The organism is Sphaerotilus uruguayifluvii (assembly GCF_013294065.1).
GTDB lineage: Bacteria > Pseudomonadota > Gammaproteobacteria > Burkholderiales > Burkholderiaceae_C > Sphaerotilus > Sphaerotilus uruguayifluvii.
This window is the reverse complement of sequence record NZ_JABSNM010000006.1, coordinates 18313-100882: the sequence shown is the minus strand read 5'-3', so window position 1 is coordinate 100882 and position 82570 is coordinate 18313. Positions and strand designations below refer to the sequence as shown.

Below are 82570 nucleotides of genomic sequence, written 5' to 3'. Positions count from 1 at the left end.
TACTCCGTCGACGGCGGCAAGACCTACGCCGATGTGCCCGCCTCCGGCGTCGTCTCGGTCCCGGCCGGCTCCACCAGCTTCCTGGTGCGCATTCCCACCCTCGATGACACCGTCTACGAAGGCAACGAGACGCTGACGCTGCAGGCGAAATCCCCTTTCGACACCGCCCCAGCCTCCGGCATCGGAACCATCACCGACGCCGCCGACCTGCCGAAGCTGAGCATCAACGATGTCGTGGTCAACGAAGGTGCCGGCACCGCGACCTTCACCGTCACGCTGACCGGCGCCACCACCCAGACCACCACCGTCGCCTTCGCCACCGCCGACGGCACGGCCAAGGCCGGCAGCGACTACACCGCCGTCTCCGGCACGCTGACCTTCGCGCCCGGCGAGACGACCAAGACCATCACCGTCCCGATCCTCAACGACGCCGTCTACGAGGGCCCGGAGAGCTTCACCGTCAACCTCTCCGCCCCCACCAACGCCGTCATCGCCGACGGCTCCGGCCTGGGCACCATCAAGGACGACGGCACCGGCCCCGGCGGCACCGACAACGACCTGAACTTCAGTCTGGCCGTCTCCGAGGAAGGCCTGAGCGGCGGCATCAAGGACACGAGCGCCGCCGGCGGCGCGACCGACACCACCGACAGCGCCGTCTACAGCGGCACCGTGTCGCTGGCCTCGACGCTCACCGGTGCCGGCGTCACGATGACCTGGCAGGCCGCCGGCACGCAGCCGGACCTGTACTCCTCGGCCACCGGCACCAAGGTCAGCTGGAGCGTCAGCAGCGACGGTCACACGCTGACCGGCACCGCCGACGGCAGCACGATCCTGACCGCGGTGATGAACGACAACGGCAGCTACACCGTCACGCTGGCCGGCGCGGTGCGCCACGCGGGCGCCGGAGAGGACGTGCTGTCGGTCGGCCTGAAGTACGGCGCCACCAGCGGCGGCTACACCGGCTACGGCACCGCCACCGTCAGCATCGAGGACGACGCACCGGCCCCGATCGCCAACCAGCACGACACCGTCACACTGCAGGACACCAACCTGCTGGTCGTGCTCGACACCTCGGGCTCGATGCTGTCGACGCTGACCACCGGCGCGCTGGCCGGCCAGACCCGGCTGGATGCGGCGATCTCGGCGATCAAGAGCCTGCTGGCGAGCTACTCGGAATTCGGCACCGTCATGGTCCAGCTGGTGACCTTCTCGGACACCGCCTCGACGCCGAACAGCACCTGGATGACCGTCGGCCAGGCCCAGACGCTGCTCGACTCGCTGAGCGCCGGCGGCGAGACCAACTATGACGCGGCGCTGGCCGCGGCACAGACCGCCTATGCCAGCAGCGGCAAGCTCGCCAGCGGCCAGAACGTCACCTACTTCTTCTCTGACGGCAACCCGACGGCCCCCTCCGGATCGATCGGCGTCAGCGCCAGCGAGGAGGCCAACTGGAGCAGCTGGCTGGCCACGAACCAGATGAACGCCTACGCGATCGGCATGACCTCGGACGTGGTGGCCACCGCACTGGATCCGATCGCCTGGACGACCACCTCGGGCACCAGCGCCAGCTCGGTCATCGTCACCGACCTGAACCAGCTCAGCAGCGTGCTGCAGAGCACCGTGCCCACCCCGACAGGCGACCTGGCCACCGGCGGCGAGATCCGCAGCGGCGGCCTGGTCGGCGCGGACGGCGCCTACATCCACTCGGTGACGATCGACGGCATCACCTACTCGCTCGACAGCGCCACCGACCGGACGATCTCGGCCACCGGCGGCACCAGCGCGATGCAGTCCTTCGACGCCAGCACCAAGGTGCTGGTGGTCAACACCGCACAGGGCGGCAAGTTCATCGTCGACATGGACGACGGCACCTACGAGTACACCGTCCCGGCCAGCGTCGCCACCAGCAACCACGTCGCCACCGAGACGATGAGCTACGTGCTGTCGGACAAGGACGGCGACACGCAGTCGGCCACCGTGACCGTGCAGGTCAACGACCCGACGCTGGTCGGCACGATCGGGGGCGACCTGCTCAATGGCGACGCGACCCGGAGCGACTACATCGTCGGCGGCGCGGGCAACGACACCCTCCACGGCCTCGGCGGCGACGACCACCTGGTCGGCGGACGGGGGGACGACCTGCTGGCCGGAGGCCTGGGCAACGACGTGTTCGCCTGGTCGCTGAACGACCAGGGTGCCAAGGGCGCACCGGCGGTCGACACGATCAGCGACTTCGACGTCAAGAGCGACATCCTCGACCTGCGCGACCTGCTCGTCGGCGAAGGCTCGGGCGCGGGCAACACCGTCGGCAACCTGGCGAACTACCTGGACTTCTCGGTCATCGGCTCGGGCGGCAGCGCGACGACGACCATCCACGTCAGCACGTCGGGCGCCTTCGCCAGCGGCTACAGCGCCGCGGCCGAGGACCAGACCATCGTGCTGCAGGGCGTCGACCTGCCCGGCTCGCTGGGCCTGACCAGCGGCGCGACCGACGCGCAGATCATCACCGCGCTGCTGACCCAGGGCAAGCTGGTGGTCGATCCGGCCTCGGGCAGCTGAGGCCTGCCGATGCCGGGTCCGGCGAGGGCCCGGCCGGCCCGGCTCAGCGCACCGCCGGGCCGGTCACGCCGTCGACGCCGGCGGCCCACAGCGCCGGCAGCTCGTCCTGCTCGAGCACGCCCTCGACCAGGACCTGCAGGCCCACGCCGTGCAGCATGCCCACCGAGCTGCGCAGCCACTGGCGACGCGTCTCGTCGCCGCCCAGGCCGCCCGTCCAGGTCGAGGCCAGCTTGACATAGTCCAGCCCGGCCTCGAGCAGCCGTCCGATCGAGGCCAGCCGCTCGCCGGCATGCTCCAGGCCGATGCGCACGCCCAGCGGGCGCAGCTGCCGGCACAGCTCGTCGAGCGCCTCCGGGTGGCGCTGCAGCGCGCTCTCGTCGACCTCCAGCCACAGCCGCCGGGCCGTCTCGCCGGCGGCGATCACGCGCGCGCGCAGCCGCGGCAGGAAGTTCGGATCGCCCAGCGAGTTCGGCGACAGGTTGACGCCGCGCGGCTGGTGGTCGGCGGTGATCGCCGTCAGCGCCAGCGCGACGGCCGCCATGTCCACGTCGCTGCCCAGGCCGGTGCGCTGCGCCATCGGCAGCCAGCGCCGCGCCGGCTCCATCGGACCGTCCTCGACCAGCTGCAGCCGCAGCGGGCATTCGAGATGCAGCAGCGCGCCGCGCGCGTCGCGCACCGGATAGGGCTGCAGCTGCAGCCGCGCCGACATCAGGGTATCCAGCAGCGCACGCCGCCAGGCATCCTCGCCACCGGGCACCGGCGCCTCGTCGATGCCGTCGATGTGGCAGTGGAACGGCCCGGCCAGCTCCGCCTCGGCCAGCGCGCGGTCGACGCTCGACATCAGCGCCGCCACCGCGACATCGCGCGGGCAGCCGGTGGCCGACATGACGATCGCCACGCCCGGCTGGCCGTGCAGCACGGTGCGCAGCCGCTGCATCAGCTCCTCGGTCAGCGCCTGGGGCGACAGCGACAGCGGATGCAGCACCGCGAAGTCGCTGCCGTTGAGCCGGCCGGCGGCCAGCGGCGCCGGCTGCGTCGGCGAGGCGGCCGACAGCACCGCGGCGATCGAGCGCAGCATCTCGTCGGTGCGCAGGTGCCCCAGGCGGCGGTTGACCTCGGCGAGCTCCAGCACCCGCACCAGCACGATCTGCGTCGCCTCGACACCGTCGTCGCGACCCAGGAAGGACGCCAGCAGCGCCATGAAGTGGCCCCGGTGCGCCAGCCCGGTCAGCGGATCGCAGCTGGCCTGGCGGCGCAGCTGGTCGACCTGCTGCGCCTGCTCCGAGAAGAACTGGTTGAGCCGGCCGACCATCATGTTCATCGCCTGCGCGACGCGGCGCAGCTCCGGCGTCGACGGCTCGACGACGCTGACGAAGCGGCGCTGCGTCAGCGCCTCGGCCTGGTCGACGACCGCATCGAGCTGGCGCCGCAGCCGCCGCACCGCCAGATGGCCGAGCAGCGCCGCCAGCACGCCGACGCCCAGCGCCCACAGCGTCATGCGCACGCTCGACCACCACAGGTCGGCATAGGCGAAGGAGGCCTGGCTGCGCATCTCCAGCGTGCCGACCTGGTTCCAGCCGCTCGACACCTGGGCCACGCCGGCGCGCGGATGCACCGGCACCAGCCCGACGAACCAGGCCGGCACCCCCTGCGGCAGCGCCTGCGGCGCGCGGCGCGACACCAGCGCCTGCCCGGTGGGCGACAGCAGCCGGATCGACTCGTAGTAGCCGGTGTCGAACTGCGAGGCGATCGCCAGCTCGAGCAGCGCGCGGTCGCCGCGCTGCTGCGACATCGACAGCGCCAGCGTCTGCGCGTTGTCGTTGTTCTTCATCGACAGCTGCGCCTCGATCGAGCCGCGAACGGACCAGATCGACATCGCCACGCTGCCCGCCCCGGCGAGCACGATGGTGCCCATGATGAGGATCCACACCTGCCGGATCAGAGACATGCAGGCTCCTTGCGCGCCGCGCGCGCGTTCGTGTCGTTGGTCATCGTCGTCATGATTGCTGTCAGTACAGGCCCTGCTCGCGCACCTTGGCGAGCACCTCGCGCCAGCGCGACAGGCGCTGCGTCGGATCGCCCGCGTCGGGCCCCTGCGTGCCCTGCCAGAGCCCGTCGGCGTTGAAGCTGAAGACCGGCACGAGGTCGGGCCGGCGCGAGGCCGGCCGGATCTCGCCGATCAGGTTGTCGAGGATCAGCGGCTCGGCCGTCGGCCCCGGATAGTAGGCCAGCACCATGTGCGCCTGCTGCACGCCGCCGACGCCGCCCAGCATCGCCTTGACATAGACCAGCCGGAGCCGCGCCGGCGCGATGCCGGCAGCCGTCAGCGCGAAGTACTTGCCGATCGCGTAGTCCTCGCAGTCGCCGGCGCCCTTGCCGAACATCTCCAGCGGGCTGGCCCAGTAGTCGATCTGGCCCCAGACCTCGGTGTCCTCGCGGAACAGGATGCGCCGGTTGAAGAACTGGTTGATCACCGCCAGCCGCTGCTCCTCGTCGCCGCGCATCGACAGCTGGATCGTCTCGACCAGGGCCTGCGCGATCTCCGTGGCACGCGGACCGAAGCGCTGGGACTGCCGCAGGAAGCGGTCCGCATCCCAGGCCCGGGCCGATCCGGCCCCCAGCAGCAACCCGCAGCCCAGCGCCGCGACCAGCAGCAGGACCAGCACGAACGTCCGCCACCGCCCCCCCCCGGACACGGGGAGGGGCGTCGGCGGACGTGACCGGCGAACAACAACTTCCATCCGGGCAGTTTCGGCAAGCAGGCCGGCGGAACACAGGTATTGCTCACACCATTCACATTCCGGAAGTGAATAATGCGATTTTGTACGCGGATGGCTTGGAGCAGGCGGCACCGCTGTGGAATACTCGCCCAAGGAGGTCCGCCGCGGACAAGCCGATCTGTTCCGGAAACGACCATCCTGCATCCGCGTGCCTGCCGGGAGAGTCACGTCGGACCGGCGATCTCAATGTCCCCTTCGAAGGCCAGTGCAAGGATCCACGAAACAATGAACAAGGCAGCCTCTCATCTCGCCATCGGCCTGATTGCTCTCGCCTGCCAGGCGGCGGTCGCCCAGTCGACGGATCCGCTGAAGGACGCGGTCCAGCGCGCGATCTCGACGAACCCGGAAGTGACCGCGCGGCTCAACGCCTTCCGCGCCGCCACCGACGAGGTCGATGTCGCTCGGGGCGCCTACTACCCCCGGGTCGATCTCGGTGCCGACGCCAGCCGCATCCGCGAGCGCATCGGCTCGGTCAACCAGAGCATGACCAGCACCGGCGTGTCGCTGTCGGCGACGCAGCTGCTGTGGGACGGCTTCCAGACGATGAACCAGGTCGACCGCCTCGGCCATGCGCGTCTGGTGCGCTACTTCGAGTTCATCGACACCAGCGAGCAGGTCGCGCTCGAGAGCGTGCGCGCCTATGTCGACGTGCAGCGCCAGCGCCGCCTGGTCAAGCTGGCCGAGGACAACTACGTCCAGCACCGCTACGTGCTCGAGCAGCTGCAGTCGCGCGTCAAGGCCGGCGTCGGCCGCGGCGTCGACATGGAGCAGGCCTCGGCGCGCTTCGCGCTGGCCGAGTCGAACCTGACGACCGAGACATCCAACCTGCATGACGTGACCGAGCGCTTCCGTCGCCTGACCGGCGGCCTGCCCCCGGTCGAGATGCCGGGCATCAGCGGCCTCGAGCGCGGCCTGCCGGCGACGAGCTCGGGCGCGCTCGAGCAGGCGGTCAAGCGCAATGCCGGGATCGCCGCCGCGGTCGAGAACCTGCGCGCCGCGCAGGCCGTCTCGCGCGAGAAGGAAGGCAACCTCTACCAGCCGCGCGTCGAGGCCCGGGTGCGCACCGCCGCCGGCAACAACCTCGACGGCACCGCCGACCAGAAGCGCGACACCACCGCGGGCCTGTCGCTGAACTGGAACCTGTTCAACGGCGGCTCCGACAAGGCCCGCGTGCGCCAGGCGGCCAACCTGCTGAACCAGGCGGCCGACACGCGCGACAAGGCCTGCCGCGACGCCCGCCAGACCGCCGCGATCGCCTACCAGGACACCGTCAAGCTGGCCGAGCAGCTCAGCTACCTCGACCGCCATGTGCTGTCGAGCGAGAAGGTTCGCGACGCCTACCGCCAGCAGTTCGACATCGGCCAGCGCACGCTGCTGGACCTGCTGAACTCCGAGAACGAGCTCTACAGCGCCCGCCGCGCCTACGCCAACGCCGAATATGACCTGCAGGTCGCCAAGGCCCGCACCCATTCGGCCACCAGCAGCCTGGTGGCGGCGCTGGGCCTGACCCGCGCCGGCAATGCCGAGGACGAGCCCTCCGAGGGCCGCTACTGGCAGGCCGGCGAGGAAGCCGCGACCCGCTGCCCGATCAGCGCGACCGACCTGCAGGTCACGCCGAAGAGCGACCTCGACGCCCGCGCACGCCAGCTCGGCTCCTCGCTGTCGACGCTGCCGGCCGGCGGCGTCGCGGCGGCCGCGCCGGCTTCGCGCGCGATGCCTGCGCCCGCTCCGGCGGCCGATCCGGCACCGTCGACGCCTGTGTCGCAGCGCCTGCTGGACTGGGTCGCGACCTGGGCGGCCAAGGACGCCACCCGCTACCTGAGCTTCTACGATCCCTCGTTCAAGCCGGCCGGCGCCACCCGCCAGGTCTGGTTCGCCAACCGCACCAAGCTGCTGAAGAAGGACGGTCCGGTCGAGATGAAGATCGCCAACGTGCAGCGCCGCACCGTCGGCGCCGACGTCGTCGAGACCCGCTTCGACCAGCACTACATCTCCAAGGACATGGACGACAAGTCGCAGAAGGTGCTGACCTGGAAGCGCCGCGGTGGCGAGTGGTACATCGTCAAGGAAGCGACGAACCGCTGAAATCAGCCGCAAAAAAAGGGTGCCTCTCGGCACCCTTTTTTCTGTCCCTCGCCCGCCCGCCCCGCACGGAGAAATCCGGATATCGGGAACGACTCGAATCCAGGCCAGTTCAAGTTCAGTTCGGGACAGAAACGACAAACCCCGCCGAGGCGGGGTTTGCTGCGTCATTTCTGGCGGAGAGGGCGGGATTCGAACCCGCGGTGGGGATTAACCCACACACGCTTTCCAGGCGTGCGACTTAAACCGCTCATCCACCTCTCCGGAAAGAACGACACTATAGCATGTCTGCGGACCGCATGAAAAGAGTTTCAGCGAGAAGATCAAAAGAAAAGGGCCCGGAAGGGCCCTTCGAGCGTGTGTCGCGGAAGCGAGCCGCGGCACCACGGAGGCGCGAAGACCCGCCTCAGCGCACGACGGCGATCTGCTCGCGGTTGCCACCCTTGTAGGTGTACATCGTCAGCGCGCCATTCTTGATGTCGCCCTTCTCGTCGAAGGTGATCGTGCCCGTCACGCCCTTGTAGCCCGTGGTCTTCGCCAGCACCGGCAGGTACTTCGCCGGGTCGCTCGAGCCCGCCTTCTCCATCGCCGCCACCATCACGTTCACCGAGTCGTACACGTACGGCGCGTAGATCTGCACGTCCGCGTTGAACTTCGTCTTGAAGCGTGCCTTGAAGTCGTCCATCGCCTTCTTCTGTTCGCCCTCGACGCCGCCGGCCTCCGCGCACACCACCTGCCCGTCCTCCATCGCACCGCCCGACAGCTTCGGCAGCTCGCCCGTGCAGATGCCGTCGCCGCCCATCAGCTTGGCCTTGATGCCCAGCTGCTTCATCTGGCGGATCATCGGGCCCGCCACCGCGTCCATCCCGCCGAAGAACACGATGTCCGGCTTCTTCGCCTTCAGGTTGGTCAGGATCGCCGTGAAGTCCGTCGCCTTGTCGTTCGTGAACTCGCGCGCCACCGTCTTGCCGCCCGCCGCCTTCACGCCCTTCTCGAACTCGTCGGCCACGCCCTGGCCGTACGCCGTGCGGTCATCGATCACCGCGATCGACTTGCCCTTCAGCGACGTCACCGCGTACTTGCCCAGCGTCCCGCCCAGGTGCACGTCGTCCGCCACCACACGGAACGTCGTCTTGAAGCCCTGGCGCGTGTACTTCGGGTTCGTCGCCGACGGCGAGATCTGCGGCAGACCCGCGTCGCTGTAGATCTTCGACGCCGGAATCGACGTGCCCGAGTTCAGGTGGCCCACCACGCCGGCGACCTTCGAGTCCACCAGCTTCTGCGCCGCCGCCGTGCCCTGCTTCGGGTCGCCGCCGTCGTCCTCCGCCAGCAGCTCGAACTTCACCTTCTTGCCGCCGATCGTCACGCCCTTGGCATTGAGCTCGTCCACGGCCATGCGCGCGCCGTTCTCGTTGTCCTTGCCCAGGTGCGCGATGCCGCCGCTCGTCGGGCCCACATGGCCGATCTTGACCACTTCCTGGGCCGAGGCGGCGCCACCGGCGACGAGCAGGGCCACACCGGCCAGGACAACATTGAGCTTGTGATTCATGGATCAGGACTCCAGGGTTGCAGGAAACGGGGAAAACTTAACTCAAATCCGCGAGCCTCTCCAGCAGCTGGATCAAGTTCGCGGGTAAGCCCTCAGACAACGGAGCAACGGCACGCACCGAGGACATGCAAGGTCTGCCTTCAGCAAGACGCAATCTGCGACATGCCCTCGGGAATGCAGCGCGGTTCAGCGCGAGCGCCTGCGAGAGAGCTCCTGGGCGACCGCGCGGCGGATGACGTCGCGCAGCGTCGAGAGAACCTCCTCGCGCACCTCGTGCACCAGCTGGTCGGCCAGCCGGCCCAGCACCGGCGCCAGGCTCTCGCGCAGCCGGAACTCGAGCATGCGGTCGACCTGGCGCTGCACGTCGTGCAGCACGTCGGTGGCGATGCGCTCCTCGGTCTCCGCCTGCCAGGCCTGCCGCGGCGACGCACCCGGCTCGCCCCCCGCGGGCAGCGGATCCTCGACGGGGACGGCCGGCAGCGGCAGACCGGCCGGCGGCGCCACCTCGATGGCCGGACGCACCGGGCGGACCACCTCGGTCAGCGTCGGCACCTCGTTGGGCAGGGGCCGCGCGTCATCGTCCTGAGACGGCATCACGAGGCGACCTCGTGGCGCTCGATGCTCGCGCCGGCCGCGCCGTAGGAGCGCCAGCGCGCACGCGCGCGGTCGCGGTCGAACTCGTCGCGACTGACGATCTCGATGACCCGACGGTACTGCTGCCAGCCCGACGGCACCTCGTGCCCCAGATTGACCAGCACGTCGTGGCCCAGTGCGGGGCTGTGGCGCTCGAGCAGCAGCACCGGCGTCTCGCGCAGGCGGCCGGGCAGCGCGTCGGCCTCCGCGCCGCGCCAGTGCGGCACGAACTCCAGCGGCTCGAAGGTCCACAGCAGCCGGTCGACCTCGGCCAGCATCGCCGCCTCGCCGGTCACCACCACCCGCGCGCCGCTGCGCCAGGCCTTGCGCAGCAGCCGGCAGACATAGCCGCGCCGCTCGGGCACGTTGAAGTGGAAGGCGACCGCCGGCATCACGGCGCCTGCGGTCACTTGGCCTGCGACAGCACGAAGTGCGTCAGCAGCGGCACCGGGCGGCCGGTGCCGCCCTTGGCCGCGCCGCTGCGGAAGGCCACGCCCGCCACGTCGAGGTGCGCCCAGCGGTAGGCCTTGGCGAAGCGCTGCAGGAACTTGGCCGCGGTGATCGAGCCGCCGGCCCGCGGGCCGACGTTGGGCACGTCGGCGAAATTGCTCTTGAGCGCCTCGTCGTACTCCTCGTCGAGCGGCATGCGCCAGGCGGTGTCCTGCGCGGCGCGGCCCGCGGCCAGCAGCGTGTCGGCCAGCGCATCGTCCGGGCTGAAGAGGCCGGCGTGGTGGTGGCCCAGCGCGATGATGCACGCGCCCGTGAGCGTCGCGATGTCGACCACCGCCGCCGGCTTGAAGCGCTCGGCGTAGGTCAGCGCGTCGCACAGGATCAGCCGGCCCTCGGCGTCGGTGTTGAGGATCTCGATCGTCTGGCCCGACATCGAGGTAACCACGTCGCCGGGCTTGACCGCGCGGCCGTCGGGCATGTTCTCGCAGGTCGGGATCAGGCCGATCAGGTTGACCTTCGGGCGCAGCGCGGCGACCGCGCGGAAGGTGCCCAGCACGCTGGCGGCGCCGCCCATGTCGAACTTCATCTCGTCCATGTCGCCGGCCGGCTTGATCGAGATGCCGCCGGTGTCGAAGGTGATGCCCTTGCCGACCAGCACCACCGGCGCGTCCTTCTTGCCCGCGCCCTGGTACTTCAGCACGATGAAGCGTGGCGGCTCCTCGGAGCCCTTCGCGACCGCCAGGAAGGAGCCCATGCCCAGCGCCTCGATCTCCTTGCGATCGAGGATCTCGGCCTTGACGCCCTTGGTCTTCGCCAGCGCGCGGGCCTCGTCGGCCAGATGCGAGGGCGTGCAGTGGTTGGCCGGGCGGTTGGCGACCTCGCGCGCCAGCTCGACGCCGGCGGCGATCGCCGCGCCGCGCGCCAGACCTTCGGCCACCGCGGCCTCGGCGGCCGCGGCGCAGACCAGCTCGACCGCGCCCAGGCGCGGGGCCTCCGGCGCGCTCGGCTTGGTCAGGCGGTAGACATAGACCAGGTCGGCGGCGACGCAGGCCGCCGCCTCGGCCATCGCCGCGTCCGGCTCGCCCGCGCCGGCCCAGAGCAGCGCGGCACGCGTCGCACCGCCGCCCTTGATCAGGCCCAGCGCCGCCGCCACCGCCTTCTTCCAGGCGCGTGCGCCGCCGTCGGCGGCCACCGCCACCGCCAGGCGCGCGGCCTTCAGGCCGGCCGGGCGGTGCACGTAGAGCGTGCGACCCGGCTTGAGGGCCAGATCCCCCTGCGCGACGGCATCGTCGAGCAGCGCGCGCAGCGCGCCGTCCAGCCGCCATGCGGCCTGATCGGCCGGCACGACGACGACCAGCGCCTCGCGATCGAGTTCCGAATAATCCTGCGATGCCGCCACGAGAGTTCGAACGTCCATAATTCCGCGCTGTTTGAAGACGAGCCGATGTTATTCGATTCCACCCTACGCAAGGATCTTTCGCGCAGCTTCGGCGGCACGCTGGTCGTCATCCTGACGATCGTGCTGACGATGATGCTGATCCGCACGCTCGGCATGGCCGCCGGCGGCGAAGTCTCGCCGCAGGACGTCGTGCTGCTGCTGGGCTACACCGCGCTGGGCCAGCTGCCGACCATGCTGAGCCTGTCGCTCTACGTGGCGGTGGTCTCGGTGCTCACCCGCATGTACCGCGACAGCGAGATGGCGGTCTGGTTCAGCAGCGGCGTCTCGCTGGCGCGCTTCGTGCGGCCGGTGCTGCGCTTCGCGGTGCCGGTGCTGGTCGCGGTCGTGGCGCTGATGCTGCTGGTCTGGCCCTGGGCCAACCGCAACAGCGCCGAGCTGCGCGCGCGCTACGACCGCCGCTCCGACCTGTCGCGGGTCGCGCCGGGCCAGTTCCAGACCTCCGGCGACGGCCGGCGCGTGTTCTTCCTCGACAAGCAGTCGCCCGACAGCCGCGACGGGCGCGACATCTTCATCCTCGACCAGCATGACGGCAAGGAGTCGGTGACGACCGCGCGCGCCGGCCGCATCGAGCTGCGCGAGGACGGCCGGCGCGAGCTGGTGCTGACGCAGGGCGCGCGCACCGACCTCGACACCGGCGGCGACACCCGCACCATCTCGCGCTTCGAGCGCTATGTGGTGCGCATCGACGAGAAGGCCGCGGCCGCGCTGGCCGAGCTGCCGCCGAAGGCGCAGGACACGCTCGCGCTGCTGGGCACGACCACGCCCAAGGGCCGCGGCGAGCTGGTCTGGCGCTTCGGCATGATCGCCACCGCGGTCAATCTGCTGCTGTGGGGCCTCGGGCTGGCCTCGGGCGGACCACGCGGCGGCAACAACTGGGTGATGCTGGTGGCGCTGCTGGGCTTCGTCGTCTATTTCAACCTGGTCTCGCTGAGCCAGGCCTGGGTGGCCAGCGGGCGCATGCCGGTCGCCGGCGCGCTGCTGGGCGTGCACGGCGCGATGTTCGCCGGCGCGCTGCTGCTGCTGGGCTGGCGCATCGGCGGCGGGCTGCGCCGCCTGCCGCTGCCCTGGCGCGGCCGCGGCTGACCCTCGGCCCCCTCCTCGCCCTCCCGCGCACGCGCGCCGCCTCCCCGTTTCCGTTGCAGGAGAACCCCATCCGATGCGCACCGTCCGGCGCCTGCTCTACCGCGAGATCCTCGGCGCGACGCTGTATGTCGCCGCGGCCTTTCTCGGCCTGTTCCTGTTCATCGACCTCGTCGGCGAGCTCGACGGCATCGGCCGCGACTACAGCGCGCTGCAGGCGCTGCAGGTCTGCCTGCTGCAGGTGCCCGGCCACCTGTACGAGCTGATGCCGATCGCGCTGCTGATCGGCGCGATCTACGCGCTGGCCAAGCTGGCGCAGTCGAGCGAGTTCACCATCCTGCGCACCGGCGGCCTCGGCCCGGGCCGCGCGCTGTGGCTGCTGGCGCGGCTCGGCCTGACGCTGGCGGCGCTGACCTTCGTCATCGGCGACTTCGTCGCGCCGTGGTGCGACACGCAGGCGACGCTGCTGGCGGCGCGCCGCCACGGCGGCCTGGAGGTCGGCCAGGGCGGGCTGTGGCTGCGCGACAGCCAGCAGCAGGCCGACGGCGAGCACCGCTACACCGTCAGCATCGGCGCCGCGCCCGGCGACGGCGAGGTCGCCAGGGTGCGCATCCTCGAGTTCGGGCCTCAGGGCGAGCTGCGCACCCGCACCACCGCCGAACGCGCCCGCATCGGCGACGACGGCACCTGGACGCTCGAGCAGGTGCAGGTGTCGCAGTGGGCGCCCGACAGCACGCCCGAGCTGGCGCCGGACCGCCGCGCCGCGACGCTCGAGTGGCGCTCGACGCTGACCCGCCAGGTCGTCTCCGCCGCGGTGCTGCCGCTGCGCACGATGTCGACCGCGGCGCTGTGGACCTACATGACCCACCTCTCCGACCACGAGCAGACCGCGCAGCGCCACGCGATCCAGTTCTGGAAGAAGGCGATCTACCCGTTCGCCTGCCTGGTGATGCTCGGCCTGGCGCTGCCCTTCGCCTACCTGCACGCACGCGCCGGCGGCGTGTCGCTGAAGGTCTTCGGCGGCATCCTGCTGGGCATCAGCTTCGTGCTGCTGAACAACGTCAGCGGCCACCTCGGCCTGCTGCACGACTGGCGGCCCTGGCTGGCGGCCAGCGCGCCCAGCGTCATCTACCTGCTGATGTCGCTGGGCGCCTTCAGCTGGCTGGTGCGCTACCGCTGACCGGCCCGGCCTCTGCGCCCGCTTTCCCCGCGTCCCATTCCCTTTCCTTCCACCGACCAAGGACCGCGACGATGCACGGCATCCTGCTCTTCGCCCACGGGGCCCGCGACCCCGCCTGGGCCCGCCCCTTCGAGACCATCGCCGCGCGCATGCGCGAGGCCGCCGGCGGCCGCCCGGTCGCGCTGGCCTACCTCGAGCTGATGGAGCCGCGCCTGGACGCGGCCGCGCACGCGCTGGCCGCGCAGGGCTGCACCATGATCACCGTGGTGCCGCTGTTCCTCGGCGCCGGCGGCCATGTGCGCCGCGACCTGCCCGAGCTGCTGGCCGGCCTGCGCGCGCAGCTGCCGGCGGTGACGATCCGCGACACCGCCGCCATCGGCGAGACCGAGGCCATCACGCGCGCGATCGCGCAGGCCGCGCTGACGCTGGTCGACGACCCCCGCGCGGGAGAGCCGGCCGCATGAACCTGCACCAGTTCCGCTTCGTCCAGGAGGCCGCACGGCGCAACCTGAACCTGACCGAGACCGCGCGCGCGCTGCACACCTCGCAGCCCGGCATCTCCAAGGCCATCCTCGAGCTCGAGGAGGAACTGGGCGTGGACATCTTCGCGCGCCACGGCAAGCGGCTGCGCCGCGTGACCGAGCCGGGCCGCCAGGTGCTGCAGTCGATCGAGATCATCATGCGCGAGGTGGCCAACCTCAAGCGCATCGGCGAGGACTACTCGCGCCAGGAGGCCGGCACGCTGTCGATCGCCGCCACCCACACGCAGGCGCGCTACGTGCTGCCCACGCCGGTGGCGGCGCTGCGCTCGCGCTACCCCAAGGTCGCGGTCAGCCTGCACCAGGGCACGCCGGAGGACGTGGCGCAGATGATCCTCGACGACGCGGCCGAGGTCGGCATGGCCACCGAGCGGCTGACGCAGTACGAGGACCTGGTGACGCTGCCCTGCTACGAGTGGCGCCATGTCGCGGTCGTGCCGGTGGGTCATGCTCTGGCGCGGGTGGAGCGCCCGACGCTGGAGCAGCTCGCCGCCGAGCCGCTGATCTCCTACCACCCCTCCTTCACCGGCCGCTCGAAGATCGACGCGGCCTTCGAGCAGCGCGGACTGAAGCCGAACTTCGTGCTCGAGGCGATCGACTCCGACGTCATCAAGACCTATGTGCGCCTGGGCCTGGGCGTGGGGATCGTCGCCGAGATGGCGGTGCTCGACGACGTGCTGTGCGGCCCCGGCGGCGACCTGACCGCGCGGCCGGTCGGCCACCTGTTCGGCCCGAACGTCGCGCGCATCGCCTTCAAGCGCGGCGCCTACCTGCGCAACTTCGTCTACACCTTCGCCGAGCTGCTGTCGGAGCGGCTGAGCCGGCCGCTGATCGAGCGCGCGATGCTCGGCCAGAGCCTCGACCAGCCCGCCGCCAGCGACGGCCTCTGAGGACCGCCGAGGCCGTTTGCCCACGATCTGCCAGGCCTTCCGGCCTGCGGACGACGGTGCTTGCGTAGACTTGCGCTCATCGTCGCCCCGGCCTGTCCAGGGCGGGATCGTGAACACGCTCCGAGGAATGGGCCCCATGCAGGATCCGGCGCTCCAGCACATGATCGTCCTCCTTCACGACGCGGCGCGCGGCGGCGCGGGCTGGGAGGATGTCGGCGAGCAGCTGCAGCAGCTGCTCGGGCTGGACGGCTGGCACCTGATGCGCATGAACCACGGCGTCACCGAGGTGCTGACCGCCGGCGGCGAGCGGGTCAGCGCGTCGGCTGCCGCGCGCTACGACGCGCACTACGGCCGCATCGATCCGCGGCTGGGCCTGCTGCGCCAGGCCCGCGCCGGCACGCTGTGCTGCGACCACGAGCATTTCGATGCCCGCTTCGTCGCCCGCAGCGAGTTCTACCAGGACTTCCTGCTGCCCGAGGGCCTGCGCTACGTGCTGGGCAGCCGCATCACCGCCGACGAGGCGGATCCGCAGGGCGGCTACCTGATGGGGCTGCTGCGCGGGCCGGAGCGCGGCGTCTTCTCGGCCGAGACGCAGGCGCGGGTGCAGCGGCTCATGCCCCATCTGCAGCGCGCCTTCGCGCTGAAGGACCAGCTCGAGCAGCTGCACGAGCATGCACGGATGCTGGAGGCGGCGCTCGAGGCGGCCGGCCCGGCCGCGCTCGCGCTGGACCGGTCCGGGCGGATCCGGCACGCCGACGCGCAGGCCCGCGGCTGGCTGGCGGCCGCCAGCCCGGTGCTGTCGCGCCGGGGCCGGCTGCAGCTCGCGGCGGGCGGAGCAGCCGCTCAGGAGCGGCTGCAGGCCGCGATCGAGCGCTGCGCCCGCAGCGGCGAGATCCAGGCGCTGGCCCTGCCGGGCCACACGCTGACGCTCAGCAGGATGCCGGCCCGCGGCGTCGAGCGCGCCGACGACCGGCCTGCGCTGCTGCTGTGCCTGATCGCGCCGACGCGCCGGCCGCGGCTGCCGCCGGTCGGACAGCTGGTGGCCCTGCTCGGCCTGACCCCGGCCGAGGCACGGCTGGCGCGCGGCCTGGCCGCCGGACTGTCGCTGGAGGAGCATGCCGAGCAGCAGGGCGTGCGCCTGGCCACGGTGCGCACCCAGCTGAAGGCCATCTTCGCCAAGACCGGCACCCACCGGCAGAGCGACCTGGTGCGGCTGCTCGACACCATTCCGGTGCCGGGCGGCGACACGGCGTAGCCGGTCCCGCCCGCTGCGCCGCTCAGTCCAGCGTGCGCAGCCGCGCCCGCTCCGCCTCGCGCAGCACCCGCAGGTGCGGCTCGCCGTCGCGCATCGCCAGGCCGTGCAGCTCGATGGAGCGCTGCGACTGCAGCAGCCGCACCAGGTAGCCCAGGATGGCCGCGTCGATCACCTGCCCCGGCACCAGCACCGGAATGCCCGGCGGATAGGGCACGATCTGGTCGCAGCAGACCCGCCCGACCAGCGCCGGATTGGGCAGGCCCTGCTCGTCGAGCAGCGCCAGACGCTCGCCCGCCTCGTAGAAGGCGTCGCGCGGCAGGCAGGCCAGCCGGGTGAAATGCGGAATGCGCGGCAGCCGCGCCGCCGGGCGGGGCTCGCGGCGCTCCTTCTGCGCCTGGCGCGCCAGCCGCAGCATCGCGTCGAACAGCCGCGAGACCTTGCTGCGGGTCGTGCCGATGGTCAGCAGCAGCGTCAGCGTGCTGTGGGTGTTCTTCTCGATCTGGATGTTGAAGCGCTCGATCAGCTCGTCGCGCAGCTCGTCGGCGCCCCAGCCGGAGGCCGAGATGTCGATCGTGAGCTTGGTCGGATCGAGCCGGATGCCGTCGCTTCGCACCTCGTCGGCCAGCAGCTCGTCCAGGCCCAGCACCCGGAACACGCCGGTGGCGTCGATCTTCTCGCGCAGCTCGGCGGCGAAGCCCAGCGAGCGCTCGAGCAGGCCGTAGCCCTCCATCACCGCCTGCCGGCGCGCCACGTCCAGGCTGGCGATCAGGCCGTACTGCGGGCTGGTCGAGGCGTGCATGTTGAAGTTCTCGCGGAACAGGTGCTCGTCGAAGCCGGGATCGTTCACATGGATCATGCTGGCCTGCGAGAAGGCCGAGAGCACCTTGTGCGTGCTCTGGGTGACGTAGTCGGCGCCGGCCTCCAGCGCGGTCGGGCGCAGCTCGGGGTGGAAGCGCGCATGCCCGTACCAGGCCTCGTCGACGATCACCTTGATGCCGGCGGCGTGCGCCGCCTCGATGATCGGCGCCAGCTCGTAGCGCAGGCCGTCGTAGGTGCAGCTGGTCAGGATCAGCACCCGCGCCTCGGGGTGGTCCTGGATCGCCTGCAGCACCCGCGCGCGCGGCACCGGCCCGAACAGGCCGTGGCGCTCGTTGACCGAGGAGTCCAGGTACACCGGCCGAGCCCCCGACAGGATCACGCCGTGGTGCACCGACTTGTGGCAGTTGCGGTCGAGCAGCAGCGTGTCGCCCGGCGCCAGCAGGGTCTGGAAGATGACCTTGTTCGAGGTCGAGGTGCCGTTGGTGGCGAAGTAGGTGCGCCGCGCGCCGAAGGCCTGCGCGGCCAGGCGCTGCGCCTGCGCGATCACGCCGGTGGGATGCAGCAGCGAGTCGAGCTGCGGCACCGAGACCGAGAGATCCGCGCGCAGCATCTGCTCGCCCACGAAGTCGTGGAAGTCGCCGACCCAGGGGCTGGCGCGGTAGGCATCGCCGCCGGCGTGGCCCGGCGTGTGCCAGGAATCCTTGGCCTGCGCCACATAGGCGCGCAGCGCGTCGTAGAAGGGCGTGGCCGCGGTCTCGGCCACCTCGGCCGCCAGGATGCGCACCCAGCCGGCCGGATCGGCGTCGCCGCGGAAGAAATAGCCGTCGACGCGCTCGCTGGCCAGCGCCTCGACCAGGCCGCGGGTGTCGTCGTCGTCGAGCAGCAGGTAGATCGACAGCTCCGGGCGGCACTGGGCCAGCGCCTGCGCCAGCGCGACCGCCTCGTCGCCCTGGTGCAGGTCGATCAGCACCAGCTGCACCGCCGCATCGGCGCGCACCGCCGCCAGCGCCTGCCCGGGCGCGGCGCCCTGCACCGCCAGCGCCGGACGCAGCGCGGCGCGCCGCGCCTCGGCCGCCAGCGCCGCGACCAGCGCGTCGCGGCCGGCCTCGTCATGGCCGACGACAAGAAGATGGACGACGGGATCGGGGCTCGGAGGGCTCATTGCGGATTCATTGCTTCAGGTTGCCGGGGGTTGCCGGGATGTGAGGGCGTGATGCTGTTCATCATTCCTGAAACCAGCAGGCTCAGACCGCGACACTCCCCCACAAATGAGTGATCTGAAAATTGCGCATTCAGGATAGTCTGCGCACGCGATGTGCCGAGACATGGAAAACATGTTCGCAATCCGGCCTCCACGTAGCCCACCGCCAACAAGACAAGGTCCGAACAACATGCTGGCTCCCGTCCGACACGATACCGCCCCCCGCCCCCTGCTGACCGCCGTTCCGAAAGCCGCCCCGCGCGCGGTCTGCGCGGCCGATGCGGTGAGCATCGGCGTGAGCCGGCCGTCCGACTGGGTCGAGATGCTGGAGCTGGTCGACCGCTGCTTCCCGTACGCCAGCGCCGAGTCGATGGGCTGGTGGCTGTGCTACCAGCGTCCGCTGATGCATGTGGCGCGTCTGGACGGGCGCGTCGCCGGCTTCGTGCATGTGCAGCCGCGCCCGGACAGCGACACGCTGTGGATCAACATCCTCGCGGTGACCGAGGACTTCCGCCACCGCGGCGTCGCGCGCCAGCTGCTGGCGCACTGCGAGCGCCTGGCCGCCGAATGGGGCCTGGGCCGGCTGGGCCTGCAGTGCCACGAGGACAACGCCTCGGCGCTGCGGCTGTACGCGCTGCAGGGCCATGCGCAGATCGGCGAGGACTTCCACGCCGACGCCGGCGGCCGCTACATCGTGCACGACAAGGAGCTGCCGACCAGCGCCATCGCCGCGGCCGTGCGCACGCCGGCGGCCGATCCGCGCTGGCGCTGCGTCGCGCAGCGCCTGGCCTTCCGGCTCTGGGCGATGCGCCGCGCCCGCACGACGCACTGAGCGTCGCCGGCGCCTGCGGCGCACGGCCTGCCGACGCGCCCTGAACTGCAAGTCCGCACCGGCTTGTGTCATCCTCTCGCCCGCGGCGATCGAGGCCGCGCACCGAGGCAAGGAATGGCGACCAGGCGGGGAACGGAGACAGGACGGCGACAGCGGGTCGCCGACGTGGTGGCGGCACATGTCGAGCCGCTGACCCGCTTCAGGATCCAGGACCTGCGCGAGCTCGGTCCGGAGCAGGAATCGTGGGCCGAGATCACCGTGACGACGCGCCAGCGCGTCGAGCTCGACTGGATCGTCACCGCGCATCCCGGCGCGCTGACCGACGAGGGCATCGAGCAGCGCGCCGACCGCGACGCGCTCGAGACCGAGCTGCAGCACCGCCTCGGCGAGGCCGAGCGCACGGTGCCGGCGCTGATCCACCAGTGGGCCCATGACGAGGGCGGCCGCTACCGGCGCCTGCTGCCCGGAGGCCTGTTCACCGCCGGGCTCGACGCGCCGCTGGCCGCCACCGAGACCTGCCCGACCTGCCAGGGCCGCACCCGCCAGGCCTGTCCGGACTGCGAGGGCGGCCACCGGCCCTGCGCGCGCTGCCATGCCGGCGGCCGGATCGCCTGCGAGAGCTGCCGCGGACTGGGGCGCCTCGCCTGCACCGCCTGCCACGGCCAGGGCCGCATCGCGCCGACCGCCCCCCCGGCCGCGACGGCGACGGAGCCCGCGGCGACGAGCGGCGGCACGACGATCGAGTGCGCGGCTTGTGCCGGCCAGGGCTGGCAGTCCTGCGGCAGCTGCGCCGGCCTGGGCCAGTGCGACTGCCCGGACTGCGCCGGCCGCGGACAGCAGGACTGCAGCCGCTGCGGCGCGCTCGGCGAGATCGCCTGCGCCGACTGCCAGGCCAGCGGCCTGCGCCACCTGCTGGGCCGGCTGCGCGAGCAGATCGTCGTCGAGGACCAGATCGAGATCCACCACCCGGACCCGGGCGTGGCCGCCAGCGCGGCGCGCCACTTCACCGACCCGGTCGAGATCGGCGCGCTGGCCGCGCTCGAGGCGGTGCGCTACACCACCGCACCCTATGCGGTGCAGGCGGTGCACCGGCTGCGCCTGCCGGTGCGCCAGGTGCCGCTGCAGATCGGTGCGCAGCCGCTGACCTTCACCGCCTGCGGCCAGGACCTGCGCATCCTCGACTTCCAGCATGTCGTGTCGCTGCTGCTGGCGCTGGACCTGCAGACGCTCGAGCGCAACACGCTCGGCAGCGGCCGCCACCTGCTCGATGCGCTGACGCGCTTTCTGGCCTCGCCGCTGAACACGCGGCTGGCCGTCGGCGACCCGGCCGCCCTGCCCGGCCAGGACGACGACCGGGTCGACCGCGACTATCCGGAGCAGGCCCGAGCCCTGATGCGCCGCGCCACCGAACGGCTGTGGGCGCAGCGCATCTGGCGGCCGAGCCTGGCGCTGCTGGCGCTGGGCACGCTGGTGGCCGGCGCGCTGGTGCTGGCGGCCGCGCCGGCGCTGTCCTGGCCGCTGGCCGCGCTGGGCGGAGCGGGCTGCGCGATCGCCGGCTGGGTGGCGACCGACTGGCGCCAGCGCCAGCGTCTGGCCACCGATCTCGGCCGCGAGGCCGGCGGCGCGCTGGTGCGGCCGCTGCGGCGCGCGCCGGTGTGGCGGCGCACCGCGGCGCTGTCGCTGGCCGCGGCGCTGGTGGCCGGCGGCGTGGCGGCGCTGTCGGCGACCCGGCTGCCGCCGGTGCGCGAGCGCATCGCGCAGCAGCAGCAGCGCCTCGAGGCCGCGCGACAGATCGAGCGCTGGGCCCATGACGGCCGAGACTACCGGCTGCGTCGCTATCCGGACGCGGCGCTGCTGCGCCAGGCCGCCGACGGCGGCAGCGAGACGGCCCGGCTGGTGCGGGCCTGGTCGCTGCTGCTGGGCATCGATGGCCAGAAGGTCGACGCCGGCCAGGCGCGCGAGCTGCTCGACACGCTGACGCGCGGGCCGCAGCCGCCCGAGCCGGCGGTGCTGATCGGCCAGGCGCGCGCGACGCTGCTGCTCGACGGCCGCTCGGTCAGCGCGCTCGAAGGCGCTGCGGCCGGGCTCGAGTCGATCCAGGAAAGCCAGGTGCCCGAGGCCACCTACACCATCGCGCTGCTGCGGCTCGCCCCGGCGGTGGTGGCGCGCCGCGGCGCGGCCGCCGGTCTCGAGGCGCTGCAGCAGGCCGCCGACATGGGTCACCCGTCGGCCTGCCTGGACCTGGGCCGGCGGCTCGCGGCCGGACAGGGGCTGAAGCGCGATCCGGTGGCGGCGCGGCGCTACCTCGCCTTCGCGGCCAGCCGCGGCGTGCCCGGTGCCCCGCAGGCCGCCACGGCTGCACGATGAGCGCTGGCGCCGCGGCGCGAACTCTGTTCCAATCGAGCCCCTGAAGGGGAGTAGTCCCGGCAGCGCCTTCCGTCCCGGAAGGCCTGCGGTGCACGGTTCGTCAGTACGTGGCAGCTTCGGCTGCCTCCGGACCCTGCGTCGCGCGGCCCATCGCGCGATGGACAAGACCTTCAACCCGCTGCAGTCGCGGCGCGCGTTGAAGGTGGATCCTCTCCCGATCCCCGCCGAGACGCCGCCACGGCTGTGCCGATTTCCGCACTCCCTGACGCGACTCTCCATGGAACTGTTCTCCTCCGCCTGGTTCTCCGCCCTGCTGGCGATTGTCCTGATCGACATCGTGCTGGCCGGCGACAACGCCATCGTCATCGCGCTGGCCGCGCGCAACCTGCCCGCCCACCTGCAGAAGAAGGCCATCGTCTGGGGCACCGTCGGCGCCATCATCGTGCGCTCGCTGATGACGCTGGGCGTGGTCTGGCTGCTGAAGATTCCCGGCCTGATGCTGGTCGGCGGCCTGGGCCTGCTGTGGGTCGCCTACGGCCTGATCAAGCCGCAGGACGAGGGCGACGACCACGGCCCGATGGCCAGCACCTTCTGGGGCGCGATGCGCACCATCATCGTCGCCGACGCGCTGATGGGCGTCGACAACGTGCTGGGCGTGGCCGGCGCGGCGCATGGCGCCTTCGACCTGGTGGTCATCGGCCTGCTGATCAGCGTGCCGATCGTCGTCTGGGGGAGCCAGCTGGTGCTGGGCCTGGTCGAGCGCTTTCCCGTCATCAGCGAGATCGGCGCCGCGGTGCTGGCCTTCACCGCCGCGAAGATGATCATCGGCGAGAAGCTGCTCGGCGACGTCTTCACCGCGCAGCCGGCGCTGAGCTGGGTGCTCTACGCGGTGTGCATCATCGGCGTGCTGGGCGCCGGCCGCCTGGCCGCGCGACGTGCGTCGCGTGAGGATGCCGCATCCGCGGCCTGAACCTCGGGGGGCCTTCAACAAGGGGGATGGCGCCGTGCCGGAATTGTCAAGGGCGATTTGACCCAGGGTTTACCCTCAGGTACAAACGCGACCCAGACAGAACTCGACACGAACTCATCATGCTGTACACCCCGATGAACCCGCTGGCCTCCCTCACGCCGCTGCGCGCCGCGCTGCCCTCGCAGCAGCGCGACGCCGACCGCGCGCTGCGCAACTGGCTGGCCCTGCCCTTCGACATGGCCCGAGCGCAGTACGCCAACGCGGTGCGCGGCGGCCTGATCCGGCCGTCGAAGCTGGCCTCGCGCGACTTCGAGCAGCTCGTCGGCTCGATGGAGCGCCTGACGCTGGGCCCGCTAGCCCGCCGCGTCTGAGCCTTGTCAGGTCTCAGCCGAGCCGGCGCCCGCTGAGCTCGGCCAGATAGAACCACTCGGCGCCGGCGCGCGCCCGCGGGTTCGGGAACACCACCCGCCCGTCGGCCGGCGCGAGCACCTCGCGACCATCGGCGCGCCAGCCGATCACCTCGCCGGCGCGCACCGCGTCGAAGCTCGCCCAGTCGCGCGCCAGGCGGTCGCCCTCGGCCTCGCGGTCGATCACGTCGACCAGGCGCACCACCTCGAAGTCCGGCTGCGCGCAGGGCGCGGACGCGCCGGACTCGATCATGCCCAGGTGCTCGAGCGTGCGCAGCGTCGCCTGCCAGGCCACCTCGGGCGCGGCCGGATCGTCATGGCGGCCGCACTCCAGCGTCAGCCCCCAGCCGCCAGCCGAGCGCATGTACTCGGTCGTGCCGATGCCGTACTGCGCATCGCCCCCGCGCCGCGCCACGCCCTTCGCATAGGCCTCCAGCCAGCCCTCGACCACCTGGCGCACGCCCAGCGCCGCCGCCAGCGCGGTCTCGGCCGCCTCGTGGCGGAAGGGCTCCAGATCGCCGTCGTTGTCGCGCGGGCCGACCATCACGAAGGGCTCGCCGTCGGTGTGGAAGGAATGCAGGTCCAGCAGCACCTCGTGGCGCGCCAGCAGCGGGCACAGCACCCGCGCGATGCGGTCCTCGTGGTCCTGCGGGATCGCCATCGGCAGCAGCCGGCGGTTCAGGTTGCGCTCGCCCTCGCGCCGGCCGGCCCGGTGCGCCATCGGGTTGCAGACCGGCACCAGCGTCAGCTCGCCGCGGCGCAGCGCCAGACGGCCGGCATCCAGCGCCTCGATCAGCCGCCCCAGCGCGACCGTGCCGCAGGTCTCGTCGCCGTGCACGCCGCCGAGCACGATCAGCTTCGGTCCGGGCTGCAGCCCGAGGTACTGGTGCACGCGCAGCACGCCGGCCGGCGCACGCGGGAAATCGTTTCGGTTCATGAAGGCAGCATAGCCCGGCCCGCAGGCCGGCGTCAGCGGGATGGCCCGATGGGCACGGGCACGCGCATGCGGCCGCTCAATGGGCCGCCCCGCCGGCGCCCGGATGCAGCCGCCGCCAGGTCTGCGAGGGCAGCTCGCCGTACATGCGCCGGTAGTCCTGGGCGAAATGGCCGAAGTGCCAGAAGCCCCACTGCGCCGCCGCCTCGGTGACCGAGGGCGCCTGGCGCAGCGCGCGGCGCGCGCCGGCCAGCCGGGTCGCGCGCAGATAGGCCGCCGGCGCCAGCCCCAGCACCTGCTGGAAGGCCGCCTGCAGCGTGCGCCGGCTCACGGCCAGCTCGGCGCAGAGCATCGCCACCGTGACCGGCGTCTCCGGATCGCGGTCGACGATCGCGCGGGCCTGCTCGACCAGCGCACGCGGGCGCCGGCCGGCCTCGGGCGGCAGCGCCGCCGCCCCGACCAGCAGTTCCAGCGCATTGGACTGCGCCGCCTGCCGCAGCATGCTGCGCATCGCCGGATTGCCCAGCAGCCGGGGCTGCGCGGCCAGCATCTCGAAGGCGCCGCGCATGAAGTCGCGCAGCGTCGCCAGCGCGCCCTGAGGCGCACGGTGCAGCGTCGCCACCTGGCCGATGCGCTCGAGCAGCGCCTGCTCCTCGGGCGTGGCCAGCCGCGCCAGCTCGGCACGGTCGAATTCCATGCCGGCCATGACCAGCCCGGCCGGCGTGAAGAACTCGAAGCCGCCGCGGCCGGAGAAGGTGCAGAAATGGCCGGCGCCGTCCTCGCCATCCCCCAGGGCGGGGCCGGCCTGCCAGTCGGAGCGGCCGCAGAAGCGTGCCGGCCCGGCCTGCGCCACCTCCGGCAACGCCAGCGGCAGCCCGAGCGCGAGCCGGTCGGCGCGCAGCTCGCCACGCTGGTGCAGGCGCTGGCTGGTGGCCTCGACGAAGAGATGCACACCATCCAGCCAGGCCTCGTCGATGCGGCCCTCGAAGCCGCCAGCCGACAGCTGCGCGTAGTCCTGATGCCAGCCGGTGAGCAGCGCGGCCTGCTCGTCGACGTCGCGGGTGTCGACATGCAGCACCGCGACAGCGGGACAGGCGGTCAGGACGGCATCGGGCGGAGCGGAAAGAGCGGTCATGGCGAGGGCGGCGGCAGGCGGACGAGGCGGCGGGAACCACGCACCAGCACAGGGCAGTCATGCGACGGTCACACAGCATCCAGCAAGCGCCATGCCGGCGCATCGGGATCCGTCCGGGGCCGGGCCCTGCCAAAACTGGATAGCGCACCGGCCGGGCGGGCGCACACCATCGGCGCCATCCGTGAACTTCTTCCGTTCCATCTTCCTTTCTGCCAGGAGCCTGTGCCCATGTCGACACATCTGAAACCCGCGCTGAACGCGTGGCACCTCTGGGGGCTGGCCGTCGGGCTGGTGATCTCGGGCGAGTACTTCGGCTGGAGCTATGGCTGGGCCAGCGCCGGCACGCTGGGCTTCCTCGTCACCGCGCTGATGGTGGCGCTGATGTACACCACCTTCATCTTCAGCTTCACCGAGCTGACCACCGCGATCCCGCATGCCGGCGGCCCCTTCGCCTACGCCTCGCGGGCGCTGGGCCCCACCGGCGGCTTCGTCGCCGGCTTCGCCACGCTGGTGGAGTTCGTGTTCGCGCCGCCCGCCATCGCGCTGGCGATCGGCGCCTACCTGAACGTGCAGTATCCGGCGCTCGACCCGAAGCTGATGGCCGTCGGCGCCTATCTGGTGTTCATGACGCTCAACATCGTCGGCGTGAAGACCGCCGCCACCTTCGAGCTGTTCGTGACGGTGCTGGCCATCGTCGAGCTGCTGGTCTTCATGGGCGTGGTGGCCCCCGGCTTCTCGTGGAGCCACTTCACCGCCAAGGGCTGGTCGGGCGCGGAGAGCTTCTCGGCCGCCTCGATCCCGGGCATCTTCGCGGCGATTCCGTTCGCCATCTGGTTCTTCCTGGCCATCGAGGGCGTGGCGATGGCCGCAGAAGAGGCCAAGGATCCGAAGGTGACGATTCCGCGCGCCTACATCGGCGGCATCCTGACGCTGCTGGTGCTGGCCATCGGCGTGATGGTCTTCGCCGGCGGCGCCGGCGACTGGACGAAGCTGGCCAACATCAACGACCCGCTGCCGCAGGCGATGAAGATGATCGTCGGCGAGAACAGCGGCTGGCTGCACATGCTGGTGTGGATCGGCCTGTTCGGCCTGATCGCCAGCTTCCACGGCATCATCCTGGGCTACTCGCGCCAGATCTTCGCGCTGGCCCGCGCCGGCTACCTGCCGCGCGCGCTGTCCTCGGTGTCGCCGCGCTTCGGCACGCCGTGGCTGGCGGTCATCGCCGGCGGCGTGGTCGGCATCCTGGCGATCTTCAGCGACGAGCTGATCCAGTTCGGCGGCCAGACGCTCACCGCCAACATCGTCACCATGTCGGTGCTGGGCGCCATCGTCATGTACATCATGTCGATGTGGAGCCTGTTCGTGCTGCGCCGCAAGGAGCCCACGCTCGAGCGTCCCTTCCCGGCGATCGGCTACCCCGTGCTGCCGGCGATCGCGCTCGGGCTGGCGGTGGTGTGCCTGGTCACGATGGTCTGGTTCAATCCGCTGGTGTCGGCGATCTTCGCCGGGCTGATGGCGCTGGCCTACGGCTACTTCCGCCTGACCGCCGGCCACCGCGCGACGCTGGCCGCCGACGAGCACCTGATGCCGCAGGCCTGAACCCTCCCTCGTTCACCCTCTCCTTTCGTCCATGCCCTACTCCCACACGCTGGGCGGCCAGGTCTGGCACTTCGCCGACCTGGCCACGCTGATGGCCCGCGCCACGCCCCTGCGCTCGGGCGACGTGCTCGCCGGCGTGGCCGCGCGCACCATGACGGAGCGCATGGCCGCGCGCATGGCGCTGGCCGAGCTGCCGCTGAAGGCCTTCCTGTCCGAGGCGCTGGTGCCCTACGAGATCGACGAGGTCACCCGGCTGATCGTCGACAGCCACGACGCGGGGGCCTTCGCCGAGATCGCGCACCTGACGGTGGGCGACTTCCGCGACTGGCTGCTGCTCGACGCCACCGACGAGGCGACGCTGGCGCGGGTGCGCCGCGGCATCACGCCGGAGATGGCCGCGGCCGTCTCCAAGCTGATGCGCAACCAGGACCTGATCCGGGTGGCGCGCAAGTGCCGGGTGATCACGCGATTCCGCAACACGCTGGGCCTGCCCGGGCGCATGGCGATGCGGCTGCAGCCCAACCACCCGACCGACGACGCACGCGGCATCGCGCTGTCGATGCTCGACGGGCTGATGTACGGCGCCGGCGACGCGGTGATCGGCATCAACCCGGCCGGCGACGGGCTCGACGCGCTGGGCGACCTGATGCGGCTGACCGACGAGGTGATCCAGCGCTTCGGGATCCCGACCCAGTCCTGCGTGCTGACGCATGTGACCAACCAGATCCGCGCCATCGAGCAGGGCGCGCCGGTCGACCTGGTCTTCCAGTCGATCGCCGGCACCGAGGCCGCCAACCGCAGCTTCGGCATCGACCTGGCGGTGCTGCGCGAGGCGCGCGAGGCGGCGCTGTCGCTCGGGCGCGGCACGCTGGGCGACAACGTCATGTACTTCGAAACCGGCCAGGGCTCGGCGCTGTCGGCCGGTGCCCACCACGGCCTGGACCAGCAGACCTGCGAGGTGCGCGCCTACGCGGTGGCGCGCGCCTTCGAGCCGATGATCTGCAACACGGTGGTCGGCTTCATCGGCCCGGAATACCTCTTCGACGGCAAGCAGATCGTGCGCGCCGGGCTGGAGGACCATTTCTGCGGCAAGCTGCTGGGCCTGCCGATCGGCTGCGACGTCTGCTACACCAACCATGCCGAGGCCGACTCGGACGACATGGACAACCTGATGCTGCTGCTGGGCGCGGCCGGCGTCACCTTCCTGATCGGCGTGCCCGGCGCCGACGACGTGATGCTGAACTACCAGAGCACCTCCTTCCACGACGCGCTGGTGCTGCGCGAGGTGCTGGGCCTGAAGCGCGCGCCCGAGTTCGAGGCCTGGCTGCAGCGCATGGGCCTGACCGACGCCGAGGGCCGGCTGCTGCCCTCCCCGGCCCGGCACGCGCTGCTGGAGCATTTCGCATGAGCGCCGACGACGACACCTTCGACGCCCGCCGAGCGCCCGCCGCGCTGGTGCCCGCCGACGCCTGGGCCGCGCTGCGGGCGCTGACGCCGGCGCGCATCGGCCTGGGCCGCGCCGGCGCCAGCCTGCCCACGCGCGAGCTGCTGGCCTTCGGCGCGGCGCATGCGCAGGCGCGCGACGCGGTGCACCTGCCGCTGGACGTCGCCACGCTGGGCCCGCGCCTGCAGGCGCTGGGGCTGCAGACGATCGAGGTGGCCAGCGCCGCCGCCGACCGCTCGACCTACCTGCTGCGCCCGGATCTGGGCCGGCGGCTCGGCGGCACCGGCGGCGCGCGGCTGGACGCGCATGCCGCCGCGCACGGCCCGCTGGCCGACGACGCGCTGCTGATCGTCGTCGGCGACGGCCTGTCCTCGGCGGCGGTCGAGCGCCAGGCGGTGCCGCTGCTGGCCGAACTGCAGCGCCAGCGCCCGCCCGGCTGGTCGCTCGGCCCGGTGGTGGTGGCCACGCAGGCGCGGGTCGCGCTGGGCGACGACATCGGCCAGCGCCTGGGCGCGGCGATGGTGGCGGTGCTGATCGGCGAGCGCCCGGGCCTGAGCTCGCCCGACAGCCTCGGCGTCTACCTGACCCGCGCGCCGAAGGTCGGGCGCAGCGACGCCGAGCGCAACTGCCTGTCCAACGTGCGCGACGCAGGCCTGGTGCATGCCGAGGCGGCGCGCAGGCTGTGGTGGCTGGCCGAGGCCGGACGCCGGCTGGGTGCCACCGGCGTGGCGCTGAAGGACGACAGCGGCCTCGACCTGCTGACCTGAACGCGACGGCACCGGGCCGACGCCCGGGCCCGTTCAGTCCACCCGTTCGGCGTCGCCGCGCTTGGCCACCAGCGTCAGGATGTCGTAGCTGGCCACCAGCTCGCCGTGCTGGTTCGTCACCTCGACGTCCCAGGCCACCACGCCCTGGCCGACACCGCTGGGGTCGACCCGGTTGCGGTCGATCCTGCGCTTGCAGGTCAGCCGCGCGCGGATCGTGTCGCCGATGGCCACCGGCTTGACGAAGCGCAGCGTGTCCAGCCCGTAGTTGGCCAGCACCGGCCCTGGCGCCGGCGACACGAACAGGCCCGCAGCCGCCGACAGCACGAAGTAGCCGTGCGCGATGCGCTGGCCGAACTGCGTCTCGCGGGCGGCCACCTCGTCGAAGTGCATGTAGAAGAAGTCGCCCGAGATGCCGCCGAAGGCGACGATGTCGGCCTCGGTCACGGTGCGCCGGTGCGTCAGCAGCGACTCGCCCACCCGCAGGTCCTCGAAATGGCGCCGGAAGGGGTGGACCTCGGTCTCGATGACGTCGGCGCCGCGCACATGCTCGCCCGTGATCGCCGCCAGCATCGTCGGCGAGCCCTGCACCGCCGCGCGCTGCAGCAGGTGCCGGACGGCGCGCAGGCCGCCCAGCTCCTCGCCGCCGCCGGCGCGCCCCGGCCCGCCGTGCTTGAGCGGCGGCAGCGGCGAGCCGTGGCCGGTCGACTCCTTGGCGGAAACGCGGTCGAGCACATGCAGCCGCCCGTGCAGCGCCGCCATCGCCGGCACCACCTGCGCGGCCACCTTGGGCGAGCGCGTCACCAGCGAGGCCACCAGCGAGCCGCGCCCGCGCGCGAGCAGCTCAACCGCCTCGTCCATCGAGTCGAAGGGCATCAGCGTGCTGACCGGGCCGAAGGCCTCGAGGTCGTGCACCGCCGCATCGCGCCAGGGGTCGCGGCTGAGCAGCAGCGTCGGCGCGAAGAAGGCGCCGTGCTCGGTGCCCGCCCCCACCGGCATGACGTCGGTGCCGCCGCCGCAGACCAGCTCGGCGTGCTCGCGCAGCCGCGCCACCCGCTCGGCGACGTCGGCCTGCTGCGCGTGCGAGGCCAGCGGCCCCATCTTCACGCCCTCCAGCGCCGGATCGCCCACGACGATGCGGCCCAGGCGCGCCCGGAGCCGCTCGGCCACCGCATCGAGGTGGCGCCGCGGCACCAGCGCGCGGCGGATCGCGGTGCATTTCTGCCCGGCCTTGACCGTCATCTCGCGCGCGACCTCGCGCACGAAGAGCTCGAACTCCTCGTCATCCGGCGTCACGTCGTCGGCCAGCACCGCGCCGTTGAGCGAATCGGCCTCGGCGTTGAAGGGCACCGACTGGCGCACCAGGTTCGGATGCACCCGCAGCTTCGCCGCGGTGTCGGCCGAGCCGGTGAAGGTGACCACGTCGCGGCCGTCGAGCCGGTCGAGCAGGTCGCCGGTGCCGCCGATCACCAGCTGCAGGCTGCCGGCCGGCAGCAGGCCGCTGGCGTCGATCAGCCGCACCAGCGCCTCGGTCAGGTAGCTGGTGGCGGTCGCCGGCTTGCCGATGCACGGCAGCCCGGCCAGGAAGCTGGGCGCGAACTTCTCCAGCAGCCCCCAGACGGGAAAGTTGAAGGCGTTGATGTGCACCGCCAGGCCCCGGCGCGGCACCAGGATGTGCGTGCCGGCAAAGCCGCCGCCCTTGCCCAGCGGCATCGCCGGCCCCTCGTGCAGCACATTGCCCGAGGGCAGCTCGCCCGCGCCCAGGCTGGCATACGCGAACAGCGTGCCGATGCCGCCCTCGATGTCGATCCAGGCGTCGCTGCGGGTGGCCCCCGTGGGGACGGAGGCCGCGTAGAGCGCCTCCTTGTGCTCGAGCAGGTATTTCGCCAGCGCCTTGAGCCGCTGCGCGCGCTGCTGGAAGTCCAGCGCCAGCAGCCCGCGCAGGCCGGCGACGCGGGCGAAGTCGACCGCCTCGGCGAAGTCGATCGCCTCGGCGTGGGTGTGGGCGACGACGCGGCCGTCGATCGCGCTGCGCAGCGCCGCGGCCGGCTCGGCGCCGATCCAGCGGCCGGCGATGAAGCTCTGCAGGTTCATGGGGGTGCTCATGGTCGGCCTCGGCTCACGGTGCGTACTTCCAGGTGCCCTTGTCGATCCGGACCATCACGCGCGCGCGCTGGTCCAGGCCCAGGTGATCGGCCGCCGACAGGCTGAAGATGCCGTGCGCGCCGGGCAGCTCGCGCACCTGCTCGATGGCGTCGCGCAGCGCGGCGCGGAATTCCGGCGTGCCGGGCTTGGCCTTCTTCAGCGCCACCGGCGCGGCGGCGCTCATCAGCAGGCCGGCATCCCAGGCATGGCCGCCGAAGGTCGAGACGCTGCCCTTGCCCTGTGCGGCCTCGTAGGCGGCGACATAGGCCAGCGCCGACTTGCGCACCGGGTGGCTGGCGGGCAGCTGCTCGGCCACCAGCACCGGTCCGGCCGGAAGGAAGGTGCCCTCGACGTCCTTGCCGCCCACGCGCAGGAAGTCGGCGTTGGCCACGCCATGCGTCTGGTAGAGCTTGCCCGCGTAGCCGCGCTCCTTCAGGGTGCGCTGCGGCAGCACCGCCGGCGTGCCCGAGCCGGCGACCAGGATCGCGTCGGGCTGCGCCGACATCAGCTTCAGGACCTGGCCGGTGACCGAGGTGTCGTTGCGCGCGTAGCGCTCGCTGGCCACGACACGCAGCTTCTTCAGCTCGGCCGCCTTGGTGAACTCCTGGAACCAGCCCTCGCCGTAGGCGTCGGCGAAGCCGATGAAGCCCACGGTGCGCACGCCGGCGGCGGCCATGTGCTCGGCGATCGCCAGCGACATCTGGATGTCGTTCTGCGGCGTCTTGAAGACCCAGCGCTTCTTGGCGTCCTGCGGCTCGACGATGCGGGCGGACGCCGCCATCGAGATCATCGGCACCTGCGCCTCCGCCACCGCGTCGATCATCGCCAGCGAGTTGGGCGTGGTCGTCGAGCCGATGATGATGTCGACCTTGTGCTCGGTGATGAGCTTGCGGGTGTTGGCCACCGCGGTGGTGGTGTCGGAGGCATCGTCCAGGACGATGTAGTTCACCTTCTCCGCGCCGATCGTCTTGGGCATCAGCGCGATGGTGTTCTTCTCCGGGATGCCCAGCGAGGCGGCCGGGCCGGTGGCCGAGACCGTCACGCCGACGTTGATGTCGGCCAGCGCGGCCGAGCTGGCCAGCGCCGCCGCCAGCGCCAGCAGGGTGCGCACGGGATGGGGACGAGAGGTCTTCTTCTTCACGGTGTGTCTCCTCTGGGGGGTGGAGCGGGCACGCTCACATGGGGCAGCCCGCCAAGAAAGAGATCGGCGACGATCGGGGCCATCGCCTCGTGGTCGAGCGAGCCGTCGGGCCGCAGCCAGGTGAACATCCAGTTGATCATGCCGAACAGCAGCATCGACACCGGCACCGCCAGCCGCGCCGCGTCCAGGTCCGGGCGCAGCTCGCCCAGCGCGCGCGCGAAGCCGTCGACCACCCGGCGCTCGGTCACCAGGATGCGCTCGCGGTCGGTTTCTTCCAGGAAGCGCACGTCCTCGGTCAGCACCCGGTGCGCGTTCTGCGCGCCGGCATATTCCTGCACGAAGCGGATGATCAGCCGGTGCAGGCGCGGCCGCGCCGGCTGGCCCTCGGCCTCGATCTCGGCCACCAGCTCGGCCAGCCGGCCGACATGGTCCTCGGCGATCTGCACCAGCAGCGCGTACTTGTCGCGGTAGTAGTGGTAGAGCGTCGGCTTGGACAGGCCGCAGGCCTCGGCCAGCTGGTTCATCGAGGTGGCGGGATAGCCGCGCCGCGCGAACAGGTCGGCGGCATGGGCGAGGATCATCTCGCGCTGGTCGTCATAGGCGGGGGAGCGGGTACGGGCCACGGGATCAGGAAGCGTCGGGGGTCGGGCGTCTCGGTCGGGGCGCGTCGCGGCGGGGCTCAGCGCTCGTCGAAGGACAGCACGACCCGTGGGGTCAGCGGATGCGACTGGCAGGTCAGCACGAAGCCGGCGGCCACCTCGTGGGCCTCGAGCGAGAAGTTGCGATCCATGCGCACCTGCCCCTCGAGCACGCGGGCCCGGCAGGTGCAGCATACCCCGGACTTGCAGGAATACGGCACGTCCAGCCCGGCGCGCGCGGCCGCCTCCAGCAGGCTGGCGTCGCCGGCGCGGAACTCGATCTCGCGGCGCAGGCCGTCGCGCACGATGCTGACCGTCGCCTGCGGCGCGTCGCCCGGCAGCACCGGGTGCAGCTGCGCGGGCGACTGGCCGCGCTCCGCATCCGGCACGCCGAAGCGCTCGACATGCAGGCGCTCGGGCGCCACGCCGGCCGCCTTCAGTCCGGCCTCGACAGTGTCGTTGAAGCCGTGCGGACCGCAGACGAAGGCCTGGTCGATCCGGTCCGCCGGCACCACGGTGCGCAGCAGCAGCGCCAGCTTGGCCTCGTCCAGCCTGCCGGCGTTCAGCGGCGTGTCCACCGGCTCGGCCGAGAACACCGGGTGCAGCGCCAGCCGGGTCAGGAAGCGGTTCTTCAGGTCCTCGAGCTCCTCGCGGAACATCGTCGAGCGCAGCGAGCGATTCGCATAGACCAGCGTGAAGCGGCTGGCCGGTTCGGTTTCGAGCACCGTCTTCAGGATCGACAGGATCGGCGTGATGCCGCTGCCGGCCGCAAAGCCGACGACATGGCGCGCCGCGCCCTCGGCGGCCGGCATCGGCAGCGTGAAGTGGCCCTGCGGCGGAAAGACCTGCAGCGTGTCGCCGGCCTTCAGCCGCGAGCCGATCCAGTTCGAGAAGCGCCCGCCGGGCACCCGGCGCACGCCCACCCGCAGCACGCCGTCCTGCGGCGCGGCGCAGATCGAATAGGAGCGGCGCAGGTCCTCGCCGTCCACCTCGGCGCGCAGCGTCAGGTACTGGCCGGCCTGGAAGCGGAAGGTCTCGGCCAGCGCCTCGGGCAGCGCGAAGCTCAGCAGCACCGCCTCGTCGGTGTCGGGGCGGACCTCGCGGACGGTGAGTTCGTGGAAATGCAGGCTCATGATTTCAGATCGGCTTGAAGTGCTCGAAGGGCTCGCGGCAGGCCAGGCAGCGCCACAGCGACTTGCAGGCGGTCGAGCCGAAGGCCGACAGCCTCTCGGTGCGCGGGCTGTCGCAGCGCGGGCAGGACGGATCGGCCGACGCCGCCGGCTCAACCGGTGCAGCCGCGCGGCGATGCAGCCGCACCGGCACGCCCTCGCCGGCCGCCACCGGTCCCGGCGGCGCGATGCCGTACTCGCGCAGGCGCCGGCGGCCCTGTTCGCTGATCCAGTCGGTGGTCCAGGCCGGCGCGCGGCGCAGCGTGACCGCGAAGGGCGCCAGGCCCGCGGCCTCCAGCGCCTCGGCGACGCTGGCCTCAATCGCCTCGGTGGCCGGGCAGCCGCTGTAGGTGGGCGTGAGCACCACCTCCAGCGCGCCCTCCTCGTCCAGCCGCACCTCGCGGACGATGCCGAGATCGCGCAGCGTCAGCACCGGGATCTCCGGATCGGGCACCGGGTCGATCGCCTGCCACGCCGCCTCGATGCGGCCGAGCACCTGCGCGCCGCACATCACCAGGCTCCGCCCGGATAGGCGCGCTGCAGATGCTGCATCTCGGCCAGCAGCCGGCCCATGTGCTCGCTGTGCACGCCGCGCCGGCCGGTGGTGACGTGGCTGCCCGTGGCCGGCGCACGCACGCCGGCCTCGTCCAGCAGCGCCTGCATCGCCGCATGCCAGTCCTCGCGCAGATCGGCCCAGCGCGGGCCCAGGCCGCTGGCCGCCGCCGCCTCGTCGACTGCATCGGCCTCGAACAGCTCCGGCGTGTAGCGCCAGAGCCGGTCGAGCGCGTCCTGCAGCCGGCGGTGCGACTCGGGCGTGCCATCGCCCAGGCGCACCACCCAGTCGGCCGCGTGCTGCTCGTGGTAGCGCGACTCCTTCAGCGCCTTGGCGGCGATCGCGGCCAGCTCGGCATCGCGGGAATCCTGCAGCCGCGTCCACATCAGCCGCATCCAGGTGGCGACCGCCGCATTGCGCAGCACGGTGAAGGCGAAGTCGCCGCGCGGCAGCTCCACCAGCGTCGGGTTCAGGTAGTCGCGCTCCTCGCGCAGGAAGGCGAGCTGGTCCTCGTCGAAGGCGGCCGGCGCGCCGCGCTCGTGGCCGACCTGGCCGGCGCGGGTCAGCAGCGCACGCGCCTGGCCGATCAGGTCGAGCGCGAGGTTGGTCAGCGCGATGTCCTCCTCGAGGATGGGCGCGTGGCCGCACCACTCGCCCAGGCGCTGCGCATGGATCAGGCAGAAGTCGCCCAGGCGCAGCAGGTAGTGCACCGCCGGATCGCGGCCGGGCTGGATGGAAGGCGTGCTCATCGGTCGGTCGCTCCGCTCACATGTGGTTCACGGACTCGGGCAGCGCGTAGAAGGTCGGGTGGCGGTACACCTTGTCCTCCATCGGATCGAAGTAGATGTCCTTGTCGCCGGGATCGCTGGCGGTGATCTGGCTGGAGGGCACCACCCAGATGCTGGTGCCCTCCTGGCGGCGGGCATAGACCTCGCGGGCCAGCTGGATGGCCATCGCGGCGTCCGGCGCATGCAGGCTGCCGCAGTGCTTGTGGTCCAGGCCCGCCTTCGGGCGGACGAAGACCTCCCACAGCGGCCATTCGTTGCGGGCGGCGTCGTGGCCGGTCGGTGCGTTCGGGGTGCTCATGCGGAAACCTTCTCCGGTTCGGTGTGCTTGCGGGCGTGGGCGAGTGCGGCCTCGCGCACCCAGGCGCCCTCTTCCCAGGCGTCGACGCGCATCTGCAGCCGCTCGCGGTTGCAGGGTCCGTCGCCGCCGACGACGCGCCAGAACTCCGCCCAGTCGATCGGGCCGAAGTCCCAGTGCTGGCGCGCCTCGTTCCACTTCAGGTCCGGGTCGGGCAGCGTGACGCCGAGCACCTCGGCCTGCGGCACGGTGGCATCGACGAACTTCTGGCGCAGGTCGTCGTTGGAGATGCGCTTGATGCCCCAGCGCATCGACTGCGCCGAGTTCGGGCTCTGGTCGTCGGTGGGGCCGAACATCATCAGGCAGGGCCACCACCAGCGGTCCACCGCGTCCTGCACCATCGCGCGCTGCGCCTCGGTGCCCTCCTTCATCATCACCAGCAGGCTGTCGTAGCCCTGGCGCTGGTGAAAGCTCTCCTCGCGGCAGATGCGCACCATCGCGCGCGCATAGGGCGCGTAGCTGCAGCGGCAGATCGGCACCTGGTTCATGATCGCCGCGCCGTCGACCAGCCAGCCGATCACGCCGATGTCGGCCCAGGTCAGCGTGGGGTAGTTGAAAATCGAGCTGTACTTGGCGCGGCCCGAGTGCAGCGCGCCCAGCATCTCGTCGCGGCTGGAGCCCAGCGTCTCGGCCGCGGCGTAGAGGTAGAGGCCGTGGCCGCCCTCGTCCTGCACCTTGGCCATCAGGATGGCCTTGCGCTTGAGCGTGGGCGCGCGGGTGATCCAGTTGCCCTCGGGCAGCATGCCGACGATCTCCGAGTGCGCGTGCTGGCTGATCTGGCGCAGCAGCGTGCGACGGTAGTTCTCGGGCATCCAGTCCTTGGCCTCGATGAAGGCGCCGTCGTCGATGCGCGCGTCGAAGCGTTCCTGCAGATGGCGCTCGCGCTGCATCTCCTCGACGCTGCGCACCGGGCGTGCGGCGCCCTCGCCGGGGCCGTCGCGGCCCATCGTGTCCATGGCTTGCGTGTACATGCTTGGCTCCTGAATGCGGAGGGCCGCCTCAGCGCGGGCGGCGGTCGAACACCCGCCGGGCCTTGCCGACCAGCGTGCGCTCCAGCGAATCGCTGGGCAGCACCTCGACCCGGGTCGAGATGCCCACCAGCGTCTTGATGCGCTGCGCCACCCAGTCGGCCGCGGCGCGGGCATCGGCCGGCGACAGCGCCAGCCCCGGCTGGCTCTCGCAGCACACCCGCACCTCGTCGAGGGGGCCGTCGCGACCGACATGGATCTGGTACTGGCCGGAGAGCTGCGCATGCGCCAGCACGATCTCCTCGATCTGGGTCGGGAAGACGTTGACGCCGCGGATGATCAGCATGTCGTCGCTGCGGCCGACGATCTTGCCGATGCGCCGGAAGGCGCGCGAGGTCGGCGGCAGCAGCCGGGTGAGGTCGCGGGTGCGGTAGCGGATCACCGGCAGCGCCTCCTTGGTCAGCGTGGTGAAGACCAGCTCGCCCTCCGATCCGTCGGGCAGCACCTCGCCGGTCTCCGGGTCGATGATCTCGGGGTAGAAATGGTCCTCCCAGATCACCGGGCCGTCCTTGCTCTCGACGCATTCGCTGGCCACCCCCGGCCCCATCACCTCCGACAGGCCGTAGATGTCGACCGCGTCGATCGCGGCCTTGGCCTCGATCTCGCGGCGCATCGCCTCGGTCCAGGGCTCGGCGCCGAAGATGCCGACCTTCACCGACATCTCGCGCGGGTCCAGCCCCTGGCGCGCGAACTCCTCGACGATCACCTGCATGTAGCTCGGCGTGACCATGATGAGGTCGGGCTGGAAGTCGCGGATCAGCTGCACCTGCTTCTCGGTCTGGCCGCCCGACATCGGGATCACGGTGCAGCCCAGGCGCTCGGCGCCGTAGTGGGCGCCGAGGCCGCCGGTGAACAGGCCGTAGCCGTAGGCGATGTGCACGATGTCGCCGGCACGGCCGCCGGCGGCGCGGATCGAGCGCGCCACCAGATCGGCCCAGCGGTCGATGTCGCCGGCGGTGTAGCCGACCACGGTGGGCTTGCCGGTGGTGCCCGACGAGGCATGGATGCGCGCCACCTGCGTGCGCGGCACCGCGAACAGCCCGAAGGGATAGTTGTCGCGCAGATCCTTCTTGGTGGTGAACGGAAACTTCGCCAGGTCGGCGAGCGTCTTCAGGTCGTCCGGATGCACGCCGCGCGCGTCGAACGCCTGGCGGTAGTGCGGCACGTGGTCATAGGCATGGCGCAGCGTCTGGCGCAGGCGCTGGAGCTGCAGCGCGGCGATCTCGTCGCGGCTGGCGGTCTCGATCGGCTCCAGGTCGCCGGGGGCGGGTTGGCGCACGGGCATGGGTCGAAGTCTCCTCAGGCGGCGGGCGGCACGGTCGGCCGGCCCTTCATGCGGTGGGAGCGCCCGCGGAAGACCGCGATGCGCTCGCCGCGCTGGTTGGTGACGGTCACGTCGTACACGCCGGTGCGCCCGGCCAGCGAGACCTCCTCGGCCGCGGCGGTGAGCCGGTCGCCCTCGCGGCCCGGCGCCAGGAAGTCCACCGACAGGCCGGAGGCCACCGTCAGCTCGTTGTACGCGTTGCAGGCATAGGCGAAGGCCGAGTCCGCCAGCGTGGCGATCAGCCCGCCGTGGCAGATGCCGAAGCCGTTGAGCATGTCGGGGCGCACCGTCATCGTCATCACCGCGCGCCCCGGCGCGATCGACGCCACCGCGATGCCCAGCGCCTGGCAGGCGCGGTCCTCGCGCATCATCGCCACGGCCACATGGTCGGCGGTGGCCTGGGGGCTCAGGTCGTGTCCGTTCATGGCGCGCGCTCAGCGGTCGGAAAAGCTCGGCGCGCGCCGGGCCATGAAGGCGGCCACGCCTTCCTGATAGTCGTGCGCGAAGCCCAGCTCGCGCTGCAGCGCCTGCTCGTGGTCGAGCGCGCCGGCCAGGTCGGTCTGCTGCGCGGCATCCAGCGCGCGGCGGGTCTCGACCAGCGCGCGCGTCGGCATCGCGGCCAGCCGCGCGGCCAGCGCGCCGACCTCGCCCGCCAGCTCCGCGTCGTCGACGCAGCGCCAGATCAGGCCGATGCGCTCGGCCTCCACGGCGGGCAGGCGGTCCCCCAGCATCGCCAGGCCCAGCGCCCGCGCCCGGCCGACCGCGCGCGGCAGCAGCCAGGTGCCGCCGCAGTCCGGCACCAGGCCGATCTTCGAGAAGGCCTGGATGAAGCTGGCCGAGCGCGCTGCCACCACCAGATCGCAGGCCAGCGCCAGATTGGCGCCCGCGCCGGCGGCCACGCCGTTGACCGCCGCGATCACCGGCACCGGCATCGAGCGCAGCCGCAGCAGCATCGGCCGGTAGAAATGCTCCAGCAGATGGCCGATGTCCTTCGGCGCGGCGCCGCTGGCGCGCGCGGCCTCGTCCGGCGGCGAGATCGCCGGATCGGCCAGATCCTGCCCGGCGCAGAAGGCGCGGCCCGCGCCGGTCAGCACCACGCAGCGCACGCTGCGGTCCTCGGCCGCCGCGTCCAGCGCCAGGAAGAGCGCGCGCAGCAGCTCGGTGGTCAGGCTGTTGAGCACCGCCGGGCGGTCCAGCGTCAGCGTCAGCACCGCGCCGGCGCGCTCCAGGCGCAGCGGAGAGTCAGGGGCCGCAGAGGGTGCGGAGGGTTCGGGCGTCACGTCAGGCATCAGGGTGTCTCCTGGGGTCTCGTCAATTGACCGACCGTTCGGTAGATATTAGGCTCCCAGCTTGATCCCGGACAATCAAGGAGAACCCCGATGCCCTGCTACAGCCTCGAAGGCGTCATCCCGGTCGTGCATCCGAGCGCGCATGTGCATCCGACCGCGGTGCTGATCGGCGACGTGCATGTCGGCCCGGACTGCTATGTGGGCCCGTGCGCGAGCCTGCGCGGCGACTTCGGCCGCATCGTGCTGGAGGAAGGCGCCAATCTGCAGGACACCTGCGTGGTGCATGGCTTTCCCGAGCAGGTCACGCTGATCGAGCGCAACGGCCACATCGGCCACGGCGCGGTGCTGCACGGCTGCACCGTGCGCCGCGACGCGCTGGTCGGCATGAACGCGGTGCTGATGGACGAGGCGGAGATCGGCGCGGAGGCGATCGTCGCGGCCTGCGCCTTCGTGCCGGCGGGCGCACGGGTGGCGCCGCGCACGCTGGTGGCGGGCACGCCCGCGAAGCTGATGCGCGAACTCAGCGAGGCCGAGGTGGCCTGGAAGCTCGAGGGCACCCGCACCTATCACGACCTGACCCGGCGCTGCCTGGCCACGCTGGTCGAGGTGCAGCCGCTGGCCGAGGCCGAGGCGGTCCGCCCGGTGCTGCAGGCGCCGCAGGTGAAGTCGCTGATCGCGACGCGGCGGGGGTGAACGGACAGGCGGGCTCGGGGCGGCCGAACGCAGGGAACGGCGCGCGCCCTGCCCCGGGTCTCAGCGCCAGGCCGCCTCGCCCCAGCGCAGCATCTGCTTGAGCTGCGCCGGGTCGGTGTCGGCGCCGATGTGCACGCACTCGATGCCGAAGACCTCGGCCCAGGCGCGCAGCTGGTCCATGGTCACGTTCTGGCTGAACACCGTGTGGTGGGCGCCGCCGGCGTGGATCCAGGCCTCGGTGCCGCGGGCCAGATCGGGCAGCGGCCGGTAGACGGCGTGGGCCACCGGCAGGCGCGGCAGCGCCTGCGGCGGCGCGACCACGTCGACCTCGTGGCAGATCAGGCGGAAGCGGTGGCCGAGGTCGATCAGCGTGCTGTGGATCGCGCGGCCGGGCGCGGCCGTGAAGATCAGGCGCGCCGGATCGTCCTTCTTGCCGATCGACAGCGGCTGCACGTCCAGGCGCGGGCGCTCCTGCGCGCCGGCGATGCTCGGGCAGACCTCGAGCATGTGCGCGCCCAGCACCAGCTCCTCGCCCGGCACCAGGTGGTAGGTGTAGTCCTCCATGAAGGACGCGCCGCCCGGCTTGCCGGCGCCCATGATCTTGATCGCGCGCAGCAGCGCGGCCGTCTTCCAGTCGCCCTCGGCGCCGAAGCCGTAGCCGTCGGCCATCAGGCGCTGCACCGCCAGGCCCGGCAGCTGGCGGATGCCGTGCAGGTTCTCGAAGGTGGTGGTGAAGGCGCCGAAGCCACCGCGCTGCAGGTAGTCGCGCAGGCCGGCCTCGATGCGGGCGGCGTCGACCAGGCGGGCGCGGCGCTCGCCGCCCTCGCGCACCTCGGGCACCAGCTCGTAGTCGGCCTCGTAGGCCTGCAGCAGCGCCTGCACCCGGTCCTCGTCGATGGCGTCGATGCGTGCGGCCAGATCGCCCAGCGCATGGCCGTTGACCGCATAGCCGAAGCGCAGCTGCGCCTCGACCTTGTCGCCCTCGGTGACCGCGACCTCGCGCATGTTGTCGCCGAAGCGCGCGACCTTCAGCTGCTGGCTGTCCTGCACCGCGGCGACCACGCGCATCCAGTCGCCCAGGCGGCGCTGCAGCGTGGCCTCGCTCCAGTGGCCAACGATGACCTCGTGCGGGCGCTTGAGCCGCGCGGCGATGTGGCCGAACTCGCGACCGCCGTGCGCGGTCTGGTTCAGGTTCATGAACTGCATGTCGATGGTCGCCCACGGCAGCTCGGCGTTGAACTGCGTGTGCAGCTGCATGAAGGGCTTGCGCAGCGCCGACAGGCCGGCGATCCACATGCGTGCCGGCGAGAAGGTGTGCATCCAGGTGACCAGGCCGGCGCAGCGCGGATCGGCATCGGCCTGGCGGCACAGCGCCAGGATGCCGTCGCTGTCGGTGACCACCGGCTTGAGCACCAGGCGCAGCGGCAGCGCGCCGCTGGCGTTCAGCCCGGCGCACAGGGCCTCGGCATGGGCGCTGACCTGCTGCAGCGTCTTCGGGCCGTACAGGTGCTGGGAGCCGACGACGAGCCAGCAGTCGAGATCGGGAACGGTGATGGGCATGATGAAGACAGCGGAAAGGAACGGAAGGAAGGAGGAACGGGAGGAGAGCCCGGTTCAGGTGCGGGCGGCGGGCGGCTGCTGGCCGTAGGTCGCGCCGGGGCCGTGCTTGCGCAGGTAGTGCTTGTCCAGCAGCGCGGCGCCGATCGGGCGCCGGTCGGCAGCGAGCTGGCGGGTGTAGAGCGCCAGGCGCGCGACCTCCTCCAGCACCGCGGCGTGGTGCACCGCCTGGGCGGCGTCACGCCCCCAGGCGAAGGGCGCGTGCTCGCTCACCAGCACGCCCGGACAGGCCGCGGGATCGCGCCCGGCCAGCGTCTCGACGATCACCTCGCCGGTCGCGCCCTCGTAGTCGCGGGCGATCTCGTCGGGGCGCAGCGGGCGCGAGCACGGCACCTCGCCATGGAAATAGTCCGCATGGGTGGTGCCCAGCGCGGGAATCGGCAGCCCGGCCTGGGCCCAGGCGGTCGCATGCGTCGAATGGGTATGCACGATGCCGCCGATGTCCGGCCACTGGCGGTACAGGTGCAGATGGGTGGCGGTGTCCGACGAGGGCTTGAGCGTGCCGGCCACCCGCGCGCCGTCGGCCAGCGCCAGCACCACGATGTCCTCGCGCTGCAGCCGCTCGTAGGCCACGCCGCTGGGCTTGATCGCCATCCAGCCGCGGGCGCGGTCGACGCCGCTGACATTGCCCCAGGTGAACAGCACCAGGCCGTGGCGCGGCAGCGCCAGATTGGCCTGCAGCACCTGCTCGCGCAGCGCGTCGAGCGCCTGGCGATCGGCCGCCGCGTCCTCGGGGCGCGGCACGCATTCGGCGACGGGAGGAAAGGAAAGGGGCAGAGTCATGAGGCCTCGACAGCGGACGGCAGGACGGGAAAGGCCAGCGGCTCGGCGGCCGGCGCATGCAGCGGCTCGGTGGCGGCGACCCAGCGCTGGTAGCGCTGGAACAGCGGCTGCAGCAGCGCATGGCGCGCGGCATCGGGCCGGTGCACGGCCGCCAGCGGACTGGCCATCGCGGCCATCGCCGGCTCGACACTCGCATGGGCACCGGCCGCCACCGCGCCGAAGATGGCCGCGCCGAGCGCACAGCACTCGTCGGAGGCGACCACCTCGACCTCGCGGTCGCAGACATCGGCCAGCAGCTGCATCAGGGCCGGCGCCTTGCGCGCGATGCCGCCGAGCGCGCGCACGCGCCGCACCGGCACGCCCTGGCGCTCGAAGGCCTCGTTGACGGCCCGCGCGCCGAAGGCGGTGGCCAGCAGCGCGGCGCCGAACAGGTCGACCGGATCGCTGGCCAGCGTCAGATGGCCGAGCACGCCCTGCAGCCGCTGGTCGGCGCCGGGGCTGCGGCGGCCGTTGATCCAGTCGAGCATCAGCGGCGTGCGCGCCAGCGTGGCCGCCGGATCGGTCTGCCAGCGCTGCAGCCAGGCCTGGCTGAGCGCCGGCAGCAGCGCGGCACGGGCCTCGGCCAGCGCCGGGGCACAAGCCGCCAGTTCGGGCCGCTGCGCCGCCCAGTCGAGCGCGCCGCCGAGCAGGCCGCTCATCCACGCGTACAGGTCGCCGAAGGCCGACTGGCCGGCCTCCAGGCCGACCCAGCCCGGCAGCACCGAGCCCTCGACCTGGCCGCAGATGCCGGCGATCGTGCGCTCGCCGAGCTGCCGCGGATCGACGACGGTGATGTCGCAGGTCGAGGTGCCGATGACCTTGACCAGCATCCCCGGCGCCACGCCCGCGCCGACCGCCCCCATGTGGCAGTCGAAGGCGCCACCGGCCACGACCACGGCCGCCGGCAGGCCCAGGCGCTCGGCCCAGTCCGGATCCAGGCGGCCCAGCGGCACCTCGGCGGTCTGGGTCGCACGGTAGAGCGGCGCGTCGAGCCGCTGCAGCGCGTCGCCGCCATAGGCCTGCAGGAATCCGGCCGGCGGCAGACCGCCCCAGCGCGGCGACCACAGCGCCTTGTGGCCGGCCGCGCAGCGCCCGCGTGGCAGCACGGTCGGCGCACTGCGGCCCGCCAGCAGCGCCGGCATCCAGTCGCACAGCTCGACCCAGCTGCAGGCGGCGGCCGCCACGGCCGGCGCGCTGCGGCTGACATGCAGGATCTTGGCCCACCACCACTCGCTGGAATAGACGCCGCCGGCCTCGCGGGTGACGTCGGGCTGCGTGCCGCCGTGGGCTAGGTCGTTGAGCGCCTGCGCCTCGGCGATCGCGGTGTGGTCCTTCCACAGCACGAACATCGCGTCGGGGTTCTCGGCGAATTCCGGGCGCAGGGCCAGCACGCGGCCCTCGGCGTCGATCGGCGCCGGCGTCGAGCCGGTGCTGTCGATGCCGATGCCGACCACCGCGGCGCGGCCGGCCGCGCCGAGTGCCTCGCCGACCTCGCGCACGGCGGCGGTCATCGCCTCGATGTAGTCGGCCGGGTGGTGGCGGTAGCGCTGGGCCGCCGGGTCGCAGTACAGGCCGCGGGCCCAGCGCGGGTAGGCGGCCGCGGCGCTGGCCAGTTCACGGCCGTCGGCACAGCGCACGGCCAGCGCACGCACGCTGTCGCTGCCAAAGTCGATGCCGATGCTGATCGCGTTGTCGATATTCACGTCACGGAATCCTCGAAGGGGTTTCCACCGCGATGGCGGCAGATATTCAGACGAGCGGCAGTGTGGCGGCATCGATCGCCGGACGACAAACACGATCCGGCTGGAAACATGCACGAAACGCGTGCGATGCACATCAGCCCACCGGGCACGCCGGCCGCTGTACGCGATGGTTTTCATCCATGGACAAGATCGGGAGCCCGGGCCGGTCCTGCGACAGGGCCGCTGCAGGCGCGAACGCAGACTTCCCCCTGAAAGCGGTGCCGGACTGGCCGGCGGCCTGTTCATCGTCGGTCAAAGGCATGGACTTTTCGGCTGACGATTGCCGTCATCCGGGTGAACCCTCAGGCGACATTCACCCGGTCTCGCCTAACCTGCGGTCCGCGTCGCCGACGGCAGCCGACCGGCCGGACGACGATCCGGAGAATCATTTTCCCGTGACCCCGAGAAACCTCTCCGGATCACTTCGGATCACTTGCCAGGATATTCGAAACCCACATCCGGAAACCACCCGGAACATCGACGGAGACAAACGCCATGACCACCTCCCGCATCTCCCGCCGCCAGCTGGTGGCCACCTTCAGCGCCTGCGCGATCGGCGTCCTGGTCGGGCTCGGCGGTGCCGGTCCGGCGCAGGCCCAGGACAAGGGCACGATCGGCATCTCGATGCCGACCAAGAGCTCGGCGCGCTGGATCGCCGACGGCGACAACATGGTCAAGGTGCTCAAGGCCCGCGGCTACAAGACCGACCTGCAGTACGCCGACGACGACATTCCCAACCAGCTGGCCCAGATCGAGAACATGATCACCAAGGGCGCGAAGGTGCTGGTGATCGCCTCGATCGACGGCACCACGCTGTCCAAGGCGCTGCAGAACGCGGCCGACAAGGGCGTCAAGGTCATCGCCTACGACCGCCTGATCAAGGGCAGCAGGAACGTCGACTACTACGCCACCTTCGACAACTTCCAGGTCGGCGTGCAGCAGGCCACCTCCATCGTCGACAAGCTCGGCCTGAAGCAGGGCAAGGGCCCGTTCAACATCGAGCTGTTCGGCGGCAGCCCCGACGACAACAACGCCTTCTTCTTCTACGACGGCGCGATGAGCGTGCTCAAGCCCTACATCGACTCGGGCAAGCTGGTGGTGCGCAGCAAGCAGACGGGCATGGACAAGGTCGGCACGCTGCGCTGGGACGGCGCGGTCGCCCAGGCCCGCATGGACAACCTGCTCTCCGCCTTCTACGGCAAGGACAAGGTGCATGCGGTGCTGAGCCCGTACGACGGCCTGTCCATCGGCATCCTCTCCAGCCTGAAGGGCGTGGGCTACTGCACCGCGCAGCAGCCCTGCCCGGTGGTCAGCGGCCAGGACGCGGAAGTGCCCTCGGTCAAGTCCATCCTCAAGGGCGAGCAGTCCTCGACCATCTTCAAGGACACCCGCGAGCTGGCCAAGGTGACGGCCAACATGGTGGACGCGGTGCTCAGCGGCAAGGCGCCGGAGGTCAACGACACCAAGACCTACAACAACGGCGTCAAGGTGGTGCCCAGCTACCTGCTCAAGCCGGTGCCGGTGGACGCCGGCAACTGGAAGACCGTGCTGGTCGACAGCGGCTACTACAAGGAATCGCAGCTGCGCTGAGCGCCGGCCTGCCGCCCCCCGATTCCCGCGAACGACCGGAGCCCCCGATGGACGACACCCCCCTGCTGGAGATGCAGGACATCCGCAAGACCTTTCCCGGCGTGGTCGCGCTCGACCGCGTCAACCTGCGCGTGCACGCCGGCGAGATCCACGCGCTGGTCGGCGAGAACGGCGCCGGCAAGTCCACGCTGATGAAGGTGCTGTCCGGGGTGTACCCGGCCGGCGGCCACGACGGCCGCATCCTGTTCGAGGGCCGCGAGCAGGCCTTCGCCGGCATCGCCGACAGCGAGCGCCTGGGCATCATCATCATCCACCAGGAGCTGGCGCTGGTGCCGCTGCTGTCGGTGACCGAGAACCTCTTCCTCGGCCACGAGATCGCGCGCCACGGCGTGCTGCAGTCCGGCCCGGCGCACCAGCGGGCGCTGCAGCTGCTGCAGCGCGTGGGCCTGGACGTCGATCCGGCCACGCCGGTGGGCCGGCTGGGCATCGGCCAGCAGCAGATGGTGGAGATCGCCAAGGCGCTGGCCAAGGACGTGCGGCTGCTGATCCTCGACGAGCCCACCGCCAGCCTCAACGAACGCGACAGCCAGGCCCTGCTCGACCTGCTGATCGAGCTGCGCGCCCAGGGCATCGCCTGCATCCTGATCTCGCACAAGCTCAACGAGATCGCGCGCGTGGCCGACCGGGTCACGGTGCTGCGCGACGGCAGCACGATCGAGACGATCGACTGCCGCGTCGAGCCGGTCGGCGAGGACCGGGTGATCCGCGCGATGGTCGGTCGCACGATGGCCGAGCGCTGGCCGCCGCGCACCGCCCGCCCGGGCGAGGTGGTGTTCGAGCTGCGCGACTGGTGCGCGCACCATCCGCAGCAGCCCGATCGGCGCGTGATCGACCGCGTCAGCCTGCAGGTGCGCGCCGGCGAGGTCGTCGGCATCGCCGGCCTGATGGGCGCCGGCCGCACCGAGCTGGCGATGAGCGTCTTCGGCCGTGCCTGGGGCACGCGCATCAGCGGCCAGGCCCTGCTGCACGGCCGTCCGGTCGACCTGTCGACCGTGCAGCGCGCGATCGCCGCCGGACTGGCCTACGTGACCGAGGACCGCAAGGGCTGCGGCCTGGTGCTCGACCAGGACATCCGCTTCAACACCCCGTTGGCCAACCTGCCCGGCGTCGCGCGCGCCGGCGTCATCCAGCCCGGCCAGGAACATGCGGTGGCCAGCGACTACCGCGAGCGCCTGCGCATCCGCAGCGCCGGGGTCGACCACCGCACCGTCAACCTCAGCGGCGGCAACCAGCAGAAGGTGGTGCTGGCCAAGTGGCTGTTCACCCGGCCCGAGGTGCTGATCCTCGACGAGCCCACCCGCGGCATCGACGTCGGCGCCAAGTACGAGATCTACACCCTGATCAACCAGCTCGCCGCCGACGGCAAGGCCGTGATCCTGATCTCGTCGGAGCTGCCCGAGCTGCTGGGCATGAGCGACCGCCTCTACGTGATGAACGAGGGCCGCTTCGTCGCCGAGATGCCCACCGCCGAGGCCACCCAGGAGCGCGTGATGCGCGCCATCGTCACCGCCGCGCCCCGCGCGGCCTGAACCCCCGCCCGAACCGCAGAACCCCGTTTCCGAACACCGTCGTCACCGCCATGGATCGCCCCCTGCCCGTCCCCTCCCTGCCCGGCACCGATGCCGGCGCCTCGCGTCCCGCCGAAGGCGGCCTCTGGCGCCTGCTGCAGACCCATCTGCGCGAATACGGCATGCTGCTGAGCCTCATCGTCATCATGGGATTCTTCCAGGTGATGACCGACGGCACGCTGATGCAGCCGCTGAACCTGACCAACCTGGTGCTGCAGAACAGCTACATCGTCATCATGGCGCTGGGCATGCTGCTGGTCATCGTCGCAGGCCACATCGACCTGTCGGTGGGCTCGGTCTGCGGATTCGTCGGTGCGCTCGCCGCGGTGCTGATCGTCGAGCGCGAGTGGTCGCCGCTGCTGGCCGGCGCGGTGTGCCTGGCTGTCGGCGGGCTGATCGGCGCGGCCCAGGGCCTGTTCGTCGCGCGCTTCCGCATTCCTTCCTTCATCGTCACGCTGGCCGGCATGCTGGTGTTCAAGGGTCTGGCGCTGGCGCTGCTGCAGGGCCAGTCGGTGGGCCCCTTCCCGGAGGAGTTCCAGCGCCTGGCCTCGGGCTTCATCGCCGATCCGCTGGCCGCCGACGGCGGTCTGCGCACCGGCTCGCTGCTGATCGGCGTGGCGGCCGCCGTGGCGCTGGTGGCGTCGGCGCTGCGGGCGCGCCAGCAGCAGGCCCGCTGGGGCATGCGCACCGAGCCGCTGGCGCTGTGCGCGGTGCGGCTGGCGGTCTTCAGCGGCCTGCTGCTGTACTTCTGCGTGCTGATGGCGTCCTACAAGGGTCTGCCCAACGTGCTGGTGGTGATGACCGCGCTGGTGCTGGCCTTCGACTTCCTGACCACCCGCACCGTCACCGGCCGCCGCCTCTACGCGCTGGGCGGCAACGAGAAGGCCGCGCGCCTGTCGGGCATCCACACCGAACGGCTGACCTTCATGACCTTCGTGACGATGGGCGTGCTGGCCGCGCTGGCCGGCCTGGTCTTCGCCGCACGGCTGAACACCGCCACGCCCAAGGCCGGCCTGGGCTTCGAGCTCGACGTGATCGCGGCCTGCTTCATCGGCGGCGCCTCGGCCTCGGGCGGCGTCGGCAAGGTGATGGGTGCGGTCATCGGCGCCTTCATCATGGGCGTGATGAACAACGGCATGTCCATCCTGGGCGTGGGCATCGACTACCAGCAGGTGATCAAGGGCCTGGTGCTGCTGGCCGCCGTGTTCCTCGACGTCTGGCAGAAGAACCGCTGAAGGCCGACCCGTGAGCCGCGACGCCGCCCGTCAGCTCAACCCGCTGCTGCCTGGCTACAACTTCAACCTCTACCTGGTCGCCGGCCTCACGCCGATCGAGCAGGACGGGCCGCTGGACTTCTACGTCGACCGCCCCGGCGGCATGAAGGGCTGCATCCTGAACCTGACGGTGGCCGGCAGCGGGCGGGTGCATGACGGCGAGCACCGCTTCGACTGCCACGAGGGCGATCTGCTGCTGTTCCCGGCCGGCGTGCCGCACTACTACGGCCGCGCCCCGCAGGCCGAGCGCTGGCACCACCGCTGGGTGTATTTCCGCCCGCGCGCCTTCTGGGCCGGCTGGCTGCACTGGCCGACGGCGCCCGGCGGCCGGGTCGGCCGGCTGCCCCTGGCCGATCCGGCGCTGCGCGAGGAGATGGCCCAGCTCTTCGCCGACATCGACGCCACCCACCGCGGCGGCCGGCGCACCTCGCAGGAGCTGGCGCTCAACCTGGTCGAGCGGCTGCTGATCCGCTGCCACGAGGAGCAGCCCGGCAGCGACTCGCGCCCGCTGGACACGCGCATCCAGACCGCCTGCCAGCTGCTGACCGACCAGCTCGCGCGCGACCTGAGCCTGGAGCAGGTGGCGGCCGAGGTCTGCCTGTCGCCGTCGCGCCTGGCCCATCTGTTCCGCGAGCAGATCGGCGTCAACCTGCTGCGCTGGCGCGAGGACCAGCGCATCATCCTGGCCAAGCACATGCTGCAGAGCACCGCCACGCCGGTTTCGGCCATCGCCGCACGCGTCGGCTACGACGATCCGCTGTACTTCTCGCGCGTGTTCCGCAAGCGCGTCGGCGTGGCCCCGACCGAGTTCCGCCGCAGCCACGCCGAGGCGGCCGATCCCTGGAGCGAAGCGATCGACGACCCGGACGACCCCGTCGCGGCCGCCGGCCTGTCCGCCCGGCGGGCCGCTCAGCGCGCCTGCGGAGGAGCCTGAACAGCCCGGGCAACCGGAGCGTCCAGCGCGAACACCTCGTCGCCCGGTCCGGGCGCGCAGCCCTCGGCCACCGGCGTCCAGCCGCGGTGCAGCACCGCGCGGCCGTCGGCGTGGCAGAACTCCATCCGCTCGGCCGCCGGCCAGCGCTGATGCACGAAGGCCTCGAGCGAGGCCGGCAGGCTGACCTGCATCCGGCCCGCGGCCAGCGCCTCGGGCGGATGATCGTCATGATGCAGCCAGGGCATCAGCCGCGTCAGGTCGATCGCCCAGGTGGGCAGCTCGATGCGGCTGGGCTGGTAGCCGGTGCGGCGCAGCCAGTCCTGCGCGGCGGTGCGGCCGGGAGCGGCGCCGGCGGCGGTGGCGATCAGCTCGACCGCCCACTGGTTGCAGTTCTGGTAGAGGGTGGAGAAGGCGTAGGCGTTCGGGCTGTAGCGACCGCCGAGCACCTCCAGCGAGCGGCCGGCATCGAGCAGCGCGGCCTCCAGCGCCACGTCCTCGCCCGGCGGCAGCAGCACCACCGACAGGTAGCCGAGCCGCACATCGTCGACGCCGGCCAGGAAGCCGCCCAGGCCCTGGTCGAACAGCTGCGCGCGGCCCTGCTCGCAGGCGTAGTAGAGCTGGCGCACCGACCAGGGCCCGTCGGCGCTGGCGCGCACGCTGAAGCCGGCATGCGAGTGGCGGTGCCCGATGCGGCCCAGGTCGAGCCCGGAGCGCGACACCAGCGCGACCCGCCGGCCCGAACCCTCGAGCTCGGTGCGCACCCGGGCGGCCAGCGTCAGCATGCGGCCGATCGCCTGCGCGCCGGGGTCGGGTGCGGCCGCGCACAGGCCCAGCAGGTCGGCGCGGGCGCCGGTGGCGCCGAGCAGCAGCACGCCGGCCAGCACGCCGGCACGCACGGCACGCCGCCCGGGCCGGGCGTGCGCCGGCCTCACGCGCCGACCTGGCGCGAACCGAGCTCACGGTGGGTGGTGTCGTCGACCACCAGGAAGAAGGGTTCGGCCACGCCGGCGCGGGCCAGCTCGAAGCCCCAGCCCTGGCGGCGCACGCTCAGGCGCTCGCCGGCAACCAGCGCCTGGCGCTCGGCCAGCGCGCGCGGCAGCTTCAGCACCAGCTCGGTGCCGCCCGGCTCGGCCTGCAGCGTCAGCGCCAGCAGCGCCGGACCGGGCACGGTGCCGTCGCCCGCGCCGGCCGGCGCCTCGGCGACATCGACGACGCGCCAGTCGCCGGCGGCCAGGTCGCCCTTCGACGAGCTGCGGCTGGACTGGCCGATCGAGGTGGACAGGCTGCCGACGGCCGAGGAGGCGCTGTCGGAGGCCGACGAGGCGGCGGTGCTGGCCGCGACCGCCGGCAGCGCCAGCGACACGCCCGACAGCAGCGCCAGCGCGGCCGGCAGCAGGAGATTCGGCAAGGAGGAGATCTTCATGGTCAGCGACGGTATCAGCGGCTCCGCTGCGTCGACCCGGCGATGAACGCGGTGTTCCGCACCGACTTCGGTTAGTGTCACGCCCCTTCATCTGTCCTTCATCTGCGCGCCCCGCGGCGCCCCCCCCTTTTCCGCCCCTGTCCCGACGTGTCCTCGATCCGCCCCCTCCTCGCCATCCTGGCCGGCACGGCCGCCCTGCTGCTGCCGCCCGCCGCCCCGGCCTTCGATTCGCCGTTCAAGTCCTTCCTGCCGAAGTCGGCCCAGAAGCCGGAGACGCCGGCCGCACCCGCCACCGGCGGGCCGCTGGGCTATCCCGGCGGCAGCAGCCGCTGCCCGCAGTTCTTTCCCGGCAAGGACGTGCTGCCGCGGGTGGATCTCGCGCCGCAGCGCCGGCTGCGCGAGGTCTGCTTCGATGCCTTCGCCGTCGTCCATTCCGGCCAGAGCCGCACGCCGGTGCTGGTGATCGAGCGGCTGACGCGGCGCCAGCTGAACGACGCCCGCGACGAGGAGCGCACCAACCGCTTCTATCCGGAGGCGCGCCTGCCCTCGTCGGAGCGCTCGACGCCGGACGACTACCGCAGCTCCGGCTTCGACCGCGGCCACATGGCGCCGGCGGCCGACATGCCGACCGCCTCGGCGATGGCGCAGAGCTTCTCGATGTCCAACATGGTGCCGCAGGCGCCGCAGAACAACCGCGGCCCCTGGGCCGACATCGAGAAGGCCACGCGCAAGTACGTGATGCGCAGCAAGGGCGCGGTGCAGGTCTACACCGGCCCGGTCTTCCCGGACCGTCCCCGCACCATCGGCGACAACCGGGTCTGGGTGCCGTCGCAGCTCTACAAGCTGGTCTACGACACCGTCGAGAACCGCGCCTGGGCCTACTGGATCGACAACCGCGACGACGCCACCTTCCCGCGGCCGATTTCCTACGCGGAGCTGGTCCGGCGCACCGGCATCGAGTTCCTGCCCGGGCTCAGGCCGGCGGACTGAGCGGCACGGCGTCCTGCGGCCACTGGGCCAGCAGCGACTGCAGGTCCTCGGCCAGACGCTCGACCGGCCCGGCCATCTCCTCGGGCCAGGCCGACAGCGTCGTGCGCCCGGCCGGCGGCAGGCCGGCGGCCAGCGCATGCTCGGCCGCGGCCGCCTGGCGCGACAGCGCCTCGGCGCCCAGCGTCGCCGCCAGGCCCTTGAGCGAGTGCATCTGCCGCACCGCGTCCTCGTGCTCGCCGCGCGCCAGATGCGCCTCGAGCCCCGCCCGGCAGCCCTGCAGCGTCACCACCAGGCCGGCGGCGAGCCGGCGCAGCACGTCGGCGCGGCCGGACATGCGCTCGAGCGCGCCGTCCAGGTCGATGCCGGCCCGCCAGGCCTGGGCGCGCAGCGCCTCGGGCAGCCGCACCGCCGCCGCCCGCGAGACCGGCGCCCGCCGGTCCGCACGCCCGCCCAGCCGCAGCAGCAGCCGCACCAGCGCATCGAGATCGAAGGGCTTGCCGACATGCTCGTCCATGCCGGCGGCCAGGCAGGCGGCGCGGTCGCCGGCCATCGCGTTGGCGGTCATCGCGATGATCGGCAGCCGCGTCAGGCCCAGGTCGCCGCGAATGCGTGCGGTCGCGGTCAGGCCGTCCATCACCGGCATCTGCAGGTCCATCAGCACCAGATCGAACATCGGATCGGCCGCGGCGACCGCACGCACGCCCTGCTCGCCGTCGGCGGCGATCGTCACCTGCGCGCCCTCGCCCTCGAGCAGCTCGCGCGCGACCTGCTGGTTGTTCGGGTTGTCCTCGACCACCAGCAGCCGCAGGCCGTCGAGCCGGCGCTCGGCCGCCACCGGGGCCGCCGGCAGCGGCTCGCCGCGCCGCTCGGCCGCCACCGCCGCCACGGTGTCGCGCAGCACCGGGCCGATCACCGGCCGCACCAGACAGCCGTCCAGGCCGTCGCGCCGCGACAGCGGCTGCGAGGCCAGCGCCACCCGGCCGCCGGCGTTCTCCAGCGACAGCAGCATCAGGTCCTCGTCATGGCCGCGCAGCGTGCGGCACAGCGCCCGCGCCGCCTCGGCCGGCAGGCCGTCGACCAGCGCCAGCGTCACCCGCGGCCCGGCCACCAGGCCGCGGCGGACCGCCTCGAGCGCCGCGTCGGCATCCGTCACCGCCTGCGCCGGCCAGCCCAGCGACGCGGCCATCGCGACCAGCGCCTCGCGCGTGCCGGCATGGTCGTCGACCACCAGCACCTGCTGCGCCGGCAGCGCCCCCGGGACGGCGGCCGCCGGCATCTCCTCGTCCTCGGCGATCTCGAGCACCAGCTCGAAGGAGAAGCGGCTGCCCTGGCCCGGCGTGCTCTCGAGCCGCATCTCGCCGCCCATCAGCGCGACCAGGCGCTGGCTGATCGACAGCCCCAGGCCGGTGCCGCCGAAGCGCCGCGTCGTCGAGGCCTCGGCCTGCGAGAAGCCGCTGAAGATGCGCTGGCGGTGCTCCGGCGCGATGCCGATGCCGGTGTCGGCCACCGCGAACTCGAGCACCACATCGGTCAGGTTGAGCAGCACCGGCCGCACCGACAGCCGCACCTCGCCGGCCGGGGTGAACTTGATCGCGTTGCCCAGCAGATTGATCAGCACCTGCTGCAGCCGCATCGCGTCGCAGACCAGCCGCCCGGGCGTCGCCGGGTCGATGTCGAACACCACCTCGAGCGCGCGCTCGCCCACGCTGGCCGCCACCAGGTCGGCGAGGTCGCGCAGCAGCCGCTCCAGCGCGAAGGGCTGGGGATCGAGCTCGAGCTTGCCGGCCTCGATCTTCGAGAAGTCGAGAATGTCGTCGAGCAGGCCGAGCATCGCGCGCGCGGCCCGGCCAGCCTTGTCGGTGTAGTCGTGCTGCGCCGGGCTCAGGGTCGTGCCCTGCAGCAGCCGCAGCATGCCCAGCACCGCGTTCATCGGCGTGCGGATCTCGTGGCTCATGTTGGCCAGGAACTGGCTCTTGGCCACGCTGGCCTCCTCGGCCTGGGCCTTGGCGCGCAGCAGCGCCGCATGCTGGGCGCGCTGCTCGCCGATGTCGACATAGCCGATGACGACGCCGAGATCCTCGTGCCCGGCCGGCATCGCGCTGACCGAGAGCCAGACCGCGCGCCCGTCCGGGGCCTGCACCTGCATCACCGCATCGCGCACGGGCTGCCCGCTGCGCAGCGCGCGCAGGCCCGGGTACTCGTCGGCCGGCATCAGGCTGCCGTCCTCGCGCCGGATGGTCCAGCGCGCGTCGTCGCAGTTGCGCCGGACATGCTCGCTGCGCCCCAGGCCGAGCATGCGCTCGGAGGCCGGATTGCAGTCGATGATGCGGCCCGACGGATCGGTCACGGTGATGCCGACCGGCAGGATCGCGTGGATGGCCTGCAGCCGCGCCAGCGCCTGGCGGCTCTCGCGCGAGGCCGCCTCGGCGCGCTCGCGCGCCAGCACCAGCTCGGTGATGTCGATGCGAAAGCCCACCAGGTGGCCGCCGGGCATGCGCCGCTCGATGATGCGCAGCCAGCGCCCGTCGTCGAGCTGCTGCTCGACCACGCCGTCGGCGGCGCGGTGCACCGCCATGCGCTCGGCGATCCAGGCCTCGACGCGCCCGGTCGCGGCCCGGTACTGGCCGCGCTCGGCGCCGGCGCGGATGATCGACTCGAAGCTCGCGCCGGGCAGGATCAGGTCGGCCGAGGTGGCGTAGAGCTCGCGGTACTTGTCGTTGCAGAACACCAGCCGGTCCTGCGGGTCGTAGACGACGAAGGCCTCGTTGACCGCGTCGATCGCGCCGCGCAGCAGCGTCTCGGTCAGCTTATGGTCGGTGATGTTGACGTAGGTGGTGACGAAGCCGCCACCGGGCAGCGGCGCGCTGCGGATGTCGAGCGTCAGGCCGTCCTCGCGGGTGTGCTCCATGCGCTGCAGCATCGGCTGGCGCGCCACCGCGATGCGCGCGCTCACCAGCGAGCCGAGGTCGCCGGCGCCGTAGTCGCCGCGCTCGGCCTTGCAGCGCACGATCTGCTCGTAGGAGGTGCGCGGGCCCGCGAACAGCGCCTCGGGCAGGTCGAGCAGCTGGCGGTATTCCGCATTGCAGATCATCAGGTCGAGGTCGTCCCCGAACACCGCCAGGCCGCAGGGCAGGTTCTCGAGGATGCCCCGCTGCACCGTGTTGGCCTGCGCCAGCGCCCGCTCGGTCCGGCAGTGCCGGCTGATGTCGTGGCAGAGCAGCAGGTAGCGCTGCGGCGGCTCGCCATGCTGCCCGACCAGCGGCACCACCAGCACGTCGACGCCCAGCGGTCCGTCGCCCGGCGCGGCGCGCACGATCTCGCCGCGCCAGGCCCGGCCCGCCGCGACGACGCAGCGCAGCTCGCGCCAGCGGCGGCGGTCCAGCGCGCCGGCGACGAGCGGGCGGTGGCCGCGGCCGATCAGCGCCTCGCGCGGCTGGCCGACCAGCCGGCAGAAGGGCTCGCTGACCTCGCGCAGCCGGCCGCGCCGGTCCAGCACCGCGATCGCCGCATGCTGGCGCAGCGCCGCCAGCAGCCGGTCGCGCTCGTGGCGCGGGGGCCGCGCACGCCCGCTGCCGCCCCCGGCCAGCGGCAGCGCACCGGCGCGCCAGAGCAGCAGCGGCGCGGCCAGCACCAGCCCGGCGGCCAGCGCCACCGGGGCCGCCAGCGCCGGCAGCAGCACCTGCACCGCCCCCAGCACCGCCACCTGGGCCGCCAGCACGCAGCCCATCACCTCCAGCACCTGCCGCAGGGCCGCCCGCGGGCCGGGATCAGAAGAACTCGACAAGGCCCTGGCCGGCCGGGGCCGGTGTCGCGCGGGAGTCGGCATGCGGCGCGGCATGCGGCGCGGCGGGTGCCGACGGGGTCGCGGACGCCCGCGGCAGCGGCAGCGGCACGCCGGTGCCGACCGCACCGACCGCGTCGCCCGACAGCCGGAACTCCGCCAGCACGCCATCGAGGCCGCGCGCCTGCTCGGCCAGCGTGTCGGCGATCGCGAAGGTCTCGGTGGCGAGCTGCAGGTTCTCCCGGGTGGTCTCGCGCAGCGCGAACAGCGTGTCGCGCATCGCCAGCAGCCCGTCGGCATGCTCGTTGGTGTCGGCCGAGAGGTCGTGGAAGGTGGTGTCGACCCGGGCCACCGCCTCGCTGAGCCGCTCGATCGTCGTGCCGGCCACCGAGGCCAGCGCGCTGCCCTCGGTCGAGGCCTGCACCGATTCGCCGATCAGGCCCTTGATCTCCGCCGCGGCGCGGGTGACGCGCTGCGCCAGCGTGCGCACCTCGGCGGCGACCACCGCGAAGCCGCGGCCCTGCTCGCCGGCGCGCGCGGCCTCCACCGCCGCGTTCAGCGCCAGGATGTTGGTCTGGAAGGCGATCGCGTCGATCACGCCGATGATGTCGGTGATGCGGCGCGCGTCGGTGTCGATGCGGTGCATCTGCGAGACCATGCGCGCGACGATCTCGCCGCCCTCGCGCGCCAGCGCGGTGGCCGACTGCGCGGTGGCGCGCGCGGCCATCGCCGCGCCGGCGCTGTCCTTGACGATCACCGCGATCTGGTCGAGCGACACCGCCACGTCGCCGAGCTCGCGCGCGGCCTGCTCGCTGCGCTCGCCCAGGCGCTGGCCGCTGTCCTGCAGCGTGGCTGCGGACTCGCCCGTCGACTGCGCGGAGCGTCGTGCCTGCGCCAGCATCTGGCCGACGCGCTCCTGCACGTCCTTCAGCCGCTGGCCCAGCGGCGTCTCGGCCCGCAGCACCTCGAGATTGAGGTGGATGCGCCCGGAGCGGCCCATCGCTCGCACCAGGAAATCGACATCGAACAGCGCACGCGCCTGGCCGGCGCGCACCCGCGCGTCCAGCGCGCCGAAGACGCCCTGCGCGGCTGCCAGCAGCAGCCAGGGCAGCGCCGGGCCGGTGGCCGCGCCCGCCGCCGCCAGCGAGCCGGCCTGCACCAGCGCCGCACCCAGCGGCAGCGGCCAGCGCTGCGACAGCGGCAGCAGCATCAGCACCAGCGCGCCGGGCAGCGGGGCGAGCGCCTGTCCCGGAGCGACCCACGGCAGCGCCGCCGCGCCGGCCACCGCCGGCAGCGCCAGCAGCAGCAGCGGGCGCAGGCGCGGGCTGGTGGCGAACAGGCGGTCCAGCCGGCTCGGGCGGGCGGATGAAGGCGAGTCCATGGAGCGTTCGGGCATCGGCGGGAGCCAGGGAAGGGGCGGAGGAACGGGTGACCGCCAGCGTAGACGCGCCCGCCCTCGCCCGGCCGGACGAACAGCCGCGACGCCGCGGGGCTGTTCACGCCATCGCGCCGGCCGCGCCGGCCTACAGTGGCCAGCATCTCCTCCTGGGTGCCCACCGGAAGCCGCGCATGAAGCATGTTCTCGTCATCGACGACCAGCCCGAGATCCGGGAGCTGATCCGGCTGACCCTGGAGATCGAGCATCTCGAGGTCCACGAGGCCGGCGACGGCAGCGCCGGCCTGGCCGCCGCGCTGCGCCTGCGCCCGGACCTGGTGCTGCTCGACGTGGTGATGCCGGGGGCGCTCGACGGCTTCGCGGTCTGTCAGCGCCTGCGCGGCGACGCCGCGCTGCGGCGCACGCCGGTCATCATGCTGACCTCGAAGACCGACGCGGCCGACCGGCGCCGCGGCCTGGAATCCGGCGCCAGCGCCTTCCTGACCAAGCCCTTCAGCCCGCGGCAGCTGCTCTCGGTGGTGAGCCGCCTGGCCTGAGCGCGGCGGGCCGGCTCACGGACAGGCTCACAGCGGCGCCAGGCCGCGGAATTCCTTCATCGTCGTGTCGAGCAGCCGGCCCTTGCGCGCGCGCCGGCCGACCCAGCCGGCCAGCGCGTTCGGCTTCAGGTCCTCGTCGCGCGGCCTGGCGCCGCGGCCCAGGCCGCTGACGCGCAGACCGCCCTCGCCCAGCACCGTCACCGCCAGCAGCGGATCGGCCTGCAGGTCGATGTCGGCCATCAGCATCAGGCCCCGACCGCCGCCGGCCTGGTGCTTGAGCTCGTCCAGGCCGAAGACCAGCAGCCGGCCGGTGGCGCTCAGGCAGGCCACGCGGCTGTGCGAGGCCTCCACCGGCACCGGCGCGAACCACTGCTCGCCCGGCTCCAGCGTCAGGAAGGCCTTGCCGCCCTTGTTGCGCGCGAACAGGTCGCCCAGGCGCGCCAGCAGGCCGGTGCCGCCGCTGTGCGCCATCAGCAGCATCCGGTCGGCCGGCCCGGTCAGGTAGTGCAGCACCTGCGTGCCCGGCTCCAGATCGATCAGCGAGGTGATCGGCGCGCCGTCGCCGCGCGCGCCGGGCAAGGCGCTGACCGCCACCGAGTAGACGCGGCCGTTGCTCGCGCAGGCCACCAGCGTGTCGACGGTGCGGCACTCGAAGGTGCCGTGCAGCGCGTCACCCGCCTTGAAGGCGAAGCCGGCCGGATCGTGGCCGTGGCCGGTGCGCGCACGCACCCAGCCCTTCTGGCTGACGACGACGGTGACCGGCTCGTCGGCCACCCGGACCTCGGCCACGGCCTTCTTCTCGGCCTGGATCAGCGTGCGGCGCTCGTCGCCATGCTGCTTCGCATCGGCCTCGATCTCGCGGATGACCAGCCGGCGCAGCGAGGCCGGGTTGCCCAGGATGTCGTCCAGCTTGGCCTGCTCGCCGCGCAGCTCGGCCAGCTCCTGCTCGATCTTGATCGCCTCCAGCCGCGCGAGCTGGCGCAGGCGGATCTCCAGGATGTCCTCGGCCTGGCGCTCGCTCAGGCGGAAGCGCGCGATCAGCGCAGCCTTCGGCTCGTCGCTCTCGCGGATGATGCGGATCACCTCGTCGAGGTTGAGCAGCACCAGCTGGCGGCCCTCCAGCACATGGATGCGCTCGCTGACCCGCTCCAGGCGGTGCGCGGTGCGCCGGCGCACCGTGTCGAGCCGGAAACCGGTCCACTCGAGCAGCACCTGGCGCAGGCTCTTGGGCGTCGGGCGGCCGTCCAGCCCGATCATCGTCATGTTGATCGGCGCCGAGCTCTCCAGGCTGGTGTGCGCCAGCAGCGTCGTCACCAGCTCGCGCAGCTCGATCGTGCGGCTGCGCGGCTCGAAGACCAGGCGCACCGCCGCCTCCTTGCCGGACTCGTCGCGCACGCCGTCGAGCACCGCCAGCACCGCGCCCTTGAGCTGGACCTGCTCGGGCGTCAGCGCCTTCTTGCCGGCCTTGATCTTCGGGTTGGTGATCTCCTCGATCTCCTCGAGCACCTTCTGGCTGCTGGTGCCCGGAGGCAGCTCGGTGACCACCAGCTGCCACTGGCCGCGCGCGAGTTCCTCGACCTTCCAGCGCGCGCGCACCTTCAGCGAGCCGCGCCCGGTGCGGTAGGCCTCGCGGATCTCGGTCTCGCTGCTGATGATCTGGCCGCCGCCCGGATAGTCGGGGCCGGGCACCAGCGCGTGCAGCGCGTCGTCGCTCAGGTGCTCGTCGCGGATCAGCGCGACCGCCGCGGCGGCGACCTCGCGCAGGTTGTGGCTGGGCACCTCGGTGGCCAGGCCGACGGCGATGCCGCTGGCGCCGTTGAGCAGCACGAAGGGCAGGCGCGAGGGCAGCTGGCGCGGCTCCTCGGTCGAGCCGTCGTAGTTGGGCACAAAGTCGACCGTGCCCTCGTCGATCTCGTCGAGCAGCAGCCGCGCGATCGGCGCCAGGCGCGCCTCGGTGTAGCGCATCGCCGCCGCGCCGTCGCCGTCGCGGCTGCCGAAGTTGCCCTGGCCGTCGATCAGCGGATAGCGCAGCGAGAAGTCCTGCGCCATGCGCACCAGCGCGTCATAGGCGGCGGTGTCGCCATGCGGGTGGAAGCGGCCGAGCACGTCGCCCACGACGCGCGCGCTCTTGACCGGCCGCGCGCCGCCGGTGCTGCCGTTGCTGGCGCGCTGCGTCGCCAGCCCCATGCGGTGCATCGCGTAGAGGATGCGCCGCTGCACCGGCTTCTGGCCGTCGCCGACGTCCGGCAGCGCGCGGCCCTTGACGACGCTCAGCGCGTATTCGAGATAGGCCCGCTCGGCGTAGTGCGCCAGCGTCAGCGCGTCGTCGGAGGAGGAAGGGGGGGAGAAGTCGATCGTCGTCTGGTCCATCGTCGGGCATCAGGCGTGCATGTGCACCGGGCGCCCGATTGTGCAGGACAACGACGGCACCGCGTCGGCGGACCGGCGGCGGCGGACCGCCACCCCGTCCTCGAAGGGCAGATCGAGCGTGCTGCAGTGCAACGGCGGATCGAGGTCGATGGCCTCGGCGCGGGGATCGGTGCGTGCGGCAGCCGCCGCGGTGCGCGAGCCGCCGCGCGGCGCCCAGTCGGCGCAGGTGTCGGCGAAGCAGGCCGGCAGCAGGTCGTCGCTGCGCAGGCCGTCGCGCGGCGGCGGCGGCTGGGTGCGCGGCCCGGCGCCGGCCTCGGACGGCCGCGATGCCGGCCGCGCCGGATCGGGCCGATGCTGGCCGTCGTTGTCGTAGCGCCGGCGACGGCTGCGCAGGTGGCGCCGCCCCGAGAACAGCGCCATCAGCACCAGGATCAGCAGCAGCTGCACCGCCACCGAGATCACGCCCAGATCGAACATGGCCCTTCCCCCGCACCGGCCGGCCATGGCGACCGGCCGACCTCATTGCATTCAGTCGAACTTGACCGAGACGCCGGTCGTCAGCAGCGTGTCGCCCTTCTTGCGGCCGGCGCCCGGATCGGAGTTGTAGGCGTAGCTCAGGCCGACGTTCAGGTTCATCGCGTTCGACAGCGCCACCGCCAGGCCCGAGCCGAAGCTGGCGCGGAACTCGCCGCGCTCGCGCAGGTTCGGGTACACGGTCAGGCGCTGGAAGACGCTGACGGTGTCGCTCAGGCGGTGCTGCGACTCCTCGCCGAGCAGCACCGCGGCGTAGTTGTAGCTCGAGCGCATCTCGCCGGCGACCAGCGCGGCGTCCACATAGCGGTCGGCGTTCCAGGCCAGGCCGCCGAAGACGTCGAGCGTGTCGGTCTCGGTGCGGATCAGGTGCAGGCCGGCACCGGCGCCGACCACGCCGCGCAGCGACAGGTTGGCCGGACGGTTGTGCTCCAGGTCCGCCAGGCCGAAGGCGAAGGTGCTCGGGCCGAGGTTGTAGTCGTAGCGGGCGCCGGCACGCAGCTGCTCGGCGGTGGTGGTGCCCTGGCTGCTCGCGTACAGCGCGGAGGCCTGCACGCCCAGCTTGTCCTGGTCGGTGATGCGGACGCCCTGGCCGGCGAGCGAGAAGCTCGAGGTGCGGCTGTTGCCGGACGACAGGCTCGCCCCGAGGCCCAGCGCGGCGCGGAAGCGGCCGTCGGCCTTCTGCGTGGCGGCCGGAGCGGCCGGGGCGGCGGTCTGGGCCTGCGCGGCAGCGGCGGCTCCCAGGGCGACGACGGACAGCAGGGCGGACGCGAGGCGGTGGTTCATGAGCGTGGGCATCGTGAGTGTCGGATGGCGGATCCGCCACGTTCGGACGGACTCCGGTCTTCCCCCCCGTCAGGCCTGCCAGGCGTGCCTGACGCCTGACCCTTGCCCGCCGCGTGCGGCGGGAAAAAAACCCTCCCTGGGTTTTCTCGTGGGTCGGTCACCTTCGGGGGGGAGTCACGGCAACCGACGTCGTCATGATGGCCGCCACGTGACATGCTGACGCCCGCTGCCCGGCCGGGACCGTCCCCGACCGAGGTCGGGTGACAGCCGCGCGCCGCGTGTCGCGCGTGTTCCTCGCGCGGCCCGGCCTACCAGCTCGCCGCGTAGGAATCCGGGTCGAAGCGCGGATGGCGGGTGAAGGCGCCGGTGTCGACGAACTCGAACTGGTTGAGCCGGAGTCGGCGCAGCGTCATCAGCGTGACCGGGCTCCAGCGCTCGTCCGGATCGCCCTGCACGAAGAAGTCCGTGCCGATGTCGGCGACGTACAGGCCGTACTTCTGCATCGCCCGCGCGACGGTGCGCGACTGCTCGTTCCACCAGAACGGGATCTCGAAGTCGGCGCGCAGGCGCAGCAGCGCGCCGAACGGGATGCCCTCGGCGCGGGTGTTGCCCGCGGAGTGGCGTGCCGGCCAGACATGGCGGCGGTCGAGCACCGCGTCGCGGAAGGTCACCCGCAGCGCGTGGCGGATCACGCCCGACTCGACCTCCTCGGCACGCAGCAGCAGCGGCAGGATCGGCAGGCCGGCCGCGTCGCCCGAGGTCCAGCCGTCCGGACGCATCGCCAGCGACTTCAGGTCCCAGGCCGCGGTCGAGTAGGCGCTCCAGCGCCCGGCGCTGTCCTGGTAGCTGAAGTAGCTCTCCCAGAGCCGGCAGGCGCCGCCGGCGCCCTTCTCGAGCACCAGCACATGGCGGTCGCCGCAGCGTGCCGGATCGCTGCACTGCCCGCCCTCGGCGCGCACCTGGCCGTCGAGCGGGAAGGGAAAGCGCCGCCGCGTCGGGATCACGCCGTCGCAGCCGCGCCGGATCGTCGCGCGGCCCTGCTCGAGCACGGCGCAGTCGCTCTGGTCGGGCGCGCCCGAGCCGTTGCCGTCGCGCGCATCGACGATGGCGTGGTTGACCAGCGGCCAGCGGGTGGTGCGCTCGCTGCCGTCGACGACGTTCCACGGCACGCCGTAGTACTTGCCGGTCTTCGTCGGATCGGCCTCGCTGCCCCAGTCCGGATGCAGCGCCCGGCCGGCGCCGATCATGCCGATCCACTCGGCGCTGCGCGCATGGGCGGGGAAGCGCATCACGTCGTCGATGCGCTGGTTGAACACCGCCTGCGGCGGAAACATCTCGCAGCCGGCGATCATCGGCGCGGGCTCGGCCGCGGCGGCCCTGCCGGGTGCGCACGGCAGCAGCGCCAGCAGCACGGCAGGCAGACAGGAAAGAAGGGGAGAGAAAAGGCGAAGGCGGGCGGCCATGTCGATCAGCGAAGATGAACTTCGCCGAGTATCGATCGAGGCACGCCCGCCGCACCGCCCCCGGGGATCCCGGGATCGAGGGGAATCTGGCAGATTCCTTGAATTATGAAAAAAGCTCCTCCCTGCCAGTTATGTTCCCTGCGGGCCGTCCGCGGGGGAGGACAAGCAGCCCGCAGGAAGAAGTGTGGCCGTGGGGCCCGGCCGGCGCACCCGTCCAAAGCATGGCTCCGCCGCTGAGCCCGCCGCCGCACGCACCGCTCAGGCCGGCGGCACCAGCCGGTGCTTGAGCGCCAGCAGCACCGCCTCGGTGCGGTTGCCCACGCCCAGCTTGGACAGGATGTTGGTGATGTGGAACTTGACGGTCGGCAGCGCGATGTGCAGCTGCTCGGCGATGTCCTGGTTGGTCAGGCCGCGCGCCATCAGCGTCAGCAGCTCGCGCTCGCGCTGCGTCAGGTCGGCACCGGGCTGGCCGGTCTGCGACGCGGCGATCAGCGCCTCGGTGGCCTCCGGCGACAGCACCCGGCGCCCGCCGTGCGCGGCGCGGATCACGTTGACCAGCTCCTGCGCCGAGGCGGTCTTGGTCAGGTAGCCGCTGGCGCCGGCCTGCAGCGCGCGCTGCACCTCGGCCGGCTCGGTCAGGCTGGTCAGGATGACGAAGCGGGTCGAGGGCAGCAGCGGGCGCAGCCGCGTCATCGCCTCGACGCCGTCCATCTGCGGCATCAGCAGGTCCATCAGCACCACGTCGGGCGCCAGGTCCGGCGCGATGCGCACCGCGTCGGCGCCATGCGAGGCCTCGCCGACCAGATCGAAGTCCGGCTCGCCGCGGATCATCGCGGCCAGGCCGTTGCGGATCATCGGATGGTCGTCGACGACGAGAATGCGCAGCCGCTGGCGGTCGTGCGAGGCGGGATTGCCGTTCATGGTTCGAGCTCTCTGTTGTCGTTGATGGATGCGGGACAGGCCACGTTCTCGCCCGGCGATACGGCCGACGCGGGCAAGGAGGAAGAAACGGAAGAGGTGGCCGCGGCGCCGGACGCCCAGGCCGGGCGCGACGGGCCGGGCAGGTCGAGCACGATCTCGGTGCCCTCTCCCGGCGCGGACTGCAGCGCCCAGGCCGCACCGATCGCGGCGGCGCGCTCGGCCATGTTGCCCAGGCCGAAATGGCCGGGCCGGGCCTGCGCCATGTCGAAGCCGTGGCCGTCGTCGACGATGTGCAGCCGCCCGCCCCGGCCCTGCGGGTCGGGCCGCCACTCGAGCAGCGCGTTCGAGGCGCCGCTGTGGCGGACGATGTTGGACAGCGCCTCCTGCACGATGCGGTAGATCTGCACCCGCACGGCATCGTCGAGCCGGTCCTCGCGGCCGATGCGCCGCGTCAGCTCGATGCCGCCGCGGCTGGCCATCGCGTCGGCCGCGTGCTGCAGCAGCTCCGCCAGCGGGGTCGACTTCAGCGCGTCCGGGCGCAGCTCGAACAGCAGCATGCGCATCTCGGCCAGCGCGCCCTGGTTGAGCCGCGCCAGCACCTCGGCCTGCTCGCGCAGCGCCGGCGCGTCCGGGTGGTCGAGCCGCTCGGCCAGCCGCGACAGCGTGCCGGCGATGACGTTGGCGGCGAACAGCGTCTGCGAGACCGCGTCGTGCAGGTCGCGCGCGATGCGGTTGCGCTCGGCCACCACCGCCAGGTCCTTCTCGCGCGCCAGCAGCTGCGCGTGGCGCATCGCCAGGCCGGTCTGGCTGCTGACGGCCGCCAGCAGGCGCATGCGCTCCTCGTCGAAGTAGTCCGGCTCGACATGGTCGACGCGCAGCACGCCCATGACCTGCTCGCGCGACTTCAGCGGCAGCGCCATCCAGGCGCGCGTGCCGCGGTACAGGCCGGAGGTGCGCGCGTCGTCCGCCAGCCAGGACCACAGCCACGACAGCAGGCTCTGGCGCACCCGGTTCTCGACGATCGGCCGGCCCTCGCGCTCGATCTGCTCGTAGCGCTGCAGGTTGGCGCGCGACAGCCGCATGCCGGTCAGGTCCTCGCGGGGCACCGGCGCGGCGCCCTCGCCGCCGGCCGCGTCCTGCGCCTCGGCGGCGTGGCGGTAGCCCATCAGCACCACCTGCGCGCCGCTGTCGCGGTCGGTGCGCCCCCAGACCGAGGCGCTGGTGTAGGCCATGGTCTGCTCGAGCGCGCCCAGCGCCTCGTCGATCAGCTCGTGCAGCTCCGACTTCGAGGCCAGGCCGATCGACAGGTCCTGCAGCGTCGAGAGCTCGTGCGTGCGCAGCTTCAGGCGCCGGCCCAGCGCCTCGGTCTGCGCCAGCAGCTCGCGCTGGCGCCGCCGCCAGACCTCGACCATGCGGCGCAGCGTCGCGCCGGCATGGCGCAGCTCGGCGCTGATCGGGCGCAGCGGCAGGTTGATCTCGTCGAGCGGGCTGCTGCGGCGCAGCTGCTGGGCGGCGACGGCGAACTCGCGCAGCGCGCGACCGACCCGGCGCGCCAGCAGCGCCGCCGACAGCGCCGAGACCGCGCCGGTGGCCAGCACCGCCAGGCACGGCGCCGACGGCAGCGCCAGCGCCCAGTGCATCAGCGCCGCGGCCAGCAGCGCCGGCGCGAACGTCGCGGCCGCGAACTGCCAGTGCAGCGCAAGGCCGTCGACATGGCGGCGGCGCAGCGTGGCGAGCAGGGACATGGCCGCGCTCAGCCGGCGCGGACCGGCGTGCCGGTCGTGTCCGGCGCCGCGGCGCCGGAGGACGCCGGCAGCGGCTCCGGCGACGCGACCGGCGACGAGGCCGGCGGCAGCGACGACGCGGACGACGCCGGCGACCGCTCGCGCAGCGCCTCGAGCGCCTCGCCGAGCAGGCGGGCGGCGATGTCGCGCCCGCCCAGGCCGAGCGCCACGCCCGTGCCGATGGCGAGCGCGCCGACCACCGCACCGAAGCCCAGCGCGACGATGTCGGCCGGCAGGCCCGCCTGGCGCAGCGCCAGCGCGGCGGCGAAGAACAGGATCGCGCCGCGCACCAGCGAGGCCAGCGCCGGCGCGCCGCAGGCGCCGCTGGCCCGCACCAGCGCGGCGACCCGGCCCGACACCCACAGGCCGCCGGCCATCACCACCGCCGCGGCCGCGACGCCGGCCAGCACCGTGCCGGCGCCGGCCACCATCCGGGTCAGGATCGCGAAGCCCAGCACCTCGCAGGCCTGCATCACCGCCACCATCACGATGGCGAACATCACCGCCGAGCCGGCCAGCTCGGACGGCGTGCGCGCGCCCGCGCGGCGCAGCTCGCCCAGGCCGAGATGCAGGCCGATCCGGTCGAAGCCCAGGCCGGCGAGCACGCCGGAGGCGATGCCGGCCACCGCGCGGCCGACCAGCGCCGCCACCGCGACGATGACCGCCGACGCGGTGACCTTCGGGATCAGCGCGATCACCGTGTCGAGCAGATGGCTGACCGGCCGGGTCACCGCGTCGAGCCCGAGCGGCTCGAGCGCGGCCGCCAGCACCGGCAGCAGCACGAAGGCGAACACCAGCGATCCCGCCACGCCGGCCAGGCCGCCCTCGCCCAGCGAGACGCCCAGGCCCAGCCGCTCGGCCAGCCGCTCCGAGCCGGCCGCACGCAGCATGCCGGTGACGATCTGGCGCAGGATGCGCGCGACCAGGAAGCCGACGCCGAAGACGACGGCGGTGCCCGCCAGACTGGGCAGGAAGCCCATGATGCGCGACATCATCACGTTGACCGGATCGAGCAGGCCGCGCAGCTGCAGCGTCTCGAGCAGGCCCGGCAGCGCGAACAGCCACACCACGCCGGCGCCCGCCTGCGCGAGCAGCGCCGACAGGCCCGGCGACTGCAGCCGCGTGTCCAGTCCGGCGCGCAGGCCCAGCCGGAGGATGGCCGCGCGCACCAGCCGGCCGCCGATCCAGGCCGCCAGCGCCATCGCCAGCGCGCCGACCAGCCGCGGCGCATGCGGCCCGAGCGCCGCGAGCAGCGGCCCCAGCAGCGTGTTCACCTGTTCCATGATGTCCTCCCTTGCCCCGGTGCGGCCGCAGGGCGGGCCGACGGCCCGCTCGGACGTCCGCTCAGATGTCGACCTCGACCGCGTCGCCGTGCAGCTCCATCAGCTCGCGCCGCGCCGCCGCCTCGCCCTTGCCCATCAGCCGGCCGAAGGAGCGGGTGGTGTCCTCGAGGTCGACCGGCCCGAGCTCGACGCGCAGCAGCCGGCGGGTGTCGGGATTGAGCGTGGTCTCCCAGAGCTGCTCGGCGTTCATCTCGCCCAGGCCCTTGAAGCGGCTGACCGACCAGGCGCCCTCGCGCGCGCCTTCCTTGCGCAGCTTGTCGAGAATGGCCTGCAGCTCGCCCTCGTCGAGCGCGTAGAGCTTGGCCGCGGGCTTCCTGCCGCGCGCCGGCGCATCCACCCGGAACAGCGGCGGGCGCGCGACGAAGACGTGTCCTGCCTCGATCAGCCTGGGGAAATGGCGGAAGAACAGCGTCAGCAGCAGCACCTGGATGTGCGAGCCGTCGACATCGGCATCCGACAGGATGCAGATCTTGCCGTAGCGCAGGCCCGACAGGTCGGGCTGGTCGCCCGGCCCGTGCGGATCGACGCCCACCGCCACCGCGATGTCGTGGATCTCGTTGTTGGCGAAGAGCCGGTCGCGCTCGACCTCCCAGGCGTTGAGCACCTTGCCGCGCAGCGGCAGGATGGCCTGCGTCTCCTTGTCGCGGCCCATCTTGGCGCTGCCGCCGGCCGAGTCGCCCTCGACCAGGAAGACCTCGTTGTCGGCGATGTCGCGGCTCTCGCAGTCGGTGAGCTTGCCCGGCAGCACCGCCACGCCAGAGCCCTTGCGCTTCTCGACCTTCTGGCCGGCGCGCTGGCGGGCCTGTGCCTGGCGGATCACCAGCTCGGCGAGCTTCCTGCCCTGCTCGACATGCTGGTTCAGCCACAGCTCGAGCGCCGGGCGCACGAAGGACGACACCAGTTTCAGCGCATCGCGGCTGTTCAGGCGCTCCTTGGTCTGGCCCTGGAACTGCGGATCGAGCACCTTGGCCGACAGCACGAAGCTGGCGCGCCCGAACACGTCGTCGGGCATCAGCTTGACGCCCTTCGGGCACAGCGCATGCAGCTCGATGAAGCCCTTGACGGCCTGGAACAGGCCGTCCTTCAGGCCGGCCTCGTGCGTGCCGCCGGCCACCGTCGGGATCAGGTTGACGTAGCTCTCGCGCAGGCTGGCGCCCTCCTCGAGGAAGGCCACGCACCAGGACGCGCCCTCGCCCTCGGCGAAGCTGTCGCTCTCGCCGGCGCCGGCGTGGCGCGCGCCCTCGAACAGCGGGATCAGCGGCTCGGTGCCGAGGTTCTGCGCCAGGTAGTCGCGCAGGCCGGCCGCATAGCACCAGGTCTGGGTCTCGCCGCTCTTCTCGTGGTGCAGCGTGACGGTGACGCCGGGCATCAGCACCGCCTTGCTGCGCAGCAGGTGCATCAGCTCGCCGCGCGGCAGCTCCGGGCTCTCGAAGTACTTCGCGTCGGGCCAGACGCGCACCGTGGTGCCCTGCCTGCGGTCGCCCGACGCGGGCGAGCCGGCCGGACGCACCACCAGCGGCTCGATCACGTCGCCGCCGGAGAAGGCCAGCGTGGCAACCTGGCGCTCGCGCCAGACCGTCACCTGCAGCCGGGTCGCCAGCGCATTCGTCACCGACACGCCCACGCCGTGCAGGCCGCCGGAGAAGCTGTAGGCGCCGCCGGAGCCCTTGTCGAACTTGCCGCCGGCATGCAGCCGGGTGAAGACGATCTCGACCACCGGCACGCCCTCTTCGGGGTGCAGGCCGAAGGGAATGCCGCGGCCGTCGTCCTCGACCGAGACCGAGCCGTCGACATGCAGCGTCACGCCGATGCGCCGGCCGTGGCCGGCCAGCGCCTCGTCGGCGGCGTTGTCGAGCACCTCCTGCACGATGTGCAGCGGGTTGTCGGTGCGGGTGTACATGCCCGGGCGCTGCTTGACGGGCTCCAGGCCCTTGAGCACCCGGATCGAGGCCTCGCCATAGGCGGACGGGGCGGTGGACGCGGCGGAGTTCGCGGAATTCGTGGTCTTGGTGGCCATGGCGGGCGATTGTAGGCAGGTCGACCGCCGCGCCCGTCGTGGCGGCGACGGCCGGGGTTCGTGAATTTCGCTACAGTGTCCGGCCATGAGCACCACCGCCTCCGCCTCGCCGCCCGCCCCGTCCGGCCCGCCTGCCCGGCTGCCGATGCACCAGGTCCTGCTGTGCGGGGCGCTGGTGGTGACGCTGTCGATGGGCATCCGCCACGGCTTCGGCCTGTGGCTGGCGCCGATCACGATGGAGCGCGGCTGGACGCGCGAGACCTTCGCGTTCGCGATGGCGGTGCAGAACCTGGCCTGGGGCGTGGCCGGGCCGGTGGCGGGCATGCTGGCCGACCGCTTCGGCGCCTTCCGGGTGCTGGCCGGCGGCGCGCTGCTCTACGCGCTCGGGCTGGTGCTGATGGCGCTGTCGCCCACCGGCGCGGCCTTCACCGCCAGCGCCGGACTGCTGATCGGCGTGGCGCAGTCGGGCACGACCTACGCGGTGGTCTACGGCATCATCGGCCGCCAGATCGACCCGGCGCGGCGCTCCTGGGCGATGGGCGTGGCGGCGGCCGCCGGCTCCTTCGGCCAGTTCCTGATGGTGCCGGTCGAGCAGTGGCTGATCGCCTCCTTCGGCTGGCAGCAGGCGCTGATGATGCTGGGCGGCGCGGCGCTGGTGATCGCGCCGCTGGCGCGCGGCCTGCGCGAGCCGGTCGCCGCGAGCGGCCCGGCACGCGCGCAGCAGAGCATCGGCGCGGCGCTGCGCGAGGCCTTCGGCTACCGCAGCTTCCAGTGGCTGATGGCCGGCTACTTCGTCTGCGGCTTCCAGGTGGTCTTCATCGGCGTGCACATGCCCAGCTACCTGAAGGACCACGGCCTGGCCCCTCAGGTCGCCACCACCGCGCTGGCGCTGATCGGCCTGTTCAACGTCTTCGGCACCTACGGCGCAGGCGCGCTCGGCCAGCGCCTGGCCAAGCGCCACATCCTGGCCACCATCTACCTGCTGCGCTCGGTGACCATCACGCTCTTCCTGGCCGCGCCGCTGACGCCCGCCAGCGTCTACCTGTTTTCGGCGGTGATGGGCGTGCTGTGGCTGTCGACGGTGCCGCCGACCAACGCGGTCATCGCGCAGATCTTCGGCGTGCAGTACCTGTCGATGCTGGGCGGCTTCGTGTTCCTGAGCCACCAGGTCGGCTCCTTCCTGGGCGTGTGGCTGGGCGGGCGGCTCTACGACGCCACCGGCAGCTACGACATCGTCTGGTGGCTGGCGATCGCGCTGGGCGTGTTCGCCGCGCTGGCCAACCTGCCGGTGCGAGAGGGCCCGATCGCGCGCACGGCCGCGCAGCCGGCCTGACATGCGCGCGCCGCAGCGCTGGGCCCTGCGCCTGCTCGCCGCCGGCGTGCTGGCGCTGGTGTTCATGAGCTATCTTCGCCCCTCGCTGATCGTCGAGCTCGGCAACCGCCTGTGGAGCTGCTTCTGAAGTCCTCGCCCCCGCCCTCGCCCCCTGAGTCCGCGCTGTCCGTGCTGCCGCATGGCAGCGGCGCCCCCTCGTCCTGGATCACCCGCCACGCGCCGCTGATCGCCGGCCTGGCCGACGGCGCGCGGGTGCTCGACCTGGCCTGCGGCGCCGGCCGCCACGCACGCTGGCTGGCCGCGCAGGGCGCACGGGTCACCGCGGTCGACCGCGACGCCGCGGCGCTGGGCGCGCTGGCCGGCGCGGGCCTGCCCGGCATCGGCACGCTCGAGGCCGATCTGGAGCCGCCCGAGGGCGCGCCCTGGCCGCTGGCGGGCCTGCGCTTCGATGCGGTCGTCATCACGAACTACCTCTGGCGGCCGCGCCTGGACGAGGCGGTCGCGCTGCTGGCGCCCGGCGGCGTGCTGCTGCACGAGACCTTCGCGCAGGGCCACGCCCGCTTCGGCCGGCCGAGCCGGCCCGACTTCCTGCTGCGTCCGGGCGAGCTGCTCGAGCTGGCGCGACGCCACGGCCTGACGGTCGTCGCCTACGAGGACGGCGTGCTGCAGGATCCCCCGCGGCGGGTGCAGCGCATCGCCGCGGTACGCGAGGCCGAGGCCCCGGACAACGGTCCGTCGGCCGACGGACCGCTCCATCCGTTGCCTTCCAGGGGCTGAAGCCGACCGCCCCGGCGGACGCGCACCCGGAGATTCCCCCTTCCCGCCAGTTTAGAATTCACGGATCACAAGGACCTCAGCACATGAATCCGATCACAGGCAGCATCGTCGCCCTCGTCACCCCGATGCACGAGGACGGCAGCGTCGACTATCCCAGCCTGCGCCGGCTGATCGACTGGCACGTCGCCGAAGGCACGGCGTGCATCGGCGTCGTCGGCACGACCGGCGAATCGCCGACGGTGTCGGTCGACGAGCACTGCGAGATCATCCGCGTCGCCGTCGAGCAGGCCGCCGGCCGCGTGCCGGTGATGGCCGGCGCCGGTGGCAACTCCACCCGCGAGGCCATCGAGCTGGCGAAGTTCGCCAAGGACGTCGGCGCCGACTGCACGCTCAGCGTCGTGCCCTACTACAACAAGCCGTCGCAGGAAGGCATCTACCAGCACTTCCGGGCCATCGCCGAGGCGGTGGACATCCCGATGATGCTGTACAACGTGCCCGGCCGCACGGTGGCAGACATGCTGCCCGAGACCTCGCTGCGCGCCGCGCAGCTGCCCGGCGTCTTCGGCATCAAGGAGGCGACCGGCAACATCGAGCGCGCCGCCTGGCTGATCAAGCACGCACCTGAGGGCTTCGGCGTCTACTCGGGCGACGACGGCACCGCCATCGCGCTGATGCTGCTGGGCGGCCGCGGCAACGTGAGCGTCACCGCCAACGTCGCCCCCCGCCTGATGGCGCAGATGTGCCACGCCGCCGTCGAGGGCGACGTGAAGACCGCCCGAGACATCCACTTCCGCCTGGCCACGCTGAACAAGCTGATGTTCGCCGAACCGAACCCGGTGCCGGTGAAGTGGGCGATGCAGCGCCTGGGCCTGTGCGGCGGCACGCTGCGCCTGCCGATGGTGCCGATGTCCGAAGGCCTCGTCCCGGGCCTGGAAGGCGCGATGCGCGAGGCCGGCCTGCTCTGATCGTCCGAGTGCCCTTGCCGATGAACACGATGACCCCGATGTCCCTGCGCCCGGTCGCCTGCGGCACCGCGCTGCTGGCGCTGGCCCTGGCCGGCTGCACCGTCACCTCCGAGTCCCTGACGACCAAGATCGACTACCGCTCGGCCGCAGCCACGCCGGCGCCGACGCTGCAGGTGCCGCCGGACCTGACGCAGCTGTCGGGTGATCCGCGCTACCAGCCGCCGGTCGGCGGCAGCGTCAGCGCCACCGCGCTGCAGGCGGCCACCACCGAGACCGGCACGGTCACGGCCAGCCCCGCCACCGCGGTGACGCCGGCGGCGAAGGCCGACCTGCGCATCGAGCGCGCCGGCCAGCAGCGCTGGCTGGTGACCCGCCAGACGCCCGAGCAGCTCTGGCCGGTGCTGCGCCAGTTCTGGCAGGACAGCGGCTTCTCGCTGGCGACCGACCAGCCCCAGGTCGGCGTCATGGAGACCGACTGGGCCGAGAACCGTGCCAAGCTGCCCGACGACCTGGTCAGCCGCACCGTCGGCAAGGTGCTCGACCGCCTGCGCGACAGCAGCGAGCGCGACCGCTACCGCACCCGCGTCGAGCGCAACGGCGATGTCACCGAGGTCTACATCAGCCACCGCGGCCTGCAGGAAGTCTCCAGCGGCAGCAAGGAGCGTGGCGAGACCTTCAGCTGGGTGAACCGGCCGAGCGATCCGGGCCTGGAGGCCGAGATGCTGGCGCGCCTGATGCTGCGCCTGGACGCGCCCGACGAGATCGGCAAGCCCTCGCCGAAGGCGATCGACGGCGCGGTGAAGTCGGTCGAGGCCACCCCGTCGCAGCAGCCGCGCGCGCGCGCGCTCGAGGGCCAGCCGGGCGCTGCGCTGCAGGTCGACGACAGCCTGGAGCGCAGCTGGCGCCGCGTCGGCCTGGCGCTGGACCGCAGCAGCTTCACGGTCGAGGAGCGCGACCGCGGCGCCGCGACCTTCGCGATCCGCTACGTGGATCCGAAGCTGGCCGGCAAGGAGGAGCCCGGCTTCTTCTCGCGCATGTTCGGTGCGCGCAAGGAAGACCTCAGCGGCACCCGCTACCGCCTGCGCCTGAGCGTCAGCGGCGAGCGCACCGTGGTGTCGGTGCTCGACGACAAGGGCGCGGCCGCACGCGACGAGGGCGCGGCGAACATCGTCAATCTGCTGGTCAGCGAACTGCGCTGAGATTGCCGCCCCTGTCCGTGCCGCCTGCGCGGCACGCCGGCGCCCCGCCGGAGCGTTTGCTCCCGCGGGGCGTCTTCATTTTCAGGAAACCTTCAGCTTTCAGGCTCGCGGATATTCAAGCGTCGCCCCGAGAACCGGAACTGAAACCCGCAGGGACGAAAAAAAGCCGCCTTGCGGCGGCTTTTTCATCGCGCTCGAAGCGCGTGCGTCGAATTACTTCGAAGCAGCGGCGTCAACAGCGGCCGAAGCGGCTTCGACAGCAGCCGAAGCGGCTTCAACGACGGCCGAAGCGGCTTCAGCGGCCGGAGCGGCAGCGGAGGCAACGGCTTCAGCAGCCGGGGCAGCCGGAGCGGCGGCCGGGGCTTCTTCCTTCTTGCCGCAAGCGGCCAGGGCAGCGGCAGCGATCAGGGCGGCCATCAGGAGCGACTTGTTCATGCTTATACCTCAGTCAAAGAGAGTCGGACAATTACCGGTAATCGAGGCCTCTCCGACATGCGGCCAGCATTGCCGCGGTCTTCAAGTGCCATCACGGAAACAGAAAGCTCGAGCATTTCTGCACCGCAGCCTTCCATTGTACATCAAGAAACCACTCTTCCTGCAGACCACGAAAGGCAACGTCGGGATCGCCAACGCACTTCCGGATCGGATGCACCAGACCGGGACAACCCGGTGTTGCAGCAGAGCACCATTATCGTCACCCGGGCGCACCTTCGGCGAGCCGTGCACCACAGGTGTTTCAATTACGCGACTGTGCCCGGCAGCGGATGGATCCAGCCGTCGTCGCACCACTGCTCGAGCAGCGCGCGCAGCTCCGGGCTGGCGGCGGCAACCGTCGCGGCATCGAGCTGGCGCGCGTCGGCCAGCCGGCGCAGCACCTCGGCATCCTCGTCGGCCGCGTGCCAGGAGTCGCCGTTCATGAAGACGTGCGCGTCGTCGTAGAGCATGATGCTGCGCGCGTCGAGCCGCACGCCGCCGTCTTCGGGCAGCGGATCCTGCGCGATCTCGAAGCTGACGTTCGCCTTCGGCTCGCTCAGGTATTCGCCCAGCGCGCGGGCCAGTGCGCCCGGCTCGTCGAGCACCCGGCGCAGCGCCGTCTCGGTGAACTGCAGCAGGTCCGTCGGGATGCGCCCCGGCGTGGTGGTGGCGGGCTGCTGCGGATCCAGGTAGACGACCGGGCGGGTGCCGGCATCCGACTCGTCCTCGACCGCGTCGGCCACCCGCAGCAGTGTCTCGCGGGCCAGCTCGCTGCGGTGCGGCGAGCGGAAGCCCACCGAGCAGGTCATGCACTCGCCGCCGACCGCGTCGCCGTCATGCGCCCAGCCCGGCGGCAGGTAGAGCATGTCGCCGGGCTCGAGCACCCATTCCTGCTCGGGCGCGAAGTTCTCGATGATCTTGACCGGCAGGCCCTCGCGCAGCGTCGCGTCCGGCATGCGGCCGATGCGCCAGCGCCGCCGTCCGGCCACCTGGATCAGGAAGACGTCGTAGGAGTCGAAGTGCGGGCCGACGCCGCCGCCCTCGGCCGCCCAGGAGATCATCAGGTCGTCCAGGCGCGCCTGCGGCACGAAGCGGAAGCGCGTCAGCAGCTCCTGCGCCGCCGGCACATGCAGGTCCAGCCCCTGCACCAGCACCGTCCAGTCGCGCTGCTTCAGCGGCGGCAGGCTGCGCCGGCCCAGCGGGCCGCGCACCAGCTTCCAGTCGGCGTCGTCGCCCTGGCCGTGGCGCACCACCAGGCGCGACTCGACCTCGTCGCTCTCGGCCAGGCGGAACAGGTCGGCGCGGCTGATCGGCGGCTGCACGCCCGGCAGCGCCTGGCGCACCAGCAACGGCTGGCGCTGCCAGTGACTGCGCATGAAGTCGGCCGCGCTCAGGCCGCCGAGCAGCGCGACGGGCTGGTCGATCGGCGCGACCGCGGGATCGGGGTGGCGGGTGACGGAAGTCTTGTTCGTGTTCATCCGCACATTGTGCCGGGGCGTGAACGAGGCACACCTTGAGCGGATCGGCATGCGATGATTGCGCCCATGCAGATCCAAGCCCCCTGCGTCGTCAGCCTGAGCTGGCGACTCGAAGACGCCCATGGCCAGCTCATCGACGAGCTGACGGAGCCGCTCGAATTCCTCGTCGGCGGCGACGACCTGTTCCCGAAGGTCGAGGAGGCCCTGGCCGGCCACGGCGAGGGTCACGAGACCACGCTGCACCTCGAGCCCGAGCACGCCTTCGGCGACTATGACGCGCAGCTGGTGTTCTTCGAGGAGCGCTCGATCTTCCCGGAGCAGGTCGAGGTCGGCATGCGCTTCGAGGGGCCGCCGCCGGGCAGCACCACGCCGGACATGCCCGCCGACGTGATCTATTCGGTCACCGAGGTCTACGACACGCATGTGGTGCTCGACGGCAACCATCCGCTGGCCGGCATCGCGCTGGTGCTGCAGATGAAGGTGCACGCGGTGCGCGAGGCCACCGACGAGGAGATCGAGAACGGCGGCATCGGCGACGGCGAGGCCAGCCTGGTCGACCTCGCGCCCCCGGGCACGACGCTGCACTGAGCCGGTCCGAGGCTTGAAGATACAAGGCCCGGGGCCCGGGGCCCGGAACCTCAGCCCTTCGCGGCCACGCCGGTCGAGCCGAAGCCGCCCAGGCCGCGGGCGCTGTCGCCGCTGAACTCGGCCACCACCTTCAGGCGCGGGCGCACCACCGGCACGAACAGCAGCTGCGCGATGCGGTCGCCCGGCTCGATGACGATGGCCTCGCCCGCCGGGTTGCGGTTCCAGACGCTGACGTAGATCTGGGCCATGTAGTCGGCGTCGATGATGCCGGTGCCGTTGCCCAGCACCAGGCCCTTCTTGTGGCCCAGGCCCGAGCGCGCCACGATCATCGCGAAGAAGGCGTCGGAGTCCATGTGCATCGCCAGGCCGGTCGGCACCAGCTGCGCGGCGGCCTGCGGCTCGATGCGCAGCGGCGCGTCCAGGCAGGCGATCAGGTCGATGCCGGCGGCCAGGTCGGTCTGATAGCGCGGCAGGCCCCAGGCGTGCAGGCGCTCGTCGAGGATGCGGACCTCGATCTCGGGGGCGAAGGTGGGGGCGGAGAAAGCATTCATCCGGCGGATTATCGCCGGGCTCATTCCTGCGGCCGGACCACCACCTTGCCGAGCACCTGGCGCGCGGCCATGCGCGCGATCGCGTCGCGGGCGCCCTCCAGCGGCAGACGCTCGCTGACGCAGGGCCGGATGCGCCCCTGCGCGAAGGCCTCGGCCAGCTGGCGCATGTTGTGCGCATGCCGCGCCGGATCGCGCCGCACCGCGTCGCCCCAGAACACGCCCAGCATCTGGCGCTCCTTCAGCAGCAGCAGGTTCAGCGCCACCTTCGGGATCTCGCCGGCGGCAAAGCCGACCACCAGATAGCGGCCGCGCCAGGCCGTGGCCCGCAGCGCCGCCTCGGCGAGCGCCCCGCCCACCGGGTCGAGCACCATCTGCACGCCCTGCCCGCCGGTCAGCACATCGACCTGGCGGCGCAGATCCTCGCGGTGATAGTCGATGAGCTCGTGCGCTCCATGCTGGCGGCACAGCGCCAGGCGCTCGGCGCTGGACGCGGCGGCGATCACCCGCGCGCCGAGGTCGCGCGCGATCTCGATCGCCGCCAGGCCGACGCCGCCGGCCGCGCCCAGCACCAGCAGCGTCTCGCCGCGCTGCAGCCGGCCGACATCCTGCAGCGCGTGCAGCGCGGTGCCGTAGGTCAGCAGCAGCGCCGCGCCCGTGTCCATGTCCATGCCCTCGGGCAGCGGCAGCAGCTGCGCGGCCGGCACGATCGCCTGCTCGGCGAAGCCGCCGTGGCCGCAGAAGCTCATCACCCGCTGGCCGGGCTGCCAGGCGCTCACGCCCTCGCCCACCGCGGTGATCGTGCCGGCCAGCTCGGCGCCGGGCGAGAACGGCAGCGGCGGGCGCACCTGGTAGAGGCCCTGGACGATCAGCGCGTCGGGAAAGTTCAGCGAGGCGGCCTCGACCGCGATCCGCACCTGGCCCGGTCCGGGCTCGGGCAGCGGCACCGTCTCGAGCGTCAGGTCGGCGATCGGGCCGAAGGCGTGGCAGATCAGGGCGCGCATGGTGGCGGACATCGGCGAGGGCTCCGGGCAGCGTGGGACGACGGGAGCGCAGTCTGTGCGCAGACGGGCCGGCGGCGCTGACACCCGAGCGACAAGGCAGGGAAAGCGCGGAGCCGGACGCCGGGGCCGCCGCGGGCGTGCGGCCGCCGGATCAACCGCCGAAGAGCGCCTGCCCGAGCCGCCAGCCCAGCGCCACCGCCGCCAGCGCGCCCAGCAGGTGCGCCGCGCTGTGCGCAAGCGCCAGCGGCACCTGCCCCGCCTGCAGCAGCAGCAGGGACTCGCCCGAGAAGGACGAGAAGGTGGTCAGGCCGCCCAGGAAGCCGGTGACGATCAACAGCCGGCTGTTAGTAGCTTCTGGATGAAGGTGAAACCAGACCAGGGCCAGGCCGATCAGGAAGCCACCGACCACATTGACCAGGAGCGTGCCCAGCGGAAAGCCGGCGACGACGAAGCCGAGCCGCAGCGAGGCCTGCCAGCGCAGGATCGCGCCCAGCGCGGCGCCGAGCGCGACCGCGCCGGCCTGGAGCGCGACCGCGGCCAGGCTCACGGCGCGGGCACCGAGGCGTTCGTGCTGGCGATGCCCCAGCGCGCCAGCGCCCGCTCGTCGCTGACCCGCGCGTCGACCCAGCGCGCGCCCTCGGGCGTCGTCTCCTTCTTCCAGAACGGCGCCTCGGACTTGAGCCAGTCCATCAGGAACTCGCAGGCCTGGAAGGATTCGCCGCGGTGCATCGAGCTGACGGCCACCAGCACGATCTGGTCGCCGATGGCCAGCGGGCCGACGCGATGCACCACCCTCGCGGCGCGGATGTCGAAGCGGCGCAGCGCCTCGTCGATCATCGCCTCGATGGCGCGCTCGGTCATGCCGGGATAGTGCTCGAGCTCCATCGCGCTGATCGAGGCGCTGTCCGGGTCGGGCTGGCCGGCGTGGCGGTCGCGCACCGTGCCGATGAAGGTGGTGACCGCACCCACCGCGCCGTCGCCGGCCCGCAGCGCGGCGACCTCGGCGGAGAGGTCGAAGTCCTCGGTCTGGATGGAGACGCGCGGGCGCGCGGGCGTCGTCGGGCTCATGGCCTCAGCCTCCGGTGACCGGCGGGAAGAAGGCCACCTCGGCGCCGTCGGCGATCTCGGCGGTCTCGGCGCACATGGTCTGGTTCAGCGCGGCGCGCAGGGCGCGGCCGCGGGCCAGCATCTCGGCATGCGCGCCGCCGCGCGCGATCAGCTGGTCGCGCAGCGCGCCGACCGTCAGCGCCGGCGCGCCCGGCTCGAGCGCCAGCGCCTCGCCGGCGCCCAGGGCCTCGCGCAGCGAGGCGAAATAGCGGATCTGGATCGTCATCGTTCTTGTCTCCGGGATCGGTCGGTCCGGCTCAGCCGAGCGCGGCCAGCGGGATGAAGCGCACCGCCTCGCCCGCCGAGATCGCCTGGCCGGCGGCGATGTCGACCAGGCCCTCGGCCCAGACCGCCGAGGTCAGCACGCCCGAGCTCTGGTTCGGGAACAGCAGCACGCGGCCGTCGTCGCCCACGCGGGCGCGCACGAACTCGCGCCGGCGATCGGGCTTCGGCCAGTCGAAGCCGGCGGGCAGCGGCAGCGCCGGCAGCCGCGCGGCCTGCTCGGCAGGCACGCCCTGCATCGCCAGCAGCAGCGGGCGCACCGTCAGCAGGAAGGTCACGAAGACCGACACCGGATTGCCCGGCAGGCCGATGAAGGCGGCCTCGCCGGCGCCATCCGGGCGGCGCACCGCGCCGAAGGCCAGCGGCTTGCCCGGCTTCATCGCCACCTGCCACAGCGACAGGCGGCCCTCGGCCTCGACCGCGGGCTTGAGGTGATCCTCCTCGCCGGCGGAGACGCCGCCGGAGGTGACGATCAGGTCATGGTCGGCCGCGGCCTCGCGCAGCGCCGCGCGGGTGGCCTCGCGGCGGTCGGGCACGATGCCCAGATCGTCGACCTCGCAGCCCAGCGCCTGCAGCAGGCCGCGCAGCGTGTAGCGGTTGGAGTTGTAGATCGCGCCCGGGCGCATCGCCTCGGGCGCGACCTCGCCCGGCATCACCAGCTCGTCGCCGGTCGAGAAGACCGCCACGCGGGGCCGGCGCGCGACCGTCAGCGTGGCGGCGCCCACCGAGGCGGCCAGGCCCAGCGCCGCCGGCGTCAGCCGGGTGCCGGCGGCCAGCACCACCGCGCCGCGCGCGACATCCTCGGCACGGCGGCGCACCCACTGGCCCGGCGTCGGCACCTGGTTCACGCGCACCGAGCCGTCGGGCAACGCCTCGCAGACCTCCTGCATCACCACCGCATCGGCGCCGGCCGGCACCTGCGCGCCGGTGAAGATGCGCGCCAGCGTGCCGGGCTGCAGCGCCTCGCCGACGTGACCGGCCGGGATGCGCTGCGACACCGGCAGCACCGTGCCCTCGGCCGGCACGTCGGCCGCGCGCATCGCGTAGCCGTCCATCGAGGTGTTGTCGGCCGGCGGCACGTCCAGCAGCGAGACGACATCGGCAGCCAGCACGCGGCCGAGCGCCTCGGCGGTCGGCAGGACCTCGGGCTCGGCGGCGCAGACCGGCGCCAGGTCCGCCAGCAGGGCCGAGAGCGCCTCGTCGAGGCTGCGCAGCGCGGCGCGGCGCGGCGCCTCAGTCGGAATCGGGAGCGTGGTACTCATAGCGGGAAGGATCGCTGCGGAGGAAATCGGCCAGCGCCCCGGCCTCGGCCTCGTCGAGGTCGAAGCGCGGCAGGCCGCAGGCATGGGGCAGCGCGTCGGCGGCAGGCACCGCCAGCGCGACGACGAACGGATCGTCCGGATACAGCGGCCGCGCGCCATGCGCGGCGCGCCAGACCTCGATCTTGGGCAGATCGGCGTGCTTGAAGCCCTCGACCAGCACCCAGTGCTCCAGGCCCAGCGCCGAGAGGTCGCTCAGCTCGGCCAGCATCTGGTGCACCGAGAGCTCGGCCTCGGTCTCGAACTCGCGCATCAGCGCCAGCCGGTGGCCGTTGGCGACCAGCACCTCGAAGGCGCCGGCCTCGCGGTGGCGGAAGCTGTCCTTGCCGGGACGATCGATGTCGAAGCGCTTGTGCGCATGCTTGACGACCGAGACGCGGCAGCCGCGCGCCTTCAGCGCACGGATGAGCTTCTCGGCCAGCGTGGTCTTGCCGGAGTTCGAGCTCCCGCACAGTCCGATGACCTGCATCGCGGGCCGGGCCTTGCCGCTCAGAGCGGCACGTGGTCGCGGACGTACTGCTTGACGACCTGCGTGTCGGCCGGCACCACCTGGAAGCGCTTCGGGCGCGATTCCAGATCGGCCAGCGCGGCCGGACGCGGCGCCTTGACCTCCGAGCCCAGCGCCTCGGCGATCGTGCCCTCGAACTTGGCCGGCAGCGCGGTCTCCAGCACGATCATCGGCACGCCTTCCTCGCGCAGTTCGCGCGCGACCTTCACGCCGTCGGCGGTGTGGGTGTCGATCAGCACGCCCTGGCCTTGATACGTGGCGCGGATCGTCGCCAGGCGGTCGGCGTGGGTCGAGCGGCCGGCCTGGAAGCCGTAGCCGGCCACGCGGGCGAACTCCTCGGCGGTCAGCGTGAAGGCGCCCTCGCCGGCGATCGCGTCATGGAACAGCGCCTTGGTGCGTGCGCCGTCGCGGCCGACCAGATCGCAGATGAAGCGCTCGAAGTTCGAGGCCTTCGAGATGTCCATCGAGGGGCTCGAGGTCTCGTAGGTCTCGCTGCTCGCGCGCACGCGGTAGGTGCCGGTGCGGAAGAACTCCTCCAGCACGTTGTTCTCGTTGGTGGCGACGACCAGGTGCTTGACCGGCAGGCCCATCTGCCGCGCGACGTGGCCGGCGCAGACGTTGCCGAAGTTGCCCGACGGCACGGTGAAGCTCACCACCTCGTCGTTGCTCTTCGTCGCCTGGAAGTAGCCGGCGAAGTAGTAGACGACCTGGGCCAGCAGGCGCGCCCAGTTGATCGAGTTGACGGTGCCGATGCGGTAGGCGCGCTTGAACTCGAGGTCGTTGGAGACCGCCTTGACGATGTCCTGCGCGTCGTCGAACACGCCCTCGACCGCCAGGTTGTGGATGTTCTCGTCCTGCAGGCTGAACATCTGCGCCTGCTGGAACGGGCTCATGCGGCCGTGCGGGCTCAGCATGAAGACGCGCACGCCCTTCTTGCCACGCATCGCGTACTCGGCCGCGCTGCCGGTGTCGCCGCTGGTGGCGCCCAGGATGTTGAGCTGCTCGCCGCGGCGACCCAGCTCGTACTCGAACAGGTTGCCCAGCAGCTGCATCGCCATGTCCTTGAAGGCGAGCGTCGGGCCGTTGGACAGGCCCTCCAGGCACAGGCCCGGCTCCAGCGCGGTGAGCGGCGTGATCGCGGCGGTGCCGAAGACCTCGGCCGTGTAGGTCCTGTCGACCAGCGCCTTCAGGTCCAGCGGCGGGATGTCGTCGATGTAGAGCGACAGGATCTCGAAGGCCAGTTCGGCATACGACAGGCCGCGCCAGCGCGCCAGCTTCGCCGCATCGATCTTCGGGTAGCTGACCGGCAGGTACAGCCCGCCATCGGGCGCCAGGCCCTCCAGCAGGATCTCGCAGAAACGGCGGGGGGTCTGGTCGCCTCGGGTGCTGATGTATTTCACTTGGAGTCGTCGGGACAGGGGTCGGGAAAAGCGTTCTTGCGGGTATCGAGCAGGTCCTGGATCAGCGCGAGCCGATCGGCATAGGCCGCGACCTGGGGACACTGCCGGGCCAGCGAAGCATAGATTGTCGCCGCTTCTGACAGCCCTGCCGCATCGGCAGGCTCTCGCACCGTCGCCAAGCGCACTAGAGAGATCGCAAGATCATCGAGCGCCTCCGGCGTCCCGCCCAGCCTCTCCACCAGCTCCCGGCGAATCCCCAGGCTTTCTCGGTACGCGCTCTCCGCTCCCGTCCAGTCGCCCTGCGCCTGCGCCACCTGGCCCACGTTGTCCAGCGAGATCGACACGTCCCGCAGCGCCTCCGGCGTCCCGCCCAGCCTCTCCACCAGTTGCCGGCTGATCTCCAGACTTTCCCGGTACGCCACTTCCGCGCCCGACCAGTCGCCCTGCGCCTGCGCCACCTTGCCCACTCTGTTCAAGGACACCGACACGTCGCGCAGCGCCTCCGGCGTCCCGCCCAGCCTCTCCACCAGCTCCCGGCGAATCCCCAGGCTTTCTCGGTACGCGCTCTCCGCTCCCGTCCAGTCGCCCA

The 82570-nt window shown here is 72.4% G+C and carries 73 protein-coding genes and 1 tRNA gene; 27 read left to right on the top strand and 47 right to left on the bottom strand.

Going from position 1 to position 82570, the window contains the following annotated elements; translation table 11 throughout:
• Positions 1-2559, top strand: a 2559-nt coding sequence (locus HNQ01_RS08610; RefSeq protein WP_173804962.1) for a Calx-beta domain-containing protein, incomplete at its 5' end; no start/stop codon positions are given.
• A 43-nt stretch (positions 2560-2602) separates the two neighbouring features.
• On the opposite strand, the gene HNQ01_RS08605 is transcribed toward HNQ01_RS08610, so the two are convergent.
• Positions 2603-4507, bottom strand: coding sequence for a bifunctional diguanylate cyclase/phosphodiesterase (locus HNQ01_RS08605; RefSeq protein WP_173804961.1), 1905 nt, complete (start codon positions 4505-4507; stop codon positions 2603-2605).
• Between the two features lie 61 nt (positions 4508-4568).
• Positions 4569-5225: a transglutaminase-like cysteine peptidase gene (locus tag HNQ01_RS08600; RefSeq protein ID WP_353621668.1), complete on the bottom strand. Its 657-nt coding sequence runs from the start codon at positions 5223-5225 to the stop codon at positions 4569-4571.
• A gap of 339 nt (positions 5226-5564) precedes the next feature.
• Between HNQ01_RS08600 and HNQ01_RS08595 the strand changes: the two genes are divergently transcribed.
• On the top strand, positions 5565-7424 hold the full coding sequence (locus tag HNQ01_RS08595) for a TolC family outer membrane protein (protein ID WP_173804959.1): 1860 nt from the start codon (positions 5565-5567) through the stop codon (positions 7422-7424).
• 171 nt (positions 7425-7595) lie between these two features.
• Here the strand turns inward: HNQ01_RS08595 and HNQ01_RS08590 are convergent.
• The 5 genes from HNQ01_RS08590 to HNQ01_RS08570 form a co-directional block, all read right to left on the bottom strand.
• Positions 7596-7685 (bottom strand) — tRNA-Ser (locus HNQ01_RS08590).
• Positions 7686-7827: 142 nt separating this feature from the next.
• Complete coding sequence (locus HNQ01_RS08585) at positions 7828-8970, bottom strand: branched-chain amino acid ABC transporter substrate-binding protein (RefSeq protein ID WP_173804958.1); 1143 nt, start codon at positions 8968-8970, stop codon at positions 7828-7830.
• 186 nt (positions 8971-9156) lie between these two features.
• Complete coding sequence (locus tag HNQ01_RS08580) at positions 9157-9564, bottom strand: hypothetical protein (RefSeq protein WP_173804957.1); 408 nt, start codon at positions 9562-9564, stop codon at positions 9157-9159.
• Positions 9564-10013, bottom strand: coding sequence for a DNA polymerase III subunit chi (locus HNQ01_RS08575; RefSeq protein WP_353621667.1), 450 nt, complete (start codon positions 10011-10013; stop codon positions 9564-9566). The genes HNQ01_RS08580 and HNQ01_RS08575 overlap by 1 nt, the downstream gene beginning before the upstream one ends.
• A complete protein-coding gene (locus HNQ01_RS08570) occupies positions 10010-11470 on the bottom strand; it encodes a leucyl aminopeptidase (RefSeq protein ID WP_173804956.1) in 1461 nt (486 codons plus the stop codon). Before HNQ01_RS08570 ends, HNQ01_RS08575 begins: the two co-directional genes overlap by 4 nt.
• A gap of 27 nt (positions 11471-11497) precedes the next feature.
• On the opposite strand from HNQ01_RS08570, the gene lptF reads away from it, so the two are divergent.
• From lptF to HNQ01_RS08545, 5 genes are all read left to right on the top strand, one after another.
• Complete coding sequence (lptF, locus tag HNQ01_RS08565; protein ID WP_173804955.1) at positions 11498-12595, top strand: LPS export ABC transporter permease LptF; 1098 nt, start codon at positions 11498-11500, stop codon at positions 12593-12595.
• Between the two features lie 73 nt (positions 12596-12668).
• A complete protein-coding gene (lptG, locus tag HNQ01_RS08560; protein ID WP_173804954.1) occupies positions 12669-13772 on the top strand; it encodes an LPS export ABC transporter permease LptG in 1104 nt (367 codons plus the stop codon).
• 71 nt (positions 13773-13843) lie between these two features.
• A complete protein-coding gene (locus HNQ01_RS08555) occupies positions 13844-14236 on the top strand; it encodes a sirohydrochlorin chelatase (RefSeq protein WP_173804953.1) in 393 nt (130 codons plus the stop codon).
• Complete coding sequence (locus HNQ01_RS08550) at positions 14233-15201, top strand: CysB family HTH-type transcriptional regulator (protein ID WP_173804952.1); 969 nt, start codon at positions 14233-14235, stop codon at positions 15199-15201. The genes HNQ01_RS08555 and HNQ01_RS08550 overlap by 4 nt, the downstream gene beginning before the upstream one ends.
• A 160-nt stretch (positions 15202-15361) precedes the next feature.
• The gene (locus tag HNQ01_RS08545) at positions 15362-16456 is read left to right on the top strand and encodes a helix-turn-helix transcriptional regulator (protein WP_173804951.1); all 1095 of its coding nucleotides are present in this window, start codon (positions 15362-15364) and stop codon (positions 16454-16456) included.
• A 22-nt stretch (positions 16457-16478) separates the two neighbouring features.
• Here the strand turns inward: HNQ01_RS08545 and HNQ01_RS08540 are convergent, their stop codons facing one another.
• Positions 16479-18437 (bottom strand): aminotransferase class I/II-fold pyridoxal phosphate-dependent enzyme, encoded by a 1959-nt coding sequence (locus HNQ01_RS08540; protein ID WP_173804950.1) that lies wholly within the window; start codon positions 18435-18437, stop codon positions 16479-16481.
• Between the two features lie 229 nt (positions 18438-18666).
• Between HNQ01_RS08540 and HNQ01_RS08535 the strand changes: the two genes are divergently transcribed.
• The 4 genes from HNQ01_RS08535 to HNQ01_RS08520 all read left to right on the top strand — a co-directional run bounded on the left by HNQ01_RS08535 (position 18667) and on the right by HNQ01_RS08520 (position 23016).
• Positions 18667-19308, top strand: a complete 642-nt coding sequence (locus tag HNQ01_RS08535) for a GNAT family N-acetyltransferase (protein WP_173804949.1) — start codon at positions 18667-18669, stop codon at positions 19306-19308.
• A 165-nt stretch (positions 19309-19473) separates the two neighbouring features.
• Positions 19474-21675, top strand: a complete 2202-nt coding sequence (locus tag HNQ01_RS08530) for an SEL1-like repeat protein (protein WP_173804948.1) — start codon at positions 19474-19476, stop codon at positions 21673-21675.
• Positions 21676-21952: 277 nt separating this feature from the next.
• On the top strand, positions 21953-22645 hold the full coding sequence (locus HNQ01_RS08525; RefSeq protein ID WP_173804947.1) for a TerC family protein: 693 nt from the start codon (positions 21953-21955) through the stop codon (positions 22643-22645).
• A gap of 119 nt (positions 22646-22764) precedes the next feature.
• Positions 22765-23016, top strand: a complete 252-nt coding sequence (locus HNQ01_RS08520; protein WP_173804946.1) for a hypothetical protein — start codon at positions 22765-22767, stop codon at positions 23014-23016.
• A 13-nt stretch (positions 23017-23029) separates the two neighbouring features.
• On the opposite strand, the gene HNQ01_RS08515 is transcribed toward HNQ01_RS08520, so the two are convergent.
• On the bottom strand, positions 23030-23989 hold the full coding sequence (locus HNQ01_RS08515; RefSeq protein WP_173804945.1) for a M14 family metallopeptidase: 960 nt from the start codon (positions 23987-23989) through the stop codon (positions 23030-23032).
• A 76-nt stretch (positions 23990-24065) separates the two neighbouring features.
• Positions 24066-25121: a helix-turn-helix domain-containing protein gene (locus tag HNQ01_RS08510; protein ID WP_173804944.1), complete on the bottom strand. Its 1056-nt coding sequence runs from the start codon at positions 25119-25121 to the stop codon at positions 24066-24068.
• Positions 25122-25349: 228 nt separating this feature from the next.
• Between HNQ01_RS08510 and eat the strand changes: the two genes are divergently transcribed.
• Genes eat through eutC form a run of 3 tightly spaced genes read left to right on the top strand, consistent with a single transcriptional unit; the run spans position 25350 to position 28931 of the window.
• Complete coding sequence (eat, locus tag HNQ01_RS08505) at positions 25350-26720, top strand: ethanolamine permease (RefSeq protein WP_173804943.1); 1371 nt, start codon at positions 25350-25352, stop codon at positions 26718-26720.
• 31 nt (positions 26721-26751) lie between these two features.
• Positions 26752-28128 carry an ethanolamine ammonia-lyase subunit EutB gene (locus tag HNQ01_RS08500; RefSeq protein WP_173804942.1) on the top strand — a complete coding sequence of 459 codons (1377 nt, stop codon included), beginning with the start codon at positions 26752-26754 and terminating at the stop codon, positions 28126-28128.
• Positions 28125-28931, top strand: coding sequence for an ethanolamine ammonia-lyase subunit EutC (eutC, locus tag HNQ01_RS08495; protein ID WP_173804941.1), 807 nt, complete (start codon positions 28125-28127; stop codon positions 28929-28931). Before HNQ01_RS08500 ends, eutC begins: the two co-directional genes overlap by 4 nt.
• A 33-nt stretch (positions 28932-28964) precedes the next feature.
• Here the strand turns inward: eutC and paaZ are convergent, their stop codons facing one another.
• The 11 genes from paaZ to HNQ01_RS08440 are packed head-to-tail and all read right to left on the bottom strand — an operon-like array spanning position 28965 to position 39358.
• The gene (paaZ, locus tag HNQ01_RS08490; RefSeq protein ID WP_173804940.1) at positions 28965-31034 is read right to left on the bottom strand and encodes a phenylacetic acid degradation bifunctional protein PaaZ; all 2070 of its coding nucleotides are present in this window, start codon (positions 31032-31034) and stop codon (positions 28965-28967) included.
• A 13-nt stretch (positions 31035-31047) separates the two neighbouring features.
• A complete protein-coding gene (locus HNQ01_RS08485; protein ID WP_173805086.1) occupies positions 31048-32184 on the bottom strand; it encodes an ABC transporter substrate-binding protein in 1137 nt (378 codons plus the stop codon).
• 26 nt (positions 32185-32210) lie between these two features.
• On the bottom strand, positions 32211-32837 hold the full coding sequence (locus HNQ01_RS08480) for a TetR/AcrR family transcriptional regulator (RefSeq protein ID WP_173804939.1): 627 nt from the start codon (positions 32835-32837) through the stop codon (positions 32211-32213).
• A 56-nt stretch (positions 32838-32893) separates the two neighbouring features.
• Entirely contained in the window at positions 32894-33985 is a 1092-nt protein-coding gene (paaE, locus tag HNQ01_RS08475; RefSeq protein ID WP_173804938.1) for a 1,2-phenylacetyl-CoA epoxidase subunit PaaE, read from the bottom strand.
• Positions 33986-33989: 4 nt separating this feature from the next.
• Positions 33990-34532 carry a 1,2-phenylacetyl-CoA epoxidase subunit PaaD gene (gene paaD, locus HNQ01_RS08470; RefSeq protein ID WP_173804937.1) on the bottom strand — a complete coding sequence of 181 codons (543 nt, stop codon included), beginning with the start codon at positions 34530-34532 and terminating at the stop codon, positions 33990-33992.
• Complete coding sequence (gene paaC, locus HNQ01_RS08465) at positions 34532-35323, bottom strand: 1,2-phenylacetyl-CoA epoxidase subunit PaaC (RefSeq protein ID WP_173804936.1); 792 nt, start codon at positions 35321-35323, stop codon at positions 34532-34534. Before paaC ends, paaD begins: the two co-directional genes overlap by 1 nt.
• Positions 35324-35339: 16 nt before the next feature.
• The gene (gene paaB / locus HNQ01_RS08460) at positions 35340-35660 is read right to left on the bottom strand and encodes a 1,2-phenylacetyl-CoA epoxidase subunit PaaB (RefSeq protein WP_173804935.1); all 321 of its coding nucleotides are present in this window, start codon (positions 35658-35660) and stop codon (positions 35340-35342) included.
• A complete protein-coding gene (gene paaA, locus HNQ01_RS08455; RefSeq protein WP_173804934.1) occupies positions 35657-36688 on the bottom strand; it encodes a 1,2-phenylacetyl-CoA epoxidase subunit PaaA in 1032 nt (343 codons plus the stop codon). The genes paaB and paaA overlap by 4 nt, the downstream gene beginning before the upstream one ends.
• A 28-nt stretch (positions 36689-36716) precedes the next feature.
• On the bottom strand, positions 36717-38030 hold the full coding sequence (paaK, locus tag HNQ01_RS08450) for a phenylacetate--CoA ligase PaaK (protein WP_173804933.1): 1314 nt from the start codon (positions 38028-38030) through the stop codon (positions 36717-36719).
• A 14-nt stretch (positions 38031-38044) separates the two neighbouring features.
• On the bottom strand, positions 38045-38494 hold the full coding sequence (gene paaI, locus HNQ01_RS08445) for a hydroxyphenylacetyl-CoA thioesterase PaaI (RefSeq protein ID WP_173804932.1): 450 nt from the start codon (positions 38492-38494) through the stop codon (positions 38045-38047).
• A gap of 9 nt (positions 38495-38503) precedes the next feature.
• Entirely contained in the window at positions 38504-39358 is an 855-nt protein-coding gene (locus tag HNQ01_RS08440; RefSeq protein ID WP_173804931.1) for an enoyl-CoA hydratase-related protein, read from the bottom strand.
• Positions 39359-39448: 90 nt separating this feature from the next.
• Here HNQ01_RS08440 and HNQ01_RS08435 point away from each other — a divergent pair, with 90 nt between their 5' ends.
• Entirely contained in the window at positions 39449-40051 is a 603-nt protein-coding gene (locus HNQ01_RS08435; RefSeq protein ID WP_173804930.1) for a phenylacetic acid degradation protein PaaY, read from the top strand.
• A 60-nt stretch (positions 40052-40111) separates the two neighbouring features.
• On the opposite strand, the gene araA is transcribed toward HNQ01_RS08435, so the two are convergent.
• From araA to HNQ01_RS08420, 3 genes are read right to left on the bottom strand one after another with little or no spacing between them, the layout of a single operon-like run.
• Positions 40112-41611, bottom strand: a complete 1500-nt coding sequence (araA, locus tag HNQ01_RS08430; protein WP_173804929.1) for an L-arabinose isomerase — start codon at positions 41609-41611, stop codon at positions 40112-40114.
• 54 nt (positions 41612-41665) lie between these two features.
• On the bottom strand, positions 41666-42451 hold the full coding sequence (locus HNQ01_RS08425) for an L-ribulose-5-phosphate 4-epimerase (RefSeq protein WP_173804928.1): 786 nt from the start codon (positions 42449-42451) through the stop codon (positions 41666-41668).
• Entirely contained in the window at positions 42448-44193 is a 1746-nt protein-coding gene (locus HNQ01_RS08420) for a ribulokinase (RefSeq protein ID WP_353621666.1), read from the bottom strand. The genes HNQ01_RS08425 and HNQ01_RS08420 overlap by 4 nt, the downstream gene beginning before the upstream one ends.
• A 534-nt stretch (positions 44194-44727) precedes the next feature.
• On the opposite strand from HNQ01_RS08420, the gene chvE reads away from it, so the two are divergent.
• The 4 genes from chvE to araC are packed head-to-tail and all read left to right on the top strand — an operon-like array spanning position 44728 to position 49658.
• Positions 44728-45822, top strand: a complete 1095-nt coding sequence (gene chvE, locus HNQ01_RS08415; protein WP_173804926.1) for a multiple monosaccharide ABC transporter substrate-binding protein — start codon at positions 44728-44730, stop codon at positions 45820-45822.
• Between the two features lie 47 nt (positions 45823-45869).
• The gene (gene mmsA, locus HNQ01_RS08410) at positions 45870-47411 is read left to right on the top strand and encodes a multiple monosaccharide ABC transporter ATP-binding protein (protein WP_173804925.1); all 1542 of its coding nucleotides are present in this window, start codon (positions 45870-45872) and stop codon (positions 47409-47411) included.
• A gap of 50 nt (positions 47412-47461) precedes the next feature.
• Positions 47462-48685 carry a multiple monosaccharide ABC transporter permease gene (gene mmsB, locus HNQ01_RS08405; RefSeq protein WP_173804924.1) on the top strand — a complete coding sequence of 408 codons (1224 nt, stop codon included), beginning with the start codon at positions 47462-47464 and terminating at the stop codon, positions 48683-48685.
• Between the two features lie 10 nt (positions 48686-48695).
• A complete protein-coding gene (araC, locus tag HNQ01_RS08400) occupies positions 48696-49658 on the top strand; it encodes an arabinose operon transcriptional regulator AraC (RefSeq protein WP_173804923.1) in 963 nt (320 codons plus the stop codon).
• Here araC and HNQ01_RS08395 read toward each other — a convergent pair.
• Positions 49634-50590: a DUF2145 domain-containing protein gene (locus HNQ01_RS08395; protein ID WP_353621665.1), complete on the bottom strand. Its 957-nt coding sequence runs from the start codon at positions 50588-50590 to the stop codon at positions 49634-49636. The two genes, araC and HNQ01_RS08395, sit on opposite strands and share 25 nt — an antisense overlap.
• On the bottom strand, positions 50587-51081 hold the full coding sequence (locus HNQ01_RS08390; RefSeq protein ID WP_173804922.1) for a hypothetical protein: 495 nt from the start codon (positions 51079-51081) through the stop codon (positions 50587-50589). The genes HNQ01_RS08395 and HNQ01_RS08390 overlap by 4 nt, the downstream gene beginning before the upstream one ends.
• Before the next feature lie 147 nt (positions 51082-51228).
• On the opposite strand from HNQ01_RS08390, the gene HNQ01_RS08385 reads away from it, so the two are divergent.
• Complete coding sequence (locus HNQ01_RS08385; RefSeq protein WP_353621664.1) at positions 51229-52071, top strand: DNA/RNA non-specific endonuclease; 843 nt, start codon at positions 51229-51231, stop codon at positions 52069-52071.
• On the opposite strand, the gene HNQ01_RS08380 is transcribed toward HNQ01_RS08385, so the two are convergent.
• Together HNQ01_RS08380 and HNQ01_RS08375 are read right to left on the bottom strand one after the other, a co-directional pair.
• Entirely contained in the window at positions 52055-55855 is a 3801-nt protein-coding gene (locus HNQ01_RS08380; protein ID WP_173804921.1) for a PAS-domain containing protein, read from the bottom strand. The two genes, HNQ01_RS08385 and HNQ01_RS08380, sit on opposite strands and share 17 nt — an antisense overlap.
• Positions 55839-57248 carry a methyl-accepting chemotaxis protein gene (locus HNQ01_RS08375; protein WP_173804920.1) on the bottom strand — a complete coding sequence of 470 codons (1410 nt, stop codon included), beginning with the start codon at positions 57246-57248 and terminating at the stop codon, positions 55839-55841. The genes HNQ01_RS08380 and HNQ01_RS08375 overlap by 17 nt, the downstream gene beginning before the upstream one ends.
• A gap of 173 nt (positions 57249-57421) precedes the next feature.
• Here HNQ01_RS08375 and HNQ01_RS08370 point away from each other — a divergent pair, with 173 nt between their 5' ends.
• Positions 57422-57784 carry a response regulator gene (locus tag HNQ01_RS08370; RefSeq protein WP_173804919.1) on the top strand — a complete coding sequence of 121 codons (363 nt, stop codon included), beginning with the start codon at positions 57422-57424 and terminating at the stop codon, positions 57782-57784.
• 27 nt (positions 57785-57811) lie between these two features.
• Here the strand turns inward: HNQ01_RS08370 and parC are convergent, their stop codons facing one another.
• From parC to HNQ01_RS08330, 8 genes are all read right to left on the bottom strand, one after another.
• Complete coding sequence (gene parC / locus HNQ01_RS08365; RefSeq protein WP_173804918.1) at positions 57812-60154, bottom strand: DNA topoisomerase IV subunit A; 2343 nt, start codon at positions 60152-60154, stop codon at positions 57812-57814.
• Between the two features lie 9 nt (positions 60155-60163).
• Positions 60164-60631 carry a hypothetical protein gene (locus HNQ01_RS08360; RefSeq protein WP_173804917.1) on the bottom strand — a complete coding sequence of 156 codons (468 nt, stop codon included), beginning with the start codon at positions 60629-60631 and terminating at the stop codon, positions 60164-60166.
• Between the two features lie 51 nt (positions 60632-60682).
• Entirely contained in the window at positions 60683-61483 is an 801-nt protein-coding gene (locus tag HNQ01_RS08355; RefSeq protein ID WP_173804916.1) for a DUF481 domain-containing protein, read from the bottom strand.
• 296 nt (positions 61484-61779) lie between these two features.
• On the bottom strand, positions 61780-62883 hold the full coding sequence (locus HNQ01_RS08350) for a hypothetical protein (RefSeq protein WP_173804915.1): 1104 nt from the start codon (positions 62881-62883) through the stop codon (positions 61780-61782).
• 309 nt (positions 62884-63192) lie between these two features.
• On the bottom strand, positions 63193-63855 hold the full coding sequence (locus tag HNQ01_RS08345; protein WP_173804914.1) for a response regulator: 663 nt from the start codon (positions 63853-63855) through the stop codon (positions 63193-63195).
• Complete coding sequence (locus HNQ01_RS08340; protein WP_173804913.1) at positions 63852-65600, bottom strand: GAF domain-containing sensor histidine kinase; 1749 nt, start codon at positions 65598-65600, stop codon at positions 63852-63854. The genes HNQ01_RS08345 and HNQ01_RS08340 overlap by 4 nt, the downstream gene beginning before the upstream one ends.
• An 8-nt stretch (positions 65601-65608) precedes the next feature.
• Positions 65609-66922: a mechanosensitive ion channel gene (locus HNQ01_RS08335; RefSeq protein ID WP_173804912.1), complete on the bottom strand. Its 1314-nt coding sequence runs from the start codon at positions 66920-66922 to the stop codon at positions 65609-65611.
• 61 nt (positions 66923-66983) lie between these two features.
• Entirely contained in the window at positions 66984-68999 is a 2016-nt protein-coding gene (locus HNQ01_RS08330; protein ID WP_173804911.1) for a DNA topoisomerase IV subunit B, read from the bottom strand.
• Between the two features lie 85 nt (positions 69000-69084).
• Here HNQ01_RS08330 and HNQ01_RS08325 point away from each other — a divergent pair, with 85 nt between their 5' ends.
• The 5 genes from HNQ01_RS08325 (at position 69085) to bamC (ending at position 73273) form a co-directional block, all read left to right on the top strand.
• Entirely contained in the window at positions 69085-70332 is a 1248-nt protein-coding gene (locus HNQ01_RS08325; RefSeq protein ID WP_434801491.1) for an MFS transporter, read from the top strand.
• 1 nt (position 70333) lies between these two features.
• Entirely contained in the window at positions 70334-70459 is a 126-nt protein-coding gene (locus HNQ01_RS22380) for a hypothetical protein (protein WP_286180604.1), read from the top strand.
• A 41-nt stretch (positions 70460-70500) separates the two neighbouring features.
• The gene (locus HNQ01_RS08320) at positions 70501-71109 is read left to right on the top strand and encodes a class I SAM-dependent methyltransferase (protein ID WP_434801494.1); all 609 of its coding nucleotides are present in this window, start codon (positions 70501-70503) and stop codon (positions 71107-71109) included.
• Positions 71110-71192: 83 nt separating this feature from the next.
• Positions 71193-72074, top strand: coding sequence for a 4-hydroxy-tetrahydrodipicolinate synthase (gene dapA, locus HNQ01_RS08315; protein WP_173804910.1), 882 nt, complete (start codon positions 71193-71195; stop codon positions 72072-72074).
• 29 nt (positions 72075-72103) lie between these two features.
• Positions 72104-73273: an outer membrane protein assembly factor BamC gene (gene bamC / locus HNQ01_RS08310; protein ID WP_286180601.1), complete on the top strand. Its 1170-nt coding sequence runs from the start codon at positions 72104-72106 to the stop codon at positions 73271-73273.
• A gap of 213 nt (positions 73274-73486) precedes the next feature.
• On the opposite strand, the gene HNQ01_RS08305 is transcribed toward bamC, so the two are convergent.
• Together HNQ01_RS08305 and HNQ01_RS08300 are read right to left on the bottom strand one after the other, a co-directional pair.
• Complete coding sequence (locus HNQ01_RS08305; RefSeq protein WP_173804909.1) at positions 73487-73708, bottom strand: hypothetical protein; 222 nt, start codon at positions 73706-73708, stop codon at positions 73487-73489.
• 305 nt (positions 73709-74013) lie between these two features.
• Positions 74014-75225, bottom strand: coding sequence for a cupin domain-containing protein (locus tag HNQ01_RS08300; RefSeq protein WP_286180599.1), 1212 nt, complete (start codon positions 75223-75225; stop codon positions 74014-74016).
• Positions 75226-75291: 66 nt separating this feature from the next.
• Between HNQ01_RS08300 and HNQ01_RS08295 the strand changes: the two genes are divergently transcribed.
• Positions 75292-75813 carry an FKBP-type peptidyl-prolyl cis-trans isomerase gene (locus HNQ01_RS08295; protein WP_173804908.1) on the top strand — a complete coding sequence of 174 codons (522 nt, stop codon included), beginning with the start codon at positions 75292-75294 and terminating at the stop codon, positions 75811-75813.
• A gap of 50 nt (positions 75814-75863) precedes the next feature.
• On the opposite strand, the gene dut is transcribed toward HNQ01_RS08295, so the two are convergent.
• The 9 genes from dut to HNQ01_RS08250 all read right to left on the bottom strand — a co-directional run.
• Entirely contained in the window at positions 75864-76364 is a 501-nt protein-coding gene (gene dut, locus HNQ01_RS08290; protein ID WP_173804907.1) for a dUTP diphosphatase, read from the bottom strand.
• Positions 76365-76384: 20 nt separating this feature from the next.
• Positions 76385-77365, bottom strand: a complete 981-nt coding sequence (locus tag HNQ01_RS08285) for an NADPH:quinone oxidoreductase family protein (RefSeq protein WP_173805079.1) — start codon at positions 77363-77365, stop codon at positions 76385-76387.
• Positions 77366-77516: 151 nt separating this feature from the next.
• Positions 77517-77912, bottom strand: coding sequence for a fluoride efflux transporter CrcB (gene crcB, locus HNQ01_RS08280; protein ID WP_353621663.1), 396 nt, complete (start codon positions 77910-77912; stop codon positions 77517-77519).
• Positions 77909-78433, bottom strand: coding sequence for a molybdenum cofactor biosynthesis protein MoaE (locus HNQ01_RS08275; RefSeq protein ID WP_173804906.1), 525 nt, complete (start codon positions 78431-78433; stop codon positions 77909-77911). The genes crcB and HNQ01_RS08275 overlap by 4 nt, the downstream gene beginning before the upstream one ends.
• A gap of 4 nt (positions 78434-78437) precedes the next feature.
• Positions 78438-78698: a MoaD/ThiS family protein gene (locus tag HNQ01_RS08270; RefSeq protein WP_173804905.1), complete on the bottom strand. Its 261-nt coding sequence runs from the start codon at positions 78696-78698 to the stop codon at positions 78438-78440.
• A 31-nt stretch (positions 78699-78729) separates the two neighbouring features.
• Positions 78730-80016, bottom strand: coding sequence for a molybdopterin molybdotransferase MoeA (locus HNQ01_RS08265; protein WP_173804904.1), 1287 nt, complete (start codon positions 80014-80016; stop codon positions 78730-78732).
• Positions 79988-80542 (bottom strand): molybdopterin-guanine dinucleotide biosynthesis protein B, encoded by a 555-nt coding sequence (gene mobB, locus HNQ01_RS08260; protein ID WP_173804903.1) that lies wholly within the window; start codon positions 80540-80542, stop codon positions 79988-79990. Before mobB ends, HNQ01_RS08265 begins: the two co-directional genes overlap by 29 nt.
• 20 nt (positions 80543-80562) lie before the next feature.
• Complete coding sequence (thrC, locus tag HNQ01_RS08255; RefSeq protein WP_173804902.1) at positions 80563-81981, bottom strand: threonine synthase; 1419 nt, start codon at positions 81979-81981, stop codon at positions 80563-80565.
• On the bottom strand, positions 81978-82570 hold a 593-nt coding region (locus HNQ01_RS08250), incomplete at its 5' end, for a tetratricopeptide repeat protein (RefSeq protein ID WP_173804901.1). The genes thrC and HNQ01_RS08250, both read right to left, overlap by 4 nt.

Excerpts from the sequence above, each read along its gene's own strand:
- HNQ01_RS08500 (WP_173804942.1), top strand. The coding sequence starts at position 26,752 with ATGCCCTACTCCCACACGCTGGGCGGCCAGGTCTGGCACTTCGCCGAC.
- HNQ01_RS08555 (WP_173804953.1), top strand. The coding sequence starts at position 13,844 with ATGCACGGCATCCTGCTCTTCGCCCACGGGGCCCGCGACCCCGCCTGG.
- HNQ01_RS08580 (WP_173804957.1), bottom strand. The coding sequence starts at position 9,564 with ATGCCGTCTCAGGACGATGACGCGCGGCCCCTGCCCAACGAGGTGCCG.
- parC (WP_173804918.1), bottom strand. The coding sequence starts at position 60,154 with ATGGACCAGACGACGATCGACTTCTCCCCCCCTTCCTCCTCCGACGAC.
- paaA (WP_173804934.1), bottom strand. The coding sequence starts at position 36,688 with ATGTACACGCAAGCCATGGACACGATGGGCCGCGACGGCCCCGGCGAG.
- HNQ01_RS08535 (WP_173804949.1), top strand. The coding sequence starts at position 18,667 with ATGCTGGCTCCCGTCCGACACGATACCGCCCCCCGCCCCCTGCTGACC.
- HNQ01_RS08595 (WP_173804959.1), top strand. The coding sequence starts at position 5,565 with ATGAACAAGGCAGCCTCTCATCTCGCCATCGGCCTGATTGCTCTCGCC.
- HNQ01_RS08270 (WP_173804905.1), bottom strand. The coding sequence starts at position 78,698 with ATGACGATCCAGATCCGCTATTTCGCCTCGCTGCGCGAGGCCCTGGGC.
- HNQ01_RS08330 (WP_173804911.1), bottom strand. The coding sequence starts at position 68,999 with ATGGCCACCAAGACCACGAATTCCGCGAACTCCGCCGCGTCCACCGCC.
- HNQ01_RS08300 (WP_286180599.1), bottom strand. The coding sequence starts at position 75,225 with ATGAACACGAACAAGACTTCCGTCACCCGCCACCCCGATCCCGCGGTC.
- mobB (WP_173804903.1), bottom strand. The coding sequence starts at position 80,542 with ATGCAGGTCATCGGACTGTGCGGGAGCTCGAACTCCGGCAAGACCACG.
- HNQ01_RS08355 (WP_173804916.1), bottom strand. The coding sequence starts at position 61,483 with ATGCCCACGCTCATGAACCACCGCCTCGCGTCCGCCCTGCTGTCCGTC.
- HNQ01_RS08545 (WP_173804951.1), top strand. The coding sequence starts at position 15,362 with ATGATCGTCCTCCTTCACGACGCGGCGCGCGGCGGCGCGGGCTGGGAG.
- dut (WP_173804907.1), bottom strand. The coding sequence starts at position 76,364 with ATGAATGCTTTCTCCGCCCCCACCTTCGCCCCCGAGATCGAGGTCCGC.
- HNQ01_RS08520 (WP_173804946.1), top strand. The coding sequence starts at position 22,765 with ATGCTGTACACCCCGATGAACCCGCTGGCCTCCCTCACGCCGCTGCGC.
- HNQ01_RS08295 (WP_173804908.1), top strand. The coding sequence starts at position 75,292 with ATGCAGATCCAAGCCCCCTGCGTCGTCAGCCTGAGCTGGCGACTCGAA.
- HNQ01_RS08325 (WP_434801491.1), top strand. The coding sequence starts at position 69,085 with ATGAGCACCACCGCCTCCGCCTCGCCGCCCGCCCCGTCCGGCCCGCCT.
- HNQ01_RS08515 (WP_173804945.1), bottom strand. The coding sequence starts at position 23,989 with ATGAACCGAAACGATTTCCCGCGTGCGCCGGCCGGCGTGCTGCGCGTG.
- HNQ01_RS08360 (WP_173804917.1), bottom strand. The coding sequence starts at position 60,631 with ATGTTCGATCTGGGCGTGATCTCGGTGGCGGTGCAGCTGCTGCTGATC.
- HNQ01_RS08550 (WP_173804952.1), top strand. The coding sequence starts at position 14,233 with ATGAACCTGCACCAGTTCCGCTTCGTCCAGGAGGCCGCACGGCGCAAC.
- paaB (WP_173804935.1), bottom strand. The coding sequence starts at position 35,660 with ATGAGCACCCCGAACGCACCGACCGGCCACGACGCCGCCCGCAACGAA.
- HNQ01_RS08510 (WP_173804944.1), bottom strand. The coding sequence starts at position 25,121 with ATGACCGCTCTTTCCGCTCCGCCCGATGCCGTCCTGACCGCCTGTCCC.
- lptG (WP_173804954.1), top strand. The coding sequence starts at position 12,669 with ATGCGCACCGTCCGGCGCCTGCTCTACCGCGAGATCCTCGGCGCGACG.
- HNQ01_RS08375 (WP_173804920.1), bottom strand. The coding sequence starts at position 57,248 with ATGCCCGAACGCTCCATGGACTCGCCTTCATCCGCCCGCCCGAGCCGG.
- HNQ01_RS08275 (WP_173804906.1), bottom strand. The coding sequence starts at position 78,433 with ATGAGCCCGACGACGCCCGCGCGCCCGCGCGTCTCCATCCAGACCGAG.
- HNQ01_RS08340 (WP_173804913.1), bottom strand. The coding sequence starts at position 65,600 with ATGTCCCTGCTCGCCACGCTGCGCCGCCGCCATGTCGACGGCCTTGCG.
- HNQ01_RS08585 (WP_173804958.1), bottom strand. The coding sequence starts at position 8,970 with ATGAATCACAAGCTCAATGTTGTCCTGGCCGGTGTGGCCCTGCTCGTC.
- HNQ01_RS08345 (WP_173804914.1), bottom strand. The coding sequence starts at position 63,855 with ATGAACGGCAATCCCGCCTCGCACGACCGCCAGCGGCTGCGCATTCTC.
- mmsA (WP_173804925.1), top strand. The coding sequence starts at position 45,870 with ATGGACGACACCCCCCTGCTGGAGATGCAGGACATCCGCAAGACCTTT.
- HNQ01_RS22380 (WP_286180604.1), top strand. The coding sequence starts at position 70,334 with ATGCGCGCGCCGCAGCGCTGGGCCCTGCGCCTGCTCGCCGCCGGCGTG.
- mmsB (WP_173804924.1), top strand. The coding sequence starts at position 47,462 with ATGGATCGCCCCCTGCCCGTCCCCTCCCTGCCCGGCACCGATGCCGGC.
- HNQ01_RS08570 (WP_173804956.1), bottom strand. The coding sequence starts at position 11,470 with ATGGACGTTCGAACTCTCGTGGCGGCATCGCAGGATTATTCGGAACTC.
- HNQ01_RS08435 (WP_173804930.1), top strand. The coding sequence starts at position 39,449 with ATGCCCTGCTACAGCCTCGAAGGCGTCATCCCGGTCGTGCATCCGAGC.
- paaD (WP_173804937.1), bottom strand. The coding sequence starts at position 34,532 with ATGTGCGGCGCGCAGGTGCTCGGCCGCATCGAGGCGGCGTGGCAGGCG.
- HNQ01_RS08540 (WP_173804950.1), bottom strand. The coding sequence starts at position 18,437 with ATGAGCCCTCCGAGCCCCGATCCCGTCGTCCATCTTCTTGTCGTCGGC.
- HNQ01_RS08605 (WP_173804961.1), bottom strand. The coding sequence starts at position 4,507 with ATGTCTCTGATCCGGCAGGTGTGGATCCTCATCATGGGCACCATCGTG.
- HNQ01_RS08525 (WP_173804947.1), top strand. The coding sequence starts at position 21,953 with ATGGAACTGTTCTCCTCCGCCTGGTTCTCCGCCCTGCTGGCGATTGTC.
- HNQ01_RS08440 (WP_173804931.1), bottom strand. The coding sequence starts at position 39,358 with ATGCCTGACGTGACGCCCGAACCCTCCGCACCCTCTGCGGCCCCTGAC.
- dapA (WP_173804910.1), top strand. The coding sequence starts at position 71,193 with ATGAATCCGATCACAGGCAGCATCGTCGCCCTCGTCACCCCGATGCAC.
- HNQ01_RS08425 (WP_173804928.1), bottom strand. The coding sequence starts at position 42,451 with ATGACTCTGCCCCTTTCCTTTCCTCCCGTCGCCGAATGCGTGCCGCGC.
- paaE (WP_173804938.1), bottom strand. The coding sequence starts at position 33,985 with ATGAGCCTGCATTTCCACGAACTCACCGTCCGCGAGGTCCGCCCCGAC.
- eutC (WP_173804941.1), top strand. The coding sequence starts at position 28,125 with ATGAGCGCCGACGACGACACCTTCGACGCCCGCCGAGCGCCCGCCGCG.
- lptF (WP_173804955.1), top strand. The coding sequence starts at position 11,498 with ATGTTATTCGATTCCACCCTACGCAAGGATCTTTCGCGCAGCTTCGGC.
- HNQ01_RS08285 (WP_173805079.1), bottom strand. The coding sequence starts at position 77,365 with ATGCGCGCCCTGATCTGCCACGCCTTCGGCCCGATCGCCGACCTGACG.
- bamC (WP_286180601.1), top strand. The coding sequence starts at position 72,104 with ATGACCCCGATGTCCCTGCGCCCGGTCGCCTGCGGCACCGCGCTGCTG.
- HNQ01_RS08305 (WP_173804909.1), bottom strand. The coding sequence starts at position 73,708 with ATGAACAAGTCGCTCCTGATGGCCGCCCTGATCGCTGCCGCTGCCCTG.
- HNQ01_RS08335 (WP_173804912.1), bottom strand. The coding sequence starts at position 66,922 with ATGGAACAGGTGAACACGCTGCTGGGGCCGCTGCTCGCGGCGCTCGGG.
- paaK (WP_173804933.1), bottom strand. The coding sequence starts at position 38,030 with ATGCCCGTGCGCCAACCCGCCCCCGGCGACCTGGAGCCGATCGAGACC.
- araA (WP_173804929.1), bottom strand. The coding sequence starts at position 41,611 with ATGCCCATCACCGTTCCCGATCTCGACTGCTGGCTCGTCGTCGGCTCC.
- paaI (WP_173804932.1), bottom strand. The coding sequence starts at position 38,494 with ATGAACGGACACGACCTGAGCCCCCAGGCCACCGCCGACCATGTGGCC.
- paaC (WP_173804936.1), bottom strand. The coding sequence starts at position 35,323 with ATGAGCACGCCTTCCATCCAGCCCGGCCGCGATCCGGCGGTGCACTAC.
- HNQ01_RS08370 (WP_173804919.1), top strand. The coding sequence starts at position 57,422 with ATGAAGCATGTTCTCGTCATCGACGACCAGCCCGAGATCCGGGAGCTG.
- eat (WP_173804943.1), top strand. The coding sequence starts at position 25,350 with ATGTCGACACATCTGAAACCCGCGCTGAACGCGTGGCACCTCTGGGGG.
- paaZ (WP_173804940.1), bottom strand. The coding sequence starts at position 31,034 with ATGAGCACCCCCATGAACCTGCAGAGCTTCATCGCCGGCCGCTGGATC.
- chvE (WP_173804926.1), top strand. The coding sequence starts at position 44,728 with ATGACCACCTCCCGCATCTCCCGCCGCCAGCTGGTGGCCACCTTCAGC.
- HNQ01_RS08265 (WP_173804904.1), bottom strand. The coding sequence starts at position 80,016 with ATGAGTACCACGCTCCCGATTCCGACTGAGGCGCCGCGCCGCGCCGCG.
- HNQ01_RS08390 (WP_173804922.1), bottom strand. The coding sequence starts at position 51,081 with ATGAAGATCTCCTCCTTGCCGAATCTCCTGCTGCCGGCCGCGCTGGCG.